The organism is Wolbachia endosymbiont (group B) of Ischnura elegans (genome assembly GCF_947251585.1).
Lineage (GTDB): Bacteria > Pseudomonadota > Alphaproteobacteria > Rickettsiales > Anaplasmataceae > Wolbachia.
In genome coordinates this window covers 1,842,533-1,957,875 of the sequence record NZ_OX366371.1, presented here as the reverse complement: position 1 = coordinate 1,957,875, position 115,343 = coordinate 1,842,533, and the positions used below count along the sequence as shown (strand labels likewise).

93 protein-coding genes, 2 tRNA genes, 1 other RNA gene and 5 pseudogenes (1 of these 101 cut by a window edge) are annotated in these 115,343 nt (G+C 34.6%); 57 read left to right on the top strand and 44 right to left on the bottom strand.

Annotated features, from left to right (window positions below):
• On the top strand, positions 1-2,772 hold the 3' portion of the coding sequence (locus tag OPR58_RS10090) for a hypothetical protein (protein WP_265022608.1). The gene continues 48 nt to the left of window position 1, outside the view; the window shows 2,772 of its 2,820 coding nt (coding positions 49-2,820); its start codon lies beyond the left edge, outside the window; the stop codon is at positions 2,770-2,772.
• On the opposite strand, the gene pheT is transcribed toward OPR58_RS10090, so the two are convergent.
• Both pheT and OPR58_RS10080 read right to left on the bottom strand, forming a co-directional pair.
• Entirely contained in the window at positions 2,769-5,108 is a 2,340-nt protein-coding gene (gene pheT, locus OPR58_RS10085) for a phenylalanine--tRNA ligase subunit beta (RefSeq protein WP_265022607.1), read from the bottom strand. The two genes, OPR58_RS10090 and pheT, sit on opposite strands and share 4 nt — an antisense overlap.
• 110 nt (positions 5,109-5,218) lie before the next feature.
• A complete protein-coding gene (locus tag OPR58_RS10080; RefSeq protein WP_265022606.1) occupies positions 5,219-5,488 on the bottom strand; it encodes a hypothetical protein in 270 nt (89 codons plus the stop codon).
• A 216-nt stretch (positions 5,489-5,704) separates the two neighbouring features.
• On the opposite strand from OPR58_RS10080, the gene OPR58_RS10075 reads away from it, so the two are divergent.
• The 6 genes and pseudogenes from OPR58_RS10075 (at position 5,705) to OPR58_RS10045 (ending at position 10,255) form a co-directional block, all read left to right on the top strand.
• On the top strand, positions 5,705-6,430 hold the full coding sequence (locus OPR58_RS10075) for a F0F1 ATP synthase subunit A (RefSeq protein WP_007302047.1): 726 nt from the start codon (positions 5,705-5,707) through the stop codon (positions 6,428-6,430).
• Positions 6,431-6,489: 59 nt separating this feature from the next.
• Positions 6,490-6,717, top strand: coding sequence for a F0F1 ATP synthase subunit C (locus OPR58_RS10070; protein ID WP_006014985.1), 228 nt, complete (start codon positions 6,490-6,492; stop codon positions 6,715-6,717).
• A 3-nt stretch (positions 6,718-6,720) separates the two neighbouring features.
• Complete coding sequence (locus OPR58_RS10065; RefSeq protein ID WP_007302046.1) at positions 6,721-7,200, top strand: F0F1 ATP synthase subunit B family protein; 480 nt, start codon at positions 6,721-6,723, stop codon at positions 7,198-7,200.
• Between the two features lie 7 nt (positions 7,201-7,207).
• A complete protein-coding gene (locus OPR58_RS10060; RefSeq protein ID WP_010402542.1) occupies positions 7,208-7,684 on the top strand; it encodes a F0F1 ATP synthase subunit B family protein in 477 nt (158 codons plus the stop codon).
• A 5-nt stretch (positions 7,685-7,689) separates the two neighbouring features.
• Positions 7,690-9,278 (top strand): annotated as a pseudogene (locus OPR58_RS10055) (glycosyltransferase family 2 protein).
• The gene (locus OPR58_RS10045) at positions 9,260-10,255 is read left to right on the top strand and encodes a COX15/CtaA family protein (protein ID WP_265022603.1); all 996 of its coding nucleotides are present in this window, start codon (positions 9,260-9,262) and stop codon (positions 10,253-10,255) included. The pseudogene OPR58_RS10055 and the gene OPR58_RS10045 overlap by 19 nt, the downstream one beginning before the upstream one ends.
• On the opposite strand, the gene OPR58_RS10040 is transcribed toward OPR58_RS10045, so the two are convergent.
• Together OPR58_RS10040 and OPR58_RS10035 are read right to left on the bottom strand one after the other, a co-directional pair.
• A complete protein-coding gene (locus tag OPR58_RS10040) occupies positions 10,238-12,337 on the bottom strand; it encodes an acetyl-CoA carboxylase biotin carboxylase subunit (RefSeq protein WP_265022602.1) in 2,100 nt (699 codons plus the stop codon). The genes OPR58_RS10045 and OPR58_RS10040 overlap by 18 nt on opposite strands.
• Positions 12,338-12,398: 61 nt before the next feature.
• Positions 12,399-13,076: an ankyrin repeat domain-containing protein gene (locus OPR58_RS10035; RefSeq protein ID WP_265022601.1), complete on the bottom strand. Its 678-nt coding sequence runs from the start codon at positions 13,074-13,076 to the stop codon at positions 12,399-12,401.
• A gap of 151 nt (positions 13,077-13,227) precedes the next feature.
• On the opposite strand from OPR58_RS10035, the gene gltX reads away from it, so the two are divergent.
• Positions 13,228-14,580 carry a glutamate--tRNA ligase gene (gene gltX, locus OPR58_RS10030; RefSeq protein WP_265022600.1) on the top strand — a complete coding sequence of 451 codons (1,353 nt, stop codon included), beginning with the start codon at positions 13,228-13,230 and terminating at the stop codon, positions 14,578-14,580.
• Positions 14,581-15,186: 606 nt separating this feature from the next.
• Here the strand turns inward: gltX and tnpC (OPR58_RS10025) are convergent.
• Entirely contained in the window at positions 15,187-16,125 is a 939-nt protein-coding gene (tnpC, locus tag OPR58_RS10025; RefSeq protein ID WP_265023147.1) for an IS66 family transposase, read from the bottom strand.
• Between the two features lie 325 nt (positions 16,126-16,450).
• Between tnpC (OPR58_RS10025) and tnpC (OPR58_RS10020) the strand changes: the two genes are divergently transcribed.
• Positions 16,451-17,794: an IS66 family transposase gene (gene tnpC, locus OPR58_RS10020; protein WP_265022247.1), complete on the top strand. Its 1,344-nt coding sequence runs from the start codon at positions 16,451-16,453 to the stop codon at positions 17,792-17,794.
• Positions 17,795-17,868: 74 nt separating this feature from the next.
• Positions 17,869-18,835, top strand: a pseudogene (locus OPR58_RS11450) (IS110 family RNA-guided transposase).
• A gap of 70 nt (positions 18,836-18,905) precedes the next feature.
• On the opposite strand, the gene OPR58_RS10005 reads toward OPR58_RS11450, so the two are convergent.
• Together OPR58_RS10005 and OPR58_RS10000 are read right to left on the bottom strand one after the other, a co-directional pair.
• Positions 18,906-19,328, bottom strand: a complete 423-nt coding sequence (locus OPR58_RS10005) for a DUF6444 domain-containing protein (protein WP_265022588.1) — start codon at positions 19,326-19,328, stop codon at positions 18,906-18,908.
• A gap of 376 nt (positions 19,329-19,704) precedes the next feature.
• Complete coding sequence (locus OPR58_RS10000) at positions 19,705-20,160, bottom strand: Hsp20/alpha crystallin family protein (RefSeq protein ID WP_226079516.1); 456 nt, start codon at positions 20,158-20,160, stop codon at positions 19,705-19,707.
• Between the two features lie 372 nt (positions 20,161-20,532).
• Here OPR58_RS10000 and OPR58_RS09995 point away from each other — a divergent pair, with 372 nt between their 5' ends.
• Positions 20,533-21,240, top strand: a complete 708-nt coding sequence (locus OPR58_RS09995) for a pyridoxine 5'-phosphate synthase (RefSeq protein WP_010402508.1) — start codon at positions 20,533-20,535, stop codon at positions 21,238-21,240.
• 1 nt (position 21,241) lies between these two features.
• Here OPR58_RS09995 and OPR58_RS09990 read toward each other — a convergent pair whose 3' ends face one another.
• The 3 genes from OPR58_RS09990 to rplM all read right to left on the bottom strand — a co-directional run bounded on the left by OPR58_RS09990 (position 21,242) and on the right by rplM (position 22,597).
• Positions 21,242-21,544, bottom strand: a complete 303-nt coding sequence (locus tag OPR58_RS09990; RefSeq protein ID WP_265022597.1) for an HU family DNA-binding protein — start codon at positions 21,542-21,544, stop codon at positions 21,242-21,244.
• A 145-nt stretch (positions 21,545-21,689) separates the two neighbouring features.
• On the bottom strand, positions 21,690-22,139 hold the full coding sequence (gene rpsI / locus OPR58_RS09985) for a 30S ribosomal protein S9 (protein WP_010402504.1): 450 nt from the start codon (positions 22,137-22,139) through the stop codon (positions 21,690-21,692).
• Positions 22,139-22,597, bottom strand: a complete 459-nt coding sequence (gene rplM, locus OPR58_RS09980) for a 50S ribosomal protein L13 (protein WP_006014941.1) — start codon at positions 22,595-22,597, stop codon at positions 22,139-22,141. The genes rpsI and rplM overlap by 1 nt, the downstream gene beginning before the upstream one ends.
• Positions 22,598-22,701: 104 nt before the next feature.
• Here rplM and OPR58_RS09975 point away from each other — a divergent pair, with 104 nt between their 5' ends.
• The 4 genes from OPR58_RS09975 to OPR58_RS09960 all read left to right on the top strand — a co-directional run bounded on the left by OPR58_RS09975 (position 22,702) and on the right by OPR58_RS09960 (position 26,483).
• Positions 22,702-23,940, top strand: coding sequence for a TolC family protein (locus OPR58_RS09975; protein ID WP_265022596.1), 1,239 nt, complete (start codon positions 22,702-22,704; stop codon positions 23,938-23,940).
• 10 nt (positions 23,941-23,950) lie between these two features.
• On the top strand, positions 23,951-24,472 hold the full coding sequence (locus OPR58_RS09970; RefSeq protein ID WP_265022595.1) for a PopZ family protein: 522 nt from the start codon (positions 23,951-23,953) through the stop codon (positions 24,470-24,472).
• A 75-nt stretch (positions 24,473-24,547) separates the two neighbouring features.
• A complete protein-coding gene (locus OPR58_RS09965) occupies positions 24,548-25,126 on the top strand; it encodes an RlmE family RNA methyltransferase (RefSeq protein ID WP_064085440.1) in 579 nt (192 codons plus the stop codon).
• Positions 25,127-25,295: 169 nt separating this feature from the next.
• Positions 25,296-26,483, top strand: a complete 1,188-nt coding sequence (locus tag OPR58_RS09960) for an ankyrin repeat domain-containing protein (protein ID WP_265022594.1) — start codon at positions 25,296-25,298, stop codon at positions 26,481-26,483.
• 507 nt (positions 26,484-26,990) lie between these two features.
• Here the strand turns inward: OPR58_RS09960 and OPR58_RS09955 are convergent.
• On the bottom strand, positions 26,991-28,568 hold the full coding sequence (locus tag OPR58_RS09955; protein ID WP_064085840.1) for a lysine--tRNA ligase: 1,578 nt from the start codon (positions 28,566-28,568) through the stop codon (positions 26,991-26,993).
• 64 nt (positions 28,569-28,632) lie between these two features.
• On the opposite strand from OPR58_RS09955, the gene OPR58_RS09950 reads away from it, so the two are divergent.
• From OPR58_RS09950 to OPR58_RS09905, 10 genes are all read left to right on the top strand, one after another.
• Positions 28,633-28,929, top strand: a complete 297-nt coding sequence (locus OPR58_RS09950) for a type IV secretion system protein VirB3 (RefSeq protein ID WP_006015054.1) — start codon at positions 28,633-28,635, stop codon at positions 28,927-28,929.
• 9 nt (positions 28,930-28,938) lie between these two features.
• Complete coding sequence (locus OPR58_RS09945; protein WP_010402460.1) at positions 28,939-31,344, top strand: VirB4 family type IV secretion/conjugal transfer ATPase; 2,406 nt, start codon at positions 28,939-28,941, stop codon at positions 31,342-31,344.
• Complete coding sequence (locus OPR58_RS09940) at positions 31,337-33,922, top strand: TrbL/VirB6 family protein (protein ID WP_265022593.1); 2,586 nt, start codon at positions 31,337-31,339, stop codon at positions 33,920-33,922. The genes OPR58_RS09945 and OPR58_RS09940 overlap by 8 nt, the downstream gene beginning before the upstream one ends.
• 17 nt (positions 33,923-33,939) lie before the next feature.
• On the top strand, positions 33,940-36,471 hold the full coding sequence (locus OPR58_RS09935; RefSeq protein ID WP_265022592.1) for a TrbL/VirB6 family protein: 2,532 nt from the start codon (positions 33,940-33,942) through the stop codon (positions 36,469-36,471).
• Positions 36,468-39,374 (top strand): TrbL/VirB6 family protein, encoded by a 2,907-nt coding sequence (locus OPR58_RS09930; protein WP_265022591.1) that lies wholly within the window; start codon positions 36,468-36,470, stop codon positions 39,372-39,374. Before OPR58_RS09935 ends, OPR58_RS09930 begins: the two co-directional genes overlap by 4 nt.
• Before the next feature lie 81 nt (positions 39,375-39,455).
• Positions 39,456-42,710, top strand: coding sequence for a TrbL/VirB6 family protein (locus OPR58_RS09925; protein WP_265022590.1), 3,255 nt, complete (start codon positions 39,456-39,458; stop codon positions 42,708-42,710).
• A complete protein-coding gene (locus tag OPR58_RS09920; RefSeq protein WP_064085846.1) occupies positions 42,694-43,323 on the top strand; it encodes a WD_0853 family protein in 630 nt (209 codons plus the stop codon). The genes OPR58_RS09925 and OPR58_RS09920 overlap by 17 nt, the downstream gene beginning before the upstream one ends.
• 104 nt (positions 43,324-43,427) lie before the next feature.
• Positions 43,428-43,976 carry a 16S rRNA (guanine(966)-N(2))-methyltransferase RsmD gene (gene rsmD / locus OPR58_RS09915; protein WP_265022589.1) on the top strand — a complete coding sequence of 183 codons (549 nt, stop codon included), beginning with the start codon at positions 43,428-43,430 and terminating at the stop codon, positions 43,974-43,976.
• Between the two features lie 87 nt (positions 43,977-44,063).
• Positions 44,064-44,210: a hypothetical protein gene (locus OPR58_RS09910; protein ID WP_164819305.1), complete on the top strand. Its 147-nt coding sequence runs from the start codon at positions 44,064-44,066 to the stop codon at positions 44,208-44,210.
• Positions 44,211-44,678: 468 nt separating this feature from the next.
• Complete coding sequence (locus OPR58_RS09905; RefSeq protein WP_265022588.1) at positions 44,679-45,101, top strand: DUF6444 domain-containing protein; 423 nt, start codon at positions 44,679-44,681, stop codon at positions 45,099-45,101.
• Positions 45,102-45,171: 70 nt separating this feature from the next.
• On the opposite strand, the gene OPR58_RS09900 is transcribed toward OPR58_RS09905, so the two are convergent.
• Positions 45,172-46,137 (bottom strand): IS110 family RNA-guided transposase, encoded by a 966-nt coding sequence (locus OPR58_RS09900; RefSeq protein ID WP_264336652.1) that lies wholly within the window; start codon positions 46,135-46,137, stop codon positions 45,172-45,174.
• A 213-nt stretch (positions 46,138-46,350) separates the two neighbouring features.
• Between OPR58_RS09900 and tnpC (OPR58_RS09895) the strand changes: the two genes are divergently transcribed.
• Together tnpC (OPR58_RS09895) and tnpC (OPR58_RS09890) are read left to right on the top strand one after the other, a co-directional pair.
• Entirely contained in the window at positions 46,351-47,247 is an 897-nt protein-coding gene (gene tnpC / locus OPR58_RS09895; RefSeq protein WP_320109912.1) for an IS66 family transposase, read from the top strand.
• Between the two features lie 165 nt (positions 47,248-47,412).
• On the top strand, positions 47,413-48,756 hold the full coding sequence (gene tnpC / locus OPR58_RS09890; RefSeq protein WP_265022247.1) for an IS66 family transposase: 1,344 nt from the start codon (positions 47,413-47,415) through the stop codon (positions 48,754-48,756).
• Positions 48,757-49,115: 359 nt separating this feature from the next.
• Here tnpC (OPR58_RS09890) and OPR58_RS09885 read toward each other — a convergent pair whose 3' ends face one another.
• Complete coding sequence (locus OPR58_RS09885; RefSeq protein WP_265022587.1) at positions 49,116-49,646, bottom strand: hypothetical protein; 531 nt, start codon at positions 49,644-49,646, stop codon at positions 49,116-49,118.
• A 135-nt stretch (positions 49,647-49,781) separates the two neighbouring features.
• On the opposite strand from OPR58_RS09885, the gene OPR58_RS09880 reads away from it, so the two are divergent.
• Both OPR58_RS09880 and OPR58_RS09875 read left to right on the top strand, forming a co-directional pair.
• Positions 49,782-50,390: a superoxide dismutase gene (locus OPR58_RS09880; RefSeq protein ID WP_007302021.1), complete on the top strand. Its 609-nt coding sequence runs from the start codon at positions 49,782-49,784 to the stop codon at positions 50,388-50,390.
• 1 nt (position 50,391) lies between these two features.
• Positions 50,392-51,666: a M16 family metallopeptidase gene (locus OPR58_RS09875; protein ID WP_064085407.1), complete on the top strand. Its 1,275-nt coding sequence runs from the start codon at positions 50,392-50,394 to the stop codon at positions 51,664-51,666.
• On the opposite strand, the gene OPR58_RS09870 is transcribed toward OPR58_RS09875, so the two are convergent.
• Complete coding sequence (locus OPR58_RS09870) at positions 51,663-51,971, bottom strand: WD_0736 family protein (RefSeq protein ID WP_265022586.1); 309 nt, start codon at positions 51,969-51,971, stop codon at positions 51,663-51,665. The genes OPR58_RS09875 and OPR58_RS09870 overlap by 4 nt on opposite strands.
• Before the next feature lie 24 nt (positions 51,972-51,995).
• The gene (gene tnpC, locus OPR58_RS09865) at positions 51,996-52,934 is read right to left on the bottom strand and encodes an IS66 family transposase (RefSeq protein WP_265023147.1); all 939 of its coding nucleotides are present in this window, start codon (positions 52,932-52,934) and stop codon (positions 51,996-51,998) included.
• A gap of 234 nt (positions 52,935-53,168) precedes the next feature.
• On the opposite strand from tnpC (OPR58_RS09865), the gene OPR58_RS09860 reads away from it, so the two are divergent.
• Positions 53,169-54,134 (top strand): IS110 family RNA-guided transposase, encoded by a 966-nt coding sequence (locus tag OPR58_RS09860; protein ID WP_264336652.1) that lies wholly within the window; start codon positions 53,169-53,171, stop codon positions 54,132-54,134.
• A gap of 70 nt (positions 54,135-54,204) precedes the next feature.
• Here OPR58_RS09860 and OPR58_RS09855 read toward each other — a convergent pair whose 3' ends face one another.
• Positions 54,205-54,600: a DUF6444 domain-containing protein gene (locus OPR58_RS09855; protein ID WP_265022585.1), complete on the bottom strand. Its 396-nt coding sequence runs from the start codon at positions 54,598-54,600 to the stop codon at positions 54,205-54,207.
• Between the two features lie 157 nt (positions 54,601-54,757).
• Here OPR58_RS09855 and tnpC (OPR58_RS09850) point away from each other — a divergent pair, with 157 nt between their 5' ends.
• Positions 54,758-55,954 (top strand): IS66 family transposase, encoded by a 1,197-nt coding sequence (gene tnpC / locus OPR58_RS09850; RefSeq protein ID WP_265022584.1) that lies wholly within the window; start codon positions 54,758-54,760, stop codon positions 55,952-55,954.
• Here tnpC (OPR58_RS09850) and tnpC (OPR58_RS09845) read toward each other — a convergent pair.
• Positions 55,951-57,294, bottom strand: a complete 1,344-nt coding sequence (gene tnpC, locus OPR58_RS09845) for an IS66 family transposase (protein WP_265022247.1) — start codon at positions 57,292-57,294, stop codon at positions 55,951-55,953. The genes tnpC (OPR58_RS09850) and tnpC (OPR58_RS09845) overlap by 4 nt on opposite strands.
• Before the next feature lie 129 nt (positions 57,295-57,423).
• Here tnpC (OPR58_RS09845) and OPR58_RS09840 point away from each other — a divergent pair, with 129 nt between their 5' ends.
• A complete protein-coding gene (locus OPR58_RS09840) occupies positions 57,424-57,648 on the top strand; it encodes a transposase (protein ID WP_265022583.1) in 225 nt (74 codons plus the stop codon).
• A gap of 302 nt (positions 57,649-57,950) precedes the next feature.
• On the opposite strand, the gene dapE is transcribed toward OPR58_RS09840, so the two are convergent.
• A complete protein-coding gene (gene dapE, locus OPR58_RS09835) occupies positions 57,951-59,147 on the bottom strand; it encodes a succinyl-diaminopimelate desuccinylase (RefSeq protein WP_010402830.1) in 1,197 nt (398 codons plus the stop codon).
• A gap of 42 nt (positions 59,148-59,189) precedes the next feature.
• Between dapE and OPR58_RS09830 the strand changes: the two genes are divergently transcribed.
• Positions 59,190-60,455, top strand: coding sequence for an iron-containing alcohol dehydrogenase (locus tag OPR58_RS09830; RefSeq protein WP_010402832.1), 1,266 nt, complete (start codon positions 59,190-59,192; stop codon positions 60,453-60,455).
• A gap of 192 nt (positions 60,456-60,647) precedes the next feature.
• Here the strand turns inward: OPR58_RS09830 and OPR58_RS11445 are convergent.
• From OPR58_RS11445 to dnaE, 7 genes and pseudogenes are all read right to left on the bottom strand, one after another.
• Positions 60,648-61,596: pseudogene (locus OPR58_RS11445) on the bottom strand (IS5 family transposase).
• 504 nt (positions 61,597-62,100) lie between these two features.
• Positions 62,101-62,172, bottom strand: a tRNA-Met gene (locus OPR58_RS09815).
• The gene (gene purB, locus OPR58_RS09810) at positions 62,172-63,464 is read right to left on the bottom strand and encodes an adenylosuccinate lyase (protein ID WP_010402755.1); all 1,293 of its coding nucleotides are present in this window, start codon (positions 63,462-63,464) and stop codon (positions 62,172-62,174) included. The genes OPR58_RS09815 and purB overlap by 1 nt, the downstream gene beginning before the upstream one ends.
• A 236-nt stretch (positions 63,465-63,700) precedes the next feature.
• Complete coding sequence (gene rplI / locus OPR58_RS09805) at positions 63,701-64,255, bottom strand: 50S ribosomal protein L9 (RefSeq protein ID WP_010402757.1); 555 nt, start codon at positions 64,253-64,255, stop codon at positions 63,701-63,703.
• Positions 64,256-64,258: 3 nt separating this feature from the next.
• A complete protein-coding gene (gene rpsR / locus OPR58_RS09800) occupies positions 64,259-64,537 on the bottom strand; it encodes a 30S ribosomal protein S18 (RefSeq protein WP_010402759.1) in 279 nt (92 codons plus the stop codon).
• Positions 64,537-65,310: a 30S ribosomal protein S6 gene (rpsF, locus tag OPR58_RS09795; RefSeq protein WP_265022582.1), complete on the bottom strand. Its 774-nt coding sequence runs from the start codon at positions 65,308-65,310 to the stop codon at positions 64,537-64,539. The genes rpsR and rpsF overlap by 1 nt, the downstream gene beginning before the upstream one ends.
• Before the next feature lie 48 nt (positions 65,311-65,358).
• Positions 65,359-68,688: a DNA polymerase III subunit alpha gene (gene dnaE, locus OPR58_RS09790; protein WP_265022581.1), complete on the bottom strand. Its 3,330-nt coding sequence runs from the start codon at positions 68,686-68,688 to the stop codon at positions 65,359-65,361.
• 200 nt (positions 68,689-68,888) lie between these two features.
• Here dnaE and OPR58_RS09785 point away from each other — a divergent pair, with 200 nt between their 5' ends.
• Complete coding sequence (locus OPR58_RS09785) at positions 68,889-70,016, top strand: ankyrin repeat domain-containing protein (RefSeq protein WP_265022580.1); 1,128 nt, start codon at positions 68,889-68,891, stop codon at positions 70,014-70,016.
• Between the two features lie 284 nt (positions 70,017-70,300).
• Here OPR58_RS09785 and OPR58_RS09775 read toward each other — a convergent pair whose 3' ends face one another.
• From OPR58_RS09775 to OPR58_RS09765, 3 genes are all read right to left on the bottom strand, one after another.
• Positions 70,301-71,269, bottom strand: a complete 969-nt coding sequence (locus OPR58_RS09775) for an LD-carboxypeptidase (protein ID WP_265022579.1) — start codon at positions 71,267-71,269, stop codon at positions 70,301-70,303.
• Positions 71,269-71,886, bottom strand: coding sequence for a lipoyl(octanoyl) transferase LipB (gene lipB, locus OPR58_RS09770; RefSeq protein ID WP_265022578.1), 618 nt, complete (start codon positions 71,884-71,886; stop codon positions 71,269-71,271). Before lipB ends, OPR58_RS09775 begins: the two co-directional genes overlap by 1 nt.
• A gap of 310 nt (positions 71,887-72,196) precedes the next feature.
• Complete coding sequence (locus OPR58_RS09765) at positions 72,197-73,156, bottom strand: IS5 family transposase (protein ID WP_265022212.1); 960 nt, start codon at positions 73,154-73,156, stop codon at positions 72,197-72,199.
• A 94-nt stretch (positions 73,157-73,250) separates the two neighbouring features.
• Here OPR58_RS09765 and OPR58_RS09760 point away from each other — a divergent pair, with 94 nt between their 5' ends.
• Positions 73,251-73,628, top strand: a complete 378-nt coding sequence (locus tag OPR58_RS09760) for a hypothetical protein (RefSeq protein ID WP_265022577.1) — start codon at positions 73,251-73,253, stop codon at positions 73,626-73,628.
• A gap of 99 nt (positions 73,629-73,727) precedes the next feature.
• Positions 73,728-74,405, top strand: coding sequence for a hypothetical protein (locus OPR58_RS09755; RefSeq protein WP_265022576.1), 678 nt, complete (start codon positions 73,728-73,730; stop codon positions 74,403-74,405).
• A 29-nt stretch (positions 74,406-74,434) separates the two neighbouring features.
• Here the strand turns inward: OPR58_RS09755 and OPR58_RS09750 are convergent, their stop codons facing one another.
• Positions 74,435-75,394 carry an IS5 family transposase gene (locus OPR58_RS09750; protein ID WP_265022212.1) on the bottom strand — a complete coding sequence of 320 codons (960 nt, stop codon included), beginning with the start codon at positions 75,392-75,394 and terminating at the stop codon, positions 74,435-74,437.
• A 116-nt stretch (positions 75,395-75,510) separates the two neighbouring features.
• Here OPR58_RS09750 and OPR58_RS09745 point away from each other — a divergent pair, with 116 nt between their 5' ends.
• The 4 genes and pseudogenes from OPR58_RS09745 to OPR58_RS09730 form a co-directional block, all read left to right on the top strand.
• Positions 75,511-76,041 (top strand): hypothetical protein, encoded by a 531-nt coding sequence (locus tag OPR58_RS09745; RefSeq protein ID WP_265022575.1) that lies wholly within the window; start codon positions 75,511-75,513, stop codon positions 76,039-76,041.
• 273 nt (positions 76,042-76,314) lie between these two features.
• Complete coding sequence (locus OPR58_RS09740) at positions 76,315-77,490, top strand: phage portal protein (protein ID WP_265022574.1); 1,176 nt, start codon at positions 76,315-76,317, stop codon at positions 77,488-77,490.
• Positions 77,491-77,543: 53 nt separating this feature from the next.
• Complete coding sequence (locus tag OPR58_RS09735) at positions 77,544-77,798, top strand: ankyrin repeat domain-containing protein (RefSeq protein ID WP_265022573.1); 255 nt, start codon at positions 77,544-77,546, stop codon at positions 77,796-77,798.
• Positions 77,771-77,992: pseudogene (locus OPR58_RS09730) on the top strand (ankyrin repeat domain-containing protein); the annotation flags it as partial. The gene OPR58_RS09735 and the pseudogene OPR58_RS09730, both read left to right, overlap by 28 nt.
• A 69-nt stretch (positions 77,993-78,061) precedes the next feature.
• On the opposite strand, the gene OPR58_RS09725 reads toward OPR58_RS09730, so the two are convergent.
• A complete protein-coding gene (locus OPR58_RS09725; protein ID WP_265022572.1) occupies positions 78,062-80,542 on the bottom strand; it encodes an AsmA-like C-terminal region-containing protein in 2,481 nt (826 codons plus the stop codon).
• A gap of 396 nt (positions 80,543-80,938) precedes the next feature.
• Positions 80,939-82,435, bottom strand: a complete 1,497-nt coding sequence (gene murJ, locus OPR58_RS09720; RefSeq protein ID WP_026092648.1) for a murein biosynthesis integral membrane protein MurJ — start codon at positions 82,433-82,435, stop codon at positions 80,939-80,941.
• A 144-nt stretch (positions 82,436-82,579) separates the two neighbouring features.
• On the opposite strand from murJ, the gene OPR58_RS09715 reads away from it, so the two are divergent.
• The 9 genes from OPR58_RS09715 (at position 82,580) to OPR58_RS09675 (ending at position 91,795) form a co-directional block, all read left to right on the top strand.
• A tRNA-His gene (locus tag OPR58_RS09715) sits at positions 82,580-82,655 on the top strand.
• 368 nt (positions 82,656-83,023) lie between these two features.
• Entirely contained in the window at positions 83,024-83,362 is a 339-nt protein-coding gene (locus tag OPR58_RS09710; RefSeq protein ID WP_265022571.1) for a hypothetical protein, read from the top strand.
• An 89-nt stretch (positions 83,363-83,451) separates the two neighbouring features.
• Positions 83,452-85,500, top strand: a complete 2,049-nt coding sequence (gene mnmG / locus OPR58_RS09705) for a tRNA uridine-5-carboxymethylaminomethyl(34) synthesis enzyme MnmG (protein WP_265022570.1) — start codon at positions 83,452-83,454, stop codon at positions 85,498-85,500.
• An 8-nt stretch (positions 85,501-85,508) separates the two neighbouring features.
• Complete coding sequence (locus OPR58_RS09700) at positions 85,509-87,305, top strand: aminopeptidase P family protein (RefSeq protein WP_265022569.1); 1,797 nt, start codon at positions 85,509-85,511, stop codon at positions 87,303-87,305.
• Between the two features lie 94 nt (positions 87,306-87,399).
• On the top strand, positions 87,400-87,765 hold the full coding sequence (locus OPR58_RS09695; protein WP_265022568.1) for a hypothetical protein: 366 nt from the start codon (positions 87,400-87,402) through the stop codon (positions 87,763-87,765).
• 162 nt (positions 87,766-87,927) lie between these two features.
• Positions 87,928-89,037: an ankyrin repeat domain-containing protein gene (locus OPR58_RS09690; RefSeq protein WP_265022567.1), complete on the top strand. Its 1,110-nt coding sequence runs from the start codon at positions 87,928-87,930 to the stop codon at positions 89,035-89,037.
• A 208-nt stretch (positions 89,038-89,245) separates the two neighbouring features.
• Positions 89,246-89,890, top strand: a complete 645-nt coding sequence (locus OPR58_RS09685) for an alpha/beta hydrolase (protein ID WP_320109911.1) — start codon at positions 89,246-89,248, stop codon at positions 89,888-89,890.
• Positions 89,891-89,895: 5 nt separating this feature from the next.
• A complete protein-coding gene (locus OPR58_RS09680) occupies positions 89,896-90,675 on the top strand; it encodes an SDR family oxidoreductase (protein ID WP_007302062.1) in 780 nt (259 codons plus the stop codon).
• 91 nt (positions 90,676-90,766) lie between these two features.
• Entirely contained in the window at positions 90,767-91,795 is a 1,029-nt protein-coding gene (locus OPR58_RS09675) for an ankyrin repeat domain-containing protein (protein WP_265022565.1), read from the top strand.
• 205 nt (positions 91,796-92,000) lie between these two features.
• Here the strand turns inward: OPR58_RS09675 and tnpC (OPR58_RS09670) are convergent, their stop codons facing one another.
• Entirely contained in the window at positions 92,001-92,939 is a 939-nt protein-coding gene (gene tnpC / locus OPR58_RS09670) for an IS66 family transposase (RefSeq protein WP_265023147.1), read from the bottom strand.
• 234 nt (positions 92,940-93,173) lie between these two features.
• Here tnpC (OPR58_RS09670) and OPR58_RS09665 point away from each other — a divergent pair, with 234 nt between their 5' ends.
• Complete coding sequence (locus OPR58_RS09665; RefSeq protein ID WP_265022564.1) at positions 93,174-94,082, top strand: IS110 family RNA-guided transposase; 909 nt, start codon at positions 93,174-93,176, stop codon at positions 94,080-94,082.
• A 139-nt stretch (positions 94,083-94,221) separates the two neighbouring features.
• On the top strand, positions 94,222-95,565 hold the full coding sequence (gene tnpC, locus OPR58_RS09660) for an IS66 family transposase (protein WP_265022247.1): 1,344 nt from the start codon (positions 94,222-94,224) through the stop codon (positions 95,563-95,565).
• Between the two features lie 263 nt (positions 95,566-95,828).
• Here tnpC (OPR58_RS09660) and OPR58_RS09655 read toward each other — a convergent pair whose 3' ends face one another.
• From OPR58_RS09655 to OPR58_RS09640, 4 genes are all read right to left on the bottom strand, one after another.
• Complete coding sequence (locus OPR58_RS09655; RefSeq protein WP_265022563.1) at positions 95,829-96,251, bottom strand: DUF6444 domain-containing protein; 423 nt, start codon at positions 96,249-96,251, stop codon at positions 95,829-95,831.
• A 215-nt stretch (positions 96,252-96,466) separates the two neighbouring features.
• The gene (tgt, locus tag OPR58_RS09650) at positions 96,467-97,678 is read right to left on the bottom strand and encodes a tRNA guanosine(34) transglycosylase Tgt (protein ID WP_265022562.1); all 1,212 of its coding nucleotides are present in this window, start codon (positions 97,676-97,678) and stop codon (positions 96,467-96,469) included.
• Entirely contained in the window at positions 97,679-98,179 is a 501-nt protein-coding gene (gene nuoE / locus OPR58_RS09645; RefSeq protein ID WP_064085503.1) for an NADH-quinone oxidoreductase subunit NuoE, read from the bottom strand.
• Positions 98,180-98,276: 97 nt separating this feature from the next.
• A complete protein-coding gene (locus OPR58_RS09640) occupies positions 98,277-100,340 on the bottom strand; it encodes an ankyrin repeat domain-containing protein (protein ID WP_265022561.1) in 2,064 nt (687 codons plus the stop codon).
• Positions 100,341-100,928: 588 nt separating this feature from the next.
• On the opposite strand from OPR58_RS09640, the pseudogene OPR58_RS09635 reads away from it, so the two are divergent.
• Both OPR58_RS09635 and rnpB read left to right on the top strand, forming a co-directional pair.
• Positions 100,929-103,172 (top strand): annotated as a pseudogene (locus OPR58_RS09635) (hypothetical protein).
• A 157-nt stretch (positions 103,173-103,329) separates the two neighbouring features.
• Positions 103,330-103,679, top strand: an RNA gene (rnpB, locus tag OPR58_RS09630) — RNase P RNA component class A.
• Between the two features lie 355 nt (positions 103,680-104,034).
• Here the strand turns inward: rnpB and OPR58_RS09625 are convergent.
• The gene (locus tag OPR58_RS09625; RefSeq protein WP_010406882.1) at positions 104,035-104,805 is read right to left on the bottom strand and encodes a response regulator transcription factor; all 771 of its coding nucleotides are present in this window, start codon (positions 104,803-104,805) and stop codon (positions 104,035-104,037) included.
• Positions 104,806-105,128: 323 nt separating this feature from the next.
• Between OPR58_RS09625 and OPR58_RS09620 the strand changes: the two genes are divergently transcribed.
• The 4 genes from OPR58_RS09620 (at position 105,129) to OPR58_RS09605 (ending at position 108,561) form a co-directional block, all read left to right on the top strand.
• On the top strand, positions 105,129-106,106 hold the full coding sequence (locus OPR58_RS09620) for an NAD(P)H-dependent glycerol-3-phosphate dehydrogenase (RefSeq protein ID WP_265022559.1): 978 nt from the start codon (positions 105,129-105,131) through the stop codon (positions 106,104-106,106).
• Between the two features lie 76 nt (positions 106,107-106,182).
• Complete coding sequence (locus OPR58_RS09615) at positions 106,183-106,608, top strand: phosphatidylglycerophosphatase A family protein (protein WP_265022558.1); 426 nt, start codon at positions 106,183-106,185, stop codon at positions 106,606-106,608.
• Positions 106,598-107,389, top strand: a complete 792-nt coding sequence (locus OPR58_RS09610) for a GNAT family N-acetyltransferase (RefSeq protein ID WP_265022557.1) — start codon at positions 106,598-106,600, stop codon at positions 107,387-107,389. The genes OPR58_RS09615 and OPR58_RS09610 overlap by 11 nt, the downstream gene beginning before the upstream one ends.
• 35 nt (positions 107,390-107,424) lie before the next feature.
• Complete coding sequence (locus tag OPR58_RS09605) at positions 107,425-108,561, top strand: hypothetical protein (RefSeq protein WP_320109890.1); 1,137 nt, start codon at positions 107,425-107,427, stop codon at positions 108,559-108,561.
• 3 nt (positions 108,562-108,564) lie between these two features.
• Here the strand turns inward: OPR58_RS09605 and OPR58_RS09600 are convergent, their stop codons facing one another.
• From OPR58_RS09600 to OPR58_RS09570, 7 genes are all read right to left on the bottom strand, one after another.
• Complete coding sequence (locus OPR58_RS09600; RefSeq protein ID WP_211908529.1) at positions 108,565-109,353, bottom strand: succinate dehydrogenase iron-sulfur subunit; 789 nt, start codon at positions 109,351-109,353, stop codon at positions 108,565-108,567.
• Between the two features lie 54 nt (positions 109,354-109,407).
• On the bottom strand, positions 109,408-109,866 hold the full coding sequence (gene ybeY / locus OPR58_RS09595) for an rRNA maturation RNase YbeY (protein ID WP_010406869.1): 459 nt from the start codon (positions 109,864-109,866) through the stop codon (positions 109,408-109,410).
• Between the two features lie 339 nt (positions 109,867-110,205).
• Positions 110,206-110,604 carry an EVE domain-containing protein gene (locus OPR58_RS09590; RefSeq protein WP_265022555.1) on the bottom strand — a complete coding sequence of 133 codons (399 nt, stop codon included), beginning with the start codon at positions 110,602-110,604 and terminating at the stop codon, positions 110,206-110,208.
• Entirely contained in the window at positions 110,604-111,788 is a 1,185-nt protein-coding gene (ftsZ, locus tag OPR58_RS09585) for a cell division protein FtsZ (RefSeq protein ID WP_010406864.1), read from the bottom strand. The genes OPR58_RS09590 and ftsZ overlap by 1 nt, the downstream gene beginning before the upstream one ends.
• A 221-nt stretch (positions 111,789-112,009) precedes the next feature.
• Positions 112,010-112,561 carry a hypothetical protein gene (locus tag OPR58_RS09580; protein ID WP_265022554.1) on the bottom strand — a complete coding sequence of 184 codons (552 nt, stop codon included), beginning with the start codon at positions 112,559-112,561 and terminating at the stop codon, positions 112,010-112,012.
• A 76-nt stretch (positions 112,562-112,637) separates the two neighbouring features.
• A complete protein-coding gene (locus OPR58_RS09575; protein ID WP_406846511.1) occupies positions 112,638-114,116 on the bottom strand; it encodes a YifB family Mg chelatase-like AAA ATPase in 1,479 nt (492 codons plus the stop codon).
• Positions 114,034-115,338: a recombinase family protein gene (locus OPR58_RS09570; protein ID WP_265022552.1), complete on the bottom strand. Its 1,305-nt coding sequence runs from the start codon at positions 115,336-115,338 to the stop codon at positions 114,034-114,036. The genes OPR58_RS09575 and OPR58_RS09570 overlap by 83 nt, the downstream gene beginning before the upstream one ends.
• Positions 115,339-115,343: the final 5 nt, after the last annotated feature.

Sequence of the window (115,343 nt, the reverse complement as noted above, 5' to 3'; positions counted from 1 at the left end):
AACAATAGTGATGGTTTAGGTAAAGTAGAATCTATTTCCAATGTTGCTTTGGAAGAGGAAGAAGAGTTTTTTGATGCTATGGAAGATGTTTCTAATGTAGAAGAAGGGAATGATTTAGGTCTTGCTAATTCAGAAGAGGAAGAAGAGTTTTTTGATGCTGTAAGTAAGCAGGATTGGTTAATTAAACAAATAGCTGCTTTTAATGTTCCGCTCAGTATATTTCATTATAAAGATTATAATTCTGACTTTTTTACCTCCTGGTATAATATGTCAAGCGAAATATTGAAAGAGATAAACAGAGCTTGCCCAGAGAAGAAAATATTAAATTTAGCTCTGTCAGTTTTAATGCTCCCTTATATTGCTTTTACTGCACTGGGGTTAGTCATATACAGTAGATTTAAAGCAAATAGCAAGACACAAGAAGGTGTAGTGGAAGATAAGACAAAAAAGAGTGAAACAGGTGTGCCAAAAAGATTGGCATATGGCGCTCTTGCTGCAATGGCAATTTTTGTTAATGTGACTGTGCTTGTAGCCTTAATCGTTCCTGCAACAGTTGCTTTGGCTACTTTTTATCTTTTAAATAGAGAGTTATCTCACTCTTTAGTTGCTGCTCTTAGAATAAGTATGGGGCAGTATTCTAATAAGCACCAAAATATAGAGGTATCTTTTCATGAAATGGAGGTTTCTGAGTCAAGCATTGCATATGATATGAAAATAAAGTTTCCACCGCAATTTAAACAACTACTTAAGGATTTATACAAAAATAAAGATGATAGTTGGGTTGATATTAGACAGGATCCAGAACAAAATACCATACTGAAATTATCAGCTAATATCAATTTAAAAAATGGTCTTCAGCCCTTGCGTAATGAGATCGGAAGTGTAATTGCAACTTCGATTCAAGAATGCGCAAGAACTATGGAAGAGCTGGTGAATCTAGAAAAGAAAGATATTACACATGATAAACTGAAGGAATTATTGAGTAAATTCAGGCTGAAAGTGGTGAGTAGCATAGATTCTAAGTTGACAACTCACTTAATAGAAAATGCTTATCAAGTTGCTCTTATACAAGCAATTAAGTTTCAGCAAAATAGACGGGGAGAAGATTTTTCACTGGAAGATGAGCTAAAAAATACTTTAGTGAAACAAGAACTGGAGAATCAAGGTAAGGAATTACCAAATGAGAAAGAAGTGATAATCAAAGATTTGAAAGAACTAAAAATAAAGGAGTCACTTAATTTGACTGATGAAGATGATCGGCTAGAGTCCCTTATGAAAGTAGGTGATATAGATGATATAAGTGATGATGCACTTCCTGTATTTAAAGCAGAATGGGAACGGCTTATACAAGAAGGGAAAATAGCTAAAAAAACAATAATTGATGTTTATAAAGATACAGATCCTGGAAAAACAGAGGAAGCTCTAAATGATGCTAAAAAAAGAATTGAAGATTTAAAAAAACAAGGACAGGAAAGATATACTGGGATACATGAAAAATTGAAAGCAATATATGATGAAGGAAAAAATAACTTAACAGATGATGATTTAAAAAGGAAATTAGAAGGTCTTTTTAAGTTCGAGTATGGTGATCAAGAAGTTGAGCGAAGGCTAGTAGAATCAGTAATGAAAAAAGCTAAGGGTGAGTTAGGCCTGTTAGGAATACTAAGCTTAATAGACCAGTTTCGAAGTTTAGAAGAGGAGATAAAAGGTCCTTTTAGCAAGAAAAGTTTAAAAGAAGTTTCAGATAAAGTAAATGACTTTATAGCAAAGATATATTTAGAAATAACGAAATGTAAAATACAAAATTTATTCAAAGGCCAAGCAAAGGGTATAGAGGACTCATGTAAGCTGTTAGAGGAAAAGGAGCCGAATTTAGTGCAGAGGATTAATTCGCACCGAGCGGAAATTGTAGAATGCTTAAAGCAACCTATATCGTTAAGAAAAGTAATAGAAGGAAATGAGGATTTAAACAAATATTTAGAAGATGAGCAAAATAGAAGGGGGGAGAAGCATCCAAGTACAAAATTAATAGAGAAGCACTTGCAAAATAACCAAGAAATCCTAAAAGCATTAAAACAGTTAGAATTAGAAGAAAAAGGATTATTGATAAATGAAGAAACAAAAAATGATTATAGAGAAGAACTGGAATCTCGCGAAAAAATAAAGTTTGCAATAATAGAAGATGATTTACTTAAAGCATTCGAGCATGAAATTTTTGATGAAGAAGCAATTAAGAAGTTACTAGAGAGAGCAGAACTTGAGTACTATTTGGCAGAAAAGTGCATAAAAAGTCCTGTGATTAAGACAAAAGACAATATCAAACATTTTTGTCAAGATTTATTGTCTCCTTTAATAAATAGGTTGGTGGAAAATATAGTAAATAATGTACCAAAAAGTGATAAGAGTTCATGGCTGCAGCCTATAAAAGCTATTAGGACAGGCTTGGGATATATTCAAACAGGTCTTGCCGTTGCAATGCGTGGGGATAAGAGCACAGAAGGAAAAGCGTTGAGTGTGGCACATGATACTCATAAGGAAGTAGAAACATTTCTTCAACATTTTCAATCAAGTTATGAGGAAGTAGGAGTTTTTTTGGGTAATTTATTTTCTGATGATGGAACGACATTTAAAAATGATGTATGGCCTAAAGTAGAAGAGCATTTGCATGGAATGTGGGATAGGTTTTTCAAGGATATTGAATTCAAGATAGGGAATAAATTGGATGAAGTAAACGTGACACAGCAAAATCAGGAAACGGCGATTACGGCTTAATAATGAGCTCTCAAAGTTCCTTCAGTATTTTCACACACTAAGTTGACTATCATATTTGATTCTTTTTGGATTTCCTCTTCAGTTAAAGTGTGAGTTGGAGAGCAGAAAGTAACTGAAAATGCTATAGACATCTTATTCGATTCTATATTGTTTCCATGATATACATCAAATATCAAAACTTCTGTGATGAGCTCTGAGCTTTTTTTCACCATATTGATTATACTGCCTGCTGCTACATCTTTATTTACAATAAATGCAAAGTCGCGTTTTACACTTTGATATTTATAATCGATAAATTTTTTTCTACTTATAGGTAAATTTTCGATATTTTCTAATATCAACTCAAAGCCTACAATTTTTTGTTTGATGTTAAAAAAATCCAATATACTCGGATGCAATTCTCCAAAATAACCAACTATTTTACTTCTAAAAGATAAGGAGCCTGATTTTCCTGGGTGATAATATTCTTTTTCTGCTCTCTCTATTGCTAAATTATCACAATTGACATTAAAAAGTTCCAAAGCTGTTATGAGGTCAGCCTTTGCGTCAAAAATATCTATTTTCCTATCAGTGTTATAGTGGTTTTTCGGCGAATTATTTCCTGATCTAATTCCACTTAAAACGTACTTAGACTGAGCCTCACCATTATAAATTGGTCCAATTTCAAAAATTGCGAGATCAGATATCCCGTGAGCAATATTATCTGCAGTGACTTGCAACAAATTTGGTATGACACTTGGCCTCATTATATTGAAGTTATTATTAAATGGATTATCGATAATGAATAACTTATTCAAGTAACCAAACTTTTCAGCTGTTGATTCACTCATAAAAGACCAAGTTATCACTTCATGAAACCCTCTGCTTGTCATTAAAATGCGCAAATCATCTTGTGTCTCTTCTTCTACTGTAACGTCTTCTGCTAGTTGCTCTTCCTTTATTTTATCATAGCCGTATATTCTTACTACCTCTTCAACTAAGTCAGCAGGTATGGTTACGTCCGGTCTCCAGCTTGGTACTTGTATATTCCAATTACCTTCGGTTTTTTTATCGATACTAAACCCTAGCTTTGTTAAAATATCGAATACCTCATTAGGTGATGCAGATACACTTCCAAGTTTGTTTGCATTCTGATAATCAAAATTTATCTTGGTATAAGCCTTATTCAAATTGCCAGCAGACACTATGCTTGACACTTCTCCGCCACATAAATCCAAAATCATTTTGGCTGCAAGATTGAGTCCATCAAGGGTAAATTCGGGGTCAATTGAACGTGCAAATCTGTAACTTGAGTCTGTGGAGATGCCTAGCTGCCTTGAAGATTTAGTGATGGAGATGGGGTCAAACCAAGCAGACTCTAAAAAGATATCAGTAGTTTCAAGAGTGCATTTACTGTACTTACTGCCCATAATTCCAGCAATTGCCTGAACGTTTTTATCATCAGAAATAACGCTTATGTCTTTGTTCAATGAGTATTCTTTATCATTTAAACCAATAAATTTTTCTCCATCGTTTGCTTTACGTACTGTGAGCTCTCCTTCTATTTTTTTTGCATTATATGTATGCATTGGGCGATTAAAGGATATCATGATGTAATTAGTAATATCAACTATTGCAGAAATGGAGCGCATTCCTATCGATTCCAGACTATCTTTTAGCCATTTTGGACTCTCTTTATTTTTTACATTAGTGATATATACTCCACTAATAAAACTCTCCCCATCGATGACTTTGACGTTTATTAGTGAGTTCATAGAAGCGGTAAGTTGTGGAATGATTAAAGTCTTTAACGTTCCAATTCCAGTTGCTGCTAGATCACGTGCTATTCCATAAACACCTAAGCAATCTCCACGGTTTGGAGTGATGTTTATGTCAATTACAGGATCGCAATTGAAAAATTTATCTCCTGTTTTATAATCATCAGAAAGCTCGATTATTCCTTCACTTTCATCTTGAGTCAGCGAAAGCTCAGAGGCAGAGCAGAGCATCCCTTCACTTAGCACTCCTCTTATTTTTGTAGGCTTAATTGTAAAGTTGCTTTCTGGCAATGTGCTACCAAGAGATGCAAGTACAGTCTTCATGCCTTCTTTAACATTTTTTGCTCCGCAGACTATCTGCAGAACTTTACTTCCATCATTTACTCTACATAATTTTAATTTATCAGCATTTGGATGAGGTGCGACTTCTAATACTTCTGCAACAACAAACCCGGCCAATCTGGAATTGTCGATCACATTCTCTACTTCCAACCCTATGTGAGTTAATTTATCAGTAATTTCCTCTAAACTAGCATTGGTTTCTAAGTACTCTAATAACCAAGATAATGTGAATTTCATCTATCTAACAAGAAACAAAAATTCATAGTAATGTAAAATGTGATGTTTTTAAAGTTTGTTGTAATAAGTGGCTTCTATATTGCAAGAAACAACAGAGAAGCCTACTCTTTCTACAAAGAAAGAATTTTCTTTGTATCACCTTTGCAGTCCATTTCCATGCAGAGTTGAATGTTCATATTGTGATCATCTATATGGAAATTATAAATGTAAGCATCACCAGTGAAATTTCCTATAACATCATGGCTTTCATTTAGCATTTCACCTGCCATGTGGAAAAGACCAGTGTCTGAGTTAGAAGAATAATCTGTAAACTTGATGTACCCGTTACCACATTCCTGTTCTAAATTTAAAGGTGGATTAGTAAAATCTATTTCGTTCATAATTGCCTCATATTAAAACTAAATTATAGTTAAAATAAGATGTTAAGTCAAGAATTTAGAATAAGATTGGTAGCTGACTATAATTTGCATTTTAATTGTATATTTTGTTAATATGTTAATGCTATAATAATACAGAGCTCCTTATATTAATTCTTGACTTTATTTTATAAAATTTATACTTTATTTACTGCTGCAGTTTAAGTATACAGGGTCAAAATGGCGTTAAATCCGCTAGAACAATTTAAAGTATATACAATAATAGAACTACCAAAATTATTTGGGTATGACATAAACTTTACCAACTCATCTCTTTTTATGATGATCTCGGTGATATTAATGGTACTGTTTTTGCTCCTTGGAATAAGAAAAGGTGCAGTAATACCAGGATATTTGCAAGCTGCAGTTGAATATGTATATGATTTTGTTGTTTCAATAATAGAAAGTAACACTGGAAGCAAAGGTTTGGAGCACATTCCTTTGATATTTACAGTATTTATTTTCATTTTATCGTGTAATTTAGTTGGTGTTCTTCCTTATAGTTTCACAGTTACAAGTCATGTGATAGTTACCTTCGCTTTATCAATGGTGGTTTTTACTTATATAACGATTGTTGGGTTTAAAGAAAGAGGAGTAGAATTTTTACGCATATTGCTACCAAAAGGAACTCCTTCGTGGCTTGCACCTATAATCATCATTATTAAATTATTTGCTTATTTAGTAAGACCGATTAGTTTATCAATAAGGCTTGCAGCAAATATGATTGCGGGTCATACAATCATCAAAGTGATAGCAGGATTCGTCATAAATATGAACATATTTTTTACACCTGCACCTTTTTTGTTTATAATTGCACTAATAGGATTTGAAGTATTTGTTGCAGTTTTGCAAGCTTATATATTTACTATATTAACATGTGTATATTTGTCAGATGCAGTAAAGTAATTGACTTCCTTGCAGGATATTTTACAATTATATTATAAAGAAATAGTTAAAGGTAATATATGGATTTAGTGGCTTTAAAATTTATAGCAATTGGTTTGGCTGTATTTGGAATGCTCGGTGCTGGTTTAGGTATAGCTAATATCTTCTCTGCTATGTTAAATGGGATTGCGAGAAATCCTGAGTCAGAAGGTAAAATGAAAAGTTACGTTTATATTGGTGCTGCCATGGTTGAAATCATGGGGTTGCTTGCGTTTGTACTTGCAATGTTATTAATATTTGCTGCTTAACAGATGCCACAGCTTGATGTTTCAACTTTCTCTTCTCAAATTTTTTGGTTTTTAATTTTTTTCTCTTCACTTTTTTTTGTAGTCAGTTGTTTGTTTTTACCGAAGTTAGATGAAATAATAAGCACTAGAAGTAAAGAAGTGTTAGATTCATTTAATAGTTCTATTCACCTTTTAAGACTTACAGAAGAGCAAATTGCCAAGTATAATGCAGCTTTAAATCAAGCTAGAGTACGGGCAAAAAAAATCATAGATGATGCATTTGCTCAAGTAGAAGAAATGAGAGCGAATGTTAAGGATATATTGGAAGAGGAAGACAAGAAGATGATTAAACTTGTTGAAGAAAAGGTAGTACAATTTAAATCTAAGTATATTAGTGAATTAAAACAAATGGCTACTAGTATTGCTTTGATTTACTATACTAAGTTAACTAATTCTGAGATTGAAGAGGAATTTGTTGCTGATTTGGTATCCAAAGAATTTTAGGGTTTTTATGTCTACATTACTAGTTATAAGCCTTGCTTTTTTAGTAGGTTTTATCCTCTCATATAAATTGCTAAGGAAGGTAATAAAAAACGCGCTTAACAATAAACGTAACAAAAGCAAGTTTTCAAGTGAAGAAACTGAAAAATTCAGAAAAGATATGTTGGAGTATTACAAAAAATCTTCTGAAAAATACAAAAAATTAGATGCAGAAGTTAACAAAATGATGAATGAAGCACTTGATAAGGCTAATAGTATTATTAAGCATAATAGACAGCAACTCGATCAAACGTTAGATGAAAATTCCCATTCTAATTTGAAGAAAGTTACTGACCAAGTTGAAAAAGCTCTTGGGGATTTACAAGCTAACACAGCGAGTATAGCTGCTGATGCTGTAAAAAAAATAATGCATGAACGTAAAGATGATAAGCGTAGTAGTGAGGTTATATCTTCGTTTTCACGTGACTTGAGCAAAAAGTTGCATTAAGTTTAATGCCTGTACTTCAAACTGATAATGTAGAAAAAATTAAATTTGATTCTAGTTTATGCAAAGAACAAGAGAAACTTTTCTACTATAGGTTTAATATAATTCCTTGGCAAAAATTAAATGATACTACTTTTTTTATGGTTGAAGATATAAGCCAAGATATCAACCTTTGGGTCGAATCTCATTACGGTATTGAATATGTATTGATAAAAGTAGATAGCAAACAGATTTTAAATCTTCTTAACTCACACTTTGGTATTTCAGAATTCGCAAGTAACTACTTATATTATAAGAATCCTAATTTTTCAGCTAAAAGCATTAGGCTCAGTTCAATCTTTTTTTCCTCTTTCTTTGTTATGATTTCGACTTTAACACTGACAAAAAAATATGCATATTTTGCTTTGGTGTTGATATTTATAATCGGATGTTCTAGTTCTTTATTCAAATTTGTAACTAAAATTTTTGGCTTGCGTAAAATTTCTAACCAAAAAGCAGATTATGATAAGATGAATGAACCTATATATACTATTTTATTGCCTGCTTTTAAAGAGAATGCGGTTATAAAGCAATTGATTAAGAGCATTGAAAGTTTGGATTATCCAAAATCAAAATTAGATGTGAAGCTTGTGATAGAGAGCGATGATCAAGAAATGTTGGCAGCTATAGAAAAATGCACTTTACCACAGTATTTTGAAGTAATAAAAGTGCCTCATTCTCTGCCTAGAACAAAAGCTAAGTCATGCAATTATGCTATGAGCTTTGCTAGAGGAAAGTATGTGGTAATATATGATGCAGATGACAAGCCAGATCCGTTGCAGTTAAAAAAAGCACTAATTGAATTTAATAAGGGCGACGAAAAGTTGGCTTGTGTACAGGCGAAATTAAATTACTATAACTTTGGTTGCAATTTTCTTACAAAATTCTTTTCTCTCGAGTATATGAACTGGTTTCAATATTTTTTGCCTGGATTTCAAAAAATGAACATGCCAATACCTTTGGGCGGTAGCAGTAACCATTTTTCAGTGGAAATTTTAAAGAAAGTGCTTTTTTGGGATGCTTACAATGTCACTGAAGACGCTGACCTTGGTTGAGACTTGCGCAAATGGGATATAAAACCAGGATTATTGATTCAGAAACATTGGAAGAATCACCAACTACTGTGTTTGCTTCGATCAAACAAAGAGCACGCTGGATTAAAGGTTATATGCAAACTTATATCGTTCATTTAAAAAATATAAAATTACTTTTTAAGCACACTGGGCTTAAGGGAGTTTTGCTATTAAACCTTTTTGTTGGTTCCTCAGCTTTTATATTTTTCACGACTCCTTTTTTGTTACTTTCATTGGTGCTGACTCAAATTTTGAATGAATTATTCTTATATTATTTTATAATAGTATACGGTATTAACTTGATTTTTTTGATAATAGCTATCAGACAACAAAAAATGCCTTTTTATTTTTATATAGTATCAATATTTTTTCCCGTCTATAGTCTACTACATAGCGTTGCAGCTTTTCTCGCTTTGTGGGAATTTGTTATTCACCCTCAGCAATGGAATAAAACTCAGCATGGATTATGGAAGCAAAACCTGTAGCTATTTGGCTTTTTCTCTGCTCTCTCATGGTGATTTGCATGGTGGGAATTGGTGGATTTACCAGACTTTCAAAAGCAGGATTGTCAATCACGGAATGGAAACCAATTACCGGAACATTGCCACCGCTGAGTGAACAAGACTGGCTAAAAGAAAAATCAAAATATGAAGCTACACCTGAATATAAAGCATTTAATTATGGTATGAGTATGGAAGAGTTTCGCACCATATACTTAATAGAATATGTGCACAGGTTAATTGCAAGGCTGACAGGTTTAGTTTTTATCTTACCATTTATATACTTTACACTAAAAAAAAGAATACCTAAAAATGCAGTAATAAGGTTATCCACAGCACTATTATTTGGAATTTTACAAGCTTTTGCTGGTTGGTATATGGTTAAAAGCGGTTTGGTAGTCAATCCTCATGTTAGTCACTATAAGCTCGCACTTCACTTACTGCTTGCATTGGTTATTTTTGCATTATTGTCATATCAATTTTTTGATTACCAAATCAAACCAAAACAGATAATTAAAATTAATAGCAACATTACATGTTACATATGGATAATTTTAATCCTAGTGACAGTACAAATAATCTTCGGTGCATTTGTTGCAGGGCTAAATGCTGGTTTAATTTACAATACCTTTCCACTAATGGATGGACAAATTGTTCCGGAAGATTTATTTTACTTACAGCCTGCTTGGCTAAATATCTTTGAAAATAGAGTAACAGTGCAATTCATACACCGGGCATTGGCATTGCTGATATTAGTTCTGACAGCAATACTCACAATAAAAAATGCTAGTGTAAAACCAGCATATATTATGCTACTTTCCGTCATCATTCAGATAGTTTTAGGAGTAGTAACTTTGTTGCTGCATATACCAATGGCCATTGCTATAGCTCATCAAATGTTTTCATTTATCTTATTTGGGTCAGGTTTATATTTCTTGTGTTATTTAAGAAAGCAGATCTAATACCAAATCACCAGCCTGTACATTTTTCCCCTCTGTAACAGGGATATTTTTTATCACCATTTCTGATTCAGCACATATGATATTTTCCATTTTCATTGCCTCCACAACAAAGAGAGGTTGTCCTATTTCTACCTGATCTCCAGCATTTACGTGTAATTTAACTAATAAACCAGATATTGGAGATTTCACAGTGTCTACTGAAATCCCTTCTGTTTTGTTGTTTAGCATTAATTTGCTTAGTTTAGCTACATGAGGTTTCAATACACAACATTTAGCTTTCATACCTGCGTGTCTTATAAAGTATTTGCTGCCTTGCCTTTCTATTTTAAGTGCTATGTTGGTATCGCCATTAATTATGATATGTAGCAATCTATAACTTGATTTCCACCTACCTACCACGGAGTATTTATTGTGGTTATATACTGTTGTTAATATATTATCTTGGTATTTTGCATTTATGGAGTACTCATTGTCATTTATTTTCACTATGAATAAATCTCTTGCATGGTCATCTGTTGTTTCAATGCCATAAGGTATCATCCGAGTAGCTGACACTGGTGCCCCTTCTTTTTTACTAGATTCCAGTGTCACGCACTGAAATGACACCTGAGTTGTTTCATTTACTGCTTCGTGATAGTACCTTTCTTCATTTTCTAAATGAACATACAGTGCAGCAAAAATAAATATTTTAATATATTCCTCTGTGATAAAATCGCCTTGAAACCCACTGGGATAATGGTCTGGAATGAATCTTGTGTGGAGTTTTGCTGCAATAAAATTTGGATTATGGAAGATGGATTCTAGAAATTCTATGTTGTTTATTACTTCCCCTATATAGCACTCAGACAAAGCTTTTTGCATTCTGCTGATTGCTTCTATTCTATCTTTTCCATATGTTATAACTTTTGCAATCATCGAATCGTAGAACATGCTGATTTCTGAACCGCTAGCTACTCCATCATCTATTCTTACATAATTATTTTCATCCGGTTTATCGTAATATTTTATTCTTCCGCTGGAAGGGAAAAATTTCTTTGATGGATCTTCAGCGCAAATTCTGCTCTCTATTGCAGAACCAGTAAGTTTAATATCATCCTGATTGAATCTCAATTTTTCTCCACAGGAAGTTCTAATCATTTCTTCTACTATGTCTATTCCAGTTATAAATTCTGTTACTGGATGCTCAACTTGTAATCTCGTATTTACCTCAAGAAAATAGAAGTTTTGGTCTTTATCTACAACAAACTCGACAGTACCTGCTGAAAAATAACCAACTTGCTTTGCCAAAGAAACACATTGGGCATACATTTTTTGTCTTACTTCTTCACTAATAAATGGACTTGGAGTTTCTTCCATTATTTTCTGGTTATTCCTTTGTATCGAGCATTCCCTCTCTCCAAGACACACTATATTGCCATATTTATCTGCTATGATTTGTATTTCAATGTGTCTTGGCAGCTCTATATATTTCTCTATAAAAATACTGCCATCTTTAAAACTTTTCTCTGCTTCATTTGTTGCTGATGTAAATGCTAGTTCAATTTCTTTTTTGGAATATACAATTCGCATTCCTTTGCCACCACCACCTGATGCAGCTTTGAGCATAACGGGAAAACCAATCTCTTCAGCAACGATGGCTGCGTGGGCAGCATCTTCGATCTTACCCATATATCCTGGCACTACATTTACTCCAGCTTTTCTTGCCTCTTCTTTTGCTGTTATTTTATTGGCTGTAACTTCTATTGTTTCTGCACTTGGACCAATGAAATCTATGTTATGTTTTTCCAGAGCACGGGGAAAATCTGGATTTTCTGCTAAAAACCCATAGCCAGGATGAACCGCTTCAGCACCTGTTTCAACTGCCACCTCGCATATTTTTTCAATATTTAAATAACTCAGGCAAGAAGGTGAAGGACCAATGTACTTCGACTCATCTGCTTGCCTTACATGCACAGAATTTACATCTGCATCTGAATATACGCATACACAAGATATACCCATCTTGCGCGCAGTTTTGATTATCCTGCAAGCAATCTCTCCTCTATTTGCTATTAAAATTTTACTATACTTCTTTCTTATCATCTTATCAGTATACTTTCTTAAGTTAAGAAAGTAAATTTCTATATTATTCCTTGCAAGTACTTCATGTTGGGGCTAAACCACCCTCTAAAAGTTGCATAACATTAGGATCTGTCACTATAGTACTTTCGTTATAGAGGCCATATACCTCGTTACATGCCTTAAATAACAGATATGAAGACCCTCCAGAAGCTATTGTCGCTATTGAAGCCAACGCAAGAGACTGAGAAACCGAAAATAGAAGATACAAAGATACACACATAGCGATAGCACACACTATAGCCCCTGCTATATATAAGCATAGATGAAACTTCTTATTACATATAAAGCCACATTTTATATCTGCAATTTGCTTAACTTCTTTCCGCTCTGCAGGGTCCAAGAAATAAAGGGGTGATACTGCCTTCTTCCCGTCATCCTTAATATAGCTTTTATCGAGGAGTGCTTCCTTAATATATTTCTTGTTATTCTTAAATTCCTTTTCTAATCTTTTTACTTTTTCCCAATCTTTAGCTTCTTTTGCTTTCTTGACTTTGCTCTCAGTATCTTTTTCTAAATACTTTATGATCCCCTGTAACGCAGATAATAGAAACCCTTTACTTGCTGCTATATGAAATGGGTTTCCATTTTCATCAATTCTATGCTTAGCTACACAAGCAACTCTTTTCTTGCAAGCTTCAATAAATTTATTTTCATCCTCTTCTGTTACAACTCCTCTTGCAATTTCAAATAAATTATCCATATATACACCTCACTGCATTCACTAATATTAAATTATACAATGCAGTTTGTTAAAAATAAATGTAAATTGATCTTTCAAATTTACTATAGTTCCACGTTGTTGCAAGTGCAAATTTTAGTTATCATCGGTTACGTTATCACAATAGACAAATATGCCAGGTATAGTCACTAGATTCGCTCCATCACCAACAGGATTTTTACATATTGGAGGAGCTCGTACTGCGTTATTTAATTGGCTCTATGCAAAGCGTCATGGTGGGGAGTTTTTGCTAAGGATTGAAGACACTGACAGAAAACGTTCAACACAAGAAGCAATTGATGCAATAATGGATGGGCTAAAATGGCTTGGAATAAACTATGATGGAGAAATAATATACCAATCGAGAAGAATAGCTAGACATATTGAAGTTGCAAATCTTTTAGTTGAAAAGGGTAGGGCGTATCACTGTTACTGCCCTGAAGATGAAGTTGCAGAAAAGAAGGCAAGAGCAAGAGAAGAAGGAAAAATATATAAGCATAAGTGTACTCATTCGACATCAAGCGCAAACCCTGTTGTCCGTTTCAAAGTTCCAGACTCAGAAGATATTGTTGTTGACGATAAAATATACGGCCAAGTTACAATAAGTAGCGATCAGCTTGATGACATAGTAATCTTGCGCTCTGACAATACTCCAACATATATTTTTGCTGTAGTGGTTGATGACCATGATGCCGGAATAACCGATATTATACGTGGCTCTGATCATCTCACTAATACCTTCAAACAATTACTAATATATCAGGCTCTTGATTTTGATGTCCCACGCTTTGCACATGTACCGCTTATTCATGGAGAAGATGGGAATAAGCTATCTAAAAGACATGGTGCAACAAGTGTTTGCGATTATGAAAAGATGGGAATATTGCCACAGGCAATGCGTAATTACTTGCTAAGACTTGGCTGGAGTCATGGCAACGATGAGATTATTAGCGATGAGCAAGCAATAGAGTGGTTTAATTTAGAAAGCATCGGTCGCTCACCTGCACGGCTCGATTTCAAAAAACTGGAGCATTTGAATAACCACTATATTAGTAATATGAGCAATGAAGATATTCTGACTCTAATGCTTAGAGAAAATACTCTAACTGACAAAAAAAAGGGCTATTTACTGCAGGGACTGACAGAGCTGAAAAAAAGAGCAAACTATCTGACCGAATTATTGGACTTAGCAAAATTTTATATTCAAGTTGATTTTAGTGAAGAAGCTCAGCAAATTGTCAAATCTAACCTCAATGTAATTAAGTTACTTGCATCATTTCTTTCGAGTGTAGGTAGTGAAGATTGGAATAAGAATTTTTTATCTTCTCAGATTAAGGAATTTTCAAAATTACATAATATAAAAATGAGCGATATATACCACTCATTACGCGCTCCAATAACTGGAATAATGGATGCGCCTGGAATCATCGATATCATGGTAATTCTTGGTAAAGATGAGTGTATAAAAAGATTGCAAGCAATTTAATAAAAAATTGCTTGACAGACTCTAGTAGCTTCATTATAGTGGAGAATGAAGATTTTTTAGGATCCAGAATCTATCTTCACCTGCAGGTTTTTTCACCAAATAATCAAATTTCAGCAAAAAATATATAAGTTTATTTTTGCTAGCTCTTTATTCATATAGGAGGGTTTATGTCTAGAATTCCTGATACTTGACTTTTATTTTTAAGTTAAAAAAACAATTGGCGCCTATGGTTTTCACATTAAATCATTTTAAATTGTTAAAGTTAATACGGGCTTTTTTTGCCTTTTTTTATTGGTATTTTTTTCATATTTTATTATATCATTATACTGTGGTACCATATAGACTTCAGTTTCATGATAAGGGGAGCAGGCTCCGTCTCAGCTATGGAATTAAAAAATGACTATGCATAAGATCTAATGGTGTGTCTAATCTATAGATAATTTTTTGTATTGCTAAGTTAATATTTTACATATCTGTTCAGTAAAGTGGCAAAAAAGACAACTAAATGAGTGTCATGAAAGTAGCTTACACGTAGCTGTAGGAATATTCATTTTTTAAGGTAAATTACACGTAACCGTTCACGGATTGTGAGAATGAATTAAAGAACTAAGCAGTGACAGCTACTAGATTCTGTAGCTTTTGAAAGGGGTTCTGGCCATTTAGACGTGATGTCAAAAATATCGACAACATTCTTTCCACGAATCTTTCTCCACGTTCTGACCAGGTGAAAAAGCTGTTTTTACGATAAATTACGTACCGTCTAATTTGCCGTTCTGCAAGGTTATTAGTTGTTTCTATCACTTCAGGTTTTCTTAAAAACTTCCACATCATATCCTCAGATCGTAACATCTTAGCGGCCATTCTTGAAGCTTGAGTGCTATTTGCAACCCTCGTCATTTTACGTAAAAAATGTTTTACCCTTTTCCGAATTTTTCGCACCAGTCGATAAAATCTCAAATTATCTATCAAATTTTGTTTTTTTGCCTTATCTACTACAAACACCTTATTGCTGAGCGATTTTAGTGCTTGGCCAATTTTGCTCACTTCAACATTTTTACTATGGGCAAATCTCTCAAAATCTCTTGCCAGATGTGCCCAACATATCTGTCTATTTTCACGATTGAAGTAATTGTATACAGCGTATCTATCGCTCACAACTATACCATCATATTCTGGCAGTAAACTCTTCAACACCTTCTTACCACGAGACTCGCTTACCTTCAGAAGTGTCAACGCTTTGTTTGTTATTACCCAACTCCAGCCTCTCTTTCCTTGATTTCTGTGCCCTGTTTCGTCTATATGCAAATACTCGCTTCCTTGCAACTCTTCCTTCATTTTCTCATATTCAGATGCACACTTCTTCGATACCCTGCGTTCAGTATTTGAGACTAAACCAAGGCTTATATTTAGATTAAAAATACTGCCCAAAATTTGCTGTACCTCTCTTTTTGAGTTAATAAAAAAGCCGCTAAGGCTGCTTATAACTGTTTTAGCATTGGGTCCTAGAAAATCTCTTGCAACACCTTCGGGTAAATTTGCTGTAATTCTTTTATTACATACTCTTATATGTTAAAAACAAGTCTTTATAAATGTCACGAAATGGCGGTATAAAGACACGCAGAGAGGAGGAACCGTACATACTCTTGGTCATAAGGACCGTTTTGCAGCAAGGTTCTCCTCTCTGGTTTATTATACTGAAAGGTAACCGTTCACGCAATGGCGTCAACTTAAGAGCCTTCATTAGCAGACTCTCCTAAAGACATGATGGCGTTTAGGCTTATCAACTTTGTCCATTCACGGTATAAGAAAGTAGTTTACAAAAATTGCATAATTAGTATAAAAAACAATAAACTAGATAGATGAGGGGTTGATGATAGAGGTGCTACAAGAAAAGATTGTGGTATTGGAGTCAGAAGTTGGTACTCTGAAAGCAGAGAATGATAAGTTAAGGACAAAAATAATTGAGCTAGAGGATAAGCTGGGTTTAAATTCAAAAAATTCATCGCTGCCACCATCGCAAGATGTATATCGCAAAAAGACAAAAAAGAAGAGCGATAAAAAACCAGGCGGGCAGCCAGGACATGAAGCGCACAAGCGGGAATTGATGGTAGCAGATGAGGTGGTAAAATGTTCAATTGATACAATTTGCATGTGTGGAAGCCAAGTTATTTTAGAAGAAGAAACTGTGCATCAAAAGGTTGAATTGCCAAAAATTAAACCGATAGTGACTGAATATAGGCTACAAAAAGGCTACTGTAAGGCGTGTAAGAAAAGGATCTCAGCTAGTCTGCCTGAAGGTGTGACAAGGGATCTTTTAGGAGCTAATGCAAAAGCAGTAATTAGCAGTTTTAGTGGATTTTTTATCAATTCAAAAAGGGAAGTACAGCAAATTTTGAGCAGCATATTTAATCTGAATATAAGCCTAGGTTTGGTATCAAAGACCGAGGGTAGAGTATCAGAAAAATGTATATCTGAATACGAAAAAATAAGAGAAGAGCTACGGAAAAGCAAGTATTTACATATAGATGAAACAAGCCATAGGAACCAGGGAAAGAAAGGTTGGAGTTGGGTAGTAACGAATAAAACAGCAACACTTATGAAGTTAGTTGGATCTCGCGGAAAGAAGATATTAAAAGGGCTATTGCCAGAGTATGATGGAATAGTTATAAGCGATAGGTATGCTGCGTATAATTACTTTAATCGTGAAAACAGACAGATATGCTGGGCCCATTTAGCAAGGGACTTTGAAAGGTTTTTTTACAGTAAAAATGTTGAAGTGAGCAGAATTGGCGCAGCATTAAAATCGCTGAGCAACAGGGTATTTGTGGTAGATAGAGCACGTAAACAAAACCTGATAGACAATTTAAGATTTTTCCGGTTAATGAGGAAGATTCGAAAAAGGGTGAAACATTTTTTGCGAGAGATAACAAGGGTTGCAAAAGGAACTCAGGCCTCGAGAATGGCTGCCAATATACTACGTTCTGAAGATATGATGTGGAGATTCGTGCGCAATCCTGATCTGATCGAGACAACCAATAACCTTGCAGAACGTCAGGCTAGACGGTACGTCATTTATCGTAAAAATAGTTTTTTCACTTGGTCAGAACGTGGAGAAAAGTTCATTGAAAGAATGCTTTCGATATTTTTGACTGCACGTTTGAATGATCAGAATCCTGTCCAGAAACTACAGAATTTAGTCGCTATTCCTGCCTAATTGGGAATATTCCGTGAACGGTTACCGTATATAAGGGTGGAAAATGCAGTATACACATTATTTATGGAGGGATTATGAATTTATCAAATATTATTACTGGCATTGATATTAGCAAAAATAAACTAGATATCCATATTCATCCACTTGGACATCATAAAGTATTTGAAAATAACGTTCAAGCTATTGATCAAATAATCGACTTTTTGCGTTTACATAACGTAACCAAAGTTGGACTTGAAGCAACTGGTGGGTACGAAAAATTATGTGCTTATACTTTATTAAGCCATGGTTTTGAAGTATATGTCATTCAACCAAGATGGGTGAGAGATTATGCAAAAAGCCTTGGTATTGCTACTAAAACTGATAAAATAGACTGTAGCATCATCTCACGTTATGTTAGTAATACAGACATGCGTGTCACTCCTTTAAAAGTTAGTAGTATTGACTGTTTGAAGCAAAAATTATCTCGCAGGAATCAACTAGTAGAAATAGCAAAAAATACAAAAAACCCAAGCTCATCAAGTAACCGATTTATCTATAATCAAACAAATGGAAGAGCTACTTGCAGTTTTACAAAATCAAATTCAAGTCTTAGAAGATGAGGTAATGGAATTAGTCGATAAAAATCAAGAGCTTAAAAAAAAGTACATGTCAATAACTAGTATACCTGGTGTAGGTGCAATAACAGCTATTACTTTTATTTGTTATCTACCCGAGCTTGGAACTCTCCAACATAAAGAAATATCCAGCCTTTCCGGAGTTGCACCTTTTAATCGAGATAGTGGTTTTAGTAAGGGAAAAAGGTGTATTCAGGGTGGTAGATCACAAATTAGAAAGGTTTTACATATGTGCATTCTTAGTGCGCAAAGGTACAATTCTTATATAAAAATCTTCTTTGATAGGCTATACAATCAATATAAAAAACCATATAAAGTTACCTCTACTGCTGCAATGAGAAAATTACTTATCCTTGCTAACTCTTTAGTAAGAGACGGTAGACTGTTTACTGAGGAGTATAGCCCTAAAACTGCTTCTATATAGCAATAGCATAGCTGTGAATAAGTACGCCCACACAAATTTTAAGTACTTATTCACAGCTACATCAATTTTTCTATTGACTTTTAACACAACTGCTACAATGTCCTCTTTGCAACCTGTACTCAGTTACAATTGGCTTAATTTCTGGCAACTCTGCCTTCTGATGAATAATTTCATCTTCTAAAGTAATCTTACCTCCACACATACAAATTGTATCAATTGTGCATCTCACTACCTCGTCTGCAGCCATTAATTCACGCTTATGCACCTTATGTCCTGGCTGACCTCCTGGTTTTTTATCACTTTTCTTTTTTGCTTTCTTACGATATATATCTCGTGATGGTGGCAGCGATGAATTTTGCGAATTTAAGCCCAATTTGTCTTCTAATTCAACTATTTTTGCTTTCAAGCTATCATTTTCTCTGATCAGTGCTTTTATTTCTTCCTTGAGATTAGCCTTTTCTGCTACAACCTTTTCTTGCAGCACTGTTGTCATTTACCCATTCCATATTTAGCTTCCTATCTCTTTACACTTTTATACTTACTTTGTAAACCACCTTATCTCCGTGAACGGTTACAATTACACAGCAAATATTGTCATTCAAGTAGCTGACACTGTAATTCCAGCTTCTATAATGTCATGCCAGTGCTCGACACTGGCATCGAGCAAAATTTATCACAAACAAGACAACATTTTCAATTAAAAAATCAGTGTCTGGGTGCTAAGATGACACCTTCATAAGGGAGCCAGCATCAGCTACTTTCATGACATTCATTTAGTTGTCTTTTCTCGTTTACCTTATTTTGCCACTCTGCTGAACAGATATTAAAATAGCAAGCCTCAAGGTCAGAAGCCTGCTATTACTTACTGGTTACTTTACATCAATTTTCTTGATGTGTTTCTCTGACTTAGGTATGGTTACATGCAATACCCCATCTAAAAAGTTGGCAGATACCTTATCTTGCTCTACATTTGTTGGAAGTTGAATAGATCTATAGAAAGAACCATAGTACCTTTCTTTATGGTAAAACTGCTTATCTTTTGATTCATTATCACATGTTTTTTCACCCTTCACTATTAAGTTATCGCCAGATATACTAATGTCTATGCTTTCTTTAGGAATACCTGGTAACTCTAATGATAGGCAATAGCTTTCCTTTGTTTCATAAAAATCACAAACTGGTAGTAGACTACTGCCTCTTTTGGAAAGCTCTGGGTTCCATCCTGTAAAAAAGCTATCAAATATGTCATCAACGGCTCTTTGTAACCCTCTTACACTAAAATTATCACGATTATTGTTTTTATTTAAATGAACTATATTACTCATGTTGTACCTCCTTTTACTAATACATGCATTACATAATCACTCCACTTATTAATTTCAATCCTAAATCTAAAATTTTTTAGATGCGAAAAATTTTCCCCGTTTACTATAACTTGATTATGAGAAAAAATCTTGTTTGGATTACCACGAGTAGTTCTATAAACTAGATTAACTGTAAAAAAGGGCAAGTGTATGCAAATTTATTACTTCTCTTTCCACTTCCACAATCAAACAATTTTGAATGTTTCTTATTTGACTTGCCAACAATGAGAATTGGTATAACTGCTAGCTCCGTCTTTCAGCTATGGCATTAAACAATGACATGCATAAGATCTAATAATATGTATAATTTATAAATAATTTTTGAGGTAAATTGTGAAATTGGGCGTTAATATTGATCACGTTGCAACCCTTCGCAACGCACGTGGAGCTTCTTATCCAGATCCATTAAAAGCAGCAAAAATAGCTATTGATGCTGGAGCAGATTTTATCACCGTACACTTACGAGAAGACAGAAGGCATATCAGAGATGAGGATGTATTCAATCTAAAACAAAACATTAGCACTGAGTTAAATCTTGAAATCGCAGCTACGGAAGAAATGCTCAAAATAGCAAAAGAAGTAAAACCCTATTCGATTTGTATAGTACCAGAAAAAAGAGAAGAATTAACAACCGAAGGTGGCCTGAATATCGTGAATATGCACAGTAAACTTTCTGGTATAATAGAGGAAATGCATAGCTTTGACATAAAAGTCTCACTGTTTATCGATCCAAATATTAATCAACTAAAATATCTTGAGAAGCTAGAAAGAAAGCCTGACATAATAGAAATTCACACAGGGGATTACTGTGATAATCCATCAGAAGAAAAATTAAAACTTATTACTAACTCTGCAGAATACATTAATAAGCTAGGAATAGAATGCCACGCAGGGCATGGCATAAATTATAAACATGCTAAAAGAATAAAAGAGATACCTCACATCTCAGCTCTTAATATAGGCCATTCTTTAATCAGCGAGGCTATATTTCATGGCTTACATAGTGTAACTAAAAAGATGAAAATGACAATATCTAAGTAGCTTATACTTTCTCTTTGGTATTTAAAGTACTTGAAAGAGCTTGACTTGCTTTAAACCTTACTCTTTTCTTTTCAGGAACGGTCATAATCTCACCATTTTGAGGATTACGGTATTGTCTTTCCTTACTTATAGCAGTAGAGAATGTCCCTATTCCATGCAAACGTATTTCACCTTTACGATTTAGATCGTTCTTGATTGTTTCCATAAAAATATCATGAAGCTTACCCAAACTAGCTTTTGTTATATCTATACCTTGACTAGAGCACTCTTGACTCAGTTGGTTTACTATATCTTCTTTACTCATAAATTACCTTAATATTGAAAAATTACATAAACAGTATATTATGCTAATGCCAATAGTCAACTAAATTCGTCATAAAAAGAGAAAATGCCATAAACCCTTGTAAGAACTTGTATAATATTTACAAAAAAATACCATTATGAAACAATTATCTCTTAGAAAACTGACATTTTTTCCGAGCTTTATGTTGACCATATTTCTTACGCTCAACAACACGTGAATCTCTAGTTAGGAATCCACCCTTACGTAATATAGAGTGTAGATCTTGACTTATACTACTTAAAGCTCTGCTTATTCCATGAGCTAAGGCACCTGCTTGGCCAGATAGTCCTCCACCTTTTACAGTTGCAAACACATCATACCTGTCTAACATAGAAGTTACTATGAATGGCGCTTTAATCATTTGACACACTGATTCTCTTTTAAAATAAGAAATTAAATCATCTTTTTTATTAACACTAAATTTTCCACTTCCTGGCTTTATCCATACTCTTGCTACAGATTCTTTCCTTCGACCTGTGGCATATGAACGACCAAGTGAGTCAATCATTGCCTTTTTTGGCTGATCATTATTATTTATTTTCACTTTTTGCTCCATTATTTCTTATTTTTACGATTTAAAGAGGCAAAATCTATTTTTTCAGGTTGCTGTCCTTGATGCTTATGTTCTGAACCAGAATAAACATACAAATTTTCAAACCGTCTACGTGCCATAGGACCATCATCAAGCATTCTTTTTACTGCCATTTTTATCACACGCTCAGGGAATTTGCCATTTAAAATATTATCTGGAGTAGTTTTCTTTAAACCACCAGAATAACCTGTATGCCTATAGTAGATTTTATCTTTAAGCTTCTTTCCGGTAAAATGTACCTTTTCTGCATTAACAATAATTACATTATCTCCACAATCCATATGAGGTGTGTATTCAGGCTTATGCTTTCCACGCAATAGCGCTGCTACAAACGCTGCAAGCCTTCCTACTACTAATCCTTCTGCATCTATAACAAGCCATTTTTTATCGACTTGTTTCTCTTTTAAGAAAAAAGTTTTCATATATCAATACATAACAGTAGATTATGATATACTAAGTTGCTTGATAGTGTCAACAACATTAGTTATTGATTATTAAAGTAATTTATGCTAATAACTTTAATAATATGCTAGAAAGCAAAATGTTTCGATTGATTATTATATTTGTAATCGCTTTTAGTGCTATAGATTGCTATGCAATCGATTTGGAAGAGGCTATAAGCAAAGCTATCAAAAATAGCTCAAAAATAAAGTCTCAATTTTACCAATATAAAAGCGCAGAAAAATATTATAAATCTTCTGGGTTAGCTGGATTTTTACCTGACATTAATTTACAATATAATTTCGATAGTAGTTTTAGCCTGGAAAACTCTGGAAAGCATCTAATATTAAGTCAAAGAATAATAGATGGTGGTGGCACCTTTGCTACATTCAGCCGATCAAATCATCTTCTTAAAGCAGCAAAAATTAGATTTCAGCAATCTAAGCAAGAAGTTGCACTCAGCGCTGTGAAAGCATATGTTAATGTTTTACAAAAGGTAGAAATATTAAAACTGAGAGAACATAAAGTGCGTGTTTCTTTAGAGCATTTGTCAGCTATGAAAAAACGCTTTTCCCTTGGAGAAGTTACTAATGCTGAAGTTTTGCTAGCAAAAGCAAAATTTTCGTCTTCTATATCCGAAAGAGTTGATGCTGAAGGTAAATTAAAATTGGCAAATATTGCTTATTATCATTTGATTGGCGAAGATGCTGATGAACTTTCTGAAGCTAATGATAAATTACCTTCTGTTCCAGAGCTAAATGAATGTTTACAATTAGCAAAAACCAATAATTTATCTCTAAAAGCAGCAGTTTATCAAAAAAGAGCTGCTGGAATGGAAGTGATCGCTGAAAGCTCCAAGTGGCTTCCTTCTTTAAATCTAAGAGCAAACAAAAATTTTGGGAAAGATGGTGTAAAATTAGACAAGCTATTAGAAAATGTTCATATAGTTTTTACTCTTGATGTTCCAATCTTTAAAAAAGGAGCGAATGCTTTTGGTGTCAGTAAAGCTAAAATGGATGCAAAAAAATCTACCTACGATTATTATGAAACGGTAAAAAATATAGAAGAAGCAGTTGTAAATGCTTGGAATAACGTGCTGACAGCAAAAGCTATTATTAAAGCAAGTCAAGAAGCGGAAAAAGCAGCAGCTTTAGCATTGGAAGGAGTTAAGCAAGAGGTAAACTTAAGTTTAAAGAGTACATCCGACCTTTTGGATACTGAAGATGAATTATTTAAAGCACGTTCCGATCTAATTCAGGCAAAAAGCAATTATGTAATTAGTGTTTACAACTTGCTTTTTATGATAAATAGTATAAACCTTTAAATTTAATGGTATGAGCGATAATCAATCTGTAAAAGATATACTAGAAGATATAAAAAAAGCTATATCGGGTAAAAATGCAAGTGGTGATAAAGCAGAAGTAATGGATGAAGATGATGACGTATTATGCCTTGAAGAGGAGTATCCAGAAGACATCGAAGAAAAAGAAAATAGTGAAGAAGAGAATAATTGCCAAAGTGAGAAAATGAATAACCAATTTAATAGCCATAGTTACAACTCAGAAGAGAAAAATTTGTATGATAATATCCAAATGAGTAATAACAAAGTGAGCTATCAAGAACAAAGTAACGAGCATTTAGTTTTAAAAGAAAATATGGAGGAAATTAAAACATTGCTTGAAAAGATGCAAAGCGAACTACGGCATAAACAACAAAAAAGAGTGGATCTTACTGTTGAAGAATTAGTTGTATCTCTTTTAAAACCTCAGCTTTCAGAGTGGCTGAATAAGTATCTACATGCATTGGTAAAAGAAGTAGTTGAAAATGAGCTCAAAGATATAATCAATAATAAGTAGGTTATTAGTATAAAGACCAGAGTAAAAACAGCTAGAGGTAGAAAGTTATCTTCAACAAGATGGCTACATCGCCATTTGAATGATCAGTATGTTCAAAAAACCAATAAGGACGGTTATAGATCGCGCTCGGCATATAAGTTAATAGAAATAGACGATAAATTTAAACTACTCCAACAAGGGCAAAAAATTATTGATCTTGGCGCTTTTCCTGGTGGGTGGTCACAAGTTGCATCTAAGAAAGGAGCGAGTGTGATTGCTGTTGACATAAAACCAATAAACGCAATTAGTGGAGTAGAGTGTATACAGTGTGATATTATCAGCGAACTTGAAATTTTAAGAGAAAAATTCAAGGATCACAAATTTGATGTAATTTTATCTGATATGGCACCAGAATCTTGCGGTTTAAAATCGTTAGATCATATCAGAATTATGCTTTTATGCGAAGCAGCGCTCAATTTTGCAAAGCATTTTTTGAATCATGATGGCAAATTTGTAGTAAAAATTTTTCAAGGAGAGTCTGATAAAGATTTCTGCAATGAGCTAAAAAAAATGTTTAAAACAGTAAGATACTTCAAACCAAAGTCAAGTAGATCTGAATCTACAGAAATGTATTTGGTCAGCTTAGGCTTTATTGGTAGCAACTCTTCTATATAGAAGATACTTACAGAAACGTTGACGAATCTTATCCTATTAAACTGAAGATTAATAACGCTCGCACAAAAGCCCCTGTTTCTTGTTTAAATATTTATGATAATTAATTAAATCCTTGACTTTGTTACTTAGATATATAATAATTAAAGTATATTATATAGGAGAGTTTGATATGTATTTAGAATTGTTGAAACAGATATTAAGTATAGTAAATCGTGAAAATGATTTGAATGGTAATAACATAGTTGAAAAAATAAAAGAGGAACTAAAAAAAAGAGACCTCCCTGCTTATCAAGAGTGGGAGAAGAAAGATTTTAATATAAATTATAAATTTAGTAATAATAATTATTATGGCAAAGAAGAAGAATTAACATTATTACATGCAGCATTTATAGATAATCAAGAAAATGTAGTAAAAGCTCTATTAGCAGTAGACGGAATAAATGTTAATTTCCAAGATCTATATGGCAAAACCCCTTTACATTTGGCTATTGAAAAAGGTAATGAAAATATAGTAAACGCTCTATTAGCAGTAAAAGGTATAGATGTTAATTTGCAAGATAGCGATGGAAAAACCCCTTTACATTTGGCTATTGAAAAAGGTAACGAAAATATAGTAAACGCTCTATTAGCAGTAGAAGATATAAATGTTAATTTGCAAGATAGCGATGGAAAAACTCCTTTACATTTGGCTATTAAAAAAGGTAACGAAAAAATAGTAAAAGCTCTATTAGATAAGGGGGCTGATGTTAATTTGCGAGATAAAAGTGAAAGCACCCCTTTATGTCGTGCTGCTGAGAAAGGCAAAATGGAGATAGTAGAGGCTATATTAGCTAAGGGGCCTAACGATATTGATTTGCCAGATACATGTGGATACACTCCTTTGCGTATTGCTGCTTATAAGAGTCATCACAAGATAGTAAGAGCTCTATTAAAAGCAGGTGCTGATCCTTTAGTAAAAGGTCGTTGTAACAAAAATCTAGCAGAAATGGTTACTGAAGACGCGATTATGATAGGAATAGTCTGTGGTGTTGGTATATTTATTATTACATCTATTGTAGCTGCTATAGTAGTTACTTCTGCATATTTTTTTGGTGTGTCATTATCAGTAGGTGCTATGGCTGGGATAGCTGTGGCTGCTGCTGTACTCACAGGACTTGTTGCTGGTGGTATTATATATGAAGTGTATAAGCCTTGTGATGAGTTAAAGGAGGCTATTGCAAAAGAAATATCAAAGCTTAGTCAGAATAGTGCAGTGGACGATAGTAAGCCTGATTGTAGTCTAGAAAATCCTGGAACATGCTTACTGGCATCAGTAAAAGGTTTTATAAATAAGGCAAAAAGTTTTTGCGTTAATTAAGGAAGAAGTCTCTTCTTCCTTTTTTTCCAAGTTTTTATTTAGCAAGGTATCTAGATACCTTGCTTAACACCAAAACAGAATTAAGGTTTAAACATCCTAGGTGTATTAACATTCATTTTGAAGACAGCAAATGGTGTCATCCCAGCGCCCTCTTTCTTGTTATTCCAGTACTGGGATTCAGAAAACTGACCAGGTTGGTCACGCGCTGGCTCTCTAAAATTACTTTAGCTATGAATATTAAGAAATTTACTAAATAAAAAAAGACAAAAGAATCCCCGTATAGCGAGTTTTAATAATGTAAATTGATAATGTGCTAACAAGCGCGATTTGGCTGAATGTAGAAAAAATAAAAAAAGCCACTATAATTTTATGTAATTTGCCAATAAACATCTGAATTTTGTCATTGAGCCCAAAAACAAGGATAAATACTCTTATTACTATAATAAGGAAAGTGGGAAGGTTTGTCAAGTAATAAAACTAGAGAGCTCAAATGGAAGAAGGTAAACTCTAAAGTGTACGTTCAGTAGCACTTTCTATAAGAGAGATTGTATTATCTATCCCATAAAGCTTTATAAAAGATCCCATTCTAGGACCGGTTTTTTGGCCAAGCAGCGTTTCATATAGCAACTGAAACCAATCGCGTAAGTTATTGTAATTATGTTTTTTTCCGATGGAGAAAACCTGAGATTGAATCTCTTCAGCAGTGGCTGTAATAGGCAGGGAATGTAGGTTGTTCTTTAAATCTAGTAACGCTTCTTTCTCTTTTTCGTTTGAAGCTTTATACGCTTTTGTTGGCTTGATAAAGTCGTGATAATACCTAACTGCAAAATCCGAAAGCCTATCTAGCATTTTGTTGCTTTCTGGTGTAACGTTTGGTGCATAAGTTGATATAAAACCCCAAAGAATCTCTTTATTTTCAGCATTACAAGCTGCTGCCAGGTTTAAAAGTAACGAAAAATTTATGCCTGAAGTTTCTACGTTTGGAACTTTACCCTGGTGGATGTGCCATACAGGGCTATTTACATCCTTTTCTTCACTCTCATTGTAACGCTTAGCAAACTCTAAATATTCATCAGTTGATTTTGGTATCACATCAAAATATAAACGTTTAGCTTTTTTAGGACTCTGAAAGATGTATAACGCTAAACTCTCTGTGGGTGCATAAGTTAGCCACTCCTCAATTGAAATACCATTTCCTTTTGATTTTGATATCTTCTTTCCTTCTTTATCAAGAAATAACTCATAGCAAAACAAAAGCGGTGGCTTTTCTCCAAGTATTTTACATATTTGACTTGAAAGCACAGCAGATGGAGTCAAATCCTTTCCATGAGCTTCGTAATTAACTCCGAATGCAGCCCACCTCATCCCCCAATCAGGTTTCCATTGCAGTTTACATTTTCCTTTTGTCACTGGAACTTCTATTTTTTCCCCGTTTGGGTCTTCATACGTGATTGTTCCTTTATCTGTATTTGTTTCAATTACTGGAACTTGTAAAACTTGGGAAGTTTTTGGGCATATCGGCAAGAATGGACTGTAAGTCTGCTGCCTTTCTTCCCGAAATGATGGAAGCATTACTTCCATCACTTTATCATAATTTTTCAGCAGGAGTAAAAGTTTTTCATCGTAAACGCCAGATTTATAACACTCTGTTGCACTCCTAAATTCGTATTCAAATCCAAACAAATCAAGAAATTTACACAACAACGAATTCATGTGATGACCATAACTCTCATGAGTGCCAAATGGGTCAGGTATCATGGTTAATGGCTTGTTCAGATTCTCTCTTAGCATTTCCTGATTTGGTACATTATCTGGTATTTTTCGCAAACCATCCATATCGTCGGAAACTGCAATGATTTTGGTTTTTATACTAGGAGCTATTTTTTTTAGAGCGTTTGCAATAACTGTGGTACGAAAAACTTCCCCAAAAGTACCAATATGTGGTAAACCCGAGGGACCATAACCAGTCTCAAATATTATCTCTTTTTTATTAGGGAATTCTTGTAGTATTTTTTCTGCTTCTTGAAATGGCCAGCTTATAATCATTGAATTTAAATTAATTATCTTACCTAAAGTGCTATTCATTTCAATAGATTTTTAATTAATGATGTAGTATTAGTGTTAGAGCTCTTATTAGAAGGTTAAAGATATGTCTACTGGCAGCATACAAACGAATCAATTATTTAAAGGTCTTACAAGACCTGCAATGCTCTTTGGTGTGAGTTATATGTTTGCAATATTAAACGTTCTAATTTGCATGCTAATTTTCATTAATACAAATGATCTTAGAGTAATTCTCCTGATGTTACCAGGTATACATGGACTTGGCTATATAGCTTCTGCAAAGGAACCGTTGTTTATTGAGTTATTTATGGTAAAGTTGGGAAAATGTTCCAAATGTTTAAATCGGTTTTATCATGGAGCCAATTCTTATGACATTACTTGATGTTGTGCAATGTTGAGATTTAGAGCTATTCAATCAAAGAATAAATCTATTCTAAGTAGAGAGGTTCACGCTGCCGAATTTATACCTTATTCTTGCTATTGGAATAGTACAACCTTGATAACAAAGCAGAATTGGTTAGTTAAATTTATAAAATTAAATGGCTTTGCGTTTGAAACGGCCGATGATGAAGACTTGGTGATACAAAATAATATCAGAAATCAGATGCTAAGAAGCATTTCATCTCCAGCATTTAGTTTGTACTTTCATACCATCAGGCGTAAGAAGAATATCTTTTCTGATGAATTTGCAAACCAGAGTTTACCAAATTTTTTTGCTAACCATGTAAATCTAAAATGGAGAGAAAAACACGCAACTAGGCAATCTTTTATTAATGATTTATACATTACGATTATTCGTAGGGCAGATACAAAGGGAGTAGAATTTTTATCACATCTACTGAAAAAATTTGGGCATGTAACTTCAAAACATGCTTGGGAAAGTGATATGCGTGATACCTATGAAGATTTAGAGGAAACGACAAATCGTATAGTAACAAGCCTTAGGAATTATTCGCCTAAAGTCCTTGGAGTAAAAGAAACTCCAAACGGACTGTTTTGTGAAATAATGGAGTTTTTGTCTAGAATTGTAAATTGTGGCTTTGTTACAAATACGCTTTTTCCACTAAAAACTGAAATATCAAGATACTTACCAGTTCATAGGTTATTTTTTGGCCATAAGATGATACAGGTTGTGACTCATAATGAAAGTAAATATGCTGGAATAGTTAGTATCAAAGAATATGGAAATAATACTTCCGCAGGAATGCTTGATTCTTTTTTACAACTTCCTTATGAATTTATTATCACGCAGTCTTTTCAATTTACAAATAGGCAAATGGCAATTGCGAAAATGCAGATACAGCAAAATCGTATGATACAATCTGCAGATAAAGCTATTTCTCAAATAGCAGAAATTTCTCATGCGCTTGATGATGCAATGAGTGGTAAAATTGCGTTTGGTGAACACCATTTAACTATCTTATGTATAGAAAAAAGCCCTAAATCATTGGACAATGCTTTATCATTGGTTGAATCGGAGCTTTCTAATTGTGGTGTTTATCCTGTTCGTGAGAGGGTTAATCTAGAACCAGCATTTTGGGCGCAAATTCCTGGTAATTTTGATTATATAGTAAGAAAAGGTACAATAAGTAGTCTTAATTTGGCCGGTTTTGCATCTCAACATAATTATCCTACTGGTAAAAAATTCAATAACCACTGGGGAGATGCTGTTACAGTTTTTGATACAACATCTGGCACTCCATTTTTCTTCAACTTTCATATAAGGGATGTTGGACATACTATGATAATTGGGCCAACAGGTGCTGGCAAAACTGTTTTAATGAATTTTTTATGTGCTCAAGCAATGAAATTTTCTCCAAGAATATTCTTTTTTGATAAAGATCGCGGTGCAGAAATTTTTTTAAGAGCACTTGGTGGTATCTATACTATAATAGAACCAAGAACTAAGACAAATTTTAATCCTCTGCAACTTGACGATACTCCTGATAATAAAACATTTTTGATGGAATGGATAAAATCTTTAATTTTAGTGTACAACGATAAATTCACTTCAGAAGATATTGCTAGAATTAATGATGCAATTGAGGGAAATTTTAAATTAAAAAAAGAAGACAGATTTTTGAGAAATCTTGTACCATTTTTAGGACTTGCGGGCCCTGATACTCTAGCTGGAGCAATATCTATGTGGCATGATGATGGCTCTCATGCTGCAATATTTGACAATAAAGAAGATTTGCTAGATTTTTCAAAAGCAAGAGTGTTTGGCTTTGAAATGGCTAGCTTGCTAAAAGATCCTGTTGCTCTTGGGCCGGTCTTGATTTATTTGTTTCATAGGATTAGTATATCGCTTGATGGCACTCCATCTATTATTGTTCTTGATGAAGCATGGGCGTTAATAGATAATCCAGTTTTTGCACCTAAGATAAAAGACTGGTTGAAAGTGCTGAGAAAGTTAAATGCTTTTGTAGTTTTTGCTACTCAGAGTGTTGAAGATGCAAGTAAAAGTGCTATTAGTGATACGCTTGTACAGCAGACAGCAACACAAATTTTTTTGCCAAATCTGAAAGCTACTAGTGTCTATCGAGATGTTTTTATGTTAACTGAACGTGAGTACATACTGATCAAACACACAGATCCAAGTACTAGATTCTTTTTAGTAAAGCAGGGAGTTAATGCTGTAGTAGCTAGAATAGATCTGAAAGATTTGGATGATGTGGTAAACGTGTTATCTGGACGTGCGGAAAGTGTTCTATTGTTGTATGATATACTGAAAGAAGTCGGAGATGATCCAAAGATGTGGTTGCCTGTGTTTTATCAAAAGGTGAAAAATGTTTAAAACTAAACTGTCATTACTGTTAGTTGCGATATTTTTGTTAAATATAGATTTTTTGCTCTCGTATCCAGTGTTTGCAGATACAGTAAGTGGTACTGACAAAACGGAATTTGTTAGCAGATTTAATTCTACTGGTAGCTTTAGCCGTGCCTCTAATCCTGACTGTAAGGCGTTTGAAACATCTGCAGCAGTTGCTGGGATAGCAATTGCTATTGGTGCAATATTTACTGGTATTGTTTTGATTGTCTCTTCTGCTGGTTTATTTACTGCTCTTGTTATCGTTGGAATGATAGCTGCAATTGTTGGAGTCTGGAAGGCAGTTGGGGGACTTATTGTTTGTCAGCATAGTTTTGTTAGGCATCCAGTTGCATACGATAATGATGGGAGATATAAAAATTTTAAACTAAAAGATACAGGTTATAGTGGTGATACAGATAAAAATTATCGAACAGAAGATGAATATTTTTCTGCATTACAGAAAAGATCAGGAAAAGATGGAAAACAAACAGAGAAAGATATTTTAAACTTTACTGATTGGGATGTTGTGAATGTTGATAGGGAACACTACTACTGGCCAAAAAATGGGGTGCAATATAGTGAATACATAGAAGTATGTCATCGCAATCCTTTAACATTTGGTAATCTTTTTAACAAGAGAGACTTTGATTCCAGAGAAAAACCTGGATACATAGACTTTGATGTAAGGGAAAAAGATACTGGATATGTAGATGGGTCATGGTCCCCGACGGTCGATGGTGAGCTGAAATGTAAAGTTCTCAAAGCAGGACAGAGCGAAGACATATATGGATCAACGTTCAGGGCAGTGAGAAAAATGGGTAGGTTATGTGTGGAATTGGCTGAAGTTAGGGCAGCTGGAACTGCTTGGCCGCAAGGAATTGATATAGGATGCACGGAATTACCACCTGATCCGATTGCTCCTATGTGTGAACAATCTGTGATATTATTCAAAAATAAAGATGGTACAGGTGGTGAAGAAAGGAGTTTTATCAACAGGGATGACGATTATAAAACTCTTATCAGGAAAAAAGAAAAAGAAGGAAAAATTTTTGTAGGTTATGACAATAAAAGCTGTTTTAGCTCGTATGTCTCTGAAGCTTGCTACAATCAAGCAGGAAGTAAGTCATTATCTCCTATTCCTATAACTTCTATGATAGTGCAATGCATTAAGGAATCGTTAGATAATTTAGTTGCAGGTATTGACTCAAATGGTGATAAGCTAAAATATGAAGATGGAGAAAAAAAAGGACAGGAGAAGGGTAGTTTTTTATCTGTAGCACAAGGAAGGTTGAAAAATACTGTAACTGCTGTTCTAGTTTTAGCTTTAATACTGTTCTCTATAAAAGTTATGTCTGGTGGAGTGCGTAGTCCGCAAGAAATGTACATGTTGATCATTAAATTCGCTTTAGTGATTTACTTTACGACAGGTAGCACTATGTCTCATTATTACGGGGAATTAACAAAACTTTCGAACGGCTTATCAGAAATAGTGCTTAAAGCTTCATCTGAGAGTAAAAATATATGTAATTATGAGGCAGGTAAAGATTATGAATACGATCGTGCAGGGCAGAAGGTATCCTACAGTTATCTTGCACCTTGGGATAGGCTTGATTGCAGAATTTTATTTTATTTAGGTGCTCCTTTAGATGGAATTGGTGGCAAAATTGGTACTGGAGGTGTTGCAACGTTAGCGGTTTTGCTTGGCGCTGCTCCTGTCTTGTTAGTTGCAGGTTCGGTGATTGGTATTATTTTCGCTGGTGGACAAATTTTAGTAGCTCTTGTCTGTATATTTATGGCCATTTTGCTGATGATGGTTATTTTGTGGATGTGCTATGTATTTATTTTATCTCTAGTTGCTTTAAGTGTAATTGTTATTCTATCACCTTTGTTTATTCCTATGGTTTTATTCCAACACACCAAAGGATATTTTGACGGCTGGGTGAAAGAGTTGATTACCTATAGCTTATACCCGGTTATCCTTTTTGCGTTTTTATCCTTTATGTTCATAGCATGTGATAAAATCTATTTTAAAAATTTAAATTTTAAACTGGACGAGTCATATAAAAATGAACAACCAGACAAGTCATATGAAAAGAAACAAGCAGAAATCTCATATAGTAAGAAAAAACAGTGGTTTAAATTGAAAGATGGGGAATGTGATAAAAATGAAACTACTCTCGCATGTATGATGCAAAATTATAGCTTTAAAAAGAGCAGCATACTTGGTCTATTCGACTTTACATACATGGAGTTTGGCAGCTCTCTAATCGGAGAATTATTAAAATTGTGTTTAGTATTATTCCTCTTTTACCACTTTTTAAACGTTCTTCCCGGCATGGCTGCTGAGCTTGCTGGTAATCACAGGGCAGCACTTGGTTCAGGTAGCACTCCTGCACAAATGGTGAATAAAGCTTTATCTGCTGCCAAAGCTGCTGCTGGAGGTGCTGGTCAAGTTGCTGCTGCGGCTGTAAATAAGGCAAGAGGGGCTATTGGAGGAGGTGGAGATGATAATAAGAGATCGGGATCTTCCTCTAGTGAATCTATAAAACCAGGTGGAGAGTGAGCTCAGGTGAGTAACAGATGTTTGAACATTTGAGCAACCAAAACTTGGTTAAGCTATGCATAAGTTTTGTGATACTCTTTTTATTATCTGGGTGCGGGTGTATTAAGCCAGAAGATTCATCAGGCTTGCGTGAGAAATTGGATATAGTGTCAACAGAGCAGAAATGGGTTGATTCTGGAGTTTATATTTCGGATAAAATAAAAGTAACAGAGATTAATATAGTACCTAATAAGGTTAATTTTTGTTCGCAATATAAAGATTTTGCAATTGAACCTGGAGTAGGAAACGTTACATTACCGTTTGCGCTTAAAGCTGGCGATGCGATAAGCTTTAGTGTTGTTGGAAGTAAAATGTGTAAAAACGATAATGGCACGATCACCTATAAAAAAATTGACGAGAGTTGCGGTGAAGGAGAGACGGAGTATTTTGCACATGTTTTAAATCAAGAGAATTGTCAAGGTGAAATATGCCCTAATAAATATATCATAGGTAACGCAAAATGGTTGAATGGAAAAGAATACTGGAATCCAAGTTTTGTAAAATCTGATCAAGATGAAAAGGAGATTGAAAATATCATTAATTCTATAAAACAAGGAGAAAATATAGACTGCAGGAGGCTTTCAAGCAGTCAGAAAGTTGAGATAGATACGTACCTTTTAAATCTTGCGTGTGAGAATACATGTTATTATGCCAGTCAAGATTGTGTGCAAATTGAATCTAATACTATAGATGGCAATAAACGTAATGTAGCTAAAAATCTTGCCAACGAACTAGCTGTTGGAAAAGTAAGTAAGGAAGAAGCTATCAAGAAGGCTGTAGATGGTATAATGGGAGTGTTAGATGATAGCAACATAGCTAAAGGACACAGCGATAGTTCAGATGGTGAAAAGGATAAAGTAAATACAGAAAAAAATACCAAGGGAGCTGTGGATGATATAAGAAAAAAGAAAATGAAGAGGATAAAGACTTACATTCCATCATTAAAGGTGTCGATAGGAGGAAAGGAAAGTTTTAAATATGTAAGGAGTGATGGTATACGAACTAACTTTGATCATAAGATCAAAAAAGAAAACTATGATAAGGGTACAGAGTTAGTATTTACACTTAAAAATGCTAAAGAAAAGAATGCTGGTAAAGGGGGATATAATATAAGGGTCACAAAGAGCCATAGTCTAGCAAAAAACTTATATATACATGTTTCTGATAAGTTTCCTGAGCACAATCCTGGTGAAATTCTGGGGGATATACCTGTGAATATCAGTGAAGTTCATAATACTGAGTATATGGAAAGATTAAAAGAAAAGCTAAAAGACAAGAGTGGCACTATATATTACGGAATAAGAGATCATGGCTGTGATTATAAGAAAAATGAAGGTCAGTTTAGCATTAACCTTACAACTAAAGAGCCACCTGTAAGAACTTTTAGTGCGATATATAATTTTTTTGATGAAAAAGTAAAAATTGCATTTTTTGGTTCCAGTTATAAAAATTCAGAATGGAATCACTCTGAATCTAGTCCCGTGAAGTCTCTTTATCAAAGTTTTGTAGCGTCAAATAGAACAAAGACTATCAGATCCACAATAGTGTCGTTATTAGTGTTATATATAACTTTATATACCCTTTATTACTTTTTTGGATTGTCTCATGCTTCTACATATGAATTTTTAATTATATGTGTAAAGATAGGAGTTATTACCCAATTGCTGAACGATAACAGTTGGAGTTTTTTTTATAACAATGCATTTTCTATTTTTGTTAATGCTCCAAAACAGTTAATAGAAATAGCAAATTTCAGAGGTACAACATCAAATGTTTTTGAATTTCTTGATTTACCGCTCAATAGGTTTTTATCAGCACACTCAGTGTTACTAATAGTATCTCTTATATTCTCTGGTCCTTTGGGTATTGTATCGTTTTGCTTGGTGATTTGGGGTTTGATAACAGTGAGCTTATCGATGTTTAACGCCTTATTTTCTTTTATCACATCTATAGCAATAGTTGCATTATTGCTTTCCTTGGCGCCTCTTTTTATTATTTGCCTTCTATTTGGATATACTAGACAGATGTTTCACAATTGGGTCAAAAATTTAGCAAGATTTGCAATTCATCCGGTAGTGCTTTTAATTTTTATATCATTAATAAGCCAGGTTATGGATTATATTGTGTATTCGGTCTTTAATTTTGAGGTCTGCCCTACATGTATACTTAATCTTAACTTAAAGATTTTTAATCCTTGTATTATTTATGGTTATGCTTCCAAACATGCACCTAATATCACCGCTATGATGGCTTTTGTGATTTTGGGACATGCTATGAAAGCTTTAGTTGAGGCATCTTCAACAATATCTGATTCGTTGTTTGGTGTTTATGTGGCAAGCGAACCAGGAAGGCAATATCAGCAAAGCTTAATGGGAACAGTAGGTTTAGATGAACAAAGTATCCAAAGAAGAGCAGGTCAGCAATCTGGTACACCAAGTCGAAGACCTCAAATACCACAATCAGCTCAAAGATCAGCACCTAAAATACCGACAAACACAGGAAATCAATGATGAGCAGAAAATCATTATTATTGATACTATGTCTTGTAATTACTGGCTGCACAATGGATTGTGTTGAACCTGGGCTGCAGAGCAGAAATACTAGTGTCAGTATAGATGTTCCAGTTCGTGAAGCTGGCGAAGGAGTTAAAATTCATTGGGTTGATTCTGGTCAAGTAATTAGCAAGGATGAGAAAATCAAATTTACTCTTGGTGGGTCAGTAAATTTTTGTCCTCTTAAAGAAGGGAAAAATCCAAAGAGAGTACTTGTGCCCGCTGTATTTTGTGCTAATGATTTAATACCAAATTACAGTAATAAGTTAATTGATAATGCTAGTCTTGATGAACGAGAAATATGTGGGGATATAGGCTTTGGAAATAATGAATTCTATAGCAATAGACGTTATGTAGATACTGGAATTAAAGCAAATCCTGGTGATAAGTTAAGCTTTAGCTTAGTTCCCAGAGAGATAACGATTAATTATGACAATCCGGAAGGGAAAGGTATCAGCTTTGATGACAATTGCTATAGAGCTGAAGAAAATGATAAAAAAGACAAAGCTACAATAAAAGACATGCTCAATGGAGGAACGTTCTTTTGTGGAGAAAGTGGTAAGAGGACTAAAGTAGAATTTCCTAAGATTAATAAAGAGAACATAGAAGAAAGAAGAGTGCTAGTTGGTAATGGCTACACTCCATATGATAATAAGGTACATTTTAATAAGGATTATATTCAAAATTCATGGATAAATGGTGCATTGTTAGATTTACGACGAACTAAAATAGGACTGGATAAATTATGTAATGGGAAAAAATGTGATTTTAATGAGATAAGCAAGTACAGCTCTTATGAGCTTAATTGTTACTATCAAAATATATGTTACAACGCAAAAGGTATAGGGGAGAATTGCGTCTCTTCTATAAGGTATGAGAAGTATGATAAAAGAAATACATGTGACATGTATTCTCACCTTAAACGTATTGAGGATGAACTAAAAGAGATTGAAGAAAATAAGAGGGATTCTAAGCAGATTGACATTAATTTAATATCAAATTCTAAATTAAACTTCAAAGAGGACAGAGAAGATATTTCTTGGGCTGAGGCTCTTGTTGCAAAAGTTGGCGATCTTAATAATCAGAATACTGCTAAAGGTATTCAATGTTTTCCAGAGAGAAAGGGTGCAAAAGGGGATAATGTGTGTTCGCAAATTGGTGATAATTTTGAACATTTTTCTTTGAAATTAAATCATGATTATAAAATAGATGAAAAAGATATAATACCTGGTAGTAGTGTGATGCTTGCTATAGCAAGCAATGGCAATTACTTTCTTCATAGAGGTGGATATCATGTTGCAGTGACTAGATCATGTAACTTCGATAGTGGTGAAAAACTGTATATGTACTTGGGTGATAGCCCGCCAGAAGATCCATCTGCTCGAAAGACTAATAATTTCAAAAAAGTAAAGAAATTAGATAAAATAACAGAGGATAATGTAGACTATTACATAATAGATGGAAGTCATTTAAAGGATAAAGAGTCTAAAAAGATATACTTTGGTATTAATGTAGAAAACGTAAAGAAAGATGATATTACGGACAAAGAAGGCAAATATTATGAAGATAACAAATACACAGTAAATTTATTTTTAAAAAGAAAAATAAACGATTTTATTTCATCAACTGTAAACAAGATTTTTGATTTCATAACAGACGGGGGTGAAGACGGAATTAAAATTCCATATGAAGGATATAGAAAGGGGCTTCTACAAGGAATAAGAGCTTTGCTTATTCTATACGTTATATTTACTGTTGTTGGCTATATGCTTGGAACAATACAATTAAGTAAATTCGATTTTATTATAAGAATATTCAAAATAGCATTTATAGCTTTTGCTTTTAGTGATAGAAGTTGGGAATTCTTTGGTACAACTTTGTCTGGGCTTTTTGTTGATGGTAGCATTTATTTAGTTGATAGTTTTTCTGGCTATATAGGAGAAGGAGGTAAAAAATTTGCATTCTTAGATTTAACAGCGGGAGTATTATTTACAGGAGAAACATGGCTGAAATTTTTGTCTTTAATGCTATCAGGACCTTTTGGCTTTATTGCATTTTTGGCAATACTTTATGCTACTTTTGTGTTTTTAAGATGCATTATTAGTGCTACGTTTAAGTATGTAATATCTACTGTTTTAGTGGCATTTTTATTGTCATTAGCACCTTTATTTATCGTATTTATTCTATTTCAACAAACTAAAACATTATTTGATAATTGGATAAAAACGCTGGCTCATGTTTCATTGCAACCAGTCATTTTATTTTCATCCTTGTCTCTTTTAAACCAGTTAATGTATTCAGTTCTATACAACCTCACAAATTTTTCTGCATGCTATCAATGCTTAATTAGTGTAAATTTTTTATCGTATGATCTGTGTCTTATGAAATCAATATTACCTCTTGGGTATAGTCCTGGTACTAGTGTTGATGTTGCGTTCAGTACTGGAGAAAGGGCTGGTGGGCACTTTGCAGCATTACCTATAGATCTAATCCAGGCATTTATATATCTCATCATTGCTAGTGCAATGGAAGCTTTTGTTTCTATATCAGAAACTATGGCGCAGGCGTTGTTCAGCTCTGGTTATGGAGTTGCTCAAAGTGTTAGTCATATTTCTAGGAGCGCATCACAAGCTATGCTGTCAACTGTTGGCCTTGATGATAGAACCCAAAATATGATACATAACATCAAGCAGGGAATGAGTAAAGATCGTAGCAAAATTGAAGCTAAATTGCCTGATACACCAAAGCAAGCAGATGGGAAAGGGAGTGCTGGCAGAGAAATGAGCAAATCTGAAACACTAAGCCAGCCAGATAAGCAAAAGGATTCTGATAAAACAAAAGGACAAGTCAAGGAAGATTGATGAGATATATGGAGTAACTAATTAAAAAGATATTTGAAGTAAGGTTTTAGAAATTTATTCTGTATTGGAAAAAGTTTAGGTATGCAATCACGCTTAGGCAAATGTTGGTTTAGGTTATTAATTTTGGTAATCTGTGTTCTGGTTACAGGTTGTAGTAAGAATGATATGCCTTTTCCAAGATGTATATCTGCTGATTATTTTGGTCCTGAACCCATTGCAATTGGTGCTCATTTTCCAATCGGTCATGATGCGTTTTTTCCAGAAGGTGAAAGTGGAGAACCTATTGATCCTGAAACCGGAGAAATCAATTATGGTTTTCACCCTAATCAAGTAGTGAAGTGGAAGGATACCGGCCTTGAAACCAATGGAGATAGTTTAGTAGTACGAGTAAATGGTGCATGGACATCTTGGAGCAATAGTAATAAGAAGAAATCTCAAAGTAGTTATAGTTTGGAAAGTTTGGAGCAGTTAAAATATGCAACCAAATTTGAAAGAGGGAAAGGTGACAACAGTCTGCCTGACTTTCACTTGGTTTGTAATGATTATAAACCTAGCATACAAAAATTTTCAAGTAAGCCTAATGCAAGTTGCACTGTAAATTGCAAGTGCATTAATGAAGATGATAGCGCAAATACAGTATCACGTGGTGCTCCATGTTGGTTTACTAACGGCCATGGTGCTTATCTTTTATTTAAAAGGCCTAGCGATTCTAGTCCTAACGAAAATTTAAAATCCATGCGTAACCCTGAGTCTCCTACTGTACATCTAGGTTACAATTCCGTAGCGGAAGATGGAAGTGGGCTTTTTACTTTAGACAGAGATAACACCAAATTACAGGACAGAAATTGTAATAAGGTGAGGTTAGAAAAAGGATGGAAAATATATGTAAAGATATTAGATAGATATTATCTAGATAATGCAGGTGGCTACTCTTTTGAATTTTTGAGCGGAGTGCAGAAACCAAGTAACTTTGGATTTTTTGATTACGTTTATAACTATCTAAAATGTGTATTATTGATTAACGAAAATTGTAAAAAGCATTTTGATAGCAATGATCCTGCAGCTGCACAAGCGATGTTTCAAAATATAGCTGAAAAAAGTACGAGCTTTCACAATTTTGTTCTTTCCTTGCTTGTTCTATTTATAGTGATTTCATCGCTTCTTTATCTTTTTGGAATGATAAGAGAAACTACGCATGATATGCTCATCAGAATGATGAAAATCACTCTAGTAATAGTGCTTATATCTCCTGGAAGTTTTAGATTTTTCTATGATCATTTTCTTGTTTTATTTGTTAAAGGTCTTGAACAATTGATAAGCATAATTACTAATTTTGCTCCCAACATGAACACCGGAGGTAATTCAAACGTTGCTCAAGGAAATGAAGCTAAATTGTTTAGCTTCATGGAGGATATGTTTAATAAGTTTTTTGCTTACTCTGTTTGGAAAAAGTTTGCAGCATTTTTACATTATCAAATGTGGGCAAGTCTCCTTATGATACCGGCAATTTTTATAGGGATTGTCTTATATTTCCTGCTGTGTATGTATGCTTACATAATATTCCTTTCTGGTTTTATGGGTATAGCTTTTCTTGTAGCTATAATGCCGCTATTCCTAATCTCTATTTTATTTTCACCACTGAAAAGTCTATTTGAGGGTTGGATAAAATTCTGTATTAGTTTCTGTTTGCAATCAATTATGATATTTACCCTGCTGTCATTACTTGCTGCGATGATAATGAATACCTTTTATAAACAGTTAGGCTTTACTGTGTGCTATAATAAATGGCTTGAAATAAAGTTATGTGCTCCAAAATGGGTATTTGGTGGTTTTTGTATAATTGATAAAGAATACTTTAGCTGGACTCCAGGGCAAATTTTTGTACCTTATGCTATTGGAGAGGCTTCTCCATTGAACGTAGATAAGAATATAGAAGGTATAGAAAAACTAAGCAGAATAGGTGGTACAGTAAAGTTTACTGGTGGCGCTGGATATATCCCTCTTCCACCAGATTACATTAATAAAGGTTTTCGTTATATAGATTATCCTTTCTTTAATCCAATTCCTGGAACTAAAGATAATCCAGCAGACCACTATATTGCGGAAAGTGATATGATAGTTAGTAATGGCTGTAGTGCAAAAGATCTAGTACGCTTAACAAATAGTTTATCTCATGCATCAGAGAGGGCTGACATTATATTACTGATCAACAATATAGAGAAAAGGATAGGTGATGTTAGTGAAATAATAAAACGCTACTGTCAAGATATAAATAAATGCAATAGTTATAGGGAAATAATTAATGAAATAAGATCTTTAGTGCGGAGTGCGATAAAAAAACAAGGTTGTAGAATACTGAAACTTCATGATTTATATAAGGATCCCAACAGTGAATACTGTCAGAAATGTAAAGATTGTGAGGATTGCAAAAATTATAAAGAAAATAGTGATTACCAAAGGGTGCAAGACATACAGAGAGGTTATTTAATCAACGCAGGAGAGATCTTTGTATTGTTCTTGCTTTCGTTTTTGATGTTTTCTTTGAAGGAGTTTGTACAACAGATGGGCTCAAGCATTGCCGGTGGTGGGTTTGGTGTTTACAATATATCTAGTATGTATCAAGCATCACCTGTGACTGGTTTAATGCAGGGATTAAAACAACAGATGCAAGATAAAATTGGTGGAGGGCTAGAGTCTTTAGGTAATTGGGCTACTCATGTACCGGACAGATTAGCTGGAGGTACAGCTAATTTGCTAGGTAGAATACCAGGAGTTGGGGGTGTGCTGAAATATGCTATTAATGTGCCACGTAAGCTTGTAGGTGCTACTATTGAAGCAACAAAATTTGCAACATCACCTAAAAATGATGTTGATAAGCTTGAGGAAAAAATCTACAGGGCGTTTGGAATTGATAAAGAAGATATTGCACATAGAAGAATTGATAAATATTTAGAATATTATAAAGGATATGTAGGATCACATTTGGGCTATACAATAGAAGATGCTATGAAGTTTACTTGGGAACATGGTCTCGACTCTATAGGAATTAACCCTGCTACAGGAGAAAAGGATGGTTACCAGCATAATCTACTCTATAGAGCAAAAACATATAGACGGGAATTTCTTGAGAAGCTTCATGACTACACTATTGGCCGCAAGAGAGAACCAGAAGAAGATGAATCATCAAAAGAAAATAAGCCTAATCAATCAAATCGAAAATTAGGTACGGAACCAGAAACCCTAAAAAACACTACAGAAGCTATACGTGCCGGAGAAGATAGAGAGCGTCAAGATAATGAAAGGAATGAGAACATAGAGAATGATGAAGAATCGTAATTTCAAAGGGCTAAGTTATTATGGTCTTCAGCAAGACGAAGATGGTAATATCAAGTTAAACGATTACAATGATGTTTTAAATGCGCGCAGAGCGAGGGTAGATTTGTTACTAGATAGCACTAAGCAAGGTGATGTTAGTCTTTCAAAGCTAAATAAAGCTCTGAATGAGAGACTTATAGATGATAAAGGGCTATCGTCAGAATTTGACAAAGAAGACAAAGAAATTGCACAGAAGGAGCTTAAGATGTTCTCTATTTTAGACGATCTTGATAATCTTGCAAACATTGAAAGTGAAGATCTATTAGAGGTTAGTTTGTTACTATCAGATCTTAGTTTTATAGAGAGAAATATTGTGTTGAATGCCGATCAGAGTTCTGATCTAATAGGGTTCAAAAGTCTATTTATAGAAAAAAAAGCATCTGGTGAGGAATATAGTGATGAAGAGTGTCACAATTTCCTCGATAGTATAGAGAAAATCAATACTTTAATTAAGTTAGAGTTAGAAAGTAGAATTGAAGGGATGGGTCATGATGAAAAAAACAACCATGATGATTTACAAGACGAGATTGGTCGTGCAATCAGTATAGAAAATAAATCAAAGAAAAGCGATTGATCTTGCGTTCCTCCACAAGCAACCTTCTTTCTATTAGACTGCTGAAGCTATGTTGACATTAAATGTGTATTATAAATAATTAGTTAACTTCGAACTTGTTTTATATGTTACGTGTTATTGCGGGTAAATATCGTGGAAGAAAAATAACTACAGGCAAGAATTTAGCTGCACGGCCCACTATGAGTAGTGTCCGAGAAGCAATATTTAGTATACTTTCTTCAAGAAAACCTATTTATAACCTAAATGTACTTGATTTATTCTGCGGAAGTGGCTCTTTTTCATTTGAAGCACTTTCTCGAGGTGCTCAACATGCATTCATGGTAGATTCAGATTATTACAATTTGCAACTGCCTAAAAAAACAGCAGAAGATTTTGGAATTACGAACGATATCACGTTAATTTGTTGCAATGCTAACGGATTACCAAGACCTATTTCAAAGTGCGATATAGTTTTTATGGACCCACCTTATAATATCAATCTGGTTAACTCAACTTTAGACGAGTTAGCTCACTCAGGCTGGTTAAATGATAATGCGTTAATAATTCTAGAAATGAGGAAAAATGAAGGTTTTGAGTGCAATAAAAACTTCAATATAATTGTGGAGCGTACCTACGGTATTGCAAAAATAATTTTTCTTTCTTCACTCACTTGAATTTCTTTTGTAAACATCTATAGCTAAGCTAAGTAAGATTTTTCCGAGGACTGAAAGAAAAAATCAATTCGTTTTGGTGGGAATAGGGTGTGTAACAGCAAATCAATACGAGTTGATATACTAGAAGAAGCAGTATGGAAAGAAATGAAGATGGTACTCAAAGAACCAGAGGCAATGACTAAGGAATATCAGCTCAGACTCGTAAAACATGAAAGTACGCAAGCAAAGGATTAACTTGAAAAGCGTGCAAGTAAAATAGAACAAGGTATAGAAAAATTAGCTTATGTATATGCAAGGGGTCATATAACGAAGGAAAAGTATGACTTAGAAGTTGAGAGCATGGAAAAGGAGTTAAAGGAATCAGAGATCAAAGGGAAGAAGCTATCGATGAAAAGAGTCTACAGAGAGAATTAGATTTTATCACAAACAGTGTAGAAAGTTTTTCCTCTGAGAGAGCTTAATCAAGCAGACTATGAAACTAAACTTGATATAATAAGAAAGTTAGTTCAACGCATTGAAATTGACGATGATAACGTACATATAGTGTTTCGATTGAAAGAACTTGCTCGAAAGGGAGTGTTAAATAAACTGTGTCAAACCGAGAAGTAAAGTAATAAATTGTAACCGTTCACGGAGATAAGGTGGTTTACAAAGTAAGTATAAAAGTGTAAAGAGATAGGAAGCTAAATATGGAATGGGTAAATGACAACAGTGCTGCAAGAAAAGGTTGTAGCAGAAAAGGCTAATCTCAAGGAAGAAATAAAAGCACTGATCAGAGAAAATGATAGCTTGAAAGCAAAAATAGTTGAATTAGAAGACAAATTGGGCTTAAATTCGCAAAATTCATCGCTGCCACCATCACGAGATATATATCGTAAGAAAGCAAAAAAGAAAAGTGATAAAAAACCAGGAGGTCAGCCAGGACATAAGGTGCATAAGCGTGAATTAATGGCTGCAGACGAGGTAGTGAGATGCACAATTGATACAATTTGTATGTGTGGAGGTAAGATTACTTTAGAAGATGAAATTATTCATCAGAAGGCAGAGTTGCCAGAAATTAAGCCAATTGTAACTGAGTACAGGTTGCAAAGAGGACATTGTAGCAGTTGTGTTAAAAGTCAATAGAAAAATTGATGTAGCTGTGAATAAGTACTTAAAATTTGTGTGGGCGTACTTATTCACAGCTATGCTATTGCTATATAGAAGCAGTTTTAGGGCTATACTCCTCAGTAAACAGTCTACCGTCTCTTACTAAAGAGTTAGCAAGGATAAGTAATTTTCTCATTGCAGCAGTAGAGGTAACTTTATATGGTTTTTTATATTGATTGTATAGCCTATCAAAGAAGATTTTTATATAAGAATTGTACCTTTGCGCACTAAGAATGCACATATGTAAAACCTTTCTAATTTGTGATCTACCACCCTGAATACACCTTTTTCCCTTACTAAAACCACTATCTCGATTAAAAGGTGCAACTCCGGAAAGGCTGGATATTTCTTTATGTTGGAGAGTTCCAAGCTCGGGTAGATAACAAATAAAAGTAATAGCTGTTATTGCACCTACACCAGGTATACTAGTTATTGACATGTACTTTTTTTTAAGCTCTTGATTTTTATCGACTAATTCCATTACCTCATCTTCTAAGACTTGAATTTGATTTTGTAAAACTGCAAGTAGCTCTTCCATTTGTTTGATTATAGATAAATCGGTTACTTGATGAGCTTGGGTTTTTTGTATTTTTGCTATTTCTACTAGTTGATTCCTGCGAGATAATTTTTGCTTCAAACAGTCAATACTACTAACTTTTAAAGGAGTGACACGCATGTCTGTATTACTAACATAACGTGAGATGATGCTACAGTCTATTTTATCAGTTTTAGTAGCAATACCAAGGCTTTTTGCATAATCTCTCACCCATCTTGGTTGAATGACATATACTTCAAAACCATGGCTTAATAAAGTATAAGCACATAATTTTTCGTACCCACCAGTTGCTTCAAGTCCAACTTTGGTTACGTTATGTAAACGCAAAAAGTCGATTATTTGATCAATAGCTTGAACGTTATTTTCAAATACTTTATGATGTCCAAGTGGATGAATATGGATATCTAGTTTATTTTTGCTAATATCAATGCCAGTAATAATATTTGATAAATTCATAATCCCTCCATAAATAATGTGTATACTGCATTTTCCACCCTTATATACGAGCCTAAAAGCTCAACCAGTTGTTCGGAACTTTCAGTATAATAAACCAGAGAGGAGAACCTTGCTGCAAAACGGTCCTTATGACCAAGAGTATGTACGGTTCCTCCTCTCTGCGTGTCTTTATACCGCCATTTCGTGACATTTATAAAGACTTGTTTTTAACATATAAGAGTATGTAATAAAAGAATTACAGCAAATTTACCCGAAGGTGTTGCAAGAGATTTTCTAGGACCCAATGCTAAAACAGTTATAAGCAGCCTTAGCGGCTTTTTTATTAACTCAAAAAGAGAGGTACAGCAAATTTTGGGCAGTATTTTTAATCTAAATATAAGCCTTGGTTTAGTCTCAAATACTGAACGCAGGGTATCGAAGAAGTGTGCATCTGAATATGAGAAAATGAAGGAAGAGTTGCAAGGAAGCGAGTATTTGCATATAGACGAAACAGGGCACAGAAATCAAGGAAAGAGAGGCTGGAGTTGGGTAATAACAAACAAAGCGTTGACACTTCTGAAGGTAAGCGAGTCTCGTGGTAAGAAGGTGTTGAAGAGTTTACTGCCAGAATATGATGGTATAGTTGTGAGCGATAGATACGCTGTATACAATTACTTCAATCGTGAAAATAGACAGATATGTTGGGCACATCTGGCAAGAGATTTTGAGAGATTTGCCCATAGTAAAAATGTTGAAGTGAGCAAAATTGGCCAAGCACTAAAATCGCTCAGCAATAAGGTGTTTGTAGTAGATAAGGCAAAAAAACAAAATTTGATAGATAATTTGAGATTTTATCGACTGGTGCGAAAAATTCGGAAAAGGGTAAAACATTTTTTACGTAAAATGACGAGGGTTGCAAATAGCACTCAAGCTTCAAGAATGGCCGCTAAGATGTTACGATCTGAGGATATGATGTGGAAGTTTTTAAGAAAACCTGAAGTGATAGAAACAACTAATAACCTTGCAGAACGGCAAATTAGACGGTACGTAATTTATCGTAAAAACAGCTTTTTCACCTGGTCAGAACGTGGAGAAAGATTCGTGGAAAGAATGTTGTCGATATTTTTGTAACCGTTCACGCAATGGCGTCAACTTAAGAGCCTTCATTAGCAGACTCTCCTAAAGACATGATGGCGTTTAGGCTTATCAACTTTGTCCATTCACGGTATAAGAAAGTAGTTTACAAAAATTGCATAATTAGTATAAAAAACAATAAACTAGATAGATGAGGGGTTGATGATAGAGGTGCTACAAGAAAAGATTGTGGTATTGGAGTCAGAAGTTGGTACTCTGAAAGCAGAGAATGATAAGTTAAGGACAAAAATAATTGAGCTAGAGGATAAGCTGGGTTTAAATTCAAAAAATTCATCGCTGCCACCATCGCAAGATGTATATCGCAAAAAGACAAAAAAGAAGAGCGATAAAAAACCAGGCGGGCAGCCAGGACATGAAGCGCACAAGCGGGAATTGATGGTAGCAGATGAGGTGGTAAAATGTTCAATTGATACAATTTGCATGTGTGGAAGCCAAGTTATTTTAGAAGAAGAAACTGTGCATCAAAAGGTTGAATTGCCAAAAATTAAACCGATAGTGACTGAATATAGGCTACAAAAAGGCTACTGTAAGGCGTGTAAGAAAAGGATCTCAGCTAGTCTGCCTGAAGGTGTGACAAGGGATCTTTTAGGAGCTAATGCAAAAGCAGTAATTAGCAGTTTTAGTGGATTTTTTATCAATTCAAAAAGGGAAGTACAGCAAATTTTGAGCAGCATATTTAATCTGAATATAAGCCTAGGTTTGGTATCAAAGACCGAGGGTAGAGTATCAGAAAAATGTATATCTGAATACGAAAAAATAAGAGAAGAGCTACGGAAAAGCAAGTATTTACATATAGATGAAACAAGCCATAGGAACCAGGGAAAGAAAGGTTGGAGTTGGGTAGTAACGAATAAAACAGCAACACTTATGAAGTTAGTTGGATCTCGCGGAAAGAAGATATTAAAAGGGCTATTGCCAGAGTATGATGGAATAGTTATAAGCGATAGGTATGCTGCGTATAATTACTTTAATCGTGAAAACAGACAGATATGCTGGGCCCATTTAGCAAGGGACTTTGAAAGGTTTTTTTACAGTAAAAATGTTGAAGTGAGCAGAATTGGCGCAGCATTAAAATCGCTGAGCAACAGGGTATTTGTGGTAGATAGAGCACGTAAACAAAACCTGATAGACAATTTAAGATTTTTCCGGTTAATGAGGAAGATTCGAAAAAGGGTGAAACATTTTTTGCGAGAGATAACAAGGGTTGCAAAAGGAACTCAGGCCTCGAGAATGGCTGCCAATATACTACGTTCTGAAGATATGATGTGGAGATTCGTGCGCAATCCTGATCTGATCGAGACAACCAATAACCTTGCAGAACGTCAGGCTAGACGGTACGTCATTTATCGTAAAAATAGTTTTTTCACTTGGTCAGAACGTGGAGAAAAGTTCATTGAAAGAATGCTTTCGATATTTTTGACTGCACGTTTGAATGATCAGAATCCTGTCCAGAAACTACAGAATTTAGTCGCTATTCCTGCCTAATTGGGAATATTCCGTGAACGGTTACGTCACTGCTTAGTTCTTTAATTCATTCTCACAATCCGTGAACGGTTACATATTTTTGACATCACGTCTAAATGGCCAGAACCCCTTTCAAAAGCTACAGAATCTAGTAGCTGTCACTGCTTAGTTCTTTAATTCATTCTCACAATCCGTGAACGGTTACAATAAATTGATAAAATGGAGGTTTGACACAGTTTATTTAACACTCCCCAACATTCTATCGGGATGCCAGTGTCAGCTACTTGCATGACATCCTCTTGCTTCTATAGGTGTCTTTATCTCGTCTACTTTATTTTGCCACACAGATACAATGGTTTCACATGCACTTGGTAGGCTATCTATTTTGACAAAGAAGGACTACCAACACCTTCAGCGTTTGCATCACTAAACTTACTTGCTACTTTATCAATAGTCCAAACTAGTGGCGTAACAACGAGCGCAGCAGCCCAAATAACAGCACTAACAACATAACTCAAAACTGTGTTAACAAATTTAGATAATGCCCTACTATGGTCCCATGTCTTACTTGACAACATGGATGAATAATCTATGAACGATTTTGTGTTACGCTTAAGATCAAAACTATCTACTACTTTCGCTAATCCTTTTGCCGGCCAGTATGACAAATACGCCAATGCTAGATATAAAGGTTGCAGAATTACACTAGCTAACGCAAAAGTAGTAGTCTGAATCATAGAAGGATTTTGGTAACTACCAAGAGCTACATTTTTCACTGGCCCAACAACACTGTTGATAAGGTAAACGGATTTATAGAAACTATTTTGTGGAATTTTGTTACATCCAACACTTTTGGTAGGAACATCTCCAAACTTAGCATATTTCTTAAAATTATCATATAAATTTAACATATTACCCCTCTAAAATAAAAACATAATTATCTTACTAATATCGCTTGTTTTAGAATAAATGCAATCACTACCTAACTAAATTATCTGTTGCACAAAAGCACATATTACCATACCATCGAAAATAAAGAGGTCAGCATGAGTTTTACTTTACCTGAGCTGCCATATGATAAAGCAGCTTTAGAACCTTACATATCTGCAAATACATTGAATTTTCATTATGATAAGCACCATAAGGGATATTTAAATAAACTCAACGAACTGGTTGAAAACACAGATTATCAACATATGGAAATTGAGGAATTAGTAACGAAAGTTCATGGAAATAATAATACAGTTCCTATTTTTAACAATGTAGCACAAGTTTGGAATCACACTTTTTATTGGAATTCAATGAAAAAAAATGGTGGTGGTAAACCTAAAGATGATGGTCTTCTAGCAAAAAAAATTCAAGATGATATCGGTGGCTTTGACAAATTTTGTGAAGAATTTTCAAATTATGGAGTAAGCCAATTTGGTAGTGGATGGGTGTGGTTAGTGCTTGAAAAAGGAAAACTCAAAATCACTAAAACTCCAAATGCGGATCTACCGCTAATTTATGGCCAAGTGCCACTACTTACTATGGATGTATGGGAGCATGCATACTATTTGGATTGCCAAAATCGCAGAATTGACTACATAAAAGTTTTTCTTGATCATTTGATCAATTGGGATTTTGTAGAAGAGAATTTAAAGAAGAATATATAAGATGAATATACCACAAGTAACAAAACTAGATAATGGTCTGCGCATAATAACTGAGCGAGTGCATGAAGTTGATTCCGTAGCTTTAAATATACGAGTTGGTGTTGGCAGTAGAGCTGAAAGTGCAAGTCAAAATGGAATATCTCATTTCCTAGAGCACATGGCTTTCAAAGGAACAAAGACAAGAACTGCTTTTGAAATTGCAAAAGCTTTTGACGACATAGGTGGAGCTTTCAATGCTTGCACCGGTAGAGAAAGTACAAGTTATTACGCAAAGGTTCTTAAAAAAGATATAAAGACTGGCATTGATATATTAATAGATATATTAATGAATTCTACATTTCCAGAGGATGAATTGGAACGCGAAAAGGGTGTTGTAATACAAGAGATTTTTCAAACTAATGATTCACCGAGCGATATCATTTTTGATAAGTATTTTGAAGCAGCTTATAAAGATCAACCATTTGGTAGGTCAATCTTGGGTACGCAAGATACTGTCAAATCTTTTACTCGAGCTAATCTAGATAACTACATAAATGAGCATTACTTTGGCGAGAACATTATATTTGCTGTTGCAGGAAATGTTGAACATGAGGAGGTTGTTCAATTAATCAAAGACTTTCTCTCAAAGATTCATTCAAAAGAGCTGAAAAAAAGCGAGAATGCAAGTTATACCGGTGGTGAGTATTTAGAACATCGTAAATTAGATCAAGTACATTTATTAATTGGTCTACCTAGTGTTTCTCGTGATGATAATAGATATCACACATTCAAAGTTCTTGATGCCATACTGGGAAGTGGCATGTCATCACGCCTGTTTCAGGAAGTAAGAGAAAAGCAGGGGCTTGCTTATTCCATTTACTCATTCAACTCTAGCTATGCTGATACAGGAATGCTTTCGATTTTTGCTGGTACAGATAGCAGTAATCTAGATAAGCTTTTGAAAGCTATAACGACAGAGTTGAAGAAATTGTCTACAGATGATTTAAAGGAAGAAGAAGTAAATAGAGTAAAAGAACGAGTAAAATCTCAAATTTTAATGTCACGCGAAAGTGTTAGCTCGCGTGCTGAAACGTTAGGACACTACTACGGTAACTATAATAAATACATCAGTAAAAACGAATTAATAGAAAAAATTAGTGCTGTTACTATTTACGATATAAAAAAAGCAGCAGAAGAATTGCTATCTCAGCATGAAAGAATTACTTTAGCTGCGATTGGAGAAATTAATTCATTGCCAAGTTACGATAAAGTGGTTTCTATGCTTAGTGTACTTTAATTATGTTGCTTATTCTCACTAAAAAGTTCAATGAATGGTTGCAAAATCCTTTCTATAAAAAGTTTGCTTTCTGGTTCATCGCATATACCACTAATCATTTTATTGAAAGTTTTTTCGCTGTTTTGTAAAAATAAATAGCTTTCTACTGATTGCACAATAGACAAGGCAGTTAAAATTCCTCCTATCACTAAACAAGAAGCTATAGCAGGTACGGTACCCACTGCAATTCCAGTTGCGATTAATGATAAACCAGCTAAGAGTGTAAAGGCTGAAACGCAAAACGCTATTTGATGGTAACCGTTCACGGATTGTGAGAATGAATTAAAGAACTAAGCAGTGACAGCTACTAGATTCTGTAGCTTTTGAAAGGGGTTCTGGCCATTTAGACGTGATGTCAAAAATATCGACAACATTCTTTCCACGAATCTTTCTCCACGTTCTGACCAGGTGAAAAAGCTGTTTTTACGATAAATTACGTACCGTCTAATTTGCCGTTCTGCAAGGTTATTAGTTGTTTCTATCACTTCAGGTTTTCTTAAAAACTTCCACATCATATCCTCAGATCGTAACATCTTAGCGGCCATTCTTGAAGCTTGAGTGCTATTTGCAACCCTCGTCATTTTACGTAAAAAATGTTTTACCCTTTTCCGAATTTTTCGCACCAGTCGATAAAATCTCAAATTATCTATCAAATTTTGTTTTTTTGCCTTATCTACTACAAACACCTTATTGCTGAGCGATTTTAGTGCTTGGCCAATTTTGCTCACTTCAACATTTTTACTATGGGCAAATCTCTCAAAATCTCTTGCCAGATGTGCCCAACATATCTGTCTATTTTCACGATTGAAGTAATTGTATACAGCGTATCTATCGCTCACAACTATACCATCATATTCTGGCAGTAAACTCTTCAACACCTTCTTACCACGAGACTCGCTTACCTTCAGAAGTGTCAACGCTTTGTTTGTTATTACCCAACTCCAGCCTCTCTTTCCTTGATTTCTGTGCCCTGTTTCGTCTATATGCAAATACTCGCTTCCTTGCAACTCTTCCTTCATTTTCTCATATTCAGATGCACACTTCTTCGATACCCTGCGTTCAGTATTTGAGACTAAACCAAGGCTTATATTTAGATTAAAAATACTGCCCAAAATTTGCTGTACCTCTCTTTTTGAGTTAATAAAAAAGCCGCTAAGGCTGCTTATAACTGTTTTAGCATTGGGTCCTAGAAAATCTCTTGCAACACCTTCGGGTAAATTTGCTGTAATTCTTTTATTACATACTCTTATATGTTAAAAACAAGTCTTTATAAATGTCACGAAATGGCGGTATAAAGACACGCAGAGAGGAGGAACCGTACATACTCTTGGTCATAAGGACCGTTTTGCAGCAAGGTTCTCCTCTCTGGTTTATTATACTGAAAGTTCCGAACAACTGGTTGAGCTTTTAGGCTCGTATATAAGGGTGGAAAATGCAGTATACACATTATTTATGGAGGGATTATGAATTTATCAAATATTATTACTGGCATTGATATTAGCAAAAATAAACTAGATATCCATATTCATCCACTTGGACATCATAAAGTATTTGAAAATAACGTTCAAGCTATTGATCAAATAATCGACTTTTTGCGTTTACATAACGTAACCAAAGTTGGACTTGAAGCAACTGGTGGGTACGAAAAATTATGTGCTTATACTTTATTAAGCCATGGTTTTGAAGTATATGTCATTCAACCAAGATGGGTGAGAGATTATGCAAAAAGCCTTGGTATTGCTACTAAAACTGATAAAATAGACTGTAGCATCATCTCACGTTATGTTAGTAATACAGACATGCGTGTCACTCCTTTAAAAGTTAGTAGTATTGACTGTTTGAAGCAAAAATTATCTCGCAGGAATCAACTAGTAGAAATAGCAAAAATACAAAAAACCCAAGCTCATCAAGTAACCGATTTATCTATAATCAAACAAATGGAAGAGCTACTTGCAGTTTTACAAAATCAAATTCAAGTCTTAGAAGATGAGGTAATGGAATTAGTCGATAAAAATCAAGAGCTTAAAAAAAAGTACATGTCAATAACTAGTATACCTGGTGTAGGTGCAATAACAGCTATTACTTTTATTTGTTATCTACCCGAGCTTGGAACTCTCCAACATAAAGAAATATCCAGCCTTTCCGGAGTTGCACCTTTTAATCGAGATAGTGGTTTTAGTAAGGGAAAAAGGTGTATTCAGGGTGGTAGATCACAAATTAGAAAGGTTTTACATATGTGCATTCTTAGTGCGCAAAGGTACAATTCTTATATAAAAATCTTCTTTGATAGGCTATACAATCAATATAAAAAACCATATAAAGTTACCTCTACTGCTGCAATGAGAAAATTACTTATCCTTGCTAACTCTTTAGTAAGAGACGGTAGACTGTTTACTGAGGAGTATAGCCCTAAAACTGCTTCTATATAGCAATAGCATAGCTGTGAATAAGTACGCCCACACAAATTTTAAGTACTTATTCACAGCTACATCAATTTTTCTATTGACTTTTAACACAACTGCTACAATGTCCTCTTTGCAACCTGTACTCAGTTACAATTGGCTTAATTTCTGGCAACTCTGCCTTCTGATGAATAATTTCATCTTCTAAAGTAATCTTACCTCCACACATACAAATTGTATCAATTGTGCATCTCACTACCTCGTCTGCAGCCATTAATTCACGCTTATGCACCTTATGTCCTGGCTGACCTCCTGGTTTTTTATCACTTTTCTTTTTTGCTTTCTTACGATATATATCTCGTGATGGTGGCAGCGATGAATTTTGCGAATTTAAGCCCAATTTGTCTTCTAATTCAACTATTTTTGCTTTCAAGCTATCATTTTCTCTGATCAGTGCTTTTATTTCTTCCTTGAGATTAGCGTAACCGTTCACGCAATGGCGTCAACTTAAGAGCCTTCATTAGCAGACTCTCCTAAAGACATGATGGCGTTTAGGCTTATCAACTTTGTCCATTCACGGTATAAGAAAGTAGTTTACAAAAATTGCATAATTAGTATAAAAAACAATAAACTAGATAGATGAGGGGTTGATGATAGAGGTGCTACAAGAAAAGATTGTGGTATTGGAGTCAGAAGTTGGTACTCTGAAAGCAGAGAATGATAAGTTAAGGACAAAAATAATTGAGCTAGAGGATAAGCTGGGTTTAAATTCAAAAAATTCATCGCTGCCACCATCGCAAGATGTATATCGCAAAAAGACAAAAAAGAAGAGCGATAAAAAACCAGGCGGGCAGCCAGGACATGAAGCGCACAAGCGGGAATTGATGGTAGCAGATGAGGTGGTAAAATGTTCAATTGATACAATTTGCATGTGTGGAAGCCAAGTTATTTTAGAAGAAGAAACTGTGCATCAAAAGGTTGAATTGCCAAAAATTAAACCGATAGTGACTGAATATAGGCTACAAAAAGGCTACTGTAAGGCGTGTAAGAAAAGGATCTCAGCTAGTCTGCCTGAAGGTGTGACAAGGGATCTTTTAGGAGCTAATGCAAAAGCAGTAATTAGCAGTTTTAGTGGATTTTTTATCAATTCAAAAAGGGAAGTACAGCAAATTTTGAGCAGCATATTTAATCTGAATATAAGCCTAGGTTTGGTATCAAAGACCGAGGGTAGAGTATCAGAAAAATGTATATCTGAATACGAAAAAATAAGAGAAGAGCTACGGAAAAGCAAGTATTTACATATAGATGAAACAAGCCATAGGAACCAGGGAAAGAAAGGTTGGAGTTGGGTAGTAACGAATAAAACAGCAACACTTATGAAGTTAGTTGGATCTCGCGGAAAGAAGATATTAAAAGGGCTATTGCCAGAGTATGATGGAATAGTTATAAGCGATAGGTATGCTGCGTATAATTACTTTAATCGTGAAAACAGACAGATATGCTGGGCCCATTTAGCAAGGGACTTTGAAAGGTTTTTTTACAGTAAAAATGTTGAAGTGAGCAGAATTGGCGCAGCATTAAAATCGCTGAGCAACAGGGTATTTGTGGTAGATAGAGCACGTAAACAAAACCTGATAGACAATTTAAGATTTTTCCGGTTAATGAGGAAGATTCGAAAAAGGGTGAAACATTTTTTGCGAGAGATAACAAGGGTTGCAAAAGGAACTCAGGCCTCGAGAATGGCTGCCAATATACTACGTTCTGAAGATATGATGTGGAGATTCGTGCGCAATCCTGATCTGATCGAGACAACCAATAGTAACCGTTCACGGAATATTCCCAATTAGGCAGGAATAGCGACTAAATTCTGTAGTTTCTGGACAGGATTCTGATCATTCAAACGTGCAGTCAAAAATATCGAAAGCATTCTTTCAATGAACTTTTCTCCACGTTCTGACCAAGTGAAAAAACTATTTTTACGATAAATGACGTACCGTCTAGCCTGACGTTCTGCAAGGTTATTGGTTGTCTCGATCAGATCAGGATTGCGCACGAATCTCCACATCATATCTTCAGAACGTAGTATATTGGCAGCCATTCTCGAGGCCTGAGTTCCTTTTGCAACCCTTGTTATCTCTCGCAAAAAATGTTTCACCCTTTTTCGAATCTTCCTCATTAACCGGAAAAATCTTAAATTGTCTATCAGGTTTTGTTTACGTGCTCTATCTACCACAAATACCCTGTTGCTCAGCGATTTTAATGCTGCGCCAATTCTGCTCACTTCAACATTTTTACTGTAAAAAAACCTTTCAAAGTCCCTTGCTAAATGGGCCCAGCATATCTGTCTGTTTTCACGATTAAAGTAATTATACGCAGCATACCTATCGCTTATAACTATTCCATCATACTCTGGCAATAGCCCTTTTAATATCTTCTTTCCGCGAGATCCAACTAACTTCATAAGTGTTGCTGTTTTATTCGTTACTACCCAACTCCAACCTTTCTTTCCCTGGTTCCTATGGCTTGTTTCATCTATATGTAAATACTTGCTTTTCCGTAGCTCTTCTCTTATTTTTTCGTATTCAGATATACATTTTTCTGATACTCTACCCTCGGTCTTTGATACCAAACCTAGGCTTATATTCAGATTAAATATGCTGCTCAAAATTTGCTGTACTTCCCTTTTTGAATTGATAAAAAATCCACTAAAACTGCTAATTACTGCTTTTGCATTAGCTCCTAAAAGATCCCTTGTCACACCTTCAGGCAGACTAGCTGAGATCCTTTTCTTACACGCCTTACAGTAGCCTTTTTGTAGCCTATATTCAGTCACTATCGGTTTAATTTTTGGCAATTCAACCTTTTGATGCACAGTTTCTTCTTCTAAAATAACTTGGCTTCCACACATGCAAATTGTATCAATTGAACATTTTACCACCTCATCTGCTACCATCAATTCCCGCTTGTGCGCTTCATGTCCTGGCTGCCCGCCTGGTTTTTTATCGCTCTTCTTTTTTGTCTTTTTGCGATATACATCTTGCGATGGTGGCAGCGATGAATTTTTTGAATTTAAACCCAGCTTATCCTCTAGCTCAATTATTTTTGTCCTTAACTTATCATTCTCTGCTTTCAGAGTACCAACTTCTGACTCCAATACCACAATCTTTTCTTGTAGCACCTCTATCATCAACCCCTCATCTATCTAGTTTATTGTTTTTTATACTAATTATGCAATTTTTGTAAACTACTTTCTTATACCGTGAATGGACAAAGTTGATAAGCCTAAACGCCATCATGTCTTTAGGAGAGTCTGCTAATGAAGGCTCTTAAGTTGACGCCATTGCGTGAACGGTTACCAACCAATAACCTTGCAGAACGTCAGGCTAGACGGTACGTCATTTATCGTAAAAATAGTTTTTTCACTTGGTCAGAACGTGGAGAAAAGTTCATTGAAAGAATGCTTTCGATATTTTTGACTGCACGTTTGAATGATCAGAATCCTGTCCAGAAACTACAGAATTTAGTCGCTATTCCTGCCTAATTGGGAATATTCCGTGAACGGTTACAGATTAGCGTTTTCTGCTACAACCTTTTCTTGCAGCACTGTTGTCATTTACCCATTCCATATTTAGCTTCCTATCTCTTTACACTTTTATACTTACTTTGTAAACCACCTTATCTCCGTGAACGGTTACTAATTTTCGCCAATAAGCTTTCTACTGAATTTTTGTTATTGAGCTCGCACAGATCAAAGACAAGTTTTGAGTCAAAAATACCCTTAATATTATAATAAGGGACTGGTAAAATGTGTCTAGTAAGTTTTCTTCTCTATGCAACTGCACCTCAAGCTAATAATGGACCATCAGGCGTATTACCAATTACATTGATCTGGTTTAATATTTTATTAGTGGGGTAAAAATAATTTTTTATAAACTCCTTATATATAGCTGTTAATTTATGTATATCGTCTATTGATACGCATTCATTTACCTGATGTGCGGTTTTGTTGATCATACCAAATTCAATTACTGGACAAATATCCTTAATAAACGCAGCATCAGATGTGCCACCATTTGTACTCAGCACAGCATCAATGCCGGTAATTTTATTTATCGCATCAAGCATAATATCAGTATTTCTATCAGGAATAGAGAGAAAAACGTTTCTGCTGCTCTGCATAGACAGTTTATAATCGTTAGTCACATTGGTGCATATTGCATCAATCATCTTATATAAAACGTCTGGTGTTTGTGTATTGTTATATCGAACATTAAAACCTGCTGCTATTGAACTAGGTATTAGATTATTAGTATTATTTCCAACGTCGATAGTAGTAATTTCGCAATGTGAAGGCTGAAAGTATTTATTACCAGTATCAAAAGTGGTATCTTTTATCTTACTTAGTATCGATACCATTTTATATATTGGATTATCTGCTAGATCTGGGTAGGCAACGTGCCCTTGTTTACCATGGCAAATCAATTTAAATGTTGCAGAACCTCTTCTACCTATTTTTATGGTATCACCTAATTTCTCACTACTCGTTGGTTCTCCAACTATACAAAAATCTATCTTTTTTTGCTTGCTTTTCATCCATTCCAAAACGGCCTTTGTTCCATGTTCTTCCGTGCTTTCTTCAGCGCTGGTAATCAATGCACTGATTGAACCGCTGAATCGAAACTTACCTGCAACTGAATCTACGATAGCAGCAATAAATGCAGCTACTCCGCCTTTCATATCAGCTGCTCCTCTTCCATATAGCATTCCATCTCTAACTTCTGGCTTAAATGGATCAGATATCCAATCTTTTAACTCACCTGGTGGTACAACATCAACATGTCCAGCAAAACACAAGTTTGGTACTCCATTTATATATTTCGCATAAAGATTTTTAACTTTATCACCAAACTCTAAAATCTCACATTCAAAACCACTTTTCTTGAGAATGGCTGCTATATGCTCTATTGCCCCATCGTCTTTTGGTGTTATACTTTTAAAAGAAATTAATTTCTTAGTTAGTTCTACAGGGTCAATCTTCATATCAATCTTGAAATACTAACATTACCGTATTGTAAACATTCTATGCGATATTTAAAACAAATATTACAGCACACAGAACAAGTTTTTATTAGGGAAGTAACAGTACTTGCTGATAATATCTATGAAATATGTAGACAATACGGAAATGACATTTTTCTGATTGCAGATAAAAATACAGCAAAACTTTTAAACAAAAACATACTTAATAAAGTTTCTCATTTAATTATTCCAGCCACACCTGTCATTCCAGCGCGTGACTATGATGGATCACAGTGTCACGCTACTTGGATGACACCAAATAGACTGAACAGAGCTGCTTCTCTCCAAGCTGTAAACCTAGTTAGAAATAAAGCAAAAGATAGTGACTTAATGGTTGCATTTGGCAGTGGCACTGTTAATGATATCTGTAAGTACGCAAGCTATTTAGAAGGCAAAGACTACATATCCTTTCCAACAGCTGCTTCCATGAATGGATATAGCTCTGCAAACGCTTCAATATTAGTTGATGGATATAAAAAATCGTTCGGAGCACATCTTCCAAAGGCAATATACATTGATACCGATATAATTGCCAACGCACCACCACGCCTCACATTAAGTGGATTTGCAGATTTCATCTGCCGTTCAACAGTACAAGCCGATTGGCTATTATCTCATCTATTACTTGGCACAGAATATAATGAACTCCCCTTTAAACTTGTTCGCAATCTGGAGGAAATTTTGCTCAGAGAACACTTGGCACTTGCTAAAAAAGATAAAAGAGTAGTTTTATTACTTATGGAAGCCTTATTGATTTCAGGACTCGGAATGGTGATGTCAAAAGGCAGTTACTCTGCAAGTCAAGGAGAACATATGATAGCTCATGCAATTGAGATGGTAACACAGGATTATTCTTCCTCGTTACATGGGGAAAAAATTGCTGTGACAACGATTACCATGGCTAACTTGCAAGAGGAGATATTGTCAATACGAAACCCGATTACCAAACCGATCACTTTAGATGTAAAACATATAACTCAGTGCTTTGGTAATACCGAATTTATAAAAATTCTAAAGCAGAAGCAAATGATGCAGCAAAAAATTCAAGAGATTATTTGCAAAGAATGGAGTAATATTTCTAGTTTAATTAAGCAAAATTTACTATCTGCAAAACACCTGCAGAAAGTATTTGAAGATCTATCAATTCCGTACTTACCGGAGCATCTTAATTGGAACAAAGAGCAATATTGCAAGGTAGTCAATCTTACATTTGCAACAAGAGATAGATTCACCTTTCTTGACCTGGCTGGTTGTATAGAAAAAAGTTAGATTTTGTGTATTCGTTCAGTAGGGTAGCAAAATAAGATAGACAAAAACACAGTAACAAATGGTGTCATGCAAGTAGCTATCCAGCCTTTCTTAACAACAAAAACTTAGCATGACTTTTGTGCTCAAAAAACTTCTGGATTCCAGCAGGCTTTGTTGCATCACTCTTCGGATAATAGGTAACGTGGAATAAATTCATGAAGCTATCTCAAATTTAGCCATGCCTATATCAGTAAATTTGTTAAGCAAATAACACTTGAGTAGCAGTTCTCTCTCACGATTAACCTCAGATTTGTTTCTAAAACTAAACCCAAATGTTTGCTTCAGTCGCGAGAAAAAACTTTCTATATAAGATCTCTTCCCATAATTTATCTCTTTTTTCCACCTCTTCATACCATCTTCATCATATGACTTTATGAGCTTGATTGTAGAATTTCTCTCATCCATATAATCCAACTTTGGATGCTCTACTGAATTATTTTGCGGAGGAATCCTTGTCTTTATGTCAAGCTCATCGCACAGTTTGTATAACTTCTTTCGATTATATGCCCTGTCTGCATATAGTGTGCTTATATTATATTTAACATCAATCCTTGCAATAAGATCACATGCTCCATAGTGGTCAGAATAAACTCCGCCACTGTATTTTGCTGCTATAACTTTTTTGCTACCTATCTCTAGCATTACATGCAGTTTTCTTGTTTGCTCATAGCGGCGATACTTTCTATCTGTACCATTTGCCTTGCTATGACCTGGAATATTATTGTAGATCAGTACTATCTATGGCAATCTCAATATCTTCTGTATTATTTTTATCATGTCTTCGATCATTAATTTTGATGTTAAGTTTTTTAAGCCTTCTTGAGGCCTGGGAATAGCTAATAACTTGCAAGTTTTTCCTTACTTGCTCAAGGTACCCTGCTATAAATCCCGCTGTTTGTCTCAGACCTATTCTAAATAAATAAGTTATTATGTGAACCAGAATCACGACCTTATCGCTATAAATATAGTTGCCACCAGCCATTTTTGGACCTTTTTCGTACCAATTTTCTATGGCATCATTGACGTAATAAAAAATATTTCCCCTCTCTTGGAGAAATTTGTTATATTCATGGCAGTTACTGACTCTCATTTTTTGTGGCATATTTTTCTTTAGTAGGTTAAATGCTTGTCTTATAGTGAATTTTGTCAGTAACTGCCAGTTCTTTTTATTTGACCTATGCAACAAAGCCATTCCAGCATCAAGTGCTGGAATGACATGGTAAAATATTATTCAAGTAGCCTCTGTCCCAATACCTATTCGGTGTCATTCAAGTCAACTCTTTTCTTGTCATCCCAGTGCCTAGACACTGGGATCCAGAAAACTTCACTTTAAATGAGTGCATTAGATTGTCTTTATATAGATGCCAGTGTCAGCTACTCGGATGAAATTCATTTAGTTGTCTTTTCTCATCTACCTTACCACTTTCTTGAACGGATACCATTAGCCATTCCCCTGAATAGATACAACAAATGTTGTATCTTTATCACTTCACATACATTATTCCATATACTATATGAACAACTGAAAAAAACTTCAGTTAATTGACAATGAATCACGTTATTTTGTCAAGTGCGCTGCTATCGCCAAACCATAGCTTAGCTTGAGTGGCTGAGGAGGGATTTGAACCCCCGACCAAGAGATTATGATCCTCCTGCTCTACCACTGAGCTACTCAGCCTAATTAAAAACCTTGCTATATATGTAATCTATATGTTTCATATAATACTTCAAATCAAACAAAGACTCAAGTTTTTCAGAGTCAATAATTCCATGCAAGGATTTATCTTGTTTCAATTCGAACAGAAAATCACTGTTATCTTGCTTTACTTTCATTGCATTATTCTGAACAATTTTATATGCCTCTTCCCTCGCCAAACCACTATTTACCAACTCGAGTAATACTCGTTGTGAAAAAACCAAGCCTTTTGAAGAATTTAAGTTCTTTTCAATGTTTTCCTTATTGATCACCAATTTATCTATCAAATCTGTTAATCGTACTAAAGCAAAATCCATTGCTATACAAGCATCAGGAGCAATGCATCTTTCCACAGACGAGTGCGATATATCTCGTTCGTGCCATAATGCAACATTTTCTAATGCAGGAAAAACATAGCTGCGTATTAAGCGTGAGAGCCCAGTCAAATTCTCACTTAAAATAGGATTACACTTATGCGGCATAGCAGAACTTCCCTTCTGACCAGTGGAAAAATACTCAGAAATTTCTCCAACTTCAGTTCTTTGCAAGTGACGTATTTCAACGGCAATATTCTCTATTGAACTTGCAATCACTCCTAAAACTGAAAAGAATATTGCGTGTCTATCACGAGGAATGACTTGAGACGATATGGTTTCAGGTATAAGTCCCATTTCTTTCGCTACATACTCTTCAACAAACGGATCAACATTTGAAAAATTACCTACTGCACCTGATATTTTACAAATCGAGATCTCTGTTTTCGCGCTAATTAATCTCTGATAATTGCGTTTAAATTCGGCATAAAATCTAGCAAATTTTAATCCAAGAGTTGTTGATTCTGCATGCATTCCATGACTGCGACCAACACAAACAATATTTTTATAGTCCTCAGCCTTTTTTTTCAGTGCTGCAAGTATATTTTTTAAATTTTCGAGCAAAATATCACATGATTCCTTTAACTGAACCGCAAGGCATGTATCTAAAACGTCAGAACTTGTCATTCCATAATGAAGATAACGAACATCAACTCCCGCTTCTTCAGCAACATATGTTAAAAAAGCTATAACATCATGTTTTACAATGGATTCAATTTCGTTAATACGTTCAATATCAAATTCAATAACATCAGAGAGCTTCTGAGCAACACTATTTGGAATCACTCTTAACTCTGCTTGAGCTTCACACGCTAATTTTTCTATTTTGAGCCATATATTAAACTTATTTTTTTCTTCCCAAATGGAAGACATTTCTTTGCGGCTATAGCGTGGGATCATTTTTGATTTATTCCAATAATGGTGTCATTCCAGTGCATGACACTGGAATCCAGATATAAAAGTATTTGCAAATTATTCAATGGACAACGGATTCTAGAAGCATAAAATAATGTCCATGATGAAATAAACTGGATCCCAGTGTCACGCACTGGGATGACATGAGGGGAGCACTGGGATGATACCAGCTTAGCAATGGAAGACATTTCTTTACGACTATAACAAGGGATCATCTTTGATCAGCTATCATCACCATCAGTAGCTTCTTTACTCGCATCTTGCTCTGCCTCTTGTTGCTCAGATTTCTGATTTTGCAACTTTACTTGCCTCAATTCATGTGCATCTTTTTCAGATCTTACAACGTATATAGTAATTGGAACTATCACTTTACTATGTAATTCTATATTTACTTGATACTCGCCCAAATTTTTGATACTTATTCCACCAAAAGATAAACTATGATGACTTATATCATATCCTTCTTGTAATAAAGTTTTTGCAATTTCACGTGTGGTTACAGAGCCAAAAATCTTTCCATCCTCTGAAGCTTGCTTTATTAATATAATAAATTTATCATGCAGTGATGATGCAAGCACTTTTGCTGCATTTAATTTTTTGATATTTTCTTCTTCCAATAATAAACGCTGTTCCTCTAACTTTATTAAATTTTCCTTAGTGGCTTTCATCGCCTTTTTTTGTGGAAAAAGAAAATTACGTGCATAACCTGGCTTAACTTTAACAACTTCACCAAGCTTACCTAAAGTTGTTATATTTTCCTTTAAAATTATTAACATAAATTACCTAACTTTTTTAGTACAGTAAGGAGCAAGAGCTAAAAAGCGTGCTCTTATAATTGCTAAGCGCAACTTTCTTTGTTTTCTTGCGCACACACCTGTTAACCTTCTAGGTAATATTCTACCATAGTCAGAGGTGAATTTGGACAATAAATCTATATTCTTATAGTCTATGTCCTCATCTTTAGATGCAGTAAGAGGACAGACCTTAGGACGCCTAAAGCCAGTTCTGTTATTTACAGACACGTAAGAATTATTAAAACTATTTCGTCTTTTCATCATTATGCACTTTTCTCCTCAATTTGTTTATCCAGCATGTAAGATTTACCTTTAAAAAACTCATTAACCCGTACAGACAAGTGGCGAATAATATTCTCATTCAGTTTTACTCTACGCTCAAATTCATCCATAATGCTTGAAGTAAAACTTATACACATCATACAGTAATGACCACTTTTCATCTTATTTATTGGGTATGCAAAATCCAATAGACCCCAATATTCATATTTTATCAATCCTGAAGCTTCAATATTTTTCAAAAGCACTTCCAGCGTTTTACTCAATTGATTTGAGTCTACTATTTTAAAACTTTTTAAAACCTCTTGAAGGGGCTTTATTAGATGTTGTGAAATATTTTCCTTAAAAGCATTTACTACATTATAGATAAATGCACTTTTAGTGTTAGCTCCTGGAAGGTCCATAAAATTTTGTTTTATTCCCATATCACTTAGTTCATTTTTCAATTCTTTATCGATTCTTGACTTTATTTCTTTTAAATTTGAAAAATCTTCTTCCAATTCAACCCATAAAATTTTTGTCAGAGTTTCAAAAAAATCAGAGTAAACAATCAGACTTTTTTTAATGCTTTCAGTACTTGCCTCTAGCTCTTGTTTTGTAACTGTGCTATGTTCTCTTTCTATGAGACCTTTAACCTCCTGAGAAATAACATCTGCTTTAATATTTTTCAACAAAATAGCCAATTCTTGGACCATTTCTTCTACTTCTTGCTGCAATAAGTTCGGTTGTGCTATAAAAGTAAATTCATAGAGATTCACTATATCTTCCTTTAATGTCAATTAAACACTTTATTATATAAAACTTTTTTATATAAGCAAGTTATTTGTATTAATTTCTACGCCTTCAATCCAACTTAAGTGAGATATTTCATAAATAGCTTGGGGGGTGATTGAATATGTACCTGGCAACAAGATGCTGACTTTATGTTTTTCGAGAAGAAACTTTAGCATTATTTTGGTTTTGCCTCCATTTTTCAACACTGAATTCAACTCCTCAGCAACTTTTTGCGAGTCTGCACATACAGCAGTTAAAACTAATCCTTTCATTAGAGAAGTAACCTTTTCTGTAAATTCAGATATGTCCTTTCCTGATAGTCTCGTTGTGTTTTCTGAAATTTCAAGATCAATTATCACAAATGCTCCAGGTGAAAATAGATTCCTTTTTTCTTCTATTATTTCATTATTGTAGAATGCTATTTCAGAAACATTGTGGGGATCAGAAAGTGTTAGGATAACAAATCTTCCACGTTCTGAGGTTCTCATACGCACATTTAATATTACACCAGCAGTTTTTATCGTCTTACTCTCTCCGATAAACCCAATATTTAATTTTTTCAAGAGAGTTCTAAACTTTTCAAGTGGATGATTAGTTAAGTAAAATCCCAATGAAAATAACTCATGCTCTAATTTTTCCTCTTCATTAAAATCTTCCACGTTCTCAAGTTTTGGCTTCAGAATATCAAGATTACCAAATAAAGCAGCTTGATTTGACTGCCTATTTTTATTTGCAAAGTAAATCAATGTGTCTATTGACTCGTATAACTGCTTTCTATTTTTGTGCACACTATCGAATGTTCCAGATTTAATTAAACTTTCTAATGCCCTTTTATTTATTATATGCCCCAAATTTTGAATGAATTCCCATATGTCCTTATAAGAACTTGAGCGTGCATTTACTATTCCTTCTGCTATAGCAAAACCAACATTACGCAAAGCAGCAATTCCGTAGCGTATGTGCTCACCCTCTATTGAAAATTCAGCCTTAGATTTGCTGATATCAGGCGAAAGAACAGCAACTCCACTGAATTTTGCAGCATGATAAAACAAATTCAGTTTGTCTCTATCATCAATGTTGAGATTCATCAAGGCCGTAAAAAATTCTAGCGGGTAGTTAGCCTTAAGGTAAGCTGTTTGGTAAGATATAATCGCATATGCTGCAGCGTGGGATTTATTAAATCCATAACCAGCAAATTTTGCAACAAGATCAAAAATATAACTTGCCCTGTCGTAATCAACACCGTTTTTTGTTGCTCCTTGAACAAAAAGTTCACGTTGTTTATCCATCTCTGCCTTAATTTTCTTACCCATGGCACGTCTGAGTAAATCCGCCTCTGCTAAGCTATATCCAGAGAGAATACGCGCTATTTCCATTACCTGTTCTTGGTAGATTATTACTCCGAATGTTTCTTTTAACACCTCCTCAAGCAATGGATGAATGTAATCTGGCTTTTCAAGTCCATGCTTTCTTGCAACATAAGTTGGAATGTTATCCATAGGCCCTGGGCGATAAAGAGAAATTAAAGCGATGATATCTTCAATGCAGTCTGGCTTTAGTTTGATTAAAGCTTCTCTCATTCCCGAACTTTCAAGCTGAAACACTCCGATTGAATCACCTCTTGAGAGCATTTCATAGGTTCTTTGATCAATCAAAGAAACCGAGGAAATATCAAATTTTTTTTCATCACGATTAATTAAACGACATACATGATCTATTAGTGTTAGCGTACCAAGTCCAAGAAAATCAAATTTTATTAACCCAGCTTTCTCTACATATTTCATGCTGTATTGAGTGATTGGCAGAGCCGAATTTGGATCATAATAGACGGGAACAAAATTTTCTAATTTTTGATCGCATATTACAATTCCAGCAGCATGAGTTGAAACGTGACGATATATTCCTTCGAGCTTTAGTGATATATCAAGAAGCTTTGCAATTACCTCATCACTATCTCGTTCTTTCTGTAGGTTTTGATCAAGCTCTATCGCTTGCGATAAAGTTACAGGATTTACTGGATTAAATGGAACCATTTTAGATATTTTATCCACTTGAGAGTAAGGCATTTGCAATACTCTACCAACATCACGCAATACTGCCCTTGCTTGCAATTTTCCAAAAGTGATTATTTGAGCAACATAACCGTACTTTTTCTGAACATAATCAATAACCAGGTCCCTTTTCTCTTGGCAGAAATCGATATCAAAGTCAGGCATCGATACACGATCAGGATTTAAAAATCTTTCAAAGATCAGACCAAACTTTATTGGATCAAGATCTGTAATTTGTAAGCTCCAAGCAACAATCGATCCAGCACCAGAACCTCTTCCCGGTCCAACTGGAATGCCATTTGCTTTGCTCCAACGAATGAAATCAGAAACTATCAAAAAGTAGCCAGCGTAGTTCATCGAAGTTATTACGCTTAGTTCGTAATTCAGCCGATCGTAGTATTGTTTAAGGTCTATGTCCGTTTCATTTGCAATGCGGAATTCTAATCCTGCAACTGCCTGCTCCCTCAGTTCTTCATTCTCAGTTTTATTTTCTCGACAAGGAAATTTAGGCAAGATAGGCTGCCTGCTTCTTGGCATGTAAGAGCACCGCTTAGCTATCACTGAAGTGTTATGAATTGCTTCGGGAATGTCGCTGAACAGTTCCTCCATTTCTGCCACAGATTTGAAGTAATGCTCGGTAGTTAACTTCTTTCTGTTATTCTCGAGAGCATAACTGCCCTCCGATATGCACGTTAATATGTCATAAGCCTCATAGTCAGACTTATTTGGAAAAAACACATCATTCGTTGCAACTAGTGGTATATTGCGCTGATAAGCAAAATCTATTAAAGCTTCTTCAAGCTCTAGCTCTTTATTCAGCCCATGACGCTGCAATTCAACATATAAATGACCATCGAATGCTGAGAGCAGTCTTTTTATCGTTTCTTTATCTTGCTTCAATAACAGTTGAGCCAATATGCCGTCATATCCACCAGTTAAGGCGATTAGGCCTGAACTTAAATTTAATAGCTCATCAAAATCAACGTAAGGAATATCGCTGTTATTCTTGCGCTTTTTAAAAGACTCACTCACCAAGGTGACTAAATTAGTGTACCCTTGTTCATTTTTTGCAAGTAGGAGTATTGATAAATTTTGTTCTAAGTGTCGAACGATAATATTGCATCCTATTATTAGCTGTATTCCCTTATTTGCCGCATATTCTGCAAACTCAAGTGAGCCAAATAAGTTGCCTGAATCAGTAACTGCAACCGCCGGCATTTTGTTCTGCAAACAAAGACCAATCAGCTCCTCAATTTTAACCGAACTCTCAAGCAGAGAATAAACGCTATGAACACGCAAGTGTATGAACATAAAAAACTTTAGATTAGCAATAAAAGGATAACATTAATTTGCTCGTAGGGATATGAAAAGGTCTAACACTGAAATAACACCAAAGAGGCTACTTGAATCTAATTTACTATTCACAATCCCAGTTATTAGCTTGTTTTAATTGACTTTTTATCATAATTATGTAATAATTAAATAACTCTTTTAATATTGAAGGTAAAATCATGACAGGAGAATATGAATCACTGGAAAAAGTACTGAGGACGATTGAGGCTGAGAAAGATTTAAATCTCAATAATATAATTGAGAAAATAAAAACAGAACTAGAGGAACAGGATCAAGGTCTATATAAAGAGTGGGAAAAAGGTGCATTTGATGTAAATCATGGATTTAGCTTAAATATTTCAGGGATAGAGTACTCAAAGTTTCCATTATTAATAATAGCTGCTCGGAATGGTTACACAAAGACAGTAGGGGTTTTACTCGGAGTAGGAGCAGATATTAATGAGAAAGATAGTTTTAGTTGCACTGCTTTGTGCCATGCTGCTTTGTGTGGTCGCAAAGAGATAGTAGAGTTTTTAATCTCAAAAGAAGCAGATGTTAATGCGAAAGGTAGTTTTGGGTGCACTGTTTTGCACAATGCTGCTTTGTGTGGTTGCAAAGAGATAGTAGAGTTTTTAACCTCAAAAGGAGCAGATGTTAATGCGAAAGATATTTTTAATTGCACTGCTTTGCACTATGCTGCTTTGTATGGTCGCAAAGAGGTAGTAGAGTTTTTAACCTCAAAAGGAGCAGATGTTAATGCGAAAAATATTTTTAATTGCACTGCTTTGCACTATGCTGCTTTTAATGATCACACAAAGATAAAAGAGGCTTTATTCGGAAGAGGAGCAGATTTTGATGTAGACGAACCTCTTTTTTTACATAATGATGCTAAGAATGGTTGCGTAGGTATAGTAGGGATTTTACTTGGAAAAGGAGCACGTGTTAATGCAGTAGATTTATTTAAAAAGACTCCTTTAGATTATGCTAAGAATCAAGACTTAGTAAAAGCTCTATTAGACGCAGGAGGACGTTCTTTTGTGGAAGAACATAATAATAAGGCAATGATTGCTGGTGGAGTGAATACATTATTAGGCACTGCTATAGCAGTGGCACTTTTTACAACTGGAACAATTACAGCTCAGTTGATACCTATCGTTATAGCAGTGGTTGTAGTTACAGCAGCAGCACTGGTAGTTGGTTGTGCTACATATGCGCGGTCAAAGCCTAGTACTAAAGTTGATGGAGCAGAAAAACCAATTGTCAACTCAATAAATGAACAGCAGGGAGTTACTGGCATTTCTTCATAGTAGAGCGCGTGACGCACATCTGTACAGAGTCGAAGATGTCATGCAAGTAGCTGACACTGGCATCTATATAAAGGCAATCTAGTTCACTCATTTAAAGTGAAGTTTTCTGGATCCCAGTGTCTGGGCACTGGGATGACAACGAAGGGGCTGCTTGAATAACAACGAAGGGTTATTTGGATAATAGCCGTACTTGATCTGGATTCCAGTGTCTAAGCACTGGGATGACAAGAGGGGATACTAGGATGACAACGAAGGTGCTGGAATGAAAGAAGTGTGAGATAAAGCTACTTGTATAACTGTTGCACATCCATAAACTCCTTCTCGTTTTGAATGCTGATGATAGTGTGAGTGTTGAGAGGTAGAGGGTCATTTGTATGTCCATGTCCTACCCCTTTTATTGTAAATACTGGAAAGTTGACACTTTTTGCAAACCTTTCTTTTACAATTTCAACAAGATTATCATTATAACAGTTAACAAAGTCACCGAATATTACTGCATGTACTCCATCAAAAATATGAGCTTGTTTTAGGTGATCTAGACTGCGCTCAATTGAATATGGATAAACTCTTATGTCTTCTAAAAATAGAATTTTGTCTTTTGCATTTATTTGCCAAGCAGTTCCTATACTGTTTTCAACCAAAGTCATATTACCACCGATGATTTTAGACTCTAATCTGCCATTTTTTAGTCTAACTCCATTATTTATCATCTTTAAGTTGTCAAATCTGATAGAGTTGCGTTGGTTAAGAATTAATTCTTTTAATTTTTCAACAGAGCTTTCAGCAACAGAGTTATTTACTATCATTTCCAACATGGTGCCGTGGAGGGTTTGCCAGTCGTATTTAACTTGCAGATAAATATGTAAAGCAGTGATATCACTATAGCCTATAAGAATTTTTTTGTTTTGAGCAATTCTTTCTTTTTTATCATTGGGCAGCTTTTCTAGGTAAGGAATTAGCCGAGAAGCCCCTTCTCCTCCTCTGATACACCAAATTATTTTGCTATCATCAGTGAGCGCATTAACCAAATCATTCGCTCTAAACTCATCAGAGTTAGAATAAAATGGGTTGTCATTACTGTATATTTTCTCCGAAATATGGGGATTAAAACCCAAAGTTTTTACGTATTCTCTTATAGTAGGCAGATCTGATTCTTTTCCTTTCGAAGAAGGAGCAATAATATCAACTTGATTGATTGTGTGTGCAGGATTAGTGAGTAAAAGGCATAGAAAATAAAGAATAAAGGAATACATTAAAATATCTTATGAAACTCTTGCTTTAATATATCATCTAATTCGCAAAGAGAAACTTTTACTCCTAGTTTTTCCATTGATGTAACGCCGTAATCTTTTAGTCCACAAGGAATAATACCCTTATAGTGGGAAAGGTTTGGAGAGACATTAAGTGCTATGCCATGATAAGTTACCCATTTTCTCAAGCGAATGCCAAAAGCTGCTATTTTTTCTTCTACTCCGTTGTTGTTCACCCAAATGCCTATTCTATCTTCCTTAAATTCCCCAAGTATATTAAAGTGTTTTAAAACATTTATGATCCAATTACTTAGGTCTCTGATATATAGTTTTATGTCACATTTGTTTCTTTTTTTAAGATTTAGCATTAAATATATAATGCGCTGCCCTGGTCCGTGATATGTATATTTACCACCCCTACCTGTTTTATATATAGGAAATAATTTTTCAATAATGTCATCATCTGTTGCACCGATTCCTGCAGTATAAAGTGGAGGGTGCTGGAGCAGCCATACTAGCTCGTCAGATAAATTATTGTAAATTTGTTGAATTTTTGCTTCCATGAATTTCACAGAATGGTTATAATCAATGAGTTGGTTAGATATTAGCCATTCTGTCATATTCAATTTCTTTCATTCAGTTTTATATTACTCAATAATTAGCTTAGCTTTCAAGTAAGTTTAGGTTGTTGTTAAGCCTTCCATGCAAAGTCGTATAACGAAAAACTTGCCACTGTCTTGTGATAATGAAAGACTTGACATTTATTACTAAATATACCATTATTAATAGATATTTAACATTTAGATTAAAATTTTTTTAGTTTTTTTATAGGAGAAAGTTATGCCAGATATAAATATAGACAAATTACATATTAAAGATCCGGAGTGGCTTTGTTGCATAGCACTGATAGGCATGTAAATCACAATGAACTTACGCAGCTAATTTAAATTTAGCCATACCAATATCAGTAAATTTGTTCAGTAAGTAGCACTTAATTAACAGCTCTTTTTCACGATTTACCTCTGATTTATTTTTCAAGCCAAACCCAAATATTTGCTTCAACCTATAGAAAAAGACTTCAATATAAGACCGTGCTCCATACTTAACTTTTTTCTTCCATTCATTAATACCATCTTCATAATTCTCATATGACCTAATTCTACTAATATACTTGTTTCTTTCTGATAAGTAGTCAGCTAAACAAATTTTAGTATCCTTCCTAGGGCGAATAATAGGCACAATATTGTATTTTCTGCATTCTTTATACACACTTTTTATATCATAAGCCGCATCTGCTCGAATAGAACAAATGTTATATTTATCACTGACTTCTTCTAACATATCGCAGACCGGCAAATAGTCTACAGCAACACCACTAGTGTAGTTCATGCTTATTGCTTTCTTATCATTTATGTTTAAAATAACATGTAATTTTCTTACTTGACCATAACCACTGTATTTTCTTTTTCGAATATTAAGCTTACTATGCCCACCGTTATTATTGTAGATACTAACTCTAGTGCTATCTACGGCAATTTCAACATTTTCCAGATCATCTTTATTGCTTCTATGGTCATCAATCTTCAAATTAAGCTTTTTAAATCTTCTGGAAGCTTGTGTATAGCTGATAATCTTAAGTTTTTTGCCTATTTGTACCATATAACCTTTTACAAAACCTACAGCTTGTCTCAAGCCAATTCTAAAAAGATGAACTATTATGTGTATTAAAATTACAACTTTATCACTATAAGTGTTATTGCCACCTGCAACTTTTGGACTATTTTCATACCAATTTTCTATGGCTTGATTAACAAAATGAAAAACATTTCCTCTTTTTTTTAGAAACTCATTATATTCTCTTTGGTTACTTACTCTCATTTTTTGTGGCATAAGTTATACTTGTTTGAAAAATGCCTATTTTACAACAAAATGCGTTAGTAACCATAAGCTTTTCTCCTTACAATAACCTCAACCAACACTAGCTATGCAACAAAGCCATCCGGAGTTTGAACAAGAAACTCAGCTTCTTGAAAAACATTTACACGATAGAACACTGCAGCCTATAAGCGAGTTCAAGAAAGTAAGAGAGAAAGAAGCGGGCTACAGCTCAGGGTTTCAAGCAGAGCACGAGTATAGCGACAATGAAGGTGACAAGGCAGCTTTCATGATTAAGTCTGTTCTAAACCATACTCTGACAGAAGAGGAAAAACAGTCTAAACTAGAACAATTCAAAAAATCCTTTTATAAAGGATCAAGAAAAGCTGCAAAATTGCAATATTCTTATTGCTCAGATTCTGTGATAGATTATATGATTAATTCATCATGGCAGCGAGTAGAAAACAGTATATGTTATGACGACTGAAATATTGCTGATTTTATCAGGGAATATGTTGCTGGTGATTTATATAAGCTGTTTTTATATGACAGAGCTCCAATTGTTGAATTGGTAACAAATAACGATTTGCCAAAGGAAAGATTTGCTAATGGTAATGATCAATTTAAAGAGCGCATTGAGCAAGAGAAAAATCAAGGGCAACTTCATTTGAGATCAAAGTTTTTGGACAAATTTACAACATTAATGGATCTTCAGGAAAAAGGCAAAAATTACCAAGATGCAAAAGGTTTTGAGAAAATATTAGCTGCACAAATATTACTCGGGGAAGCTGATACTATACAACCAGAAAATTTTGGTGTAATAGAAAAGGAATATGAAAATGCAAAGGGTGAAAAAGTAAAAGAAAAACTCTGGGCAAAAATTGATCATGGTAGGTCACTTTACTATTGTGTTAACCATTGGAATCAAATCCTCTTGCATAACCTTGAAGACTTGTTTGGAATTAAAGTGGATTATAAAAAATTGGCACTTGAGTTAAGCGCATATGTTAGGACTATATCTGAAAATGAGGAACTGATTGATAGGTTAATAGATAAAAAAGCTAGTAGTTTAAATCAACTTCTAAACCCTAAAATGAAGTTTACTCTTAGATATATTTCTAGTAACGTGTCACATGGTTTCTGTGAAGAAGTGTTTAGCTATTCATCTAAGTCTAAGGAGTTTGTATCTGATGAGGGCAATAGTTTAGGTAATTACTTTAAGCAGAGGTTAAAGAGTCAAATTCAGACTGGCTTTGTTGCATAGCACTGATAGGCATGTAAATCACAATGAACTTACGCAGCTAATTTAAATTTAGCCATACCAATATCAGTAAATTTGTTCAGTAAGTAGCACTTAATTAACAGCTCTTTTTCACGATTTACCTCTGATTTATTTTTCAAGCCAAACCCAAATATTTGCTTCAACCTATAGAAAAAGACTTCAATATAAGACCGTGCTCCATACTTAACTTTTTTCTTCCATTCATTAATACCATCTTCATAATTCTCATATGACCTAATTCTACTAATATACTTGTTTCTTTCTGATAAGTAGTCAGCTAAACAAATTTTAGTATCCTTCCTAGGGCGAATAATAGGCACAATATTGTATTTTCTGCATTCTTTATACACACTTTTTATATCATAAGCCGCATCTGCTCGAATAGAACAAATGTTATATTTATCACTGACTTCTTCTAACATATCGCAGACCGGCAAATAGTCTACAGCAACACCACTAGTGTAGTTCATGCTTATTGCTTTCTTATCATTTATGTTTAAAATAACATGTAATTTTCTTACTTGACCATAACCACTGTATTTTCTTTTTCGAATATTAAGCTTACTATGCCCACCGTTATTATTGTAGATACTAACTCTAGTGCTATCTACGGCAATTTCAACATTTTCCAGATCATCTTTATTGCTTCTATGGTCATCAATCTTCAAATTAAGCTTTTTAAATCTTCTGGAAGCTTGTGTATAGCTGATAATCTTAAGTTTTTTGCCTATTTGTACCATATAACCTTTTACAAAACCTACAGCTTGTCTCAAGCCAATTCTAAAAAGATGAACTATTATGTGTATTAAAATTACAACTTTATCACTATAAGTGTTATTGCCACCTGCAACTTTTGGACTATTTTCATACCAATTTTCTATGGCTTGATTAACAAAATGAAAAACATTTCCTCTTTTTTTTAGAAACTCATTATATTCTCTTTGGTTACTTACTCTCATTTTTTGTGGCATAAGTTATACTTGTTTGAAAAATGCCTATTTTACAACAAAATGCGTTAGTAACCATAAGCTTTTCTCCTTACAATAACCTCAACCAACACTAGCTATGCAACAAAGCCATTCAGACTATGAGAGAGTATTCAGAAGTGCTACATGTTACATCAGCAATTGGCAGCGATTTTAAAGATATTATCAACTTATCAAGAGAGTTTTTTATGTCTCAGTGCAAAAATCCGCTGATTTGGGCAATAGAAACAGATAAAAAACTTGATGATAAGGACCCTATAATCTGGGCAGTGGACAATGGTAAAAAAATTGAAGGAAAGAAACCAGGAAAATGTGCAGCAGAGCATGGTTTTTTAATTAATGGAAAAAATCCTGAAATTTTTGCAAGTAAGGTACAGTCAGTGAAGTTTGTAAACAAAGCATCACTCCCAATTGCTGGGCTGGCGATTGTTGCTTGTAATGGTTTTATTATTGCAAATCTAAGTATGGCATTGATTATCTCCGCAGTTGCAGTTGCAGTTGCGTTAGTTGCTGCACTTATTGTTAAGCCCATTGCTTCATATGTACAAAGAGATTTGTTACAAAATAGTATTGTAAGTAGAAGTCTTAACAATCCAAAAGTTGAGGGATTTCAAGGAGAGCTTCAGCTTTGATAACAGCTTTTCTGGTTTCTTTAACGATGGTGTAGTTGAAGTAGTCCATGTTTGTCATCCGAGTAGCTGACACTGGGATCCAGCTTTTCATACAATCTAGTCAAAGGTGTTCGTTCTGGTATAAAACAGCTATGCTCACTAGTTAAGTGCGCTATCTACAATTAAATTCTTGGATCCCAGTGTCAAGCACTGGGATGACATCATTCTTGTAACACTAATTGATATAATTCAACTACAATTTCAAATTTTTAACAAAATTTTCAGGAGGCACATATGAATTTTAATATTTTTCAAAGAAAGAAAAGCAGTGAATACTCTGCTTTGCAACTAATGATGGAACCAAGTTGGAGTAGGCGTGATTATGTAAGTTTTGCTGAGGAAGGTTACATAAAAAATGTTATTGCCTTTCGAGCAATTAATATGATCGCAAGTGCTGCATCTTCGGTACCTTTTACTCTCTGCCAGCTTACTGATCAGGGAAAATCGCAACTAAAAGCACATCCGTTACTGAAGTTACTTTATTCTCCTAATCCAATGACATCAAAATCAGAATTTATTGAGGGGATTGTAACTTATCGGTTAGTTAACGGCAATTCTTATATATTGATGATTGAGCTGCAGAACAAACCAGCAGAGCTTTATCTTCTGCGCCCTGATAGGGTTGAAATTGTTCCGGGGAGAAGTAACGTTCCTTATGCCTATCGTTATACCGTAAATAACAACAGTTATGACTTTAAAGTTGATAAATTGACTGGGCGTTCAACAGTACTGCATCTTAAAACCTTTAACCCTTTGAATGATTGGTATGGACTTTCACCAATTGAGGCAGTTGCATATAGTATAGATCAGCATAATCAGGCTGGTGCTTGGAATCAGGCAATGCTGCAAAATGGAGCAAGACCAAGTGGTGCAATAGTTGTAAAATCAGAAAAGGATGGAAGTGGTGGAAACTTAAGTCAAGAGCAGTACCAACGCTTAAAAGGACAGATAAATGATCATTACTCAGGTCCTGTCAACGCTGGAAGACCTATATTGCTTGAAGGAGGTTTAGAGTGGAAGGAAATGAGCTTATCACCGAGGGATATGGATTTTATTGAGTCAAAACATAGCTCAGCTCGTGATATTGCGCTAGCTTTTGGCGTTCCGCCGCAGTTGCTTGGCATACCAGGTGATAATACTTATAGCAATTTGATCGAAGCACGTCTTTCCCTTTGGGAACAGACGATTTTACCAACGCTAGAAAATATTATCTGTCACCTGAATTCTTGGCTAGTGCCCAAGTTTGGTAAAGATTTATGTTTGTCATATGATAAAGACGCGATAGAAATTCTAATGGAGAAAAGACAAAAGATGTGGAAATACGTGCAAAACGCAAGCTTCATGACGCTCAATGAAAAAAGAGAAGCTTTTGGCTTGCCACCGTTACCCGGTGGTGATAAGTTGAATTGATATTTATATAGTGTAGATATTTATACTAAGCTGTAATAAACTGGGGGTATTTTATGTATCAAGAACAAGGAAATTCAGTAAGTAATTCTCGATTTACTCTTCCTCATATAGAATTGTCATCGAGACGCAAAGCAAATATTAATGCAGCAGATCGTAATGGTGAAACTCCTTTACATTACGCTGCTAAAAGAAATCGCTTAGAGCAAGTGAAATTATTGCTTAAAAAAGGAGCAGTTATTGATATAAAAATCGTTTCGGTTATACTCCTTTATACTATGCTGTTCGTTCAGGCCACACAAGTATGGTAAAATTATTGCTTGAAAAAGGAGCAGATATTAATACATCAAGTAATTCTTGTGTTACTGTTTTACATTTATCTGTTCGCGAAGACTATAGGGAGATAACACGTTTATTGCTTGGAGAGACAGAGAGTCCAAGCACAAGCTGCAGCGACGCAAGCATTGAGAATGTACAAACAATCAATCAGTCTTATCATTGGTGAGAGTAGAACATCTTTTACTAAGGTCTAACTTAAAGATAGATGGTCCCTTAAATCCTACATCTAAATGAGTTAACTATTTTTCTTGCTAACTAAGGTGTTGTAAATTTGGTCTACATCAAAACTCATCTTAGGGCACCAAATAGGGCCATCTAAGTGTGCATCGATATAAAGAGGACTATTATGATTTGGTAGTATGAAAAAGAGTCTGAATATAGAAATTAAGGAGAAATTAGATAAGATTAAATTAGAAGAGATAGAACCTGATGCTTGATCGATACTAAACTGTGAACTAGTTGAACATACACCACTGTTAATACTTACTTTTCCATTAATATTTTCAAAAAGCGTACTGCCATTATATATATCAACGTAAGCAAGCTTGGAAATTTCAGGTTTATTCTTACTGCTTAACAACTTAGTGATGAATGAATTAAAATCCACATTTGTAAACTCTATTTTCTGTGCTTGAAAGTTTACATTTCCTGATAAGTTACTAGCCCAATCATCAAAGCTTGTCCCTTGAGTTTTGATTTCACCACTTAAGCTTATCTTGCCATTTATGTTATTAACTCCTATAACTTCCTTGGTGTCCAAATTTGCAATAGAAAATTTTGTGTGAATTGAGCCTGCTTTTAGATAACCCTGAAAAAACATTTGTCCATGTTCTAGTATGTAACTTATCTGTTTGATAGTGATAGTGTTGTTTCTTATCACTGTATCCAAGTTAAAATCTTTTAAGACGTTTTGCCCAATTTTAAATTCTGTAGTTTTGATTTCCACGTTTGCATCAAAATCTCCTTTCTCATCTAAAAAATTAAGCCGCTTTGTTGACCATTGAATTTGATTTATTTCATTTCTTGAGTTTCTTTTTACCTCTAATAGTTTTGGTAATTTAAAGATATTTCCATTAAATTTATTACCTGTAAGGTTTACGTCTAATAAAGGCTTAGTGTATTTTTGATCCACTAATATTTTTACACTACCGGTAATGTCGAAATCTTCTCCGAATAACTTTATTTTATCTGCAACTAGCTTGTTCTCTTGTATTTTTAATGAAAAATCCAAATCTTCAATTTTTGTGCCATTGAATATAGAATCTTTAACACTAGTTCTTATATTTACATCATATTTAAGATTTTTCAGCCATTGCACTTTGCTGAATAATGAATAATCATATTTATCTATATTAATGTTATGTATGCTAAATTTGCTATCGATCATATTGTGTTTTTTTGTGTGATTTACCTTAATTGATCCTTGCCAAGATTCTTTGTTATTTAGCAATCTGATATCTGAAAGAGATAATATTCTAGGTGCTAAATATAGTTTAGAACTTGCTGTAAATTGACTTTTCTCTCTTTCTTGCATCTTGATAGAAGGTAAAATATGTGAAATGAACGACTCACCCTTTATCAATATATCACCATTAAATTCAGACAAGTTGCCATTGTTTGAAACTCTTCCTGATAAGCGAGATATATTATTGGTTCCAGGAAATTGAAGAAGAGTATCAACGTTTATTTCGCCATTAGCAAATTTTAGCGTAGCATGAAATTTGTCCAATATCCTGTTTTGATATTGAATATTTGAAGCTTCCATATTAAAATCCAAGCTCAGGTTCTTTGGCACAACCTCTCTAAAAGATTCTAAAAGACCCTTCATATCTGTTGTTTTGTGTGAGCCGTTTTTTAGGTCGACTTTACTAAAACTAATATTGATATTAGTATGATCACTTTTTCTATCATTTTGTATTATACCAGTGCCTTGCATGCTTTTGGACTCAATTTTTAAATCAGTTGCCGTAAACTCGCTTTCATTGAGATTGATATTGGATGATATCTCAATATTTTCGCTGGGAATCACATAAGAAAGGAAGCTAAGATTAATGATTTTTGCTAAATTGCTCACAGAACCGGAACTGTTATTGATTGTCAGTATTAAATTACCCTGTTGATTTCTATTACCTTTAAATAGCAAATTTGCAAAATTTGAATCAACACTAATGTGTACATTATTTTTTGTGACATTAACCTTTCCAGAAAAATCGTAATTGTTGTCACCAATCTGTACTTCACCAAAAAACTGCTTATTTTTTTTTATAGCAACTTCCTTGATGTTAATAGTATCGGCGTTAAAACTTATTTGGCTGTCCTTTATTAATATATCAACTATATTATCATTGGCTTTCGTATTTATAATATTAAGTAAATTTTCTTTGTTGCTTTTCATGCCCAAAAATGAGATTGACTTTGGTTGCAATGAAAATGAAAACAACGATGGCCTTATTTCAATTTTTTTTGCACTAATTAAATCTGATAATTTTTGTTCCTTGTTTTTGTTATATTGTACATATACATTGTGAATAGTAAGTTTTGGAGTAATGAGCGAAACTTCAATTTTTCCTCCAACATGTACTTTAGCATCATACGTCTTCTCTAACTCTTTTACGATATATTCTCTGTAGCCACTCCAATCCTTAAAAGTTGCAGCAACGTGCATGAGAATTAATAGAAACAAGATTGATGATATGGCGTATAAAGAAAGTTTCATAATAGACCTCTCATTCCAGCATCCCTTCTCTTCTTGTCATCCCAGTCTGGGATCCAGGAAATTTGATTAGACATTAAGTTAATTAGCAAAAAAGTAGCTATTCTTATGTTAAAACACAGCATTTTTACATGAGAAGCTGGTCTGATGAGCACTGGGTTCCCAGTGGAAATTGCTCTCAAACCACAACACTCATACAGTTGTGTGTGTGACACTGTGATCCAGTGTGACTTAAATAAGGTTTTCCAGATTATATAATCAACAAAATTTCTGGATCCCAGTGTCAAGCACTGGGATGACAGGAATAGGTGCTGGAATGACAGGAATAGGTTATGGGATGAAAGGAGTGGATATTGGAATAGCAGCTGAAATGACATATAGCAATACAAAGGGTGTAATTTATACATATTTCAAATTATTCAAATTTCCTCTAAAAATTAGGTAAAGAGTGCTAGAATAAATAATAACACTCAAAGCTATTAAAGTTACTAAATAAACAATACGAGCTAGCCCTCTATCGAAAAACAACCCTGCTGATAAGTAATTAGAGAGATAAAGAACTATTGACATAACCAATGTTGCAGTGAGAATTTTTACAATATTTAGTAATAATGCTTGGCTAATCTTATACATCTTATTTATTGTTAAATAATTAATCAATAAAATAGAATTTATCCAAGTGGAAATGGAAGTAGCAATAGCAATTCCTATATGTTGGTATTTGTTCATTAATATGAGATTTAGTATTACATTAATTCCAAGGCACGTTAATGAGAACATAGTTGGTATTTTTAGCTTTCCCCTAGCAAAGAATGTGGGTAGCAATACTTTATTTATAATAAATGCGGGTAAAGAAAGAGAAAATGCTACTAATGTAGGAACAGTTTGCTGCACTGCATAATAATCAAATCGGCCGTAAGAAAAAAGCGTAAGTAAAATTATGTCAGGAATAATGATAAAAGCGGCAGTTATTGGCATAATTAATATTAACCCTATATTAAGGGCCTTGTTCTGTATTTTGACTATATTCTCAGTATCATTTATTCGTTTTGAAATCAGAGGAAGAAGTACTGTACCAATTGCAGTGCCAATTACTCCTTGCGGTAGTTGATTTAGTCTATCGGCATAATATATATAAGAAACTGCATTTGGTATAAAACTCGCCATGATTGTGTCAATCCATACACTTATTTGTATTACACAATTGTTGATAATTGCAGGTATCACACGTTTAAAAAATAATTTTACTTCGTTACTTAATTCTAAACTAAAAGAAAAGAAAGCCTTTAATTTGTATGCACTAAATATTATTAAAAGTAGCTGCAAAATCCCTCCAATCAGGACAGCTATAGAAAGGTTATGAGCCGGTGTTTCAATGTAAGGTAAAAACAAACTGATGATTAAACAGAGGTTCAAAATGATTGGTGAAATAGCTGTTGAAGCAAAATGCTGTTTTACTTGCAACATTCCACCAATAAGTGATGCGATTGACACGAAGATTATGTAGGGCATCATAATTTTCGACAAAGTTACAGTAAAGGTAAATTTATTTTGGTCAAATCCAGGAGTGAAGATTTTGATCATGTAAGGGAAGAAGGTTTGTGTGATAAGGCAAAAAATTACTAGAATAATAAACGTAATGGATATTACACTACTTGCGAAATTAAATGCCTTTTTATTATCATATGACTCTGCAGAGTATAATGGTATGAATGAGGTAGTAAATGCTCCCTCTGCAAAAAACGATCGAAATAAATTAGCAAAGCGAAACGAGGAAAAGAATATATCTGCAAGAGAAGTTGCACCAATAACTGTAGCAATCAATACATCTCTTATTAGCCCTAAAATTCTTGAAATAGCTGTAAAAAAACTAAATGTGAAAATACTTTTAAACATATCACGATTTCAATACGATTAACTATAATGCTAAAAGCATAAATGAAAATGTTTATTCGCTAAACTTAAAACTCTATGCAAAAGTAGGTAGCTTAAATAATTAATTGACTATTTATGCTTGTGTGTTAGAAATTTTATACCTTGGCGGGCGTAGCTCAGTTGGTAGAGCGTCAGTTTGTGGTACTGAATGTCGCCAGTTCAATCCTGGTCGCTCGCCCCACTAAAAATTTCCACTTTACATAAATATAAACATTAGATATTTTTGCACGTCCGTTAGCATTCCTTGTTGCTTTAGTATTTAGATGGCGGAGGGGAAGTTTGCGATTTAGAGTAAAAATGATGCCTATTAATTAGTGAGAGGGATTGTATGTATATTTGTTTGTTAGCTTATAGTATAGTGTCAGCACTAGGAGTATTAGCTTGGTGGTTAAGTTTTGACACTTCATCACCTTTAGCCATAGGTGGAATTGCTGGTTGTATAGCTCCAGCATTGATTGCGATTTTCACGTAGGATGTTTGCTATATAAGTTTTGCAAAAGAGATCCTATTGAGGAGGATCATGGAAAAGTAGCAAATTTTTTGAGTTTGATGATATCTACAAGCGCTGCAATTGGAGTTACACTTGCTGGAAGCATAGCTGCTATTTTTCCTAATCCAAAAATAGGATTTACATTAATAAGTGGAATGATAGGGCTGATAGCACCGATTTTAGGGCTTTTTGCAACTGTAGCTATAGTGCATTGTGTAGATGAAACAGCAATTAAATCTGCAGTAAGTGCAATTTCGATTACAGATTCTACATATGTCAAAATATCTCAGGAAGAAGAAGTAGATGAATGTATTACCTTTCCGGAAGAAGAAGTTAATAAAAGTATCATTTTTCCCAAAGTTGAAAAAGTTTTTTCTGCGAGAGAGACGGCAGTTTGAGCTAAGTTAGTGTGCAATGTTGTAATCTGTAAAATTTGACATCAATCACTGATAGTTGGAATATTATAGAGTAGGAATTACTCAAGAAGATGCATAAGTACGATGTAGTGGTAGTAGGTGGCGGTCATGCCGGGTGTGAAGCAGCTACAGCTGCAGCTCGCCTTGGTGCAAACACACTACTTATAACTCACAAAATTTCAACTATAGGAGAGATGTCTTGTAATCCAGCAATTGGAGGAGTTGCAAAGGGTGTTGTAGTTAGAGAAGTAGACGCCCTTGATGGAATAATGGGGAGAGCTATCGACCGAGCAAGCATACACTCGGTCGTTTTAAATGGCAGCAGAGGCGCAGCGGTATGGGGCCCACGTGCACAGGCAGACCGAAAATTATACAAAAAAGCAATACAGGAAATTATTCTAAATTATAACAACTTGACAGTAAAAGAAGAGTCAGTTGACGATTTTCTTATCGAAAGTGATAGCAATGGAGAATCTTATATAAAAGCTGTAATAACAGACTCAGGTGAACGTATACTGACAAGCAGAGTTGTTTTGACTACAGGGACTTTTTTACGTGGTGTGATTCATATAGGAGAGCAAACAACTCCTTCTGGAAGAATGGGAGATAAACCTGCAATAGAGCTTGCAAATACGCTAAAGAAGTATGATTTTAAACTGGGCAGATTACGTACCGGAACTCCACCGAGGCTTGATCGTGGCACTATAAACTGGTCGGTATTACAAGAACAAGTGGGTGACAATCCACCTACACCATTTTCTTATCTTACAGAGAAAATTAACCAGCCTCAGGTTTCATGTTTTATTACTCATACTAATGAACATACACACAAAGTAATTCGAGAGAATCTTCACAGATCAGCTTCTTCATATTTAGATAACGTTATTGCACCAAGATACTGCCCATCAATTGAAACTAAAGTTAAAAAATTTGCAGAAAAAAATAATCACCAAATATTTCTAGAACCAGAAGGGATTGATGATAACACTATATATCCAAATGGAATTTCAAATTCATTGCCCATCGAAGTGCAGTATGAAATGATAAAGAGTATAAAAGGGCTTGAAAATGCAGAAATATTAAGACCTGGATATGCAGTTGAATACGATTATATCGATCCACGAGAGCTATTTCATACTCTCGAAACTAAGAAAGTTAAAGGACTATATTTTGCTGGTCAAATTAATGGTACCACTGGATATGAAGAAGCAGCCGGGCAGGGAATTATTGCCGGAATCAATGCAGCATTCTCTTTATCTCAAAAAAGTTTTGTTCTTCATCGTACAGACTCATATATCGGTGTAATGATAGACGACTTGGTCACTAAGGGAATTGCTGAGCCTTACAGATTATTCACCTCGCGTGCAGAATATAGACTGGCAATCAGGTCAGATAATGCAGATAGAAGATTGACACAAAAAGGTTATGACATCTCTCTTGTGTCGCATGAGAGATACTCTGTTTTGCAGGGTAAACTTAAATCCATTAAGCAACTTGAGGAGAAATTAGAGAGCCTAACAATTACTCCTGAGCAGCTCAGGTCCTATGGCATTAAAATATCTTATGATGGAATAAGAAAAACAGCATTAGATTTGCTCGGTTATCCAAATATTGACTGGAATAAATTACGAGAAATATGGCCAGAGTTAAACATGGATTCCAGTGTCAGCTACTTGCATAACACCAAAGCACCTCTTCCTGTCATCCCAGTGCTTGACACTGGGATCCAGTACTTGAATGATGATAGAATGGATGCAGTTGACACTGAAAAAAATGTAGATTCCAGCGTCATGTGCTGGAATAACACTATAACTGATAGCATAGCCAAGAATGAAATATATGAAGCAGTTGCAATTGAAGCAAAATACAAGCCTTATTTAGTAAGACAAGAAGCCGATATGAAGTTTCTACAAGAGGAAGTTAATACTCAAATTCCAACTAATTTCAACTACTCACAGATTAAAGGCTTGTCAACTGAAGTGATAGAAAAGTTGCAGTCAATAAAGCCAGCAACAATTGGTATTGCGAAGCAAATACAAGGTATCACTCCAGCAGCGATAGTTAGCATATTAGTGTACCTTAGGAATAAGAAAACGAAAATAGCTGCTAATTCTGCGTAAGGTATTCCATGTCAAAAATCGAAGAATTTCGCTCTTTTATGCACGAAATAAATGTTGATGCATTTATGTTGAATACTAAAGACGAGTATTTAAATGAATATTCAAAAGAGTTAGCAGAGTTATGTGGCTTCACGGGAACAAATGGGCTACTTATCGTTACAAAGAGTAATAAGTGCCCATTTTTTACAGATGGACGCTATATCACACAAGCTCGCAGTCAGCTCGATCAGGGCAGTTTTCGAGTATATAATATACAAGAAGAGGATCCACACAAATGGGTAAAAGCAAACTTAACATTGACTACCTCACTGGGTTACTATCCGCAATATTTTACTATGAAGGACATAAGAAAATATGAAGGCATTTGTAAACTAGTACCATACTTAATTAAAAAAGATAGTAGTCATAAAGCACAAACAATAGTCTCACATGTATCTGGTGAGAGTGGTAAGGATAAATGTGAAAGAGTAGCTAAAAACATAGAGGCTGAAGCAGTGCTTCTGACTGATCCAAATTCAATTTCGTGGTTATTAAATTTAAGAAATGAAAGTGCTGAATATACTCCTTGTATATTGGGTCGTGCTATATTGTATAAAAATGCCAATGTTGATTTATTTATTCAAGATAAAGAACATTCAACTATAGAAGCAAATTTTGATAACCATATAAATGTTTTTGATATTAGTGAGCTAGAAAATTCACTACATAAGTTAAATTTGGTGGTGATAGATCCAAGCACGACTCCAATGAGCATTATGAATGCAATAGATCCCTTGTATAACCATTATTTAAATGAAAAATCAGCTTCGGTGTCATCCCAGTGCTTGACCAGAAATAAAAAAGCATGGATCCCAGTGTCAAGCACTGGGATGACAATAAGTAATGAAAGAGGTCTAATAGAAAATAAGCAGATAATTGAGAAGGAGGATCCTTGTTTGATTCACAAAGCAGTAAAAAATCAAACTGAAATAACTGGAGCTATAAGTGCGCACATCAAAGATGGAGTAGCAGTTATAAATTTTCTATATTGGCTTGAAAACAATATTGACAGTGAAATTACTGAGCTTGAAGCTGAAGAAAAAGTTTTAGAATACAGAAAAGAGCAGAATTTGTTTAAGCAACCGAGTTTTCCAACAATTTCAGCATTCAACGAGAATGGAGCAATCATTCATTACCGTGCAAGCAATAAGACAAATAAAGTCATTCAAGAAGATGGGCTGTATTTAATTGACTCTGGTGGTCAGTACCTTGATGGCACAACCGATGTTACAAGAACTATAGCAATTGGTAGTCCAACCAATGAGCAACGAGCTCACTACACAATAGTATTAAAAGCTCACATTGCGATAGCAAGTGCGGTCTTTCCTTCTGGCACTACTGGTGGAGAATTGGACATATTAGCGCGTATACATTTATGGAAATTTGGAATGGATTACATGCACGGTACAGGACATGGAGTAGGAAGTTACCTTTCGGTACACGAAGGACCGCAAGCAATATCAAGAGGAAATAAAGTGGAACTCATTCCAGGCATGATACTTTCTAACGAGCCTGGTTATTATATTCCAGGAAAGTATGGAATAAGAATTGAGAATCTGATGTATATTGAAAGGCGAGAAAACGTCTTTTTAAGCTTTAAACAATTGACCTCTGTTCCTTATGATAAAAAGCTAATAGATATACAAATGCTTACTGAAGATGAAGTTAAATGGATAAATAGCTATCACCAATTTGTTTATAAAAATATAGAAAATGGCATAAAAGATAAGGAATGGTTAAAGAGAGTATGTGAACCTTTAAAATAGTTAATTTGTTATTTAATCAAGTATTAATATAGTTGTTCTTGTATTGTTTTTAATTAAAAACAATATATAATATTAGTTTCAAATAGGTGTAATTATGACAGATAAAATGCAAGATGATGAATTTATGAAGCAGTACATGGATACTTGCAAAGAGCAAATAGAAAAATTGGCAAGCGACCCTAATTTGCTTCAACAGACCTTAAAGCCATTCATGCAAATGTCTCAGCAACTTATGGCTGGTGGTATGCTAGAAGGAAATATGCCTAGCATGATACCTGATATGGGTGGTATGGATATCAACAAGATGATTGCTCAGATGAAGGAAATGTATGATTACATAAAGAGTAATCACAAAGAGCTCATGGGAAAAGATTCTTCACAAATTCAAGAGCTTGATGATTCCAGCAGAAGATTGAGAGGCTTGGTCAAGAAATTGATAGAGAAAGTTGAAGCTAAGTAGTTTTTATTACAAGTAGTATTCAAAGAGCTATAGCAGTAGTGAGGTTGCTCTCATTCCAATTTTAAATAAAAGGCATAAGTATTAAAAGAAAAAGTCTACAAAATGCTTTCATTCCTTAATAGGGATTAAGATGGTTTCGAAGTTTATTCAGGGGGCTAGTAAATGGTGTATAATTTTAACAATAAAGCAATACTTGATGCTTTGTTAGAATATTATGGTATAAATAGAGAAATTGAAGAAAGTGACAAATCTAATACTGTAAAAAATTTATTGAATCGTTTCACAAAAGAGAATCTTAATTATTTCACACATGTAGCTCCTTGGCTAAAAAATCTTGTACCAAAATTAGAAGGTGATACTCAAGAATTGAGACAACCTTCTACGTTACAAGCATTATCAATTGCACGAATAGTTAGAAGTCGTACTGAGCTACTTTTTAAATTATTTTCATCTGCCAAAAATGGTGATTTAGAGGCAGTGAAATACCTGGTAGAAAGAGCAGAAGTAGATGTTAATGCACAAGATATGTTTGAATTCACTTCTCTAATGTTTGCTGCTGCAAGTGGTCATTTGGATGTAGTAAAGTATCTAGTAAAAGAAGCAAAAGTAGATGTTAATGCAGGAAATGAATTTGGAAACACTCCTCTAATATTTGCTGCTGAAGATGGTCATTTGGATGTAGTAAAGTATCTAGTAAAAGAAGCGAAAGCAAATGTTAATGCAAAAAATGAATTTGGGGGAACTGCTCTAATGTTTGCTGCTAAAAATGGTCATTTAGGTATAGTAAAGTGCCTGGTAGAGGCAAAAGCAGATGTTAATACGCAAGATAGAAAAGGAAACACTCCTCTAATGCTAGCTGCTCAGAGAGGTGATTTAGGTATAGTAAAGTGCCTGGTAGAAGCAAAAGCAGATGCTAACACAAAAAACTACTATGGAGCAACTGCTCTAACACGTACTACTCAAGATGTAAGAAAGTACTTGAAAAATCATGTACGAAAAATTAATGAAATAGAACTTCGGAAGGAGCGTGTCTGCATTAGCGTTTGTGGTGCAGTAGGTTTTATTACAGGTTTTGCGGTAGCATATAATACACAAGCAGCTATTGCAACGTGTGCAACATCAGCTGTTACTGGTTTATTATTGGGTGCAGTAGTTGGTTATTTAGCTATAAAAGTAAAAAGAGAAAAACGTGAAGATCCAGATATAGCTGTAGTTACTGCACTTAAAAATATCCTTACTATTCAATGGAGTACCTGGCCGACAGTATGCTAAGGACGAGAAGCTCGGATTTAAATAACAATAAAAAAGTATTTGAAAAGATATAGCTCTTTTGAGATACTGCTTTGTTTTTAAATAGGATTTTTATCTTTAAAATAGTATTTTACCTTTTTGGGTGATGTGGAAATTCTTGAATTTTATAGAATTTTGTTTAATATTGATGCATGAGTCAGTTTTACAAAAAAACATAAACACAAAAGAGATGATTGAACTTAAAAGCCAAGAAATTTGTCCAAATGGAAATAAGAAAAATTTGATTATTTTTTTTCATGGTTGGGGTTCAAGTGGCGATAATTTCGCTCACCTTGCTAAAGTTATGAGCAAATTTTTACCCGATTCATGTTTTGTGGTACCGAATGCTCCGTTTGAGAGGGAAATAGGTGATGGTTATCAGTGGTTTAGTTTAGAGGATCGTAGTGAAGAAGCACTATATAATGGGGTGAAAAATGCTGCATCAATTGTAAATCATTTTATTGATACAAAATTAAAGGAGCTTAATTTAAAAGATACTCAGCTTTCTTTAGTTGGATTTTCTCAAGGGGCAATGCTTGCAATACATTTGGCTCTTACCCGGCTTCAGTCTTGTGCGTCAGTTGTTGCGTATTCTGGTAGATTTCTTTCGCCTTCAAAAACTGCACCGCAGATAAAATCAAAACCTAACATATGTATTATTCATGGTGACGCTGATGATGTGGTACCTTTTTCGTCCCTTGATTTAGCGGTTAAAGCTCTGAAAGAAAATGGAGTAAACGCTCAAGGATACCCAATTCATGGATTAGGCCATATTATTAATGAAGAAGGAATAAGGTTAGGGGTTGAGTTTATCAAGAAGAATTTTGGAAATTAATTTCCATGCACTTGTTTTGCTTTGGTTACGGATATGTAGCTAAATTTCTATCGAAAAAATTGCTAAATTTAGGCTGGAAAGTTAACGGTACATCAAGAAATAAAGATATACAACTTTTTGATTATGAAAAGGTTGATCAAGATCTGCTTAAAAGCGTAACGCATGTTTTAGTTTCTATTCCTCCAGACGGCGATGATGTTATGGAGAGATACGGTCATTGTCTGGAGAATATTAAATGGCTTGGTTATCTGTCTGCAACTAATGTTTATGGTGACCACTGTGGTAATTGGGTGAATGAGGAATCTGAAACAAAGCCTATAGAAATTAGAGGAGAAAAGCGCCTTGAGTCTGAAAAGAAGTGGCTAAGTAGCAAATTGCCTGTACATATTTTTCGTTTGGCTGGGATATATGGTCCTGGTAGAAATGCGCTAATTGACCTGCAGCTTGGCAAAGCAAGAAATGTGAAAAAAATTTTTTCTCGTGTTCATGTTGAAGATATATCGAATATTTTATTTTCTTCCATGCAAAATATAAAGCCTTATGAGATATACAATTGTGCAGATGATTTACCTGCTACGCAATCTGAAGTGGTCACGTATGCAGCCGAGCTTCTCAATATTAGCCCTCCAGAGCCAGTTGAGATTTCTTCCGTACCAAATTACGCACGGGGTTTTTATTTAGGGTCAAAAAAAGTAAGCAATACTAAAATTAAAAAAGACCTTGGTGTCTCTCTAGTTTATCCTGATTACAAGGTGGGTTTAAAGAGTTTGTATATATTAGAATAGAGAAAATAGATTGCCAGATGCAAAAAATTTTTCTTGAATGTTCCTTGTTTTGATGTAGTACCACTAGGCATACTATTATATAGAGGTAAATATGTTCAGCACTCAATCGCTCCCGGTTGAAAATATTCTATTACATCAAGCCGCTTATAATGGTAACATAAATGAAGTTAGGTTATTACTTAATGTAAAAACTGATATCAATATCAAGGATAAAAAAGGATTTACAGCCTTGCATTTTGCTGTTTATTCAGGACATTTAGACGTAGTAAAGTTACTAATCAGTAAAGAAGCTAATATTCATGCAAGAACTACTAAAGGCAGTACAGTTTTACACTTTGCTGTTGTAGCTAAAAGCAAAGCTATAGTAGAGGAGTTAATTAAAGCGGGAGCTGATCCCAATATAAAAGACTGTACTGATGGTAAGACACCTTTACATATTGCTGCTCAAAATGGACTTGTAGAAGTTGTAAAGGTGTTACTTAATACTCAAGAAATTGAGATTGATGCTAAAGACAATGAATTTGGTATAACAGCTCTGTACTTAGCCTCTCAGAACGGACATACTGAAATAGTTGAACTATTAATTAGCACAAAAAATGCTGATGTTAACATAGTAGATAAAAAAAATAATGTCACACCCTTGTATCTAGCTGCTCAGAATGGGCATGAAGCAGTAGTCAAGTTGCTTCTTGATAATGGTGCTAAGGTCAATGGCTGTGATACCAGTATGAATCCTTTGTGTATAGCTATTGATAATGGCCATAAGAAAATAGTTGAGTTATTACTTAGTATAGAAGGAATAAATGTCAATATTGGCGATAAGATTGGCAATACACCTCTACATATAGCAGCTATGAAAGGTAATGAAAAAATGGCAAGATTACTGCTAGAAAAAGATGCTGATCCTAATATTAAAAACCTTTCAGGAGATACTCCTTTACAAATAGCTGAGATAATTGAAAACTCTACAGTTTTTATGCTTGAAAAGGATACAAATTCAGTACTTCTTGTGAAAAAAGGAGTTAAGGAGCTTTTGTCACAACATGTGAAGAACAACAAACCTAGCTCATCAGTAGATAAAATTGACGTATCTGTTCAGCAGAGTAGCAAAATAAGATAGATGAGAAAACTAGTTTGTGACATTGGCGTCCAGTTAAATTTACATGGATTCCAGTGTCAAGCACTGGAATGACATTATGGAAGCTGTGATGACAAGGAAGGAAGCACTAGAAAGAAATGGGTGTCACGCACTGGGATGACATTATGGGAACTGAGATACAAGAAAAGAAGTAACCGTTCACGGATTGTGAGAATGAATTAAAGAACTAAGCAGTGACAGCTACTAGATTCTGTAGCTTTTGAAAGGGGTTCTGGCCATTTAGACGTGATGTCAAAAATATCGACAACATTCTTTCCACGAATCTTTCTCCACGTTCTGACCAGGTGAAAAAGCTGTTTTTACGATAAATTACGTACCGTCTAATTTGCCGTTCTGCAAGGTTATTAGTTGTTTCTATCACTTCAGGTTTTCTTAAAAACTTCCACATCATATCCTCAGATCGTAACATCTTAGCGGCCATTCTTGAAGCTTGAGTGCTATTTGCAACCCTCGTCATTTTACGTAAAAAATGTTTTACCCTTTTCCGAATTTTTCGCACCAGTCGATAAAATCTCAAATTATCTATCAAATTTTGTTTTTTTGCCTTATCTACTACAAACACCTTATTGCTGAGCGATTTTAGTGCTTGGCCAATTTTGCTCACTTCAACATTTTTACTATGGGCAAATCTCTCAAAATCTCTTGCCAGATGTGCCCAACATATCTGTCTATTTTCACGATTGAAGTAATTGTATACAGCGTATCTATCGCTCACAACTATACCATCATATTCTGGCAGTAAACTCTTCAACACCTTCTTACCACGAGACTCGCTTACCTTCAGAAGTGTCAACGCTTTGTTTGTTATTACCCAACTCCAGCCTCTCTTTCCTTGATTTCTGTGCCCTGTTTCGTCTATATGCAAATACTCGCTTCCTTGCAACTCTTCCTTCATTTTCTCATATTCAGATGCACACTTCTTCGATACCCTGCGTTCAGTATTTGAGACTAAACCAAGGCTTATATTTAGATTAAAAATACTGCCCAAAATTTGCTGTACCTCTCTTTTTGAGTTAATAAAAAAGCCGCTAAGGCTGCTTATAACTGTTTTAGCATTGGGTCCTAGAAAATCTCTTGCAACACCTTCGGGTAAATTTGCTGTAATTCTTTTATTACATACTCTTATATGTTAAAAACAAGTCTTTATAAATGTCACGAAATGGCGGTATAAAGACACGCAGAGAGGAGGAACCGTACATACTCTTGGTCATAAGGACCGTTTTGCAGCAAGGTTCTCCTCTCTGGTTTATTATACTGAAAGTTCCGAACAACTGGTTGAGCTTTTAGGCTCGTATATAAGGGTGGAAAATGCAGTATACACATTATTTATGGAGGGATTATGAATTTATCAAATATTATTACTGGCATTGATATTAGCAAAAATAAACTAGATATCCATATTCATCCACTTGGACATCATAAAGTATTTGAAAATAACGTTCAAGCTATTGATCAAATAATCGACTTTTTGCGTTTACATAACGTAACCAAAGTTGGACTTGAAGCAACTGGTGGGTACGAAAAATTATGTGCTTATACTTTATTAAGCCATGGTTTTGAAGTATATGTCATTCAACCAAGATGGGTGAGAGATTATGCAAAAAGCCTTGGTATTGCTACTAAAACTGATAAAATAGACTGTAGCATCATCTCACGTTATGTTAGTAATACAGACATGCGTGTCACTCCTTTAAAAGTTAGTAGTATTGACTGTTTGAAGCAAAAATTATCTCGCAGGAATCAACTAGTAGAAATAGCAAAAATACAAAAAACCCAAGCTCATCAAGTAACCGATTTATCTATAATCAAACAAATGGAAGAGCTACTTGCAGTTTTACAAAATCAAATTCAAGTCTTAGAAGATGAGGTAATGGAATTAGTCGATAAAAATCAAGAGCTTAAAAAAAAGTACATGTCAATAACTAGTATACCTGGTGTAGGTGCAATAACAGCTATTACTTTTATTTGTTATCTACCCGAGCTTGGAACTCTCCAACATAAAGAAATATCCAGCCTTTCCGGAGTTGCACCTTTTAATCGAGATAGTGGTTTTAGTAAGGGAAAAAGGTGTATTCAGGGTGGTAGATCACAAATTAGAAAGGTTTTACATATGTGCATTCTTAGTGCGCAAAGGTACAATTCTTATATAAAAATCTTCTTTGATAGGCTATACAATCAATATAAAAAACCATATAAAGTTACCTCTACTGCTGCAATGGTAACCGTTCACGCAATGGCGTCAACTTAAGAGCCTTCATTAGCAGACTCTCCTAAAGACATGATGGCGTTTAGGCTTATCAACTTTGTCCATTCACGGTATAAGAAAGTAGTTTACAAAAATTGCATAATTAGTATAAAAAACAATAAACTAGATAGATGAGGGGTTGATGATAGAGGTGCTACAAGAAAAGATTGTGGTATTGGAGTCAGAAGTTGGTACTCTGAAAGCAGAGAATGATAAGTTAAGGACAAAAATAATTGAGCTAGAGGATAAGCTGGGTTTAAATTCAAAAAATTCATCGCTGCCACCATCGCAAGATGTATATCGCAAAAAGACAAAAAAGAAGAGCGATAAAAAACCAGGCGGGCAGCCAGGACATGAAGCGCACAAGCGGGAATTGATGGTAGCAGATGAGGTGGTAAAATGTTCAATTGATACAATTTGCATGTGTGGAAGCCAAGTTATTTTAGAAGAAGAAACTGTGCATCAAAAGGTTGAATTGCCAAAAATTAAACCGATAGTGACTGAATATAGGCTACAAAAAGGCTACTGTAAGGCGTGTAAGAAAAGGATCTCAGCTAGTCTGCCTGAAGGTGTGACAAGGGATCTTTTAGGAGCTAATGCAAAAGCAGTAATTAGCAGTTTTAGTGGATTTTTTATCAATTCAAAAAGGGAAGTACAGCAAATTTTGAGCAGCATATTTAATCTGAATATAAGCCTAGGTTTGGTATCAAAGACCGAGGGTAGAGTATCAGAAAAATGTATATCTGAATACGAAAAAATAAGAGAAGAGCTACGGAAAAGCAAGTATTTACATATAGATGAAACAAGCCATAGGAACCAGGGAAAGAAAGGTTGGAGTTGGGTAGTAACGAATAAAACAGCAACACTTATGAAGTTAGTTGGATCTCGCGGAAAGAAGATATTAAAAGGGCTATTGCCAGAGTATGATGGAATAGTTATAAGCGATAGGTATGCTGCGTATAATTACTTTAATCGTGAAAACAGACAGATATGCTGGGCCCATTTAGCAAGGGACTTTGAAAGGTTTTTTTACAGTAAAAATGTTGAAGTGAGCAGAATTGGCGCAGCATTAAAATCGCTGAGCAACAGGGTATTTGTGGTAGATAGAGCACGTAAACAAAACCTGATAGACAATTTAAGATTTTTCCGGTTAATGAGGAAGATTCGAAAAAGGGTGAAACATTTTTTGCGAGAGATAACAAGGGTTGCAAAAGGAACTCAGGCCTCGAGAATGGCTGCCAATATACTACGTTCTGAAGATATGATGTGGAGATTCGTGCGCAATCCTGATCTGATCGAGACAACCAATAACCTTGCAGAACGTCAGGCTAGACGGTACGTCATTTATCGTAAAAATAGTTTTTTCACTTGGTCAGAACGTGGAGAAAAGTTCATTGAAAGAATGCTTTCGATATTTTTGACTGCACGTTTGAATGATCAGAATCCTGTCCAGAAACTACAGAATTTAGTCGCTATTCCTGCCTAATTGGGAATATTCCGTGAACGGTTACAGAATCCTGTCCAGAAACTACAGAATTTAGTCGCTATTCCTGCCTAATTGGGAATATTCCGTGAACGGTTACGCTGCAATGAGAAAATTACTTATCCTTGCTAACTCTTTAGTAAGAGACGGTAGACTGTTTACTGAGGAGTATAGCCCTAAAACTGCTTCTATATAGCAATAGCATAGCTGTGAATAAGTACGCCCACACAAATTTTAAGTACTTATTCACAGCTACATCAATTTTTCTATTGACTTTTAACACAACTGCTACAATGTCCTCTTTGCAACCTGTACTCAGTTACAATTGGCTTAATTTCTGGCAACTCTGCCTTCTGATGAATAATTTCATCTTCTAAAGTAATCTTACCTCCACACATACAAATTGTATCAATTGTGCATCTCACTACCTCGTCTGCAGCCATTAATTCACGCTTATGCACCTTATGTCCTGGCTGACCTCCTGGTTTTTTATCACTTTTCTTTTTTGCTTTCTTACGATATATATCTCGTGATGGTGGCAGCGATGAATTTTGCGAATTTAAGCCCAATTTGTCTTCTAATTCAACTATTTTTGCTTTCAAGCTATCATTTTCTCTGATCAGTGCTTTTATTTCTTCCTTGAGATTAGCGTTTTCTGCTACAACCTTTTCTTGCAGCACTGTTGTCATTTACCCATTCCATATTTAGCTTCCTATCTCTTTACACTTTTATACTTACTTTGTAAACCACCTTATCTCCGTGAACGGTTACATTTGATGTTTTTCTTTATTTTTAACCATAAATGCCTCACAAAAATTATATTTCTAGTATATCCGTATATATAATGTACTGTCAAGTTTTTAAAGAAGATTAAAAAATGCAACGCACATGTGCAAAATATGAACTAGGTATATAATTCACAATGCAGCGGTATTTCACTAATCCAATTATTTTTTTCCTGATCTAGCCTATCATTCAATATTGCTTGTCTTATTGATTCCATCAACTTATTCATGAAGAAAACATTGTGAATGGTAACGAGTGTATAAGCCAGCAACTCTTTAGCTTTCAGTAGATGGTGTATATAAGCTCTTGAATGTTTTCTGCAGGTAAAGCACAAACAATCACTCTCAATTGGGTTATCATCTAGTTCGAATCGTTGATTTCGCAAATTAATATGCTCTTTGCACTTTGAAGAAATAGAATCTCTATTTTTTACTTTAACAAGCGCGCCACCATGTCTTGCGAGGCGAGTTGGATGCACGCAATCAAATGTATCAACTCCAAGCTCTACTCCACGAAAAATGTCTACAATTCCACCAATACCAAGCAAATGAGTAGGCCTATCTTTTTTTAAATGTTCCATAGTAAAGGAAACTACATCATACATCTGCTCTTTACTTTGACCAAGTGATCCACCTATTGCTTGACCAAAAAATGGCAAATCGTTGATAAAATCACAACTTTCTCTACGCAAATCTTGATACACTCCGCCTTGACTAATTCCATAAAGCACCTGTTTGCAATTATTATTTTTTTCAAATTCATTTAAAGAACGTTCAGCCCATCTATGGCTCATGAGCATCGATTTCCTTGTGTACTCCTTGCTGACGTGAAATGGAGTACATTCATCTAAAACTAAGATTAAATCTGCACCTAATTTTTGTTGAATTTGTATCGACTTTTCAGGAGTTAGACAATAAGTTTTACCATTTATGTAAGAACGAAAAATTGCCCCATCCTCGTTAATTTTGATCAGAGTTTTTTGTTTCTGTCTTACTCCCTTTATCTCTTCTGAAACTGATCCGTGTCCTAAACTAAATATCTGGTATCCACCAGAATCAGTGAGCATTGGCCCACTCCATCCCATCATCTTGTGCAAGCCACCAAGCTTTGCCACAGTATCCTCTCCCGGTTGGAGCATTAGGTGGTAGGTGTTGGAAAGTATTATCTGAGTACCTGCTTCTCTGATTCTCTCGATATCTGCAGCTTTAATAGCAGCTTTGGTTGCACAAAATATAAATGCTGGTGTTTCTATACTTCCATTTGGAGTTTTGATCGTTCCAACTCTTGCAGAACCTGATTGCTTGGTTATCCTAAACGAGAACTTTTCCATCTATTTACTTGAAAGTTCTGCTATGATATTTTCCACTTTTTCAGGAGTGAGGTTTTCATAAAAATCGTTATTGATCTGTACAACAGGGGCATTAACACATGCACCAAGACATTCAACTTCCTTTAAAGTAAATAGATTATCTTTAGTGGTTTCACCGATATTGATTCCTAGTTTCTTTTTAAAGGTATTTAACACTTCTTCGCTATTACATAACCAGCAAGGAGTTGTTCTACAAACTTGTATTAGATATTTACCTACTGGCTTTAAATTATACATGGTGTAAAAATTTGCCACTTCATATACGCGAATATGTGGAATATGAAGCATGTCAGCAACGTAGCGCATGGCAGATTCAGAAACCCATCCGCATTGTTCTTGTACTAGATACAGTAAAGGCATAACAGCGCTTCCTTCTCTACCTTTAGGATACATCTCTATAGACTTTTTTGCTTTGCTAAGATTGTCTGGTGTAAAACTAAACTGCTCTTCTTTCTCTTTCATCTAATAAGGTTCATGTAAATCTCAACAAATTATACTTGAAGAGTTAACAATTGCAATTAGACTTCTTGCATAATCTAAGACCTACTGTAAACCAAGCTTAGTATAATCCAATTTGACGTACCTTATTATTTTTTTTACTTTGTAATTGATCTACATGAGAAACTTTTTCACCACTTTGTAATCTTTCTCCCTGGAAAATTCCTGCAGGCCTTTCAAAGTACCCACGTTCAATAGCATTGTAAACTGAGTAACCACCAAATAAGCAATTTTTTCCTATTTCTTCTCCACAATCTTTTAATTCTTTCAACCTCTCTTGATCTCTTACTTCTACCTTTATCCAGTCTTTATTTTGCTTATCAGGATATAACCTAACGTCTAACTCTCCCTTAGTGGTAGGGAAAGTCAACACTATATCACTATCGTCCGCAAGATTGGTGTAATTCCTTATACCATTCTTTGTTATAATTGCTACCTCACTTTTACCAATCTTTATTATATCTCTTTCATAGTCTATGTTTCCCTGAGCTCGCCTTAACTCACTAGCTTTTTCTGTGAGCCTTGCAACATTTATTATACTATCTTCGGAATATTCCGAGTATAAAGTAGTGTTATCTATTTTTGCATTCTTTACCATACCATTAATAACTGCTCCTTTTATAACTTCCATAAAATCTAGGGTACTCTCTAGATAATCTAGATAAGCTTCTATCATATTTTCTTTGTGCTCTTTAAATTCAGATTCTAGTGTATCAATTACTTTCATATTATCTTTATTATATAACACTGCCCCTATTGATACCAACTTGCATACTATCTTGCTTGCAACTTCAGGATTCTTTCCTAACTCACCAATCCTTTCCATAACACAATCTGTAAAATTACGCTTCTTATCTTGAGAAAATCGTCTATTAATCCTTCCTCCTGAGAGAATAGCCTCATTTACAACTCCTTCTAGTTCATCCATATTTTGAGCTTTAGAAACTTTATCTAAAAATTCTTTTAGCTTTATCTGTCGATTCGGCGGTAAATTACTCCATAAATCCCTAGAATAATACTCCTTCTCATCATAACTTGACCATTGTAAATTGATTGCATCTGCTTTCAAAAGTAATCTTTTTACTTCAAATTTATTTGCTCTTTCATCAGTACCTGAACGAGCAAAAGAATCAAGATTTTTAGCATGTTGATGCACCTGCAACTCTCCTTCATTACTTCGAAGATTCAAAACCATTCTTAGATCTTGATCATTCCCAAAATCATCTAAGAATTCTTGTAGATCTTCAACAACTGAATCACCTTCTGAGTTATTTACTATATCCAACAACTTTCTTCTCAAGCCCCCCTGTCTCTTAGTTAAAACGTAACCTGAACCATCTTCGAACCAGTCTTTTGTTTCCATTATAGAGCGTAACTTATCACTCAACTTCTCTCGCTTATAAGTCACAAAGTACTTTTCAATATGTTCATGATGATTATCACGTGCAACTTGCAGAGGAGTTTTTCCTTGTTTATCACCTTGATCAGAAATAGCTCCTTTCTCTAAGAGTAAAACTACGCCTTCAGAACAACCAACACTAGCAACATGATGCAAAGGCGTTTTTTTTTCATTATCTTCTGCATTAAGGTCAGCTCCCTTTTCTAAGAGAGCAGCTATACTATAAGGTCCAGTAGCATAGTGTAATGGTGTCCTTCCTTTATCATTCTTGATATTAGGGTCAGCTCCTGCTTCTAAAAGCAAACTTACGGCACAATCATATTGTTTTCTTGCCCAAGCCATACTTGATATTATGTGCAATATCGTCAAACTAGACTCTCCCCTTTCACAATTAAGAACGGTTTTTAGATTTTGATTATCTTTATTATTTAATAAAAACTTTTGAAGTTGTCGGTAACTATCTCCTGCACTCAAAGATCTCATTGCACTAAAAATAGATAGCAATTCCTCATCTAACTCTTCTTGACTGTCTGTCAACTCAGTTGTAACAAGCCACGCACACATTAAATTATCAAACGAGCCTTTTGTAGCTTCAGCAATATCTACCAAATGACGCCTATCAGGAAACATGAATAAACTTTTAATCAATTCATATTCATAATCCTGTTGTAGCTCGTTTTCTATTCTACTTTCCTTATTAGAATCTTGCCCAGTAACTTCTGGCATATTTACTCCTCACTTTATAAAACCGAATGTAATTATAACAAATAAAGCTAATGCAAGCTAGCTTTCTACTACTTCTTGTATAGTTATATCACTAACACGTAGCGGGATTATAAACATTAAGAAATTAACTAGATGGAAAAAAGGCAAAAGAATCCCCTAGTAGTGAGTTTTATAATGTAAATTGGAATTGTAATAATGTTCTAACGCTTATTTTAAGCAGATTTTGGCTGAATGTAGAAAAAATAAAAAAAGCCGCTATAATTTTATGTAATTCGCCAATAAATACCCTGAGTTTTTTACTGAATTTTGTCATTGACTCTGCAGATCAAAAACAAGTTTTGAGTCATAAATACCCTTGATGTCATGGTAAGGGTATTTGGGGATTTGTAAAGGAATTTCTGTTGTCAACAAGCTGCTAAATTTATTATATGGTTTCAAAGGAAACATATTGTCTATGGGAAATCTGGGTTTATTAGCGTATTATCTTAGAGTACTTAAAAATTAATTTCTTAATTTTAGTTAAAATTTTATTGACGTTACATATAGAAATAATCATAATAGCGTTTTATTAAAATTTTAAATATAATTATGTCTATATTAAGTAGATTATTTAGAGTTAATACAACTACACTGAAAGTTAAAGAAGCGATAGGTTTTAACCCAGTAAACGTAGGGTTGATTGAAGGAAATGGAGTTACTTATGGACTCAGCTATCAAGATAACGGCAATGGAAGCAGTAGAGTAAAGTTACTTATTAGTCCATTATATCAATCGAAAACATACGAGTGTGATACATGTGTCAACGTAGCAAATGAATTCAAGGGCCAATTATCTCCCACACTAATAGAAAATTCAGCTGAAGTAGATAAAGTTGGAGTTATTTTTCCTACAGAAGAAACTAACGAAGAAGGAAAAAAATACATAAAAAGTTTAATGTTTCACACTTATAAAATTCAACATTCAACTAATGCACCTTCAGTTGAACATTCAGGAAAAGTAAAATTACAAAAAAATGACGATAACAAGAATCTTGCAAATACAGGTAATAGTTATTTTCAACCAAAAGCAGTAAAAGTTGGTAATGGTAATGTCATTGTAATTGCTCATAACTTAAAGGATCAAATTTTAGTTTCTTGGTACTTAGAATCAAAAGGAGATGGAAAGTTTAGGGCTTTACCTGGAAAAAGCGGCATCACAGAAAGGAAATTATTCAAATTTGATAATCCAGGGCAATTAGTACTAGATGAAAATACGATGCTTTATGCACAGATGAGAAAGATTACTAAAAATCAAGAAGTAAGAACAAACATTTTTAAATTTGATGTGGCTGAAGTAGTTCAGAATCTGAAAGATAGAAAGGGAGCTAATGACTTTTTGCTTGGTAATAAAAGCGGCCAATTAAATATAGCATCATCTATTAACTCTAATCCAGGAAAAATAAACTTTTTACAGTATGTAAGAAGAACTGGAGGTGATGATTTAGTTGCTTTTCTTGCAAAAAAACAATCTTCTAATACGCAAGAATTGCATTTAGCAAGGCTTGCTAAGAGAGGAGCAAAATCAAATTTTACTGTTTGTGAATGTGAAGATCCTATAGAACAATTGTATGTTAAAGACAATGGCCAAGGAGGTTTTATCGTCACTGCGGTAAGTGGAGAGAGTATTATAACTTTTAATAGAGAGAGCTCTGGAAAATCTTCTGAAGCAACGATAATACCGACAAGCAGTATCAAAGCTCTCAGTGATTTTGTTAATATCATTAACGGCCAATTGATGCCTAGTATTATTTCCAGCAGTACTGTGGCTCCTATAACTGTTACAGAGACGGTTGTGACTTCTAAGAAAACGACGACTGCTGCAATTACTAGCACAACAGAAACCGACACTGTAAAGACTACCAAATTAACAACAGAAGCATCAACTATCATTGTACCAACTTCCACAATGAGTAAATCTTCAACAGAGTCAACGACTCAGGCAAGTACAGTAACAGTGGAGTCAACAACAGTAGCATCAACTACCACTGCACCTACTTCTACAACGAGTAGGCCTTCAACAGAGTCAACAATTCAAACAAGTACAGTAACAGTGGGGCCAACAACAGTAGCAAAAACAACTACTACTCCACAAGCGACCACAGTTGCTACAACGTCAACTAGTGCACCGATAGTAACTTCAGAAACTGAGACAAGTACTGTAAAATCTACAGCAGCGACTGTTGAGTCAACTTTTACAGCAAGCAGTACTACGATGAGTAAGCCTTTAACAGAATTAACAACTAAGATGAGTACGTCATCAGAACCAACGACAGTAGCTGAAACTATTGCGACTTCACAAGCAACTATGATTACTACAATGCCAACTAATGCGCCAACAACAAACTCAGAGAAAACTATACAAACATTGTCCATTATACCAAGTACTAGAACAAAAGCAACAACTCCTCTGTTCACTACAACTTTACTTCCTCAAACTACTCCTTCACCACAGCCCGCTCAGCTTGCTATAGAGTCTAATAGGGCAGGAATGATAGGTGGGTCTTTGGTTGGAGCGATAATAAGTATTGCTGGAATTATAGGATTCATAACATACAAATATGTTAAGGGTCGTAATTCTGCCCCTGTGTTAGAACTAACTAATTTCAATGATAGAAGGCGATCATCTTCAAGTGGCAATAGCGATGAAGAAATTTTTATCGCTAATAACAGAATGAGACATATATCTATGTGAACTATGGATCAATCTGAAACAGTGCTAAACAGTATATCGGTGGAGAGTAGTAGTCGGTCAAGAAGTAGCTCATCGTCTTCAAGCGGTGGACCAGGATCTTGACTGACTGAGCTAGAGTCTAAAAGTGAAAAAAGCTTATCTTGGGATAGCGATGATGTACCGGAATATCACCTTTAGCTATTTGTCTGAATGTTTTTAGTATGTAGACTGTTAGGAAATTTTCTTTTGCTTTTGTGATTTTAATGTTAAAGTATAATTTCTAGGTGAAATAAGTAGCTGCTGTTGTGTGATAAACACAGCAGAGGAAAGTCCGAGCTCCAAGAAAAGGTAGTGACGGGTAACGCCCGCCGGAGGTAACTCCAGTTATAGGGCTACAGAAAATTACCGCCTAAAATATTATTAGGCAAGGGTGAAAAGGTGTGGTAAGAGCGCACCATAACAATGGCAACATTGGTAGTCAAGTAACCAACACTAGGAGCAAGATTAAATAGAAGTAGATTCTATGTTTTTCTCATATCTACTCGGGTAAATCGCATGAAGTAAATGGTAACATTTACTCTAGATAAATAGCTACATAAACAGAACTCGGCTTATATTTCACCTAGGCAATGCATGAATGTCAGCCATACTATGTAAATGTATCAAACATTTCACATACCCTGTACGCTCAATTTGACCACCTATATTCCTTTTACTTCTTGGCTTATCTCTTTTTTTATTTCCTTTTGAACTTAACAAAGCTTGAATTTTAACCGAGCTTTTCCTTTAACTCGTCATTCTCTATCTCTAAAACCTTATTTTCTTACCTATAACTTTTTAGCTTAGCTTCCAACTTTTCTATTTTTTGCTGCAAGTCTTTGTAAAGTTCTAAAAGACTAACCATGTTACCTCACTTTTACGATTGGTTTTTATCTTATTTCATCTACCTATTTTGTTGCTTCAATGAATGGGTGAATAAAGCATTTCATGCGTTGTCCTTCACTTGTTCTGCTTGATAGTCACTACTGCTTTCGCTTATATTAACACTAGAGTATTCTTCATCGTCAACATACTCTTTTAGAACATATCCTCTACCCCAAACGGTTTCTATGTGGCTTATTCCATCATTTGCACTTTCAAGTTTTTTACGTAATTTACACATAAAAACATCAACTATTTTGTTGTCTGAAGGTTCGTCCAAGCCATTGTAAAGATGGTTTAAAAACATTTCTTTTGTCAACACTGCTCCTTTACGCAATGCCAGCAATTCTATCATGGAATACTCTTTGTTAGTAAGGTGAACTGTTTTGCCTTTTACCTCAACAATCCTGTGATCAAAATTGATATTCATATTACCAATCTTTATCACTGATTCGGGATGGCCTTTAGTACGTCGGACTATGGCCTTAATTCGAGCTAATAATTCGCTCTTGTGAAATGGCTTGGTTAAGTAATCGTCGGCACCATACCCAAGTCCTTTAGCTTTATGGTTGGCAGCGGAGATACACGAAAGTATTAAAACAGGAACTTTGATTTTTGCACTTCTTAATCTTAACAGTATATCATATCCATCAATATCACCAGGCAGGTGTATATCTAGAATAACTAGATCGTAACAGTCTCCACCCGAGGAAACCATATTATTGTTATAATCTTGTGCAGAAGTAACAACGTCGCAAAAATGTCCATCAGAAGTTAAGGCATTAACTACAGTCCTTGCACTTACTTGATCATCTTCAATTAATAATATACGCATATTTTACACCCCATAAATAATTTATAATTTTAGTAATATATATAACCAAGGAAAGTAACAAATCAAATTTTTATTAATGAATAATAGAAATTACACTTATTAATTAATAGTTAATGTGTCGTTCCAAAATTATACAAATAGATCTAAAATACAATAGATATACTATAATAATACTATTTTTAGTAAATATTGAATAGAAGCTATTTTTATTAAAAGAATACTTAGGTTAATAGATATTTAAACTATTTTATACTTTTATGTTATATTTTTAATTTACTTATTCTACAGTTTTAAATTATAAGTAATACTTTCAGGAATATTGAGTGGTAATATCAGTTTTAGGTGCTGGCGCATGGGGTACAGCAATTGCGATTTCATTAAGTAGTAAGAAAAATGTAATTTTGTGGACTCGCAATAAGGCCATATTTAAATCAATTCAAGAGAAAAGAGAAAGTGACAAGCTACCTGATTGTCCAATTTCTGATAATGTATCAGTAAAATTAGCTATTGAAGATGCAGTTAATGCTTCAGTAATAATTCTAGCTGTTCCCACTCAGTCTCTAAGGGAGATATGTCATCAATTGAATGATTGTAACCTAAAAAAAAATGTAGCAATAATTTTGGCTTGTAAGGGAATAGAAAAATCTACATTAAAATTACCTAGTGAAGTAGTCAATGAAGTTTTACCTAATAATCCTCTTGCTGTTTTTTCTGGTCCTAGCTTTGCTATAGAAGTTGCAAGAAAATTACCATATTCGATGGTTCTTGCATGTCAAAATGAAGTATTAGGTTCAAAATTAGTATCAGAGCTACAGCAAGAAAATATTAAATTGTACCTTAGTAGCGATGTTATAGGAATACAAGTTTGTGCAGCGTTAAAGAATGTTTTTGCTATAGCATGTGGGGTTGTTCTAGGTAGGTTTGGGTTTAATGCTCATGCAGCATTAATTACGAAAAGTATGAGTGAAATTAAGGCTTTATACTCAGCAAAAGTTGGTGACGGCAATGTAGATATAAATACACTACTTGGACCAGCATGCTTAGGCGATTTGGTTGTGACATGCACATCATTAAATTCAAGAAATCTATCTTTTGGATCTAAAGTAGCTAATAGTAATGGTTCTAGTGCTCAGCAGATTTTATCAGAAGGTAAGTCGGTAATTGAAGGTTTTAACACTGCTAAGTCTGCATTTGATTTAGCAGAAAAGCTAAAGATAAAAATGCCCATATGTGAAGCGATCTATAGATTGCTATATGAAAATACTTCTATAGAAGATACTATTTCTGTTCTTGTAAATTAGTTTTATATTTCGGTATATTGTGAAATTTTTATATAAATTAATATCAACATGGTGGCTATCTGGCACGGTAAAACACATGCAAGGTACTATAGGCAGCTTGGCTGCTTACCCAATTGTTCCTATATTACTCAATGACAGAATTTTAGGTACAGCAATTATTTTTTTTTTATTCTTAGTTGGATTATGGTCTACAGGCAATTATATACAACATTACAAAGCTCCGCATGATCCAAAAGAGGTAGTAATTGATGAAGTAGTTGGTCAATTGCTGACAGTACTTCTAGTTTCAATATTATTAGAACAAGAAATGAATAGCTCTGTATTGTTGGTGTGCTTTTTCTCCTTTAGGTTTTTTGATATAATAAAAGTGTGGCCTATAAATTTGATTGATAAAAATACAAAAGGTCCTTTAGGTATTATGCTAGATGATGTTATAGCTGCAATTTTAGCCTTTGTTTTTATAGGAGCCTTTTATTGTTTATTGTTGGTTTATGCAGAATAAAAAAATTTGTTATTCAAGCTTAATTATTCAGAACCTAAAGGATTATATACTTTATGCAACGAATTTGTCCAAGTGGGAAATACATGACGAATTTGATAATGTTATATTTACAGTAAATGGTACCAGAGAATCGTTATTTAATTTTGTGTTTTGTGAAGATCAATGTGCTGAGCTTTCCATATGCAGAACTCTAGATTATCTCAAAGCACGAAATATAGAAGCAACATGGATAATAAGTCCAAGTATAAAAATAGGGGGTATTTTAGAAAAATGCGAAATAAAACACGTTAGCACACCAAAAAAAGTTTTACTCAATATAAAAGATTATTTTTTGCCTGATGATGCTGTTCCAAATTTGAAGTTCAATGTTGTAAATAGTAGTGAGCTCTTAGAGCAATTAGATTTACACACTTCTAAAATTTTTTATCATAGAATTAGTATTGTTAGCACATTTTTTCGCCAATTATCGAATTATGATGATAAGAGCTCAAGGTTAAGATTTTTTCTTGTAATGCTAAATAACGAAATTGTTGGAACATGCGGTCTTTATATTCAAGACAGCATAGCTGGTTTTTATAGCGATGGAGTTTTACCAATTTACAGGGGTCGTGGAATAGGAACTCAAATGGTTCTAGAAAGAATAAAGATAGCTAGGCAATTTGAGTGCAAATACATAGTAGCACATTGCATGAAACCTTCTGTAAACCTTTATAAGAGATTAGGCTTTAGGGTATTGGGCAATCTTCACTTATATACCTCTTCAGTACAATCTCTTTGCTGAGAGGTTACAAATTTTTATATTTGTTTTAGAATGCTATGTTTTTTTTGTATGAAATAGTTTTACTACTAATTCTAGTATTCTTCTTTTTCTCATATTCTAAATTAAAAATTAGTAATAAAATTAAGGACTTACAACATCAAAATGTTATCATAAATAATTTAATAGATACTGTGAATGATGGATTTTATATTTGGGACGCAAAAAAACGTATAGAAAAATTTTCTCCCAATTTACTAATTTTGCTTAATACTGTTTTTTATTCATTTAATGAATTTGTAAATTTTTTTGAGCAATCAGAAAGCTTAATTAAAAGTTTTGCTGAGGCAAAGGAAATAAATAAATCTTTTACTCTAGATTTAAAGTCAAAAGACAGTGAGGTTTATTGCACATGTTATGGTAAAAGCATAATAGATTATTCTAATAATGTGATTGGTGTGTTGTTATGGATAAGGAATATCTCCGATTATAAGATAAAAGCTAATGAACTTGAGTTAGAAAATAGTAAGCTTATGCGAGAATTGGAGAACTATAAAAAAATTTTTGACTCTTTACCATTTCCAATACTGAAGTACAATAAGAATAAAAAAGTAAGGTTTTATAACTTATTTTATGATAAATATATAGGCAGCTCTAAAAAATTTACTGTTGCGAGTGGCTCCTATAACGTAAAACCAGGAGAGTGTGTAATAACTTACAAGAACGAACCTAAGGTTTTTAATTTTGTTGAAGTTCCAGTGCAAAATTCTAATAGCATAGTAATGTATGGAAAAGATATTAGTGATGAAAAAAAATTACATACTGAGCTAAGCAATTGTTTAGCTGCACAAGAAAGTTTGCTTGAGAAGCTATCGATTGCTGTAGCGATATATAGTAAGAATCAAAAGCTAAAATTTTATAATAATGCTTTTATAAAAACTTTTCAGTTTGATCCAAAATTTTTGGAGTCTTATCCAACTTATCACGAGATTATGCTTCACCTATTTGAATCTAAAAAGCTTTTAGGAAAAAAGGATTTTCAAACTATTAATAATCAAAGACATGAGTTGTTCAAAAGATTACTGGAATCATATGGTGAAACAATACATTTCATGAATGGAAGAACGTTTAGAGTATTAACAATACCCTATGCTTCAGAGGGTCTACTATTTTCTTACGAAGAGTGCCAGAAATAACACTCAAATTCCTTCTCTCTCTACCATAAGCTGTTTTACTTTCGCTATCGCTTTTGCTGGGTTAAGCCCTTTCGGGCAGGTTTTTGTACAATTCATTATTGTATGACAACGATACAACTTAAATGGGTCGTTTAAAGAAGCAAGTCTTTCTTCTTTCTTATTATCACGACTGTCAGCAATCCATCTATAAGCTTGCAGTAATACCGCTGGCCCTAAAAATTTATCACCATTCCACCAATAGCTTGGGCAACCAGTCGAACAGCAAGCACATAGTATACAATCAGACAGACCATCCAATTTTTTTCTATCTTCAGGAGATTGAAAGTATTCTTTATTTTGTAAGGCAGATTTATCTGTTTGTAACCAAGGTTTAATCGATTTGTATTGCTCATAAAATTGGCTTAGATCTGGAACTAGATCCTTTACTATATACATATGAGGTAGTGGATATATTTTTACTTCACCTTTTATATCATGTATAGATTTAGTGCATGCAAGAGTGTTGGTACCATCAATATTCATTGCACAAGATCCGCATATTCCTTCTCTGCAAGAGCGTCTAAAAGTTAAGGTTGAATCTATTTCATCCTTTATTTTTATTAATACATCAAGTACCATAGGGCCACAATTATCCATATCGATAAAAAATGTGTCTATTCTTGGATTTTTATCATCATCAGCAGACCAACGATAAATTTGAAATCTTCTAATATTTTTTGCTCCAGTAGGAGTAGGATAAACCTTGCCCTTTTTATTAACTTTAGAATTTTTTGGTAAAGAAAACTGAACCATATTGCTTACCTTTTACAGCTAAAAACCCTTTTTTGTAAATAACATATTTTGGTATTATCTACCATACTTTTCCTTTTCAAATTCAAACAAAGCTAAAATCTTGCTCTCTAAACTTTTCATTATAATTTCTTCATCTTCTTTTTGATGATCATAGCCAAGTAAATGCAGCAATCCATGAACTAACATGTGTGCAGTGTGAGTGAGGATAGATATACAGTACTCATGAGACTCTCTTTCTATTGTATCTACTGCAATTGCTATGTCTCCTAGATCACATTCACTAGATAACTGTTCGCATGGAAATGATAGTACATTAGTTGGCTTATCTATTTCTCTAAACTTAAGATTAAGTTGATGTAGCAAGTTATCATCAGCGAGAGCTATTGATATATTTGGTTTATAATGATCTATTTTTAATTCTTTTAGAGAAGCATTAATAATATTTAATACAAAACTCTGTGGGTCCTTCGTAATACTATGCCACCTCTTATCAAGAATATTTACTTCTAACATGAATAAAGCACCATAAAGGACATTATCCCATCACTTGACATTGGAACCCAAAAAAGAAGAATTATAGACCATCGTATCATACACACAACTATACGAATATTGTACACTAGAAGTATATCATCCCAGTGCTCCGACATTGGGATCCAGGAATTCTGATTAGACATTAGGTGAGTGAATATAAAAGCTATATTAAAACACAACATTTTTAATGTGGTTGCATTACAGCTGGATTCCAGTGTCAAGCACTGCTTTGTGTTTGATGAAAAATTTGCTACTTCGAAACAAACACTCATACAGCTGTATGTTGTGTGCTGAGGTAATATTGTTTGGCAACAGGTATTACACATCACTCATCCTTATTATTTCATTCCATTCAGCCTCTAAAACCGGAGAAACTGATAAACGTGATTGTTTTAATATAACCATATTTTTCAAAAGTGGGTTTTGTTTTATACTGTTTAACGTCACTTGGTTACTTAAAGGTTTCAAAAGTTTTACATTCACTAGTCCAAATTTGGAATTATAAACATGATAATACTCCTTTAATACTTCAACTATTCCAAGTATAACTCTCTCTTTACCTGTATGATAAAAAAATGCAATATCGCCTAATTTCATAGCTCTCATGTAATTTTGAGCTTGATAATTGCATACACCATTCCACTGCGTCACCTGCTCCTTTCCCATTTTTTGCCAGGAGTATTCGCTTGGCTCTGACTTGAGTAGCCAAAATTGCATTATTTTTTTCTTCTTAAATAAGCTGGTATATCATAAACATTGCTACCCCACTTAACTCTTTCGTTTGTTTGCTCAGTTGAAGCATATTCTTTTGTTTCTAATATTGGAATTTGATTATAAGGCCATTTAAAATTTTTTTCCTCTGCTGGGATCTTGTTTTGATTAACAGATGAATTGTTGTTACAGCTATCAATGCCAGTTGCAAGAACAGAAACTCTAACTCTTCCCTCCATCGCCTGATCAAAAGTGGCACCAAATATTATATTTGCATTTTCATCCACTTCTTCACGCACTCTATTGGCTGCAGCATCAACTTCAAATAGAGTCATATCTCCACCACCAGTAATATTAATCAATATTCCTTGCGCACCTTTCATTGATACATTATCAAGCAATGGATTAGATATCGCAGCCTCTGCAGCACTAATTGCCCTATCTTCTCCTTCTGCCTCTCCAGTACCAATCATTGCTTTACCCATCTCACTCATTACTGTTTCTATATCAGCAAAATCAAGATTAATCAGTCCTGGCATGATCATCAAATCAGTTACTCCTCTTATGCCAATATGCAGAACATTATCGGCGAGTTGAAATGCGTCAGCAAATGTAGTTTTCTCGTTAGCAATTCTAAATAAATTTTGATTGGGAATGACAATAAGTGTATCTACGTATTTTTGCAACTCTTCAAGTCCAAGCTCTGCAATGCGCATACGTCGCACACCTTCAAAACCGAACGGCTTAGTTACAACTCCAACAGTCAGTATCTTTTTTTCTTTTGCTCCTTTATCTTTAACTACCGCTCTTGCTTCTCTGGCTGCTTTTGCAATTACCGGTGCAGCACCTGTTCCAGTACCACCACCCATCCCTGCTGTGATAAAGAGCATATGGCTATCTTTTATATGCTCCATAATTTCATCAATTGATTCTTCTGCTGCACCTTTACCAACATCAGGCAAAGCACCAGCACCAAGGCCCTTAGTTAAGTTAATACCAAGTTGAATTTTTTTATCACATAATGACTTCTCTAACGCTTGAGCATCGGTATTTGCTACAACAAAATTTACTCCTTGCAAATTGGATTGAATCATGTTGTTCACAGCATTTCCACCAGCACCACCCACTCCCACAACGGTAATCCTTGGGTGTAATACAGGTAGCTCTGGTAAACTGAGGTCGATTGACATTTAAACTTTACTCAAATATTAGTGAATTCACTTGATAACAAGTTACTGCTTTTTTAACAATATGCAAACATTTTTCATTTTGACATACGCAAACAGTAAACAAGATTTACTTATTCTTAACATTAATAGATATAATGACTACATACTTTCAAATAACACTACTTAAAATGCAAAAAAAAGGAAAATACTTGTATGCTTGTAAGTAAAAAAGGGATAGAAGCCTATCCCTTTGCTTTGTCAAAGTTACTTAGAAATGCTTTTGCTCCCCCAACTGCTGAGACAACAGTATCAAAGAATGTTGTACGGACATTTTCATCATCAGTAAATTCTAGCTTATCACCATTAGCTTTAGGCTTATTATCACCTTCTCTTACACAAGCAGTAAGTACACTTTGCTTTACTTCCTCAATTTGACTTGCCTGATTATTGTTTTTATATGCAAGCATAGGTGCAGCTATTATAGCTGCTACTGCAGCAAGAACTACCAAACTAGCAACAAGTGGATGAGCAACTGCAAATGCAGACATTGCAGTAATAGCAGGACTAACAAGTGTTGCAGCTTTTGTTCCAATTGTACCAACAAAAGTTGCATAAGCTGGACTTAAGAAATAAGCAGCCGTAAGCGAAGCTACTGCTGCAATTGCTACAAAAGTAACAGCTGTTTTACGCGGATTTTCTTTTACAAGATCCCAACCTTGCACAGGAACTTCTTTAGCTGCTGACCAAAGCCCTTCACTTCTGTATTTATTTTTTATTTCTTCAATTCTTCCCATAACTTTACTCCAAAAATATTAAAATTTCACTAATGGTATTATATGGCAAAAAAAGTTTTCTGTCAAGCAGATTAATTTATTTATACATTCTTATTCTGTAATTCAGCGCTTCTGCGATGTGTGCTCTTTTTATTTCCTCACTTTTCGCAAGATCTGCAATGGTTCTTGCGACTCTTAATACACGTGTATAGCCTCGATTGGAAATGTAATTTTCTTTCACTACGTATTTTAGCAATTCTAACCCTTCCTGATCTGGTTCAGTGAATTTATTTAATGCTTCACCACTGACTTCTGCATTGCAACGAATATTAAATTTACTATAACGCTCAGTTTGAATTTTTCTCGCTGATATCACTCTTTCTCTTATCGTCTTAGTACTTTCTCCTTCTGAACAAATTTCAGGAGAGAATATATTGACGTTTGGCATTTCAATGCATATGTCTATTCTATCAAGCAATGGTCCTGATATTTTATTTCTATAATCTGTGCCGCATTTTGGAGCTTTGTTGCACGATCTACTTGCATCACCTAAGTAACCACAACTGCAGGGATTCATTGCAGCTATAAGTTGAAAATTAGCTGGATAAGTAATGTGAGCATTTGCACGTGCAATAGTAACTTTTCTATCTTCAAGTGGTTGGCGTAGAGAATCAAGCACAAGCCTTGGAAATTCAGGTAGCTCATCAAGAAATAACACACCATTGTGAGCCATGGTGATTTCCCCAGGCTTTGCATTTTTCCCTCCTCCTATCATCGCTGGCATGGAGCATGAATGATGAGGTTCACGAAAGGGACGAGTTACTTTAAATGTTTCGTTACCGGCTTTTGTTATGCTAGAGATAATATTAACATCAATCATCTCCTGCTCAGTCAAATCAGGTAATAGCCCTATAAATCGCTTAGCAAGCATTGATTTTCCAGTACCAGGAGGTCCAACAAGGAGCATATTGTGTCCACCTGCTGCTGCAATTTCAGCTGCTCTTTTTGCAACAACTTGACCTTTAATATCCTTTATATCTGGAACTGAATTTTTTTCTTTGGGTGCAGCGCTATAGTTAAAAGTTACCGGCTGAATTAACTGCTCACCCTTAAAATGTCTGATAATATCGGTTAATTTCTCTATAGCCAGAATAGAAACATTCTTTACCCATAAAGCTTCTACTCCATTTCCCCTTGGGCAAATTACTCCTTTATTTGCCTGTTTTGCATTGATTGCTGTTGGAAGTACTCCTGAGATTGGTATGACTCTGCTGTCTAGTGCAAGCTCGCCCATAATTATATAAGACTGAACTTTTTCAACTGGTATCACATTCATTACAACAAGTAATCCAACAGCAATAGCTAAGTCATAATGACTACCTTCTTTAAGCAAATCCGCAGGGGAAAGATTAACCGTAATCCTTTTTGGAGGTAACAGAAGATTGATTGAATTTAACGCTGCTCTGATGCGTTCTCTGGATTCTGCAACAGTTTTATCCGGCAAGCCAACAATATTGACTGCTAGTACAACATTGCATAATTCTATTATGGCTATTTTGATCAAAATTTGCAAGATTTTTTATGCGAAATACTATATACAAGTGATTGTGATTGATTTCAATTTGATGAATCAACATTCTAATAATATTTTGTTTAGTCTGCCAATCCACTTGATCAAGCTTTGACTCAACGCTTGAGGAAAAGTTTTTCAAGCTATCTGTAACAAGGCTCAATTCTTGTTGTAACTTCTTTTGATCGAGTGTTCTTTCTTTCTCTTCTTCAATTTCTTTCAAATGTTGTTTCATTGTTGTGATTCTTGGTTCAAATTCTTCTTGGCTTATAAACCCTTTGGCATAGCTATCAATAAATTTTTTGATACTTAATCTTAGCTTACTTTCTTGCTTTTCACGTGTTTGATTATGTAAAGGTTTTTTGTTCTCTGACAATCTACGTTGATATTCATTTGCAATCCTATCTGGCTCTTTCAAGATACTCTTGACTTCTTCCCATATAACTCCATCTAATGCATCAGTGCGTATTGATTTATTATCACAGATTTTATTGCCATTAAATTTGCTAGAGTTTGTACCAGAGCAACGATAGTAATAATATGTCGACTTTTTATGAACGTGGTTTGTACCACAATAAGTATATTGACAACGTTGACATACCATTAAACCTTGCAATAAATATGTTTCTCTTCTTTGCCGTACTCTTGCTCTTTGTCTATTTTCAGCTAATTGTGTTTGCACTGAATCAAATAAATTTTCATTGATTATTTTTGGTACTGGAATATAAGTCCAGTTCTCTTTATCACTATTAAAGCGACCACTTTTAAGTTTACCACAAGTTCCTTTTTTTGACTTTTTTACTTGTGGTTTTGAGCATGTCTTAGTTTTACCATAAGCTGCTTGTCCTATATAAGCAGGATTTTTTAACATGTTCCAAATAGTGCTCCTTTTCCAATACCTTTTTCCTGTTCGTGTTATTACCGGTATCTTATTCAGTTCATGTACAACTTCTCCTATGCTTGCTCTTTCTTGGCCAACCCGACTAAATATTTTACGCACTATATTTGCCTCTTCTTCATCAACCTCAAATTGAGCACTTCCTTCACCTACATGTTTTGCTATGTAGCGATAACCGTAAGGCGCCCTACCCATCACACTTATACACCCAGCTTTGGCCGCATGAAGTTTACCTCTACGGTTTCGTTCCATAATCTTTGCACGTTCATATTCTGCTATTGCTCCCTGAATCTGTAGAAATAAATGGGAATCAGGATGGCTTTGTTGCATAGCTA

Excerpts from the sequence above, each read along its gene's own strand:
- pheT (WP_265022607.1), bottom strand. The coding sequence starts at position 5,108 with ATGAAATTCACATTATCTTGGTTATTAGAGTACTTAGAAACCAATGCT.
- OPR58_RS10080 (WP_265022606.1), bottom strand. The coding sequence starts at position 5,488 with ATGAACGAAATAGATTTTACTAATCCACCTTTAAATTTAGAACAGGAA.
- OPR58_RS10075 (WP_007302047.1), top strand. The coding sequence starts at position 5,705 with ATGGCGTTAAATCCGCTAGAACAATTTAAAGTATATACAATAATAGAA.
- OPR58_RS10070 (WP_006014985.1), top strand. The coding sequence starts at position 6,490 with ATGGATTTAGTGGCTTTAAAATTTATAGCAATTGGTTTGGCTGTATTT.
- OPR58_RS10065 (WP_007302046.1), top strand. The coding sequence starts at position 6,721 with ATGCCACAGCTTGATGTTTCAACTTTCTCTTCTCAAATTTTTTGGTTT.
- OPR58_RS10060 (WP_010402542.1), top strand. The coding sequence starts at position 7,208 with ATGTCTACATTACTAGTTATAAGCCTTGCTTTTTTAGTAGGTTTTATC.
- OPR58_RS10045 (WP_265022603.1), top strand. The coding sequence starts at position 9,260 with ATGGAAGCAAAACCTGTAGCTATTTGGCTTTTTCTCTGCTCTCTCATG.
- OPR58_RS10040 (WP_265022602.1), bottom strand. The coding sequence starts at position 12,337 with ATGATAAGAAAGAAGTATAGTAAAATTTTAATAGCAAATAGAGGAGAG.
- OPR58_RS10035 (WP_265022601.1), bottom strand. The coding sequence starts at position 13,076 with ATGGATAATTTATTTGAAATTGCAAGAGGAGTTGTAACAGAAGAGGAT.
- gltX (WP_265022600.1), top strand. The coding sequence starts at position 13,228 with ATGCCAGGTATAGTCACTAGATTCGCTCCATCACCAACAGGATTTTTA.
- tnpC (WP_265022247.1), top strand. The coding sequence starts at position 16,451 with ATGATAGAGGTGCTACAAGAAAAGATTGTGGTATTGGAGTCAGAAGTT.
- OPR58_RS10005 (WP_265022588.1), bottom strand. The coding sequence starts at position 19,328 with ATGACAACAGTGCTGCAAGAAAAGGTTGTAGCAGAAAAGGCTAATCTC.
- OPR58_RS10000 (WP_226079516.1), bottom strand. The coding sequence starts at position 20,160 with ATGAGTAATATAGTTCATTTAAATAAAAACAATAATCGTGATAATTTT.
- OPR58_RS09990 (WP_265022597.1), bottom strand. The coding sequence starts at position 21,544 with ATGAGTAAAGAAGATATAGTAAACCAACTGAGTCAAGAGTGCTCTAGT.
- rpsI (WP_010402504.1), bottom strand. The coding sequence starts at position 22,139 with ATGGAGCAAAAAGTGAAAATAAATAATAATGATCAGCCAAAAAAGGCA.
- rplM (WP_006014941.1), bottom strand. The coding sequence starts at position 22,597 with ATGAAAACTTTTTTCTTAAAAGAGAAACAAGTCGATAAAAAATGGCTT.
- OPR58_RS09975 (WP_265022596.1), top strand. The coding sequence starts at position 22,702 with ATGCTAGAAAGCAAAATGTTTCGATTGATTATTATATTTGTAATCGCT.
- OPR58_RS09970 (WP_265022595.1), top strand. The coding sequence starts at position 23,951 with ATGAGCGATAATCAATCTGTAAAAGATATACTAGAAGATATAAAAAAA.
- OPR58_RS09960 (WP_265022594.1), top strand. The coding sequence starts at position 25,296 with ATGTATTTAGAATTGTTGAAACAGATATTAAGTATAGTAAATCGTGAA.
- OPR58_RS09955 (WP_064085840.1), bottom strand. The coding sequence starts at position 28,568 with ATGAATAGCACTTTAGGTAAGATAATTAATTTAAATTCAATGATTATA.
- OPR58_RS09950 (WP_006015054.1), top strand. The coding sequence starts at position 28,633 with ATGTCTACTGGCAGCATACAAACGAATCAATTATTTAAAGGTCTTACA.
- OPR58_RS09945 (WP_010402460.1), top strand. The coding sequence starts at position 28,939 with ATGTTGAGATTTAGAGCTATTCAATCAAAGAATAAATCTATTCTAAGT.
- OPR58_RS09940 (WP_265022593.1), top strand. The coding sequence starts at position 31,337 with ATGTTTAAAACTAAACTGTCATTACTGTTAGTTGCGATATTTTTGTTA.
- OPR58_RS09935 (WP_265022592.1), top strand. The coding sequence starts at position 33,940 with ATGTTTGAACATTTGAGCAACCAAAACTTGGTTAAGCTATGCATAAGT.
- OPR58_RS09930 (WP_265022591.1), top strand. The coding sequence starts at position 36,468 with ATGATGAGCAGAAAATCATTATTATTGATACTATGTCTTGTAATTACT.
- OPR58_RS09925 (WP_265022590.1), top strand. The coding sequence starts at position 39,456 with ATGCAATCACGCTTAGGCAAATGTTGGTTTAGGTTATTAATTTTGGTA.
- OPR58_RS09920 (WP_064085846.1), top strand. The coding sequence starts at position 42,694 with ATGATGAAGAATCGTAATTTCAAAGGGCTAAGTTATTATGGTCTTCAG.
- rsmD (WP_265022589.1), top strand. The coding sequence starts at position 43,428 with ATGTTACGTGTTATTGCGGGTAAATATCGTGGAAGAAAAATAACTACA.
- OPR58_RS09905 (WP_265022588.1), top strand. The coding sequence starts at position 44,679 with ATGACAACAGTGCTGCAAGAAAAGGTTGTAGCAGAAAAGGCTAATCTC.
- OPR58_RS09900 (WP_264336652.1), bottom strand. The coding sequence starts at position 46,137 with ATGAATTTATCAAATATTATTACTGGCATTGATATTAGCAAAAATAAA.
- tnpC (WP_265022247.1), top strand. The coding sequence starts at position 47,413 with ATGATAGAGGTGCTACAAGAAAAGATTGTGGTATTGGAGTCAGAAGTT.
- OPR58_RS09885 (WP_265022587.1), bottom strand. The coding sequence starts at position 49,646 with ATGTTAAATTTATATGATAATTTTAAGAAATATGCTAAGTTTGGAGAT.
- OPR58_RS09880 (WP_007302021.1), top strand. The coding sequence starts at position 49,782 with ATGAGTTTTACTTTACCTGAGCTGCCATATGATAAAGCAGCTTTAGAA.
- OPR58_RS09875 (WP_064085407.1), top strand. The coding sequence starts at position 50,392 with ATGAATATACCACAAGTAACAAAACTAGATAATGGTCTGCGCATAATA.
- OPR58_RS09860 (WP_264336652.1), top strand. The coding sequence starts at position 53,169 with ATGAATTTATCAAATATTATTACTGGCATTGATATTAGCAAAAATAAA.
- tnpC (WP_265022584.1), top strand. The coding sequence starts at position 54,758 with ATGATAGAGGTGCTACAAGAAAAGATTGTGGTATTGGAGTCAGAAGTT.
- tnpC (WP_265022247.1), bottom strand. The coding sequence starts at position 57,294 with ATGATAGAGGTGCTACAAGAAAAGATTGTGGTATTGGAGTCAGAAGTT.
- OPR58_RS09840 (WP_265022583.1), top strand. The coding sequence starts at position 57,424 with ATGAAGGCTCTTAAGTTGACGCCATTGCGTGAACGGTTACCAACCAAT.
- dapE (WP_010402830.1), bottom strand. The coding sequence starts at position 59,147 with ATGAAGATTGACCCTGTAGAACTAACTAAGAAATTAATTTCTTTTAAA.
- OPR58_RS09830 (WP_010402832.1), top strand. The coding sequence starts at position 59,190 with ATGCGATATTTAAAACAAATATTACAGCACACAGAACAAGTTTTTATT.
- purB (WP_010402755.1), bottom strand. The coding sequence starts at position 63,464 with ATGATCCCACGCTATAGCCGCAAAGAAATGTCTTCCATTTGGGAAGAA.
- rplI (WP_010402757.1), bottom strand. The coding sequence starts at position 64,255 with ATGTTAATAATTTTAAAGGAAAATATAACAACTTTAGGTAAGCTTGGT.
- rpsR (WP_010402759.1), bottom strand. The coding sequence starts at position 64,537 with ATGATGAAAAGACGAAATAGTTTTAATAATTCTTACGTGTCTGTAAAT.
- dnaE (WP_265022581.1), bottom strand. The coding sequence starts at position 68,688 with ATGTTCATACACTTGCGTGTTCATAGCGTTTATTCTCTGCTTGAGAGT.
- OPR58_RS09785 (WP_265022580.1), top strand. The coding sequence starts at position 68,889 with ATGACAGGAGAATATGAATCACTGGAAAAAGTACTGAGGACGATTGAG.
- OPR58_RS09775 (WP_265022579.1), bottom strand. The coding sequence starts at position 71,269 with ATGTATTCCTTTATTCTTTATTTTCTATGCCTTTTACTCACTAATCCT.
- lipB (WP_265022578.1), bottom strand. The coding sequence starts at position 71,886 with ATGACAGAATGGCTAATATCTAACCAACTCATTGATTATAACCATTCT.
- OPR58_RS09765 (WP_265022212.1), bottom strand. The coding sequence starts at position 73,156 with ATGCCACAAAAAATGAGAGTAAGTAACCAAAGAGAATATAATGAGTTT.
- OPR58_RS09760 (WP_265022577.1), top strand. The coding sequence starts at position 73,251 with ATGCAACAAAGCCATCCGGAGTTTGAACAAGAAACTCAGCTTCTTGAA.
- OPR58_RS09750 (WP_265022212.1), bottom strand. The coding sequence starts at position 75,394 with ATGCCACAAAAAATGAGAGTAAGTAACCAAAGAGAATATAATGAGTTT.
- OPR58_RS09745 (WP_265022575.1), top strand. The coding sequence starts at position 75,511 with ATGAGAGAGTATTCAGAAGTGCTACATGTTACATCAGCAATTGGCAGC.
- OPR58_RS09740 (WP_265022574.1), top strand. The coding sequence starts at position 76,315 with ATGAATTTTAATATTTTTCAAAGAAAGAAAAGCAGTGAATACTCTGCT.
- OPR58_RS09735 (WP_265022573.1), top strand. The coding sequence starts at position 77,544 with ATGTATCAAGAACAAGGAAATTCAGTAAGTAATTCTCGATTTACTCTT.
- OPR58_RS09725 (WP_265022572.1), bottom strand. The coding sequence starts at position 80,542 with ATGAAACTTTCTTTATACGCCATATCATCAATCTTGTTTCTATTAATT.
- murJ (WP_026092648.1), bottom strand. The coding sequence starts at position 82,435 with ATGTTTAAAAGTATTTTCACATTTAGTTTTTTTACAGCTATTTCAAGA.
- OPR58_RS09710 (WP_265022571.1), top strand. The coding sequence starts at position 83,024 with ATGATATCTACAAGCGCTGCAATTGGAGTTACACTTGCTGGAAGCATA.
- mnmG (WP_265022570.1), top strand. The coding sequence starts at position 83,452 with ATGCATAAGTACGATGTAGTGGTAGTAGGTGGCGGTCATGCCGGGTGT.
- OPR58_RS09700 (WP_265022569.1), top strand. The coding sequence starts at position 85,509 with ATGTCAAAAATCGAAGAATTTCGCTCTTTTATGCACGAAATAAATGTT.
- OPR58_RS09695 (WP_265022568.1), top strand. The coding sequence starts at position 87,400 with ATGACAGATAAAATGCAAGATGATGAATTTATGAAGCAGTACATGGAT.
- OPR58_RS09690 (WP_265022567.1), top strand. The coding sequence starts at position 87,928 with ATGGTGTATAATTTTAACAATAAAGCAATACTTGATGCTTTGTTAGAA.
- OPR58_RS09685 (WP_320109911.1), top strand. The coding sequence starts at position 89,246 with ATGATTGAACTTAAAAGCCAAGAAATTTGTCCAAATGGAAATAAGAAA.
- OPR58_RS09680 (WP_007302062.1), top strand. The coding sequence starts at position 89,896 with ATGCACTTGTTTTGCTTTGGTTACGGATATGTAGCTAAATTTCTATCG.
- OPR58_RS09675 (WP_265022565.1), top strand. The coding sequence starts at position 90,767 with ATGTTCAGCACTCAATCGCTCCCGGTTGAAAATATTCTATTACATCAA.
- OPR58_RS09665 (WP_265022564.1), top strand. The coding sequence starts at position 93,174 with ATGAATTTATCAAATATTATTACTGGCATTGATATTAGCAAAAATAAA.
- tnpC (WP_265022247.1), top strand. The coding sequence starts at position 94,222 with ATGATAGAGGTGCTACAAGAAAAGATTGTGGTATTGGAGTCAGAAGTT.
- OPR58_RS09655 (WP_265022563.1), bottom strand. The coding sequence starts at position 96,251 with ATGACAACAGTGCTGCAAGAAAAGGTTGTAGCAGAAAACGCTAATCTC.
- tgt (WP_265022562.1), bottom strand. The coding sequence starts at position 97,678 with ATGGAAAAGTTCTCGTTTAGGATAACCAAGCAATCAGGTTCTGCAAGA.
- nuoE (WP_064085503.1), bottom strand. The coding sequence starts at position 98,179 with ATGAAAGAGAAAGAAGAGCAGTTTAGTTTTACACCAGACAATCTTAGC.
- OPR58_RS09640 (WP_265022561.1), bottom strand. The coding sequence starts at position 100,340 with ATGCCAGAAGTTACTGGGCAAGATTCTAATAAGGAAAGTAGAATAGAA.
- OPR58_RS09625 (WP_010406882.1), bottom strand. The coding sequence starts at position 104,805 with ATGCGTATATTATTAATTGAAGATGATCAAGTAAGTGCAAGGACTGTA.
- OPR58_RS09615 (WP_265022558.1), top strand. The coding sequence starts at position 106,183 with ATGCAAGGTACTATAGGCAGCTTGGCTGCTTACCCAATTGTTCCTATA.
- OPR58_RS09610 (WP_265022557.1), top strand. The coding sequence starts at position 106,598 with ATGCAGAATAAAAAAATTTGTTATTCAAGCTTAATTATTCAGAACCTA.
- OPR58_RS09605 (WP_320109890.1), top strand. The coding sequence starts at position 107,425 with ATGTTTTTTTTGTATGAAATAGTTTTACTACTAATTCTAGTATTCTTC.
- OPR58_RS09600 (WP_211908529.1), bottom strand. The coding sequence starts at position 109,353 with ATGGTTCAGTTTTCTTTACCAAAAAATTCTAAAGTTAATAAAAAGGGC.
- ybeY (WP_010406869.1), bottom strand. The coding sequence starts at position 109,866 with ATGTTAGAAGTAAATATTCTTGATAAGAGGTGGCATAGTATTACGAAG.
- OPR58_RS09590 (WP_265022555.1), bottom strand. The coding sequence starts at position 110,604 with ATGCAATTTTGGCTACTCAAGTCAGAGCCAAGCGAATACTCCTGGCAA.
- ftsZ (WP_010406864.1), bottom strand. The coding sequence starts at position 111,788 with ATGTCAATCGACCTCAGTTTACCAGAGCTACCTGTATTACACCCAAGG.
- OPR58_RS09580 (WP_265022554.1), bottom strand. The coding sequence starts at position 112,561 with ATGGGAAGAATTGAAGAAATAAAAAATAAATACAGAAGTGAAGGGCTT.
- OPR58_RS09570 (WP_265022552.1), bottom strand. The coding sequence starts at position 115,338 with ATGCAACAAAGCCATCCTGATTCCCATTTATTTCTACAGATTCAGGGA.